This window comes from Pseudomonas sp. p50(2008) (assembly GCF_015351605.1).
In the GTDB taxonomy this organism is placed as follows: domain Bacteria; phylum Pseudomonadota; class Gammaproteobacteria; order Pseudomonadales; family Pseudomonadaceae; genus Aquipseudomonas.
The window spans coordinates 803058-915889 of record NZ_JACMYF010000001.1 but is presented as its reverse complement, the minus strand read 5'-3'; the positions used below and the strand labels follow the sequence as shown (position 1 = coordinate 915889).

Sequence of the window (112832 nt, the reverse complement as noted above, 5' to 3'; positions counted from 1 at the left end):
CGTGGGACAAGGCTGTTGTCAAAGGAGCCGGCGATATTGCTAAGTTGTTTACCGGCGACACTGGGCTGGTAACTCGCATGACTAAAGCTACCGCCTCCTACGTGGGTACCACCGGGTCGCTGGCTAGCAGAGTGACAGATCTCAACACCAAGTTGACCGATCTCACCACCCAGCAGGCTGATCTGGATCGCCGCATGGAAAGCTTGCAGTCAACCTTGACCGCCAAGTACACGGCGATGGACACCTTGATCGCTCAGCTTAACGCCAGCAGCTCCAGCATCATGACGACGCTCAACTCTCTCAATAATCCGAAATCGGATTAATTGCAGAGTGTTCGCTCGCTGAGCGTTAGGTGAAGATACATTTGGGCCTGCGGGCCCGGATTAAAGTTTTATGTGACGCAGTCGACAAACTCTATATAGAGAAATGTCCGACTACGGCCGGTAACGAGGTAGAAACATGAATCCGATGAAAGCCCTTCGTGCGTACCAGAAGGTCAATTCCCACGCTCAGATCTCCGAGGCGAGCCCTCATCGTCTGATCCAGATGCTGTTTGAAGGCGGTCTTGATCGTCTGGCTCAAGCTAAAGGTGCAATGGAGCGTGGTGACATCGCCCAGAAATGCGTCCTGATCACTAAGTCCATCGGCATCATCACTGGGCTGCGCCAGGGGTTGAATGAAGAGAAGGCCCCGGACCCAGCTGCGATCCAGCAACTGGACAGTCTTTACGAGTACATGAACTCGCAGCTGCTGAAGGCCAACCTGAGCAACGATCCGCAAATCATCGATGAAGTTGCGCGCCTGCTGACCACCGTGAAAAGTGGCTGGGATGCGATTGCGGCACAAGAGACAGCGCTTTAGGCTTTTCAGCCGAGGAACGACGCCATGAGTCAAGCACTGCAACGGATTGAAGAAACCCGCGAAGCACTCATCGATGCGCTGGCCGAGCGTAACTGGGATGCGATCGGCGAACTGGATGTGGCGTGTCGTGAATGCGTCGATGAGGTGCTGAGTGAAGCGCCCATCGATGAGGAAGCGCTGCGGAGCAATCTGGAGAGTCTGCTGGCGGTCTATAAAGATTTATTGACGGCGACGATGGGCGAGCGTCAGGCGATAGTCGACGAGATGTCGCAGATCACTCAAGCGAAGAGCGCTGCAAAGGTTTACCATCTGTTTGGTTAGTTAATTCCCGGTTAATCCAGACAATGTGCGCCATAAATTTGACTGTGCACGGTTTTTTGACTTAACTAGTGGCTGTTCACCGATATCCAGCGTCTACAGGCTTAACGGTCTGCAAGCGTCTAGCTTGCCCACTCATTTCGGGCACCGAGTTGACTAGGGAAGTTGCTATTGCATGTGGCGTGAAACCAAAATTCTGCTAATTGATGACGATAGCGTCCGCCGCCGCGACCTGGCGGTGATTTTAAATTTTCTCGGTGAAGAAAATTTACCCTGCGGAAGCCATGACTGGCAGCAGGCTGTCGGCTCTTTGTCGTCTAGTCGTGAAGTAATCTGCGTCCTCATCGGGACGGTCAATGCTCCTGGCGCACTTTTGGGCTTGTTAAAGACACTCTCAACCTGGGATGAGTTCCTTCCGGTTTTGTTGATGGGCGATAATTCTTCCGTCGACTTGCCTGAAGACCAGCGTCGCCGAGTGCTTTCGACCCTCGAAATGCCGCCCAGCTACAGCAAATTGCTCGATTCGCTGCACCGTGCCCAGGTCTATCGCGAGATGTATGACCAGGCCCGCGAGCGCGGTCGTCATCGCGAACCCAATCTTTTCCGCAGTCTTGTCGGCACCAGCCGGGCGATTCAACACGTCCGTCAGATGATGCAGCAAGTCGCCGATACCGACGCCAGTGTGTTGATCCTGGGCGAGTCCGGCACCGGCAAGGAAGTGGTTGCGCGCAACCTGCACTATCACTCCAAGCGCCGTGACGCGCCGTTCGTTCCGGTCAACTGCGGGGCGATCCCGGCCGAGTTGCTGGAAAGCGAACTCTTCGGCCACGAGAAGGGTGCGTTCACCGGAGCGATCACCAGTCGTGCCGGGCGCTTTGAGCTGGCCAACGGTGGCACGCTGTTCCTCGACGAAATCGGCGACATGCCGCTGCCGATGCAGGTCAAGCTGCTGCGCGTGCTGCAGGAACGTACCTTCGAACGCGTGGGCAGTAACAAGACCCAGAGCGTGGATGTGCGCATCATTGCCGCGACCCACAAGAATCTCGAAAGCATGATCGAGATCGGCACCTTCCGCGAAGACTTGTACTACCGCCTGAATGTGTTCCCGATCGAAATGGCGCCGTTGCGCGAGCGTGTCGAAGACATCCCGTTGCTGATGAACGAGTTGATCTCGCGCATGGAGCACGAGAAGCGGGGTTCGATCCGTTTCAATTCCGCCGCCATCATGTCCCTGTGCCGTCACGGCTGGCCCGGCAACGTCCGCGAGCTCGCCAACCTGGTGGAGCGCATGGCGATCATGCATCCGTACGGGGTGATCGGCGTGGTCGAGTTGCCGAAGAAATTCCGCTACGTCGACGACGAAGACGAGCAGTTGGTCGACAGCCTGCGCAGCGACCTGGAAGAGCGGGTGGCCATCAACGGTCATACCCCGGACTTCTCGGTGAATGCCTTGCTGCCGCCGGAAGGCCTGGACTTGAAAGACTACCTCGGTGGTCTCGAGCAGGGGCTGATTCAGCAGGCGCTGGATGATGCCAATGGCATCGTGGCGCGTGCTGCCGAGCGCTTGCGTATTCGTCGTACCACGCTTGTGGAGAAGATGCGCAAATACGGCATGAGCCGTCGTGACGGTGATGAACAGGCAGATGATTGACGCCTGTTTTTCAACCCCTTCATTTATAGGCAGTTTTTTTTAGGCACGGGTATTGCTACATCCCTCGCAACGTTCCGTTTAACTGACGGTCAGCCAAGCGAGAGTGCACGATGCCCCAAGCCGCCCAGATGTCTCCTGTCCCTGACGCTTTGGGGCTACCGTCGTCCGCAGAGCAGGCAAACCGGCTTGGCCTTGAGCAGTCGTTTGCCCTGTTCAGTCAAATGTCGAATCAGCTGACCGACTCTTACAGCATGCTCGAAGCCCGGGTAACCGAACTCAAGGGCGAGCTGGAAGTGGTCAGCGCCCAGCGCATGCAGGAACTGGCGGAAAAAGAACGCCTCGCCAATCGCCTGCAAAACCTCCTTGATCTGTTGCCCGGCGGCGTCATCGTCATCGATGCTCAGGGCATCGTGCGCGAAGCCAATCCTGCCGCGTGTGAGCTGCTCGGCCTGCCGCTCGAAGGCGAGCTGTGGCGCCATGTCATTGCCCGCTGCTTCGCGCCCCGTGAAGACGACGGGCACGAAATCTCGCTAAAGGATGGTCGGCGTCTGTCGATCTCCACTCGCTCGCTCGACGCCGAGCCGGGGCAGTTGGTGTTGCTCAACGACCTGACTGAAACCCGCCACCTACAAGATCAACTCGCCCGTCATGAACGCCTGTCGTCGCTCGGGCGGATGGTCGCATCGCTGGCTCATCAGATTCGTACCCCTTTGTCCGCTGCGTTGCTTTACGCCAGTCATTTGACCGAGCAGGAACTGCCCGTCGCCACACAGCAACGCTTTGCCGGACGCCTTAAAGAGCGTCTGCACGAGCTGGAGCACCAAGTGCGCGACATGCTGATCTTCGCCCGTGGCGAGCTGCCGCTGACGGATCGCGTTACACCCAAAATGCTCATGCAATCGCTGCAGGCGGCAGCCCTTGCTCATGTGCAGGATTTGCCGATTCGCTGGCAGTGCGACAGTCATGTCGGGGAGTTGCTGTGCAATCGCGACACTCTGGTCGGCGCGATCCTCAACCTGATCGAGAACGCCATTCAAGCCAGTGCCGATGCTGTGCGCTTGAAGGTCCATCTCTATACCCGGGATAACAACCTGCGCGTGTCGGTCAGTGACAGCGGTAGCGGCATAGAGCCAAAAGTGCTGGCGCGTCTGGGCGAGCCTTTTTTCACCACTAAGAACACCGGAACCGGCCTGGGCCTGACCGTGGTCAAGGCGGTGGCCCGCGCTCATCAGGGAGAATTGCTGCTGCGCTCGCGACCGGGTCGCGGAACATGTGCGCAGGTCATCCTGCCGCTTTTTTCGGGTGAAAAGAGCATTGATCAGGGAGCGGAGTGAAGAACATGGGGATCAAGGTTTTACTGGTTGAGGACGACCGCGCGTTACGCGAAGCACTGGCCGATACATTGCTGCTCGCGGGGCACGATTACACCGCCGTCGGTTCGGCGGAGGAAGCGCTCACGGCCGTTGGCAAGGATGCGTTCAATCTGGTGCTCAGCGACGTCAACATGCCGGGCATGGATGGCCATCAGTTGCTCAGTCTGCTGCGAGCCCGCCAGCCACAATTGCCGGTGCTGCTGATGACCGCCCATGGCGCTGTCGAGCGTGCGGTTGATGCGATGCGGCAGGGCGCGGCGGATTATCTGGTGAAGCCGTTCGAACCCAAGGCGCTGCTCGATCTGGTGGCCAGACATGCCCTGGGCAGTCTCGGCGCGGCCGAGAGCGAAGGGCCGATCGCGTTCGAGCCAGCCAGCGCACAGTTGCTTGAGCTGGCAGCCCGGGTGGCGCGCAGTGATTCGACCGTGCTCATCTCCGGCGAGTCCGGGACCGGCAAGGAAGTGCTCGCGCGATACATCCATCAGCATTCCCATCGTGCCAGCCAGCCGTTCATCGCGATCAACTGCGCCGCGATCCCGGACAACATGCTGGAGGCCACGCTGTTCGGGCATGAAAAAGGCTCGTTCACCGGTGCCATTGCTGCGCAGGCAGGCAAGTTCGAGCAGGCGGATGGCGGCACGATTCTGCTCGACGAAATTTCCGAAATGCCTATGGGGCTTCAGGCCAAGCTGTTGCGTGTGCTGCAGGAGCGTGAGGTCGAGCGGGTCGGCGCGCGTAAGCCGATCACTCTGGACATTCGGGTGGTAGCGACCACTAACCGCGACCTTGCGGCTGAAGTGGCAGCAGGCCGTTTCCGTGAAGACCTTTACTATCGTCTGTCGGTGTTTCCGCTGGCATGGCGTCCGCTGCGCGAGCGCACCGCCGACATACTGCCGCTGGCCGAGCGTCTGTTGGCCAAACACGTCAATAAAATGAAGCATGCCGCGGCGAAGCTATCGTCCGACGCTCAAGCGTGTCTGATCGGTTATCCGTGGCCTGGCAACGTGCGCGAATTGGATAACGCGATTCAGCGGGCGTTGATTCTGCAGCAGGGCGGGTTGATCCAGCCTCAGGATTTCTGCCTGTCCGGTCCTGTGGCCTGTGCGCCGTTGTCGGTAATCTCACCGGTTGCGCGAGTGATTGAAGTTGAGGTCGAGCCTGCCGGGGCGCTGGGCGATGACCTGCGGCGCCGCGAGTTCCAGATGATCATCGACACCTTGCGCGCCGAGCGTGGTCGCCGCAAGGAAGCCGCCGAACGCCTGGGCATCAGCCCGCGCACGTTGCGCTACAAGCTGGCGCAAATGCGTGACGCCGGAATGGATGTGGAAGCTTACCTGTTCGCCACTTGAAACTGCTTTTTGTAGCAGCCTGCGTCCGACTGCGCAGCAGTTGTTTGCCCTTGTGCATGCGGTCTTTTATTACTCCGCGTCAAATGAATAAACGACTGCTGCGCAGTCGGACGCAGGCTTCGCCAGCTGCTACAGGTTGAGTTGTTACTTCAATTTTGAAAGGCGCTGGAAGGGCTTTTGTATGACACAGCCATGGAGCTGGCACCCTTGTTGCTAATACCTGACTACCCGCCGAGTGAGCGTCAAAAAATTGCGGGTCGCCAGCGACGTCAAAAGAGAGAAACCATGAGCCAAGGTATTGAATTTAATCGGTTGATGCTGGATATGCGGGCCATGCAAATGGACGCAATGTCTGCGCCGAAATCGACTGCCGCCGTCCCTCAGCTGCCGGGCAACAGTTTCTCCGACATGCTCGGTCAGGCCGTCAATAAAGTGAACGAAACCCAGCAGGCCTCCAGCCAGCTGTCCACCGCATTCGAGATCGGCAAGAGCGGCGTCGATTTGACCGACGTGATGATCGCCAAAGAAAAAGCCGGTGTGTCTTTCCAGGCCATTACCCAAGTCCGTAACAAGCTGGTTCAGGCGTACCAAGACATCATGCAGATGCCGGTTTAAGGACGATATTGAGTCATGGCAGAAGCAGCCGATAACATTCCGGCCAAGGCCACTCCAATAGACGGTAAACCGCCGCTGTTCGGGTTGTCCTTCCTGGAAAACCTCTCCGAGATGACCATGTTGCGTCAGGTGGGCCTTTTGGTCGGTCTGGCAGCGAGCGTGGCGATTGGCTTCGCCGTGGTGTTGTGGTCCCAGCAGCCGGACTACCGGCCTTTGTACGGCAGCCTTGCCGGTATGGACGCCAAGCAGGTCATGGATACCCTGGCCGCCTCTGATATTCCCTACACCGTTGAACCTAATTCCGGTGCCTTGCTGGTCAAGGCCGAAGACTTGTCCCGTGCGCGGCTCAAACTCGCGGGCGCTGGTGTCACTCCCAGCGACGGCAACATCGGTTTTGAGATCCTCGACAAGGACCAGGGCCTGGGTACCAGCCAGTTCATGGAAGCGACCCGTTATCGTCGCGGCCTTGAAGGCGAACTGGCCCGGACCATCTCCAGTCTGAACAACGTCAAGGGGGCCCGCGTGCACCTGGCGATCCCGAAAAGCTCGGTGTTCGTGCGCGATGAGCGCAAGCCCAGTGCTTCGGTGTTGATCGAACTGTATTCCGGCCGCTCCCTGGAGCCTGGCCAGGTACTGGCGATCATCAATCTGGTGGCAACCAGCGTCCCCGAGCTCAGCAAATCCCAGGTCACCGTGGTCGATCAAAAGGGCAACCTGCTGTCGGATCAGGCGGAAAACTCCGAGCTGACCATGGCGGGCAAACAGTTCGATTACAGCCGTCGCATGGAAAGCATGCTCACTCAGCGTGTGCATAACATCCTGCAACCGGTACTGGGCAACGACCGCTACAAGGCCGAAGTCTCGGCCGACGTGGATTTCAGCGCCGTCGAGTCAACCTCCGAGCAGTTCAACCCGGACCAACCGGCGTTGCGCAGCGAACAGTCGGTGAACGAACAGCGTACCGCCAGCAACGGGCCACAAGGTGTACCGGGCTCCCTGAGCAACCAGCCGCCTTCGCCAGCGTCTGCGCCGGCCACCACCGGTGGTGCTACCGCGTCGGCCGGCATGGTTCAGCCAGGTCAGCCTCTGCTGGATGCCAACGGTCAGCAAATCATGGACCCGGCCACTGGCCAGCCGATGCTCGCGCCGTATCCAGCGGACAAGCGTCAACAATCCACCAAGAATTTCGAACTTGACCGTTCCATAAGCCACACCAAGCAGCAACAGGGCCGTTTGAATCGCCTGTCGGTGTCGGTCGTGGTGGACGATCAGGTCAAGATCAACCCGGCCAACGGAGAAACCTCTCGCGCACCGTGGACTGCCGATGAACTGGCGCGCTTCACACGCCTGGTGCAGGACGCGGTCGGCTTCGATGCCAGCCGGGGCGACAGTGTCAGCGTAATCAACATGCCGTTCTCCGCCGAGCGCGGTGAAGTGATCGCCGATGTACCGTTCTATTCCCAGCCGTGGTTCTGGGATGTGATCAAGCAGGTGCTGGGTGTACTGTTCATTCTGGTGCTGGTGTTCGGCGTGCTGCGTCCGGTGCTCAACAACATCACCAATGGCGGCAAAGGCAAGCAATTGGCCGGCATCGGCAGCGACGTGGAATTGGGTGGCATGGGCGGCCTCGATGGCGACCTGGCTAACGACCGCGTCAGCCTTGGCGGCCCGCAAAGCATCCTGCTGCCAAGTCCGAGCGAAGGCTATGACGCACAGCTGAATGCAATCAAGAGTCTGGTGGCAGAAGATCCGGGTCGTGTGGCCCAGGTCGTGAAAGAGTGGATTAACGCAGATGAGTGATAACCGAGCCGTTGCCGCCAAACTGTCCAAGGTCGACAAAGCTGCGATCCTGCTGCTGTCCCTGGGCTCAACCGATGCTGCGCAGGTGTTGCGCCACATGGGCCCGAAAGAGGTTCAGCGCGTGGGCGTGGCGATGGCGCAGATGGGCAACGTGCACCGCGAGCAGGTCGAGCAGGTGATGAGCGAGTTTGTCGACATCGTCGGCGATCAGACCAGCCTGGGCGTCGGTTCTGACGACTATGTGCGCAAAATGCTCACCCAGGCCCTGGGCGAAGACAAGGCCAACGGCTTGATCGACCGGATTCTTCTGGGCGGCAACACCAGCGGTCTCGACAGCCTGAAGTGGATGGAGCCACGCGCCGTCGCCGACGTGATCCGTTACGAGCACCCGCAAATCCAGGCGATCGTGGTGGCGTATCTCGACCCGGATCAGGCCGGTGAAGTGCTGGGCAACTTCGACCACAAGGTGCGCCTCGACATCATCTTGCGGGTATCCTCGCTTAACACCGTTCAGCCGGCGGCCCTGAAAGAACTCAACCAGATTCTCGAGAAGCAGTTCTCCGGCAACTCGAATGCTTCGCGCACCAACCTGGGTGGCATCAAGCGCGCGGCGGACATCATGAACTTCCTCGACAGCTCGATCGAAGGTCAGTTGATGGACTCGATCCGCGAAGTCGACGAAGACCTGTCCGGCCAGATCGAAGACCTCATGTTCGTGTTCAATAACCTGGCCGATGTCGACGACCGCGGGATCCAGGCTTTGCTGCGCGAAGTGTCCTCCGACGTGCTTGTGCTGGCCCTCAAAGGGTCGGATGAAAACGTCAAGGAAAAGATCTTCAAGAACATGTCCAAACGAGCGGCCGAACTGTTGCGCGACGACCTCGAGGCCAAAGGCCCGGTGCGCGTCAGCGACGTGGAAACTGCACAAAAAGAAATCCTCACCATTGCCCGCCGTATGGCCGAAGCCGGAGAAATCGTTCTCGGCGGGAAGGGCGGCGAAGAGATGATCTAAGGTCACTATGTCGACCAAACATGATGAGTCCCAGACCGACCTGATCCGTGCCAAGGACGTCAGCGGCGTTGATATCTGGTCGTTACCCAGTTTCGACCCGTACGTCCCCGAGCCCGAGCCCGAGCCTGAACCCGAGCCGCCGGAAATGGAGGAAGTGCCGCTGGATGAAGTCCAGCCGCTGACCCTCGAAGAGCTCGAGAGCATTCGCCAGGAGGCCTACAACGAAGGCTTCGCCACCGGTGAGCGCGAAGGTTTTCACAGCACGACGCTCAAGGTCCGTCAGGAAGCCGATGCAGCCCTGACGGCGAAAATCGGTGCGCTGGAAAAGCTCATGGGCAATCTGTTCGAACCCATTGCCGAACAGGACACTGAGATCGAGAAGTCCCTGGTCGACCTCGTTAAACACATCACCAGGCAGGTGATTCAGCGCGAGCTGGCCATCGACTCGACGCAGCTGGAACACGTCATGCGTGAGGCCCTCAAGCTGTTGCCGCTGGGCGTGGGCAATGTGCGGCTGTACATCAACCCCCAGGATTTCGAACAGGTCAAAGCCCTGCGCGAGCGCCATGAAGAGACCTGGCGCATCGTCGAGGATGAGGCGTTGATGCCTGGCGGTTGCCGGGTCGAGACTGAGCACAGTCGCATTGATGCCACCGTCGAAACCCGTCTCGCGCGGGTCATGGACAAGCTGTTCGATCAGTTGCACGAGCAGGCCTTGCACCCCGCGGCGCCGGACCTGAAAGTGGAACTGTCGGCTGCCAGCAAGCCAGCGGCTGCCCCCGCAGCGGACGAACCTGATGCGCCTTGATCGCACCAGTTTCGCCAAGCGCCTGGGCAGTTATGCCGAGGTCACCGAACTGTCTGGCGGACCGATCCTTGAGGGGCGTTTGCTGCGCATGGTCGGCCTGACCCTTGAAGCCGAAGGCTTGCGCGCCGCCATGGGCAGCCGCTGCATGGTCATCAACGACGACAGTTATCAGCCGGTGCAGGTCGAAGCCGAAGTCATGGGCTTTTCCGGCAACAAGGTCTTTCTGATGCCGGTGGGCAGCGTTGCCGGCATTGCCCCGGGTGCCCGAGTGGTGCCGTTGGCGGATGCCGGGCGTTTGCCGATGGGCATGAGCATGCTCGGTCGGGTGCTCGATGGCGCCGGTCGTGCGCTGGACGGCAAAGGCGGAATGAAGGCTGAGGACTGGGTGCCGATGGACGGCCCGACGATCAACCCGCTTAAACGCGAACCTATCAGCGAACCGCTGGACGTGGGCATTCGTTCCATCAACGGTTTGTTGACGGTCGGTCGCGGCCAGCGGCTCGGCCTTTTTGCCGGTACAGGCGTGGGCAAGAGTGTGCTGTTGGGCATGATGACCCGCTTCACTGAGGCCGACATTGTCGTCGTTGGCCTAATCGGTGAGCGGGGACGTGAAGTCAAAGAGTTCATCGAGCACATCCTCGGCGAAGAAGGCCTGAAGCGCTCCGTCGTCGTTGCCTCCCCGGCGGACGACGCGCCGCTGATGCGCTTGCGGGCCGCCATGTATTGCACGCGTATCGCCGAATATTTTCGCGACAAGGGCAAGAACGTCCTGTTGCTGATGGACTCCCTGACCCGTTTCGCCCAGGCCCAGCGCGAAATCGCACTGGCCATCGGCGAGCCACCCGCGACCAAGGGTTATCCGCCCTCGGTATTCGCCAAACTGCCGAAACTGGTGGAGCGGGCGGGTAATGCCGAGAAGGGCGGTGGTTCGATTACGGCGTTCTACACCGTGCTGTCCGAAGGCGATGACCAACAGGACCCGATTGCCGACTCCGCGCGGGGCGTGCTCGACGGCCACATCGTCTTGTCCAGGCGACTGGCGGAAGAAGGCCATTACCCGGCCATCGATATCGAAGCGTCCATCAGCCGGGTCATGCCCTCGGTAGTCTCGCCGGAGCACATGACGCGCGCCCAGTACTTCAAGCAGCTGTGGTCGCGCTATCAACAGAGCCGCGATTTGATCAGTGTCGGCGCCTACGTGGCCGGCGGCGACCGGGAGACTGACCTTGCGATTGCCTTGCAGCCGCAACTGGTCAAATACCTGCGCCAAGGCCTGAACGACAACATCAGCCTCGGCGAAAGCGAAGCCTACCTCGGCTCGATCTTCGCCCCCGCGGCTGGCGGCTAACCGGCCATGGCCCAGAGCCGAGCGTCACGTCTGGCACCCGTGGTTGAGATGGCCGAAAAGGTCGAGAAAGCCGCGGTGCAGCGTTTGGGGCACTTTCAAGGACAGGTCCGTCTGGCAGAAAGCAAACTCGCCGACCTCGAAGCTTTTCGCCTCGACTGTCAGGAGCAATGGATCGTGCGCGGCAGCAGTGGCGTTTCGGGCCAGTGGCTGCTGGGCTACCAAGGCTTCCTGGCGCAACTGGGCATCGCCATTGACCAGCAGCGGCAGAGTCTGGCCTGGCACCAGAACAATCTGAACAAGGCACGGGATACCTGGCAGCAGGCTTACGCCCGGGTTGAAGGGTTGCGCAAGCTGGTGCTGCGCTACATGGATGAGGCGCGGCGCCTGGAAGACAAGCGCGAGCAAAAGTTGCTGGATGAACTGTCCCAGCGATTGCCGCGCGAGAGTCCGTATTAATCGGATCTTGCCCTGCTCCCCACCAGGTGCTACACCTCTTAAACAATCGCCATGACAAGGAAGCCGTTCAATGTCAGTCGTAACCGAAGTCTCCCAGGATGGACAGAAGCTGACGATATCGATCAAGGGACGATTCGATTTCGCCAAACATCAGGAATTTCGTGAATCCTACGAAAACCTCACTCCGAAACCCGAATCCTTCGAAGTCAATTTGAAGGACGCTACCTACCTCGACAGTTCTGCCCTCGGCATGTTGCTGCTACTGCGGGATCACGCAGGCGGCGAGAATGCCGAAATCACCCTGTCTAACGCCAATGCCGATGTGCGAAAAATTCTCGCCATCTCCAACTTCGAACAAATCTTCGACGTGGCGTGATCGCCGTGCAATCGCCGTTCGAGTCACTTACGGTATTGATCGCTGAAGACAGCGCGGCCGATCGCCTGTTGCTGTCGACGATTGTCCGTCGTCAGGGCCATGAAGTGCTGACTGCCGCCAACGGTGCCGAGGCGGTCGAAGTGTTTCGCCAGCAACGGCCGCAATTGGTGTTGATGGACGCGATGATGCCCGTGATGGACGGTTTCGAAGCAGCGCAGCAGATCAAGGCGCTGGCGGGCGAAACCCTGGTGCCCATCATCTTTCTCACGTCATTGACCGAAAGCGAAGGGCTGGCCCGATGCCTTGAGGCGGGAGGCGATGATTTCCTGGCCAAGCCTTACAACCAGGTGATTCTGGCCGCCAAAATCAAGGCAATGGACCGTTTGCGTCGGTTGCAGGCCACCGTACTCCAGCAGCGTGACCAGATTGCCAGGCACCATAACTACCTGCTCAACGAACAACGCGTCGCCAAGGCCGTGTTCGATAAAGTCGCCCATTCCGGCTGCCTGAATGCCCCCAATATCCGCTACCTGCAATCGCCCTATGCATTGTTCAACGGCGATTTGTTGTTGGCCGCGTTTACGCCGGCTGGCGACATGCATGTGCTATTGGGGGATTTCACCGGCCATGGCTTGCCCGCCGCAGTAGGCGCCATGCCGCTGGCCGAAGTTTTTTACGGCATGACCGCCAAGGGTTATGGCCTGTCAGAAACCCTGCGCGAGATGAACGCCAAGCTCAAGCGCATCCTGCCCGTTGATATGTTCTGCTGCGCGACGCTGTTGTGCCTGAGTTTTCAGCGGCGCTCGGTGGAAGTCTGGAATGGCGGTATGCCCGATGGGTATTTGCACAACATCGCCAGCGATGAGCGCACGCCGCTGACTGCCCGGCATCTGCCGCTGGGTGTCTTGAGCCCGGAAACCTTTGATGATCGAACCGAAGTGTTCCCCATGGCGCTCGGGGATCGGGTTTTCCTGTTGTCCGACGGCGTGATTGATACCTGCGATGCCGACGAACAGTTGTTTGGTGTGGAGCGGTTGCATCAAGTGTTCGCTGCCAATCGGCAGCCGGAGGAGCTGTTCGAAGAGATCGAGCAAGCACTGCAGGACTTTCGCGGCGAAGCCCGGGACGATGTCAGCATGGTCGAGGTGAGTCTGCTGGACGCTACACAAATGCGTCCGCCGACCCTGGTCTATTCCGACAGCGGGCAATCCTGTCCTCTGGACTGGTCGGTCAGTTTCGAGTTTCGCGCGGCCTCGCTTAAGCGCTTCAATCCGTTGCCTTATCTGTTGCAGTTGTTGCTTGAAGTCCACGGCCTGCGTGCGCAAAGCGGTGCGCTCTACAGTGTATTGGCCGAACTGTATTCCAATGCCCTGGAGCATGGCGTACTGGGACTGGATTCCAGTCTCAAGCGCGATGCGTCAGGTTTTGCCCGTTATTATCAGGAGCGCAATGCGCGTCTTGATGCGTTGCGCAGTGGTTACGTGCGGGTCCATTTGGAGGTCGTGCCGACGGGTGAGGGCGGTTGTCTGTCGATTCGCGTCGAGGACAGCGGGAAGGGTTTCGATATTGCGCGGGTGATGGAGCGACCCGCCGAAAACGTCCGTTTGTCGGGACGTGGCGTCAATCTGGTCCAGCAATTGGGGTGTAACGCCAGTTGGTCAGACAATGGTCGAAGTGCTCGCGTAGAGTTTTTCTGGGAGGCTCTGGCATAATCCCGCCCATTCTTGATCAAGGAGTGAACAAGTGGATGACCCACATCTGAATCGAGACGTATTGGTCGCCTTGCAGGAAGTCATGGAGGACGAGTATCCAATGTTGCTGGATACGTTTCTCGCCGATTCCGAAGAGCGGTTGAGTCTTTTGCGTCAGCAGAAAGATGCCGGGCAACTGATGGAAACTGCCCATAGTTTCAAAGGCAGCAGCAGCAACATGGGCGCCGTCCGGCTGGCTGATTTGTGCCATGAGCTGGAACATTGCGCCAAGGAACAACACCCCCTTCCCGAACTCGAAAAACTCATCGGTGAAATCGATCGCGAGTTTGCTGTTGTTCGTCCTCTGTATGAAGCAGAACGTCAACGTTCCCACTACGAAAAAGCCACCGTTCGGCGCTTCTAACGGCTTGCGCTAGAAACTGGCGCGACCCTTGCAGTATCTGCCACTACTTACACCTACCTTCCCAGTGCGGCGGAGACAGCGTTATGCCCGTTAGTCAAAATTTCCTACTTCAGGCCGCCGCAAAGGCCAAGACCCAGCCGGTCACCGCCAATCCTCTGGCGTCGCCTGCCGAGCCCGCTGACAAGGCGTCCAGCTTCTCTCAGGTCTATGCAACACAGGGCCGCAACAAGTCCTCTGCAGTCGTCGACGGACTGAACCGGCAGATGCGCGATGAAGCCCCTGACGGTCCCGTAAAAAAAGACCTCGGCAATGACAAGCCTGCCGCCGGGAAGCCTGCGGTTGCCGATAGCGGCAAATCTTTGCCCGCCGACAAACCCAAGCAGGCCGATGACAAGGTCGCCAGCGGCGACACGACAGACGCCTCCGGTACTACTGCAGTCGATCCGGTCGTCGATCCGGCCTCGGCGCAAGCCGCTCAGACTCCGGCAGCGGAAACCGCGCCAAGCCCTGAGCCAGCGCAGGACGCAGCTGCCGCCGCCGCATTGGCCGCGACTCTGGTTCCAGAGGAGTCAGATTTCGATCCTGAAGCCGATCCCCTGGATGCGCTGCCCGCCGTACGCATGGCCATGGAGCAGAGCGGTCACGTTTCCGCCGCCAGTCAGGCTCAACCCAAGGCGTCTTCAGCACAGGCATTGGCTGACGGTGAGCAGACCTCGGCGCAAAACTTCGCGGCGGGCCTGGCCAATATGCTGGACGTGCAAGGCGACAAGGACAGCACCAGCCGGGAAGGTGAAAAGTCATTCAGCGGCCTGATCGATGACGGGCTCAAAGACCTCAAGTCCGCGACCAGCGACACCCGTGTGGACGATTTTGCCAGTCGCCTGGCAGCGTTGACGCAGGCCGCTACACCTAAGACCGCCAATGCACTGCCGGTGAATCAACCGATCGCCATGCATCAGAGTGGCTGGACCGAAGAAGTGGTCAACCGGGTCATGTACCTGTCCAGCGCCAACCTCAAGGCGGCTGATATTCAGTTGCAACCCGCCGAGCTGGGGCGTCTGGACATTCGGGTGAACATGGTGCCGGATCAGCAGACCCAGGTGACGTTCATGAGCGCGCATCCCGGCGTTCGTGAAGCGCTGGACGGCCAGATGCACCGCTTGCGAGAGATGTTTGTGCAGCAGGGGATGGGTCAGGTTGACGTCAACGTTTCCGACCAGTCTCGCGGGCAGGGGCAAGATCAGCCGCAACAGAGTCAAAGTGGCCGCACAACCGCCAGCGGTGGCCGCCTCGATTCAATGGACGACGAACACTCGCCGGCAGTAGCGGAAGTCGCCGCAGCCACCACCAGCGTCATTGGCTCCAGCACCGTCGACTATTACGCCTGAGCACACTCCCTCCCCGGATCCGTGTGGGAGTGAGCCTGCTCGCGATAGCGTACTTACAGTCAACTTTTTATCGACTGTCTGACCGCTATCGCGAGCAGGCTCACTCCCGCAATGCTATTGCGGTGTTCTTATGAATACCGACAACCCGCTTTTTCTCTCCGCACTTCTGGCATAACACTTGCTCTTGCCTTGCCGTGCAACTGTGAAACCCCGAATAGTGACGGATTATTGGCATGGCGAAGAGCGACGCAGCAGTAAAAGACCCTGCAACCAAAGGCAAACTCAAGATGATCATCTTGATCGTGGTGGCGCTGCTGCTGGCGATCGGTTTGTCCGTGGGCGCGACCTGGTTCTTCATGCACAGCGCCGAGAGCAAGCCTGCTGCCGCGGCTGAAACAGCCGTTGTCGGAAAGCAGGCCGCCATCTTCGAGCCGCTGCTTCCCGCGTTCGTGACCAATTACAACCAGAACGGCCGCCAACGCTACATGCAGGTGAGCATCACCATGATGGGCCGCAATCAAGCGGATATCGACGCACTTAAAGTACACATGCCAGTCATCCGCAATAACCTGGTCATGCTGTTCTCCGGGCAGGACTTCGCCACGCTGGCGTCGCCGGTCGGTCAGGAAATGCTGCGCCAGAAGGCCACCGCCAGCGTCCAGGAAGTGGCGCAGAAAGAACTCGGCAAGGTCGCCATCGAACAGTTGCTTTTCACTAATTTCGTACTGCAGTAGGAACACGACATGGCCGTGCAGGACCTGCTGTCCCAGGATGAGATCGATGCGCTGTTGCATGGCGTCGACGATGGTCTGGTAGAGACCGATAACGCTGCCGAACCCGGCGCCGTCAAAAGCTATGACCTGACCAGTCAGGATCGCATCGTCCGCGGACGCATGCCGACCCTGGAGATGATCAACGAGCGTTTTGCCCGTTACACCCGCATCAGCATGTTCAACCTGCTGCGCCGTTCAGCTGACGTTGCCGTCGGCGGTGTGCAGGTCATGAAGTTCGGCGAATACGTGCACTCGCTGTACGTCCCGACCAGTCTCAATCTGGTCAAGATCAAACCGTTGCGCGGCACAGCGCTGTTCATCCTCGACGCCAAGCTGGTGTTCAAGCTGGTGGACAACTTCTTCGGCGGCGATGGCCGTCACGCGAAGATTGAAGGGCGTGAATTCACCCCGACCGAATTGCGCGTTGTGCGCATGGTGCTGGAGCAGGCCTTCATCGATTTGAAGGAAGCCTGGCAGGCCATCATGGAAGTGAACTTCGAGTACATCAACTCGGAAGTAAACCCGGCCATGGCCAACATCGTCGGACCGAGTGAGGCCATCGTCGTGTCGACCTTCCACATCGAACTCGATGGCGGTGGCGGCGACCTGCACATCACCATGCCGTATTCGATGATCGAGCCGGTGCGCGAAATGCTTGATGCCGGCTTCCAGTCGGACCTCGACGATCAGGATGAGCGCTGGGTCAACGCCCTGCGCCAGGACGTGCTGGACGTCGACGTGCCGATCGGTGCCACCGTTGCCCGCCGCCAGCTGCGCCTGCGGGACATCCTGCACATGCAGCCGGGGGACATCATCCCGGTCGAGATGCCGGAAGAAATGATCATGCGCGCCAATGGCGTGCCTGCGTTCAAGGTCAAGATGGGCTCGCACAAAGGCAATCTCGCCTTGCAGGTGATCGAGCCGATCGAGCGCCGCTGACCGGCGCGTTGCACATTCGCTTTTAACTGACGGCTTCCATTTGAAATGGGTGCCCGCCGAGGACACATGATGGCTAACGATATGAACACCCAGGACGACCAGGCGCTGGCTGATGAATGGGCTGCGGCCCTTGAAGAAGCGGGTGACGGGCAGGACGATATTGACGCCTTGCTGGCCGCCGACGCTGCCACTTCGCCGTCCAGCCGTTTGCCAATGGAAGAGTTCGGCAGCGTGCCAAAAAACAACGGGCCGGTGACGCTGGATGGTCCAAACCTGGACGTGATCCTCGACATCCCGGTATCGATTTCCATGGAAGTGGGCAGTACCGACATCAACATTCGTAACTTGCTGCAGCTCAACCAGGGTTCGGTGATCGAACTGGATCGCCTGGCCGGCGAGCCGCTGGACGTGCTGGTGAACGGCACGCTCATCGCTCATGGTGAGGTGGTGGTGGTCAACGAGAAGTTCGGCATCCGCCTGACTGACGTGATCAGCCCAAGCGAACGTATCAAGAAGCTGCGCTAAGTGAACAAGGTTCTGAGTGTTCTGCTGGCCTTGCCATTTGGCGCGCTGGCCGCCGAGCCGGTGGCCACGGTTGCTGCTGCGGCGCCTGCGGTCAGCAGCGGTGTGGCAGGGCAACTGACGCAATTGGTGTTCGGCTTGCTGCTGGTGCTGGGGTTGATTTTCTTCCTCGCCTGGCTGTTGCGCCGCGTGCAGCAGGCAGGACCGGCCGGCAAAGGGCAGGTCATCGAGCTGATTGGCTCCCGCGCGCTGGGGCCTCGCGACCGTCTGATGCTGGTACAGGTCGGCAACGAGCAGATTTTGCTCGGCCTCAGCCCGGGCACTATCACCGCGCTGCACGTCCTCAAGGAGCCGGTGCAGGTGCCCAGCGCTACTGAAAAAGCGACCCCGGAATTTGCCCAGCGTCTGATGGAGCTGATGGGCAAGGATCAGAAGGATAAGAAGTAATGGGTGCGTTACGCATCGTCTTGACGCTGGCCCTGATGCTGGCTGCGCCGCTGGCGTTTGCCGCGGATCCATTGTCGATCCCGGCGATCACCCTGGGCACCAACGCCGATGGCGCTCAGGAGTATTCGGTCAGCCTGCAGATCCTGCTGATCATGACCGCGCTGAGTTTTATCCCGGCGTTCGTCATGCTGATGACCAGTTTCACCCGGATCATCATTGTCTTCTCGATCCTGCGCCAGGCCCTTGGCTTGCAACAGACGCCTTCGAACCAGATCCTGACGGGCATGGCGTTGTTCCTGACGATGTTCATCATGGCACCAGTGTTCGACCGGGTTAACCAGGATGCGCTGCAACCCTATCTGGCGGAAAAACTGACCGCCCAGGATGCCGTGGCCAAGGCTCAGGTGCCGATCAAGGATTTCATGCTGGCCCAGACACGCAGCAGCGATCTGGAGCTGTTCATGCGCTTGTCCAAACGTACGGACATCGCTTCGCCGGATCAGGCGCCGCTGACCATTCTGGTGCCGGCCTTCGTGACCTCTGAGCTGAAGACCGCGTTCCAGATCGGCTTCATGATCTTTATTCCGTTCCTGATCATCGACCTTGTCGTCGCCAGTGTGCTGATGGCCATGGGGATGATGATGTTGTCGCCGCTGATCATTTCCCTGCCATTCAAGATCATGTTGTTCGTGCTGGTAGATGGCTGGGCGCTGATCATCGGCACGCTGGCCAGCAGCTTCGGTGGTGTTTCGCCATGACGCCGGAAGTCGCGGTAGACATCTTCAGGGAAGCGCTCTGGCTGACCACCATGATGGTGGCTGTACTGGTGATCCCGAGTCTGCTGGTGGGTTTGCTGGTGGCGATGTTCCAGGCCGCGACCCAGATCAACGAACAGACCCTGAGCTTTCTGCCGCGCCTGCTGGTGATGCTGGTGACCCTGATCGTGGCGGGTCCGTGGCTGGTGCAGACCTTCATGGAATACATCCTGCAGTTGTACGGCAGTATTCCCCAGGTTATCGGTTAAGCCATGCAATCGCTGCTGCAGCTGACCGATACCCAGATCAGCACGTGGGTAGCCACCTTCATGTTGCCGCTGTTCCGCGTCGGCGCGCTGCTGATGGTCATGCCGATCGTTGGCACGACGCTGGTGCCGCAGCGTGTGCGCCTGTATTTCGCGCTGGCCATTACCGTGGTGATTGCCCCTGGCCTGCCGCCCATGCCGCCGGTCAACGCGCTGGATCTGAGCGGGTGGCTGTTGATCGCCGAGCAGATCATCATCGGCGCGATATTCGGGTTTGCGTTGCAGCTTTTTTTTCAGGCGTTCGTTGTAGCCGGGCAGATCGTTTCCATTCAAATGGGCATGGGCTTCGCGTCCATGGTCGACCCCACCAACGGCGTCTCGGTCGCGGTGATCGGACAGTTTTTCACCATGCTGGTCACGTTGCTGTTCCTGTCCATGAACGGCCATTTGGTGGTCTTCGAAATCCTCACTGAAAGCTTCACCACGTTGCCAGTTGGCGGCGGGTTGATGGTCAATCATTTCTGGGAGCTGGCCGGCAAGCTCGGTTGGGTGCTGGGGGCCGCGCTGTTACTGGTGTTGCCGGCGATCACGGCGCTGTTGGTGGTCAACATCGCGTTTGGCGTCATGACCCGGGCGGCGCCGCAGCTCAACATCTTCTCCATTGGTTTTCCTCTGACGCTGGTACTCGGCTTGTTCATCGTCTGGGTCGGTCTGGCGGACATTATCAATCAGTACCAGCCGCTGGCCTCCGAGGCCTTGCAGTGGTTACGCGAACTGGCACGGGCGCGCTAAGACATGTCAGAGAGCGAAAGCGGTCAGGACAAAACAGAAGACCCCACGGAGAAAAAGAAAAAGGACGCCCGTGAGAAGGGCGAGATCGCCCGTTCCAAAGAGCTCAACACTTTGGCGATCATGCTCGCCGGTTCCGGTGCGCTACTGATCTTCGGTGGCGCGCTGGCCCAGGACCTGATGGAGCTGATGCGGATGAACTTCTCGTTGTCGCGGGAAGTGGTGCTCGACCAGGGCGCGATGGGCGCCTACCTGATGCATTCAGGACTGATTGCCCTGCTGGCGATTCAACCGGTGATGATTACCTTGCTGCTGGCGGCATTGATCGGTCCTATTTCCCTGGGTGGCTGGCTATTTTCCGCCGGCACCATGGCCCCCAAATTCAGCCGCATGAACCCCGGCGCAGGGCTCAAACGGATGTTCTCATCCAAGGCCGTGATAGAGCTGCTAAAGGCTTTGGCGAAGTTTTTCATCATCCTGTTTGTGGCGCTGGCCGTGCTGTCAGCGGACATCGACGACCTGCTGCGCATCGCCCATGAGCCGCTGGACATGGCCATCATTCACAGCCTGCAAGTCGTCGGCTGGAGCTCATTGTGGATGGCCTGCGGCCTGATCATCATCGCCGCGGTGGACGTGCCGTTTCAGCTCTGGGAAAGCGCCAAGAAACTGAAGATGACCAAGCAGGAAATCCGCGACGAACACAAGGATCAAGAGGGGCGACCAGAGGTTAAACAACGGATTCGCCAACTGCAGCGGGACATGTCCCAGCGCCGGATGATGGCAGCGATCCCCGATGCTGACGTAGTCATCACCAACCCGACCCACTACGCCGTGGCGCTCAAGTACGACCCGGACAAGGGCGGGGCGCCGATGCTGGTGGCCAAGGGCAGTGATTTCCTGGCGTTGAAAATGCGTGAAATTGCCGTGGCCAATAATGTGCTGTTACTGGAGTCGCCGGCGCTGGCGCGGTCGATTTATTACTCCACGGAGCTGGAGCAGGAAATCCCCGGCGGCCTCTATCTGGCCGTTGCGCAAGTGCTGGCGTACGTCTACCAGATTCGCCAGTACCGCGCGGGCAAGGGTAAACGCCCGGATCCGCTGAAGGAAGATTTGCCGATTCCGCCGGATTTGCGTCGCGATTCCTGACAGGTACGCCTGTAGCAGCTGCCCGGCCTGCGAGGCTGCGTGCGAGGACGAAGTCCTTGCCAGGGATTAAACCACTGCTACGCATCCGCAGGCAGAATCGATAGGTTCGGTACGCATTAAGTGTCGAGCCAGATACTTACTTTTACCTCCTGTCTGGTGCTCTGGGTTCATGCGTTGGGTTTGCTGAGGTCCGGCCATGCAACAAAGATCCTCCGATAACCCCCTCTGTTTAAACCCCCCGCAAAAGTTGGAAGGCTTCTTGCAGTAGCCGCTCTGCGCCTGCTTCTGGCGTCAAAAGTTTGCTTTAAGGGACGGGGAAAAACCGGTGGATCGCTCTCAGTTACTCAACACTGCTCGCACAAACGTTGCCGATCTAAGTCGGGGCAATCTGGGCGTGCCGTTGTTGCTGCTGGTCATGCTGGCGATGATGATGTTGCCGATCCCGCCGTTCCTGCTGGACGTGTTCTTCACGTTCAACATTGCGCTGTCGATCGTCGTTCTGCTGGTGTGCGTGTACGCCTTGCGGCCACTGGATTTCGCGGTGTTCCCCACCATCCTGTTGGTGGCAACGTTGTTGCGGCTGGCATTGAACGTCGCTTCGACGCGGGTGGTGATGCTGCACGGTCAGGACGGTCATGCCTCCGCGGGCAAGGTGATCCAGGCGTTCGGTGAGGTGGTGATCGGCGGCAACTACGTGGTGGGTATCGTGGTTTTCGCCATCTTGATGATCATCAACTTCGTCGTGGTGACCAAAGGTGCCGGGCGGATTTCCGAGGTGAGCGCGCGATTCACCCTCGACGCAATGCCCGGCAAGCAAATGGCCATCGACGCCGATTTGAACGCCGGGCTGATCGATCAGAACCAGGCGAAAATGCGCCGTACGGAAGTGGCCCAGGAGGCTGAGTTCTACGGTTCCATGGACGGTGCCAGCAAATTCGTTCGTGGCGACGCCATCGCCGGCCTGCTGATTTTGTTCATCAACCTGATCGGCGGCATGGCGGTCGGTATCTTCCAGCACGGCATGACCTTCGGCGATGCCGGTAAGGTTTATGCGCTGCTGACCATCGGTGACGGTTTGGTGGCGCAATTGCCATCACTGCTGCTGTCCACTGCCGCGGCAATCATGGTGACCCGTGCTTCCGGTTCGGAAGACATGGGCAAGCAGATCAATCGTCAGATGTTTGCCTCGCCCAAGGCGTTGGCGGTGGCAGCGGGTTTGATGGCGGTGATGGGCCTGGTGCCCGGCATGCCGCACTTCTCCTTCCTCAGCATGGCCGCAGTAGCGGCTGGCGGGGCTTACCTGTTCTGGAAAAAGCAAAACACCGTCAAGGTTCAGGCCCTGCAAGAGGTGGCGCGTCAGCAGGAGCTGCTGCCATCGCCGGCCCGTGCACAGGAAACCAAGGAGCTTGGCTGGGATGACGTCACCCCGATCGACATGATTGGTCTGGAAGTCGGCTATCGCCTGATTCCGTTGGTGGACCGCAACCAGGGTGGTCAGCTGCTGGCGCGGATCAAGGGCGTGCGTAAGAAGCTGTCCCAGGATCTGGGCTTTCTGATGCCGACTGTGCATATACGTGACAACCTCGACCTTGCACCGAGTGCCTATCGTCTGACCCTTATGGGGGTCATTCTGGCCGAGGCAGAGATTTACCCGGATCGGGAGCTCGCCATCAACCCCGGTCAGGTCTATGGGACACTCAACGGCATCACCGCCAAAGATCCGGCTTTTGGACTTGAGGCCGTCTGGATTGAAGTCAGTCAACGTGCCCAGGCTCAGTCTCTTGGTTACACTGTGGTCGATGCCAGTACAGTGGTGGCAACCCACTTGAACCAGATTCTGTACAAGCACTCCAGTGAGCTGATCGGGCACGAGGAAGTGCAGCAACTCATGCAATTGCTGGCCAAAAGCTCGCCGAAACTGGCAGAAGAGCTGGTGCCGGGCGTGGTGTCGCTGTCGCAGTTGCTCAAAGTCTTGCAAGCGCTGTTGGCCGAACAAGTGCCGGTACGGGACATTCGCAGCATTGCCGAGGCCATCGCCAACAATGCGGCGAAGAGTCAAGATACCGCCGCTCTGGTGGCCGCCGTACGCGTCGGCGTATCCCGTGCAATCGTCCAAAGCATTGTAGGCACTGACTCCGAGCTGCCAGTTATCACGCTGGAGCCAAGGTTGGAACAGATATTGCTCAATAGTCTTCAGAAGGCAGGGCAAGGCTCGGAAGAGGGTGTTCTGCTGGAGCCAAGCATGGCTGAGAAACTGCAACGCTCGTTGATCGACGCGGCGCAGCGTCAGGAAATGCAAGGTCAACCGGTGATTCTGCTGGTAGCCGGTCCGGTTCGCGCGATGCTCTCGCGATTTGGCCGACTGGCAGTCCCGGGTTTGCATGTGTTGGCGTATCAGGAAATTCCTGACAACAAGCAAGTGACCATCGTTGCGACAGTAGGGCCCAACGGCTGAGGTAGTGGTTTATGCAAGTTAAGCGTTTTTTCGCCGCCGATATGCGTCAGGCCATGAAACTGGTTCGCGATGAGCTGGGCGCCGATGCGGCCATCATTGGCAACCGCCGGATCGCCGGTGGCGTAGAGCTGACGGCTGCCCTGGATTACAAACTGTCGGCGCTGGCGCCACGTGTTCCGAACATGGAACTTGAAGACGAGTTGCGCAAGACCCAATCGCGGATCGTCACCGCCCAGGCCGAACTGAGCCTGCGCAGCGAGGGCGAGAGCGAGAAAAGCACCAATCGCCAATTGTTCGCCGGCCTGCCGTTGACTGCCGCCGAACCGCTGATCGAACCGACTTATACAGAACCTCCACGACCTGCCCCGGCGCCTGCTGCGACGGGCGGCGTCGACCCGCGCGCGTTCGACTCGATGCGGTTCGAGCTCAACAGCCTGCGCGAACTGATGGAAGTACAGCTTGGGTCCTTAGCCTGGAACCAATTGCAGGGCAGCCGCCCGGCGCAGGCCAACCTGTGGCGTCGTCTGCAGCGTATCGGCCTCTCCGGCCCGTTGTCCCGTGATCTGCTGGCGATGATCACTGGCATCGACGAGCCACGTCAGGCCTGGCGCATGTTGCTGGCACACCTGGCGCGCATGATTGCCACACCGGAAATCGAGCCGCTGGAAGAGGGCGGTGTCATTGCCATGGTCGGCCCTGCCGGCATGGGTAAAACCACGACCCTGGCCAAGCTCGCCGCGCGTTACGTGCTCAAGTACGGCGCGCAAAACATCGCGCTGGTGAGCATGGACAGCTACCGTATCGGTGCCCAGGAACAGCTCAAGACCCTTGGCCGCATCCTCAATGTCCCGGTCACTCACGTCGACCCGGGTCAGTCGCTGGTGCAGGCGCTGGATCCTTTGCTGCGCAAACGCGTGGTGCTGATCGATACCGCAGGCCTTCAGGCCAGCGATCCGGCACTGCGCATGCAGCTGGAAAGTCTGGCCGGGCGTGGCATCAAATCGAAAAATTATCTGGTTCTGGCAACCACCAGCCAGAAACAGGTTCTAACCGCCGCTTATCACAGTTACAAGCGCTGCGGGCTCGCCGGCTGCATCCTGACTAAACTGGATGAAACGGCAAGTCTGGGCGAGGTGTTGAGCCTGGCCATCAGTCATGAATTGCCGGTGGCCTATCTGACCGATGGCCCGCGGATTCCGGATGATTTGCATCTGCCGCGTCGTCATCAGCTGGTCAGTCGCGCGGTCAGCGTGCAAATGCAGGAAGAACCCAGCGAAGAAGCCATGGCTGACATGTTCGCTGATATTTACCACAGCCCGACCAAGCAGGTTAGCTGAGGTATTAATGAATAGTTTTTGTACCTACATCGATGGTCTGCCATGCATTGTTCCGTTTGTGAACGCGCAGCCAGTAATGTGGCCTCCGTCTATGCAAGACAAGGTAAAGAAATAACATGGGCAGCATGCATCCCGTACAGGTTATCGCGGTGACCGGCGGCAAAGGTGGCGTCGGGAAAACTAACGTGTCAGTGAACTTGTCCCTGGCTCTAGCAGAGCTCGGCCGGCGCGTCATGCTTCTGGACGCCGACCTCGGACTGGCTAACGTCGACGTTCTACTCGGACTGACACCCAAACGTACCCTGGCCGACGTGATCGAAGGCCGCTGCGAGCTACGCGACGTTCTGTTGCAAGGCCCGGGCGGGATTCGTATCGTTCCGGCCGCGTCCGGCACACAGAGCATGGTTCATCTGACCCCGGCGCAACACGCCGGCCTGATCCAGGCCTTCAGCGATATCGGCGACAACCTCGACGTGCTCGTGATCGACACGGCGGCGGGCATCGGCGATTCGGTTGTCAGTTTCGTCCGCGCCGCTCAGGAAGTCCTCCTGGTGGTCTGCGATGAGCCGACCTCGATCACCGACGCCTACGCCCTGATCAAACTGCTCAACCGTGATTACGGCATGAACCGTTTCCGTGTCCTGGCCAACATGGCCCAGAGCCCGCAAGAAGGTCGCAACCTGTTCGCCAAGTTGACCAAGGTCACGGATCGCTTCCTCGACGTCGCCTTACAATACGTCGGTGCGGTGCCGTACGACGAAAGCGTGCGCAAGGCCGTGCAGAAGCAGCGCGCCGTGTATGAAGCATTCCCGCGCTCCAAGTGTTCGCTGGCCTTCAAGGCCATCGCGCAAAAGGTCGACACCTGGCCATTGCCTGCCAACCCGCGTGGGCATCTGGAGTTCTTCGTGGAGCGCCTCGTGCAACAAACTGCAGGACCCGTGCTATGACCGCCAGTGGCTATAACCTCTATAAAAAATCGGCCCGTGATGCGCAGTACGAGCTGATCGAGCGTTACGCGCCACTGGTAAAACGGATTGCCTACCACTTGCTGGCGCGTCTGCCGGCCAGTGTCCAGGTCGAAGACCTGATCCAGGCCGGCATGATCGGCCTGCTTGAAGTGTCGACCAAATACGACGCCAGCAAAGGCGCGAGTTTCGAGACGTACGCGGGCATACGAATCCGCGGCGCGATGCTCGATGAAGTACGCAAAGGGGACTGGGCGCCACGTTCGGTCCACCGAAATACCCGAATGGTCAGCGACGCCATTCGCTCGATTGAAGCTAAAACCGGTCGCGACGCTAAAGATCACGAAGTTGCGGCCGAACTCCAATTGAGTCTCGACGATTATTACGGGATTTTGAACGACACCCTGGGCAGCCGGTTATTCAGTTTCGACGATCTGTTGCAAGACGGCGAACACGAAGGGCTGCACGAGGATGGCGCCAGTGCTCATCTCGAACCGTCGCGCGATCTGGAAGATGAACGCTTCCAGGCAGCGCTGGCGGACGCGATTGCCAATTTGCCGGAGCGTGAGCGACTGGTGTTGGCGCTGTACTACGACGAAGAGCTCAACCTCAAGGAAATCGGTGAGGTCCTGGGGGTTAGCGAATCGCGGGTCAGCCAGTTACACAGCCAGTGCGCGGCCCGTTTGCGGGGGCGTTTGGGGGAGTGGCGAGCGCGCTGAAGGCAGTGTGGGGACACTGCGAACGAGGCTGGTGGGTTCTGTACGCACCGGTCTCGATCTGCTGTGCTCCAGACAGTCATCGAATGCTTTGCCGGATTGAATGAAATGGCGTGTCCAGGTGCTGGACGCGTTTAAGACTGCTTGGAGGTCGAATTGGACAAGAACATGAAAATCCTCATCGTTGATGACTTCTCAACGATGCGGCGGATCATAAAAAACCTGTTGCGTGACCTTGGGTTCACCAACACGGTCGAGGCTGACGATGGCACCACTGCCATTCCGGTCCTCAACAGCGGCAGCATCGACTTTCTGGTAACGGACTGGAACATGCCGGGCATGACCGGTATCGATCTGCTGCGCCACGTGCGCGCCGATGAAAGGCTCAAGCATCTTCCGGTGCTGATGGTTACCGCTGAAGCCAAGCGCGAGCAGATCATCGAAGCAGCCCAGGCCGGTGTAAACGGCTATGTGGTCAAGCCCTTCACGGCCCAGGCGTTAAAAGAAAAAATCGAAAAGATTTTCGAACGCATTGGTTGAGCAACTGCGCCACGGGGGAGCTATGGAGCAAAATGAAATTTCACAGGGCGATTTCGAATCGACCCTGAAAAAACATGCGGTCGAATTGGTCGAAAGCCTTGAAAAAGGCAAGTTCGGCGACGCAGTACAACTGATCCATGAGCTCAACCAGACCCGTGATCGCGGCCTGTACCAGGAAGTGGGCAAGCTCACTCGCGAGTTGCATAGCGCGATCGTCAATTTCCAGATTGACCCGAACATGCCACAGGCCGAGGAAGTCTCGCAGATCACGGACGCGACCGAACGTCTGGGGTATGTGGTCAAGCTGACCGAAGCGGCGGCCAACCGCACAATGGATCTCGTTGAAAACGCCACGCCGCTGGTCACCAGCCTGGGCAATGAAGCCGAGGCGCTGAGCGCGGATTGGGGAAGGTTCATGCGCCGTGAAGTCGGTGCCGAGGAGTTCCGCGAACTCGCCCGGCGCGTAGACGGTTTTCTCACACGCAGCAGCGAAGACAACCGCGTCGTAACGAGCAACCTCAACGATATTCTGCTCGCTCAGGATTACCAGGACCTCACCGGTCAGGTCATCAAGCGCGTGACTCAATTGGTCACCGAAGTTGAAAGCAACCTGCTCAAGCTCGTGCTGATGGCCAGTCAGGTGGACCGCTTTGCGGGCATCGAACATGACCGTCAAGCGATGCTGGCTGAAAAAGATCCACAAAAACATCTCTCTCAGGGTGAAGGTCCGCAGATTCATGCCGATAAAAGAGAAGACGTTGTGTCCGGTCAGGACGATGTGGACGATTTGCTATCCAGCCTTGGATTTTAGACCTGTAGGAGCACCCCATTAATGAGCTTCGGCGCCGATGAAGAGATCCTTCAGGATTTCCTGGTTGAGGCCGGCGAGATTCTAGAGCTACTGTCCGAACAGCTGGTCGAGCTTGAAAGTCGACCGGATGATGCGGACTTGCTCAATGCAATTTTTCGCGGTTTTCACACTGTAAAAGGGGGCGCCGGCTTCCTCCAGCTCAACGAGTTGGTGGAGTGCTGTCACATCGCCGAGAACGTCTTCGACATCCTGCGCAAGGGTGAACGTCGCGTCGACTCGGAATTGATGGACGTGGTTCTCGAAGCACTGGACGCGGTGAACGGCATGTTCACTGAAGTCCGCGAGCGCAGCCCGATCACGGCTGCCACGCCTGAACTGCTGGCGGCACTGGCCCGTCTGGCTGAACCGCAGTCGTCCGACGAAGCGGTGCCGGTTGTCGACGTGGCACCGGTTGCTGAAAGCGATTCAGGTGACATTACCGACAACGAATTCGAACAGCTGCTGGACTCCCTGAATGCCGTCAAGGCGCAGGCCGAGGCCGCGCCTGTTGTTCCGGCACCTGTCAGCAACGCTGGCGCGACCAGCGATGAAATCACCGATGCCGAGTTCGAGTCATTGCTCGATCAGTTGCACGGTAAAGGCCAGTTCGCCGTCGATGCCGTGGTTCCACCAGCGGCTCCCCCTGCGCCCGCGGCTCCTAAAGCGGCAGGCGATAGTTCCGATATCACCGACGAAGAATTTGAAGCACTGCTGGACCAGCTCCACGGCAAGGGCAACTTTGCGGTCGAAGCGCTGGAGTCGGCGATTGCTTCGGCGCCTGTGCCGGCCGCTCCGTCTGCCGCCGCAGTGGGCAGTGATCTGATCTCCGATCACGAGTTCGAAGCGCTGCTCGACGAATTGCACGGCAAAGGCAAGTTCACTGAAGTCGGTACCGCTACCGGCGCCAGTGCATCGGTCGCCACGCCGGTCGCCAAGGCTGCAGCCCCCAAGCCGGTTGCCAAAGCTCCCGAGCCAAAAGCCGAAGTCGCGAAGGCCGCTCCTGCTCGAGCTCAAGCTGCTCCGCCGGCGGATAAGCCCGCCAGCGAAGCCGAGACCACCGTGCGGGTCGATACCGCGCGTCTCGATGAAATCATGAACATGGTTGGCGAACTGGTACTGGTGCGTAACCGCCTGGTCCGACTCGGCGCCAACAGCGCCGATGAGGCCATGTCCAAGGCGGTGTCGAACCTCGATGTGGTCACCGCTGACCTGCAAACCGCGGTCATGAAGACCCGGATGCAACCGATCAAGAAAGTCTTCGGGCGTTTCCCGCGCCTGGTTCGCGACCTGGCTCGCCAGCTCAAGAAAGAGATCAACCTGGAACTGGTTGGCGAAGAAACCGACCTCGACAAGAACCTCGTCGAGGCCCTGGCCGATCCGCTGGTCCACTTGGTGCGCAACGCCGTCGACCACGGTATCGAATCGCCGGAAGAACGCGAAGCATCGGGCAAGTCCCGGGGCGGCAAAGTGATCCTGGCGGCGGAGCAGGAAGGCGACCATATCCTGCTGTCGATCTCCGATGACGGCAAAGGCATGGACCCTAATGTCCTGCGTTCCATCGCGGTAAAGCGCGGTGTGATGGACAAGGATGCGGCCGATCGCCTGAGCGACACCGAGTGCTACAACCTGATTTTCGCGCCGGGATTCTCGACCAAAACCGAGATCTCCGACGTGTCGGGCCGTGGCGTGGGAATGGACGTGGTGAAAACCAAGATTTCCCAGCTCAACGGTTCGATCAACATCTACTCGGCCAAGGGCCAGGGTTCGAAGATTGTCATCAAGGTCCCATTGACCCTGGCGATCATGCCGACGCTGATGGTCATGTTGGGCAATCAGGCGTTCGCCTTCCCGTTGGTGAACGTCAACGAGATCTTCCATCTCGACCTGTCGCGCACCAACGTGGTCGACGGTCAGGAGGTGGTGATCGTGCGCGACAAGGCACTGCCACTGTTCTACCTCAAGCGCTGGCTGGTCGCTTCCGCCGCTCATGAAGAGCAGCGCGAGGGCCACGTGGTGATCCTCTCGGTAGGTACACAGCGAATCGGCTTCGTCGTCGATCAGCTGGTGGGCCAGGAAGAAGTGGTCATCAAGCCATTGGGCAAAATGCTCCAGGGAACCCCGGGCATGTCGGGCGCCACCATCACTGGTGACGGTCGCATTGCGCTGATTCTCGATGTCCCGAGCATGCTCAAGCGTTACGCCACACGGCGTATTTGATTCTGGTGGAGCGGGGCGACTGAGCCTCGCTCCGTCTAACGGAGTGTTTATGGCAGTCAAAGTCCTGGTGGTGGATGATTCGGGTTTTTTCCGCCGCCGCGTCTCGGAAATTCTTTCAGCGGATCCGAACATCCAGGTCGTCGGTACGGCGACCAACGGAAAAGAGGCGATCGACCAGGCGCTGGCCCTCAAGCCAGACGTGATCACCATGGACTACGAGATGCCAATGATGGACGGCATCACGGCAGTGCGGCACATCATGCAACGCTGCCCGACGCCGGTGTTGATGTTCTCCTCGCTGACGCACGAAGGCGCCCGGGTCACCCTGGATGCACTCGACGCTGGCGCGGTGGATTTCCTGCCGAAAAACTTCGAGGACATCTCGCGTAATCCGGACAAGGTCAAGCAACTGCTGTGCGAGAAGATCCATACCATCTCGCGCAGTAATCGCCGTGCCGCCACCTACAGCGCGCCAGCCCCCGTCGTCGCTCCCGTTGCGCCAACTGCGCCTTCGAGCGTGGGTAGTTACGGCAGCAGTGCGCCTGCACGTCCGGCACCGATTCCAATTCGTACTCCCGCACCGGCATCGTCTGCGCCGTCGTCGCCCGCACCCAAACGCAAAGCCTACAAACTGGTCGCCATCGGCACGTCCACTGGCGGGCCGGTGGCCTTGCAGCGCGTCTTGACCCAATTGCCGGCCAGCTTCCCGGCACCCATCGTGTTGATTCAGCACATGCCCGCCGCGTTCACCAAGGCGTTCGCCGAGCGTCTGGACAAGCTTTGCCGCATCACCGTCAAGGAAGCAGAGGATGGCGACATCCTGCGTCCGGGCCTGGCGTTGTTGGCACCGGGCGGCAAGCAGATGATGATCGACGGCCGTGGCGCGGTGAAAATCCTCCCGGGTGACGAGCGTCTGAACTACAAGCCCTGTGTGGACATCACCTTCGGTTCTGCGGCCAAGTCCTACGGTGACAAAGTTCTGGCGGTGGTACTGACCGGCATGGGCGCCGATGGCCGTGAAGGGGCGCGCTTGCTTAAACAGGGTGGTAGCTCGATCTGGGCTCAGGATGAAGCCAGTTGCGTGATCTACGGCATGCCGATGGCCATCGTCAAAGCTGAACTCGCCGACGCGGTGTATGGCCTGGACGAAATTGGCAAGCACCTGGTCGAGGCGTGCATCTGATGGACGTTCTAAGCCTCATCGGGATCATCATGGCGTTCGTTGCCATCATTGGCGGCAACTACCTTGAAGGCGGCCACCTCGGCGCGCTGGCTAACGGCCCGGCGGCGTTGATCGTCATCGGCGGCACCGTCGGTGCGGCGCTGTTGCAGTCGCCGATGAGTGCCTTCAAGCGTGCCATGCAGATTCTGGTCTGGATTCTTTTTCCGCCTCGCGTGGACCTGGCCGGCGGCGTTGATCGCGTCGTCAACTGGAGCCTGACCGCTCGCAAGGAAGGCTTGCTCGGACTGGAAGGGGTGGCCGATGCCGAGCCGGACAATTATTCGCGCAAGGGCCTGCAACTGCTGGTGGATGGGGCCGAACCGGAAGCCATTCGCAGCATCCTGGAAGTGGATTTCTACACCCAGGAAAGCCGAGATATAGAAGCCGCCAAGGTCTTCGAAAGCATGGGTGGCTACGCGCCGACCATCGGCATTATCGGCGCCGTCATGGGCCTGATCCACGTCATGGGCAACCTGGCCGATCCGTCGCAACTGGGCAGCGGCATTGCCGTCGCCTTCGTCGCCACCATTTACGGCGTGGCCAGTGCCAACCTGGTGTTGCTGCCGATCGCTGCGAAACTCAAGGCCATCGCCTTAAGACAGTCGCGTTATCGCGAAATGTTGCTTGAAGGCATTCTGTCGATCGCCGAAGGTGAAAACCCTCGCTCTATCGAGTTGAAGCTTCAGGGCTTCATGGATTGATGGGAGACATGGACGATGGCTCGTCGCCGACAACCTGAAGAACACGTAAACCATGAACGCTGGCTCGTTTCCTACGCCGACTTCATTACGTTGCTGTTCGCGTTCTTCGTGGTCATGTACTCGATCTCTTCAATTAACGAAGGCAAGTACAAGGTGATTTCCGAGGCGTTGATCGGCGTCTTCAACGATGCCGACCGGTCCCTGAAACCCATCCCTATCGGCGATGAACGGCCCAGGTCAGTGACCCCGGCCAAGCCGCTGGTCAAGGACAGCGAGCAGGTCGACGCCGGTATCGCTCAAGCCGCCAACGATCCGCTGAAAAGCATCGCCGATGACATCAGTGCGGCGTTCGGCGATCTGATCAGCTCCAATCAGATGACCGTGCGTGGCAACGAGTTGTGGATCGAGATCGAACTCAACTCCAGCCTGTTGTTTGGCAGCGGCGACGCCATGCCCAGCGACGTGGCCTTCAGCATCATCGACAAGGTCGGGGTGATCCTGAAGCCGTTCGATAACCCGATTCATGTTGAAGGTTTTACCGACGATCAACCGATCCGTACCGCGCAATACCCGACCAATTGGGAGCTGTCTTCCGCTCGGTCGGCGAGCATTGTGCGCATGCTGGCGATGCAGGGCGTGAACCCGGGTCGCCTGGCCTCGGTGGGTTATGGCGAATTCCAGCCGGTGGCCAACAACGCTACGGCAGAGGGGCGTGCGCGCAACCGTCGCGTGGTCTTGGTGGTTTCACGAAATCTTGATGTACGTCGCAGCCTCACCAGCACCGGAACCGCCAATGCACAGCCGGATGCCGCATTGAAGCGGGCTGGCACACAAACTGCACCTGCACCGGTCAAGCCGCCGGGACGAGAGAGCGCCGTCAATTCTCCGTCACCCGCATTAATACGCTGAGCTATTTCTCGGTCGGCATTTTCGGCCGGGAGGAACAATCTGAATGAGAGTCTGGGCAGTCGCCAATCAAAAGGGTGGTGTTGGTAAAACCACTTCCTCCATTGCTTTAGCCGGGTTGCTGGCCGAGGCAGGCAAGCGCGTGGTCGTGGTCGATCTCGATCCCCACGGCTCTATGACCAGCTATTTCGGCTACGACCCCGACAGCCTGGAACACAGCTGCTACGACCTGTTCCTGCACAAGGGCAGCGTTCCGGCGGGGTTGCCTGGGCAACTGCTGTTACCGACCAGCCATGAGAGCATTTCGCTGTTGCCCTCAAGCACCGCACTGGCAACCCTTGAGCGTCAGTCGCCGGGGCAGAGTGGTTTGGGCCTGGTGATCGCCAAGAGTCTGGCGCAGCTGTGGCAGGACTTTGATTACGCCGTGATCGACAGCCCGCCGCTGCTGGGTGTGCTGATGGTCAATGCCCTTGCTGCCAGCCAGCAATTGGTGATTCCTGTGCAGACCGAGCATCTGGCCGTCAAAGGCCTTGAACGCATGGTCAACACCCTGGCGATGATCAACCGTTCACGCAAACAACCGCTGCCTTTCAGTATCGTGCCGACCTTGTTCGACCGCCGTACCCAGGCGTCCCTTGGCACACTGCGAGTGCTGCGCGACATGTACCCGGAAGAAATCTGGCAAGGCTATATCCCGGTCGATACACGTTTGCGCGACGCCAGCCGTGCCGGTCTGACGCCTTCACAGTTCGACGGCAAGAGCCGCGGTGTTCTCGCGTACCGCTCGTTGCTCAAACACCTGTTGGCGCAGCAACTTGTACCGGCGGTGGCCTGAATGAACCCAATCCCTGTAGGAGCTGCCGCAGTGGGGGTGTGTCAGTGAATCGGCCGGTCAAGCTCACGTCGCGCCCGCAAATGGCATTGCAGTCCTATCTGGACAGCTTGCTGCAGGATGCGACCGAAGAGTTGCCTGCGCAGGTCGAAGCGCTCGCCGACGTCATCGAGGTTGTCGAAGCTGTCGAGGTTGAAGCTGCGCTGGATGAGTTCCAGGCCGCCGTGCTCGAAGAACAGGCCCGCGATGCGCAGCCATCCACTGCCGTTTCCGAACCAGAGGTAAAAAAAGCGCCGGTGATGGTCGTCGAAGCACTGGCTCCGGTTCTGGCACCCGTATCGACCATCGCCCCGCTTCTACAAACCCTGGTGCCACCGGTCGTCGAGGTCCACCTGCCGCCCGGCACTACGCCACCACCTGTGGCATCCGACGGTCGCCCATCCTGGGCTGCCGAGCCATTCGAATGCCTGTTGTTCGATGTCGCCGGATTGACACTGGCCGTGCCGCTGGTGTGCCTGGGTTCGATCTACTCGCTGGAAGGTCACGAACTGACACCGCTGTTCGGTCAGCCAGAGTGGTTCCTCGGCATATTGCCGAGCCAGGCCGGCAATCTGAAAGTCCTCGATACCGCGCGTTGGGTGATGCCCGACCGCTATCGCGACGATTTCCGCCAGGGCTTGCAGTACGTGATTTCGGTTCAGGGGTACGAATGGGGACTGGCCGTGCATCAGGTCAGTCGCTCGTTGCGCCTGGACCCGAATGAAATCAAATGGCGCAGCAACCGGGGCCAGCGCCCCTGGCTGGCCGGAACAGTGATTGAACACATGTGTGCGTTGCTCGATGTCTCCGAACTGGCCGAACTGATCGCCAGCGGTGGAGCCAAGCACATGGGCGGGAAAAAGCCCGCTCACAAACCGACATAACAAACAGGTGACGGTCCATCAAGGGCCGCTGCACGGAACACACACCGCCAGGGCGGTTTTTTGAGGGTCAGGGTATGAATGACAAGGCAACAGCTGCAAAGGGTTCCGAAGATCCGATCCTGCAATGGGTAACCTTCAAGCTGGACAATGAAACCTACGGCATCAACGTGATGCGCGTTCAGGAAGTCCTGCGCTACACCGAAATCGCCCCGGTACCGGGTGCCCCAAGCTACGTGCTCGGCATCATCAACCTGCGCGGCAACGTGGTCACCGTGATCGACACCCGTCAGCGCTTCGGCCTGATGAACGCCGAGATCAGCGACAACACCCGTATCGTTATCATTGAAGCCGACAAGCAAGTCGTCGGGATCATGGTCGATAGCGTGGCCGAAGTGGTGTACCTGCGTCAGTCGGAAATCGAAACCGCGCCGAACGTTGGTAATGAAGAGTCCGCCAAGTTCATTCAAGGCGTGTGCAACAAGAACAACGAACTGCTGATCCTGGTCGAGCTCGACAAGATGATGAGCGAAGAAGAATGGTCGGACCTGGAGAACATCTGATTGATTCTTGAGGTAGCGGTCATTGTCCTGTTCCTTTTCTGGGCAGGCACGCTGGCAATGTTCCTGGCCTACATTCGCGCGCAAAAGCAACTCGCCGCGCAACAGGTGCAAGGCGATGCGCTGCGCGATCAGCGCATCAAGGACCTGATCCGGCGTGTTGAGAATTACCAGGACGGTAACGTGCGCATGGGCCAGGAACTGCAGGAATTGCGTGCGGTGGTCGGGCCCTTGCCGGACAAGCTTGCTTCACTCGAACAGCGCGACCCCTCGAGCCTCTCATTTGCCCAGGCAGCTCGCCTGGTGGGAATGGGGGCCAGCGTCGATGAACTGACCCAATCCTGCGGCTTGACCCAGGCTGAGGCGGAATTGATGAGCAAGTTGCACAAGAACTGAAAGATCAAAAGATCAAAAGATCGCAGCCTCCTTTCACTCGACAGCTCCTGCATTGAAGATGGCGTACACCTTGTAGGAGCTGTCGAGTGAAACGAGGCTGCGATCTTTTTTGTGCCACACCCCATCAATAATCATCCCCGCGATCGGTGATGTCTTTCTCTACCGCAGGCGCATCCGGATCGTGGCCCGCCGGAAACTTCCCCTTCAGCGTCCACGCAAACGCAATGATCTCGGCGATCGTGCGGTACAACTCCTCCGGAATGCTTTCCCCCAATTCCATCCGCGCCAGCAGCTTCACCAGCTCGGCGTTCTCGTAGATGGGCACCTCATAATCACGGGCAAGCTTCAAAATGGCCTCGGCCAGTGCATCGTCACCTTTGGCCGTGAGGGTAGGGGCGTGAGTGCCGTCGTATTTGAGCGCGATGGCCTGGCGCGGGGCGGTGGAGGTTTTCATGCGTTTTCGTCGACCCAGCGTTGTTCGAGACGGGTTTGGGGGCCTTGGGGGGGTGTGCCGAGGTGGCAATCGATGTCGCCGACGTTAAGCCCCGAGTCCAGCAGACGTTTACGCAGGGCGACCAGATTGTTTTCGATCAGACTGGCGGTGTAGGGCCGCTCAGCCCAAAGCTGGCTGGACAGGCTGCCACTGATCAGCTGTGCCTGGACCTGTAATGGCCCGAGTGGCTCCATATCGAACGCCAGCTCGACGCGCCAGAGTTGTTGCTTGGGCTGGCGCTCCTCGGGACGTTCTTTCGGTTGCTCTTTCTCCGGGGCGTCTTCGCGCTGGAATTTGACTTGCAGCGGCACGATGTCCTGCAGGTTGCGCATCGGAATCTCCAGCTGCCAGGTACTCATCAACCGTCCATCGGCGGTAACACCGGTCTGTTCCAGACTCGACAATTGATGGCTTTGCAAGCGCGAGACCGCCGCCGCCGCCAGACGCAGCAGGTGTTCGAGGTCGTCCTCGCCATCGCCGCTTTTCAGGAGGCGTTCGGGCACAGGGAAACTGGTCGGCGACGGCTTGGCACTGACCTGGCCGAGCATGCCGAGGGCGTTACGCACAAAGCTCGGCATCGCCTGGGCAAGGGTATTGGCGGCGATAATCGCGTTGAGATTGGTGTTGGACGCCAGGCCTGGAGTGAGTTGGGCGATAAGCCTGAGCAGATCGCCTTTCATGTCGGGCGCGAGTGTCGGATTTTGCCCGGTCAGCAGTTTCGACTCGAGGAACACGCCGCTGTTGGCCAATGCCAAAGCCAGGCCTTTGGCGCTACTCAATTGATGAATGTCCGGGAGACCGGCCAGTAATTTGTCCACGGCCGCTCGCAGGTCACTGGAGGTTTGCCCCGAATCCGGCAGGTTCTGCAGCAGTTTGAGCAGGCCATCGAGCGAGCCTTGCCGGCTCGTTTGGCTGGCCAGTTGTTGCGTGACCGCCAATTGCTCCGAGCGATTGCTCAGCGGGACGAATTTCAGGGTCTGGCTGTCCTGAACCAAGGCGCTCAGTAACGTCCCGATGCGCAATGGCGTCGGGCTATCGATGCTCAGGGTGCTGCCGCTGAGCGCGGTATTGAGCAGGCTCACCATCGAACGGAACACTGTTGGCTGGCCAGGGACCTGCGGCATCACCTGGGAGGTCAGGACTTTACCTTGCAACAAGGTGCCCGCCGGCAGTTGCGCGGTATCGAGGCGCGTGAGGCTGGCAGCGTTTGAGGCAATGGCCTGTTGCAGCGTGATGGCCAGATTGCCGGCCGAGGGTTGGGTAATCGCCAGGTTGCTGCCCTGGGGCAACGGCTGTGCGCTGGTCGCTTGAAGGGTGGTCTGGCGACCGTTGGCCAGGGTGATCTTCAGCAGCAGTTGAAACGCCTGATCCGCCTGCTTGAGCGACAGCACCTCGGCATTGGCGGATTGACCGGCCGAGATCAAACCCTCCATGGGGGTCAACAGCTTCAGCAGTTCGCCGCTGGACCCCTGGGGACGCGAAGTCGCCGGTGAGTTCTGCGGGAGCGGGAGGATGTTCATTTCGCCTGTCATACGCGGTCACAACCTGAGGAAATTGCACTCTTTAGAGTAGGAGATGGCATGTATAATGCCGCCCCGTCGTCTTCGGGGCGCTGAAAACATTGCAAATGTTTGACCCAGCTCTCTATGACGGGCCGCCAATGCATCTATCCTGCATTCTCTTTAGCGGCCGCAATACCGCCGACTTGAACCGTAAAGGCCCGTAATCTCTTGACCAGTCCTGTCCTGCAAACCGTTGCCCTTGCCTGTGAGCGAGACCTTCGGCTGCTCTTCGAAAATCTCGAATTGAGACTGGCCAGTGGCGAAATGGTGCAGATCAGTGGCCCCAACGGCAGTGGCAAGACCAGTCTTCTGCGGCTGCTCTCAGGCTTGATGCAGCCGACTGCCGGTCAAGTGCTGCTCAACGGCCAGCCGCTCAACGAACAACGCAACGAGCTGGCGCGCAACCTGTTGTGGATCGGCCATGCCGCCGGGATCAAGGACCTGCTGACGCCGGAAGAGAACCTGAGCTGGCTTTGCGCGCTGCATCAGCCGGCTACCCATGACGCCATCTGGCAAGCACTGGACGCGGTCGGGCTGCGCGGCTTCGAGGACGTTCCCTGCCATACGCTGTCCGCCGGCCAGCAACGCCGGGTGGCGCTGGCCCGGTTGTTCCTGGACAGCCCGCCGCTGTGGATTCTGGATGAGCCTTTCACCGCGCTTGATAAACAGGGCGTGGCCCAACTCGAAGAACACCTGGCTGCCCACTGTGAGCGCGGCGGCATGGTGGTGCTGACAACTCACCACACACTGAGCCGAATGCCGGCCGGTTATCGCGACATTGATCTGGGGAACTGGGCCGTATGAGTGTTTTCGGCCTGTTGGTGGCCCGCGAAGCCCGTTTGCTGTTTCGCCGCCCTGCGGAGTTGGCCAATCCGTTGGTTTTCTTTGCAATCGTCGTTGCGCTGTTCCCTTTGGCGGTCGGACCCGAGTCTCAATTGTTGCAAACCTTGTCTCCGGGACTGGTCTGGGTAGCAGCCCTTTTATCGGTTTTGCTCTCGCTGGACGGGCTTTTCCGCAGTGATTTCGAAGACGGTTCGCTTGAGCAGTGGGTCCTTTCGTCGCACCCCCTGCCTCTTCTGGTTTTGGCCAAGGTGCTGGCACACTGGGCGTTCTCTGGCCTGGCACTGGTATTGCTCGCGCCATTGCTGGCGTTGATGCTCGGTTTGCCTGCCGCCTGTCTGCCCGTGTTGCTGCTTTCTTTATTGCTGGGTACACCGGTACTGAGCCTGCTCGGTGCGGTGGGCGCAGCGTTGACCGTGGGACTCAAGCGTGGCGGCCTGTTGCTGGCGCTGCTGATTCTTCCGCTGTACATCCCGGTATTGATTCTTGGCAGTGGCGCTTTGCAGGCGGCACTGCAGGGCATGCCGGCGACCGGTTATCTCTTGTGGCTTGGTAGCCTGACCGCCCTGGCGATAACACTGACACCCTTTGCAATAGCTGCTGGCCTGAAGATCAGCGTCGGCGAATAATGAGGTCTGGTCAGAAATTGATCAGTAAAGACCCTTGGCTGCTCGTGATGGCGAGCAGCAACCGTGATGGAAACAGTAATGAACTGGACCTGGTTTCATAAGCTCGGCTCACCCAAATGGTTCTACGGCATCAGCGGCAAAATGCTGCCGTGGCTGAGCGTCGCGGCGTTGCTGCTGACCGGCGTCGGCGTCGTGTGGGGCCTCGCCTTTGCGCCGCCTGACTATCAGCAAGGCAACAGCTTTCGCATCATCTACATCCACGTCCCGGCCGCCATGCTGGCCCAGTCCGTCTACGTGATGCTGGCTGTGTGCGGTATCGTCGGGCTGGTCTGGAAGATGAAACTGGCCGACGTTGCCCTGCAATGCGCCGCGCCCATCGGTGCCTGGATGACCGCCGTGGCGCTGGTCACCGGCGCGATCTGGGGTAAACCGACCTGGGGGTCGTGGTGGGTCTGGGATGCACGACTTACGTCGATGCTTATTCTGCTGTTTCTGTACTTCGGTCTCATTGCGCTGGGCAATGCCATCAGCAATCGTGACAGTGCCGCCAAGGCGTGTGCGGTGTTGGCGATTGTCGGCGTGATCAACATTCCGATCATCAAGTACTCGGTGGAGTGGTGGAACACCCTGCACCAGGGCGCGACCTTTACGCTCACCGAAAAACCGGCAATGCCCGCTGAAATGTGGCTGCCGCTGCTGCTGACGGTGCTGGGTTTCTACTGTTTCTTCGGCGCGGTGCTGTTGCTGCGCATGCGCCTTGAAGTGCTCAAGCGCGAATCCCGCGCCAGTTGGGTAAAGGCCGAAGTGCAGAACAGCCTGGAGGCCGCTCGATGAGTTTTGCTTCATTCGGCGACTTCATCGCCATGGGCCATCATGGCCTGTATGTCTGGTCGGCCTATGGCATCTGCCTGGCGGTACTGGCCCTTAACGTGGCGGCGCCGATCCTGGCCCGCAAGCGGTATCTGCAACAAGAGGCGCGTCGTCTGCGCCGGGAGAACGGCAAGTGAATCCGCTGCGCAAAAAGCGTCTTATCATCATTCTCGCGATTCTGGTCGGTGTCGGCGCTGCCGTTGGCCTGGCGCTGAGCGCCCTGCAGCAGAACATCAACCTGTTTTACACCCCCACCCAGATCGCCAGCGGTGAAGCCCCGCTGGACACGCGTATTCGCGCGGGCGGCATGGTCGAGAAAGGTTCGCTGCAACGTTCCGGCGACTCGCTGGACGTTAAATTCAACGTCACCGACTTCAACAAAACCGTGACCATCAGCTACCGCGGCATCCTTCCTGATCTGTTCCGGGAAGGGCAGGGCATCGTGGCCCTGGGCAAGCTCAATGCGGAGGGCGTCGTGGTGGCGGATGAAGTACTGGCCAAGCACGACGAGAAGTACATGCCGCCGGAAGTCACCAAAGCCCTGAAAGACAGTGGCATGTCGGCACCTACTCCTGCGAAAGAGGGTTAATAGATGACTTCTGCGATCTTTATCCCTGAACTGGGTCAATTGGCGATGATCCTGGCGCTGTGTTTCGCGCTGGTTCAGTCCAGCGTCCCGTTGCTCGGCGCCTGGCGCGGTGATCGTCTGTGGATGAGCCTGGCCCAGCCGGCCGCGTGGGGCCAGTTCACCTTTCTGGCGTTTGCGTTCGGTTGCCTGACCTACGCGTTCATGACTGACGACTTCTCTGTGGATTACGTCGCCAGCAACTCCAACAGCGCATTGCCGTGGTACTACAAGTTCAGCGCTGTCTGGGGCGCGCACGAAGGTTCGTTGCTGCTCTGGGCGTTGATCCTCGGCGCCTGGACATTCGCGGTGTCGGTGTTCTCCCGGCAGTTGCCGCAAGTGATGCTGGCCCGGGTATTGGCCGTGATGGGCATGATCAGCACGGGTTTCCTGCTGTTCCTGATCCTCACCTCCAACCCGTTCGCCCGTATCCTGCCGCAGATTCCAACAGACGGTCGTGACCTTAACCCCTTACTGCAGGACATCGGCCTGATCGTTCACCCGCCGATGCTCTACATGGGCTACGTCGGGTTCTCCGTGGCATTCGCATTTGCCATCGCCGCGCTGCTGGGCGGCCGCCTTGATGCGGCCTGGGCGCGCTGGTCCCGTCCGTGGACCATTGTCGCCTGGGCCTTCCTCGGCATCGGTATCACGCTGGGTTCCTGGTGGGCCTACTACGAACTCGGCTGGGGCGGCTGGTGGTTCTGGGACCCGGTGGAAAACGCCTCCTTCATGCCTTGGCTGGTGGGGACCGCGCTGATTCACTCGTTGGCGGTCACGGAAAAACGTGGCGTGTTCAAAAGCTGGACGGTGCTGCTGGCCATCGCGGCCTTCTCGCTGAGCCTGCTAGGTACGTTCCTCGTGCGTTCCGGCGTGTTGACGTCGGTGCATGCCTTCGCGTCCGACCCTGAGCGTGGCGTGTTCATTCTGATCTTCCTGCTGTTCGTGGTAGGTGGCTCCCTGACGCTGTTCGCCCTGCGCGCGCCGGTAGTGAAGAGCCAGGTCGGCTTCAACCTGTGGTCCCGGGAAACGCTGTTGTTGGGCAACAACCTGGTGCTGGTGGTCGCGGCTTCGATGATCCTGCTCGGGACCCTGTACCCGTTGATTCTCGACGCGATGACCGGTGCCAAGTTGTCGGTGGGTCCGCCGTACTTCAATGCGTTGTTTATCCCGTTGATGGCGTTGCTGATGGTCGTGATGGCCGTCGGCATGCTGGTGCGCTGGAAGGACACCCCGGTCAAATGGCTGGTGGGCATGCTGACCCCGGTGTTGCTGGGTAGCGCCGCGTTGGCCGTGGTCGCCGGTATCGCTTATGGCGATTTCAATTGGGCGGTGATCGCGACGTTCATGCTCGCTGCCTGGGTGTTGCTGGCGGGCGTACGGGACATCTTCGACAAAACACGTCACAAAGGCCTGATCAAGGGTTTGCCGACACTGACCCGCAGCTATTGGGGCATGCAGATTGCGCACCTGGGTATCGCCGTATGCGCCCTGGGTGTCGTGCTGTCGAGCCAGAACAGCGCCGAGCGCGACCTGCGCCTGGCACCGGGCGAGTCCATGGACCTGGCCGGGTATCAGTTCGTGTTCGAAGGCGCCAAGCACTTCGAAGGTCCGAATTTCACCTCCGACAAAGGCACGGTGCGGGTCATCCGCAACGGCACGGAAATCAGCGTGCTGCACCCGGAAAAACGCCTCTACACCGTGCAGAACTCGGTGATGACCGAAGCCGGGATCGACGCCGGGTTCACCCGTGACCTCTACGTCGCACTCGGCGAACCGTTGGGCGATGGTGCCTGGGCTGTGCGGGTTCACGTCAAACCGTTCGTGCGCTGGATCTGGTTCGGCGGGCTGCTGACCGGGTTCGGCGGATTGCTGGCGGCAATGGATCGCCGTTACCGGGTCAAGGTGAAAAGCCGCGTGCGTGAAGCACTGGGCATGACAGGAGCTACGGCATGAGACGTTGGTTGATGCTGTTGCCACTGGCGATTTTTCTGGTGGTGGCTGTTTTCCTTTACCGAGGCCTGTACCTGGACCCGGCCGAGTTACCGTCGGCGATGATCAACAAGCCGTTCCCGGAGTTTTCCCTGCCCGCAGTGCAGGGCGATAAAACCCTGACCAAGGCGGATATTCTGGGCAAACCGGCGTTGGTCAACGTGTGGGGCACCTGGTGCATCTCCTGCCGGGTAGAGCACCCGGTGTTGAACAAGCTCGCCGAACAGGGCGTGGTGATCTACGGCATCAACTACAAGGACGTCAACGCTGACGCCTTGAAGTGGCTGGCAGAGTTCCACAATCCGTATCAGCTGGACATCCGTGACGATGAAGGCACGTTGGGCCTGAACCTCGGTGTGTACGGCGCACCGGAAACCTTCTTCATCGACGCCAAGGGCATCATCCGCGACAAGTTCGTCGGTGTGATCGATGAGCAGGTCTGGCGCGAAAAACTGGCAGCCAAGTATCAGGCGCTGGTCGATGAGGCCAAGCCATGAAGCGCTGGATTGCCGCTGCCGTTCTTGGGTTGTGCATGGCGGGCGTGGCCCACGCCGCCATCGACACCTACGAGTTCGCCAAAGAAGGCGACCGTGAGCGCTTTCGCGAACTGACCAAGGAACTGCGCTGCCCCAAGTGCCAGAATCAGGACATCGCCGATTCCAACGCACCGATCGCCGCCGACCTGCGCAAAGAGATTTTCCGCATGCTCGGCGAGGGCAAGGACAATCAGCAGATCATCGACTTCATGGTCGATCGCTATGGTGATTTCGTCCGCTACAGACCGGCCTTGAATGCCAAGACCGCGCTGCTCTGGTTCGGTCCCGCCGGCTTGTTGCTGGGCGGTTTTGTGATCATCTTCGTGATTGTCCGTCGTCGCCGCGTCCAGCGCACTGACGCCCCGGACTCGCTATCTGCCGAGGAGCGCGAGCGCCTCGACCACCTGTTGGATAAAAACCAAGAATGATTGATTTCTGGCTTGCTGCAGGTCTGCTGCTTCTGGTTGCCCTGAGTTTTCTGTTGATCCCTGTGTTGCGTGGCCGTCGTGCCCAGCTTGAAGAGGATCGTACGGCCCTGAACGTCGCGTTGTACCAAGAGCGCGTGGCTGAGTTGCAGACTCAGCAGGAAGAGGGCGTGCTCAATGCCGCGCAAATGGACACCGGTCGCGCCGAAGCGGCTCGTGAATTGCTGGCCGACACCGAGGGCGTTGCGGCACCGCGCGTATCGCGGCTGGGCAAACCATTGCCATTGCTGGCGGCGATTCTGGTGCCGGTGCTGGGCCTTGGCTTGTACCTGCATTTTGGTGCCAGCGACAAAGTCGAGCTGACGCGCGAGTTCGCGCAGGCGCCGAAATCGATGGAAGAAATGACCCTTCGCCTGGAGCGTGCCGTCGCGGCTCAGCCGGATTCGGCCGAAGGCATGTACTTCCTGGGCCGTACCTACATGGCCCAGGACCGTCCCGGCGACGCTGCGAAGATGTTCGAGCGCACCGTGAACCTGGCCGGCCGGCAGCCCGAGTTGCTTGGCCAATGGGCACAGGCCCAGTATTTCGCCGACGGTAAAAAGTGGTCAGACAAGGTTCAGGCCCTGACCGACGAAGCGTTGAAAGCCGATCCCAAGGAAGTCACCAGCCTCGGTCTGCTGGGTATCGCTGCCTTCGAAAGCGAGCGATATCAGGACGCCATCGATTACTGGAACCGCCTGCTTGCCCAGTTGCCTGCACAGGACAATTCTCGCGGCGCACTGGAAGGCGGGATCGCCCGGGCTACCGAGAAACTTGAAGCCAGTGGCGGCAAAGTCGCCCAGGCACCTGTGGCCAAAGCGCCAGCGCTGCTGAAAGTCACCGTTGACCTCGCGCCAGCGCTCAAGGCGAAAGTTCAACCGGGGGACAGCGTGTTCATCTTCGCCCGCGCTACGTCGGGGCCGCCGGCACCCCTGGCTGCCAAGCGTCTGACCGTTGCCGACTTGCCGGTAACTGTCGAGTTGGGTGATGCCGACGCAATGATGCCGCAGTTGAAACTGTCGAACTTCCCTGAAGTCCAACTGGTTGCGCGCATTTCCCGCGCCGGCCAACCAACTGCCGGTGAATGGGTCGGTCGCAGCCAGCCTCTGGCCAGCAGCAGCACTGCGCCGCAAAAACTGACCATCGACAGTCCGGACAAATAGCAGTCCGGGACAACAAAGGAAGCGCCTATGATCGCCATCGCTCGTATCACCCTCATCACCATGGTCATGGGGTTAAGCGCATGTGCGGTCCAGCGGCCGGAGCCAACGCAAACGCCGCTGCCACCGATCCCGCCCTCGCAGCCCAGCCCGACGCCCTCGACGTCGCCAACGCCGAGCAAGCCGAGCATTCCGGCCAAGCCTGCAAAACCGTTGCCGCGCACGTCCGCAAGCTTCGCGCCGCCACCGGGTGGTAACAGTCACTGGGATGCCAAGCTAGGCGTCTATGTGCTGGATGATCAGACCAACACGTTCTATCGCCAGCGCACTTACTATCGGTGGAACAACGGCTGGAGCCGCTCGATCAGCCCGAACGGGCCTTGGGAAGATACCGATATCCATGGCGTGCCGGGTGGTTTGGGGCGTCAATTCGGACAGTGATACATAGATAAAAGCGCTGCGCATACATTCGTGGCGAGGGGACTTGTCCCCGTTCGGCTGCGCAGCAGTCGTGAAATCAGAGTGCGCGGTGTACCTGATACACCTGGGTTGCGGCTTTTGGGGCTGCTTCGCAGCCCAACGGGGCGGTGCGACGTTTCGCTAAATCCCCTCGCCACAAAAGTATGCGTACCTCTGAGGTTCCCTTCTTGTTCCTGCTGGAAAAGTTTCGGGTATACGTATTGATCGGGTACACCCCCAGCGTCGTTCAACATGCGCGGCGATAAACGAAGAGGGTGTTTTGATGGCGGGCAGGATGATCTATCTCATCGGACCTTCAGGTTCGGGCAAGGACAGCCTGCTGGATGCCGCACGAGCGCCTTTGGCCGAGCGCGGCTGTCGCGTTGTGCGGCGCGTCATCACCCGCTCGGCGGAAGCCGTGGGGGAGGCGGCACTAGGCGTCAGCCTGGAGGAATTCCTGGCGATCGAGGCGCAGGGCGGATTTGCCCTTAGCTGGCGCGCCAATGGCCTGGCGTATGGCATTCCACGTGACATCGACGATTGGCTGGCAGCGGGGCACGACGTGCTGGTCAATGGCTCCCGCGGTCATTTGCCGGCGACGCGCCTGCGTTATCCGAACCTGCTGGTGCTGTTACTAACCGTGGACCAAACCGTGCTGCGCCAGCGCTTGCTGGTGCGGGGACGTGAATCGGTCGACGAGATTGACGCACGATTGGCACGCAATGCGCGTTTCAGTGAACACCTGCTCGCAGAGCACGATCCGGCGTTGTGCGTGATCGACAATTCCGGGCCGCTGGAGCACACGGTCGAACGCTTGTTGGACTGCATTGACGGGCACCCCATTAAATAATGGAAGCGGCTTCTGACTGGAACTCCGCGTCGCCCGCCATGCGTTTTAAGGGTTAGGCCGCTGCCAGCGACCCCCTCTGCGAAACACTCAAGAACCGCACCAGCGCCAGCAGCGCAAACGCGCTGCCGACAATCACGATCCACAACCAGCCGCCATGCTCGTACACCGCACTGGCTACCGAAGAGCCGAACGCGCCGCCAATAAAGATGCTGGTCATGTACAGCGCATTCAGGCGACTGCGGCTCTTGGCGTCGAGTGCGTAGACCGCACGTTGGCCAAGCACCATGTTCATCTGCACACAGAAGTCGAGCACTACGCCCGTCACCGCCAGACCGATGACGCTGTAGACCGGGTGGATGAAGGCCGGAAGAAAGCTCAGGCTGGCGAACACCAGCGCCAGCAGAGAGGCGATACGGGTATGACCCGCGTCTGCCAGCCGTCCAGCTATGGGGGCCGCGATGGCGCCGATAGCCCCGACCAGAGCAAAAATCGCAATCTGGGTTTGCGACAAACCGTGATTGCGCGTCAGTTCCAGCGGCACGGCGGTCCAGAACAGGCTGAAGGTCGCGAACATGCAGCCCTGGTAGAAAGCACGCTGACGCAGCACCGGTTGTGTCCGCAGCAGTGTCCAGAGCGAGCCCAATAGCTGACCATAGGTGGCGCTGTGATCAGGCTCACGCTTGGGGATGGTCAGGGCCAGCACAAGGCTGATAGCCGCCATCAACACCGCCGCAATGACAAACATTGCCCGCCAGCCGAAGTGGTCAGCCACCACGCTGGACACTGGTCGCGCCAGCAGAATCCCCAGCAACAAACCGCCCATGATCCCGCCGACCACACGTCCGCGGGTTTCTTCCGGTGCCAGGTGCGCCGCCAGTGGAATCAGAATCTGCACCGACACCGAACTGAACCCCACCAGCAATGAAATCAACAGGAACACGTTCGGCTGATCCGTAAACGCCGCGCCCAGCAAACTGGCTATCGCCACCAGCGTGGTGATGATCATCAGCCGGCGGTTTTCCAGCAGATCGCCCAACGGGACGAGGAAGAACAGGCCCAACGCGTAGCCAATCTGGGTCAGCGAAACAATCAGGCTGGCCATGGTGCTGGTCAGGCCGATGTCCGGTGCGATCAGGCCGATGATCGGCTGGGCGTAGTAGATGTTGGCCACAATCGCGCCGCAGCAAAAGGCGAAAAGCAGCACCATGCCTCGGGTCATTGTCGCCGTGCCGGTGGGCACTGAGGTCGCTGGATTCATAACGTGTCTCGCTGAACAATAGGGGACTGCATGCAGGCTAAGCGGCAGGCTGAAACGGCGGAAGAGTGGTTGGACTAATAGTGATCATTCCCTTGCGGAATGAGTGCTGCCCAGTTGCGGATTGATTTCGAGGCTTGATGATACATTCACTTACATCCTGTTCGATAGCGTGCTTATCTTCTTGCTTCTCGATTTGTTGTGAATAGGGTTTCCGGGGGATTGGAGTCAGCAGAAAGTGGAGGGGAAGATCGTAACCTTCGTCACCCAAAGCGCTAACGGCACGTTAACGGCTCAATTGATCTCGGCCGGCAAGGACGGTGTTACACCGCCGATGTAGGCCATAGCGCTCAACCTCTGTAGGAGCAAAGAAGATTTGATTGCGTACAAGCGAGCCTGCTCGCGATGGCGTTTTAACAGTCAACAGTGATAGTGATTGTACTGGCCTCATCGCGAGCAGGCTCACTCCTACAGTGGGTCTGTGGTGCAGGCACAATTGCGTGTCTGGCGACTATTTATTGTAGGAGCGAGCCTGCTCGCGATGGCGGTCTGAAAAACATCGCATCATTTGCGTGTAGGCAGGAGGCTACGTCACCTTGCGTCGTTGCCTACAACTACTTCAGAATCCGCCGGCTTGTGCGCCTTGGACACCTTCCGTAGCTTGCTTTCCGTCACTGCTCATCAGTGATCGGGTCTGCAAGCCCGCCGGAATACCAGTCGCACAGCGATGCCATAAGGACACTTGTTTGTGTCCGCTAGAATGGCGGCTTTGCGCGGGAGACCTTCGGGTCTGCCGGGTTCCTGGTTTCCCGGTCTTGCAGACCCGCGCATAGCTGCCACCCATCATCTGCAAGTGATGTTGGCGGCTCCTTCGGTTAACCAGGAGCATCACCATGTTCAAACCAACCCCCAACCCCCCGGAATCAGACGGCGAAAGCACAACCCCCGACGCTTCAATCCACTCCGGCATTCCCACTGACTCTCCCCATGACACCCTTCAGGATTACCTGAAATCCGGCGGCCAAAAAAGCACTGACACCCCCCGCAAACCCACCCCCCTGTTCACGATCGCGCCCGATATCGACACCGAAACCTTGCTGGCCCACGCCTGCGAATCCCTGGCCTCGGCGAATGTCATGGCCAGTGATCTGGCAGGGTTTCTACACGGGCCCTACCGCAACGCACTACTGGGCATTGCGCAGATCGTCATGCTGGCCGAACTCGCAGTGAACCGCGCGCTGGACAACATCGACCCTCAAGCGTAACGGCTAAATCTGAGGCGAGGGAGCAAGCTCCCTCGCCACAAAACGCCGTTGTTTTCGGTTGTTACATGTCCAGATATTGCAGCCGTAGTGTTTCCCATGGACCCTGAAACGACGCTGGTTTAGCTTCCTCGGTTCGTTCAACCAACAGGGAGTTTTCCATGCCGATAACAACGATCAACCCGTCAACCGTCTTCAACTCGCTCCAATACGGCTTCAGTCAGGCGGTTGAGGTGAGCAGTGGGCGTCGCGTGCTGTTGTCGGGTCAGGTGGGCGTTGATGAGCAGGAGCGTACCGTTGCGACAGGCCTCTACGGGCAAACGGTGAAAGCCTTCGAGAATATCCAAAGCATCCTGGCCGGGACCGGCGGAGACCTGTCCCACGTGGTCATGATGCGGATCTACATCGCCGAATCTGTGCGAGATGAACAGGATCAGATCACCCGCGTATTGCTGGAACGGTTCCCGGACAATCCACCCGCGTCTTCGTGGATCATCGTCAGTGGGCTGTCATTGCCGCAGTGGCTGATCGAGATTGAGGTTGAGGCGGTCATTCCTTGATAGAGCCGGAGTTCTTCGCAGGCACCTCGCTTTGCTCCCACAGGGGGGCTGTACACTTTTAGAGCCCGCAAAAAAAGGCGACCTTCTCAGGTCGCCTTTTCGTTACCGCTCAGCGATCACTGACCGCTGTAGATCTGATCAAACACCCCACCATCATTGAAGTGAGTTTTCTGCACGGTGCGCCAGTCGCCGAAGGTCTTCTCGACCGACAGGAAGTCCACTTTCGGGAAACGATCGGTGTACTTGGCCAGCACCGCCGGGTCACGCGGGCGCAGGTAGTTGGCCGCGGCAATTTCCTGGCCTTGCGGGGACCACAGGTATTTCAGGTATTCCTCGGCGGCGGCGCGGGTGCCTTTCTTGTCGACGACTTTGTCGACCACCGACACGGGCGGCTCGGCTTCGGCGGAGACGCTTGGGTAGATGACTTCAAACTGTTCGCGACCAAACTCGCGGGCAATCATTTCCGCTTCGTTTTCGAAGGTCACCAGCACGTCGCCGATCTGGTTGGTCATGAAGGTGGTCGTGGCTGCACGGCCGCCGGTGTCCAGTACAGGCGCTTGCTTGAAGAGCTTGCCGACGAAGTCTTTGGCTTTGCTCTCGTCACCGCCGTTTTTCAGCACATAACCCCAGGCCGAAAGGTAGGTGTAGCGCCCGTTACCCGAGGTTTTCGGGTTTGGCACGATGACTTGCACGCCATCCTTGAGCAGGTCCGGCCAGTCTTTCAGGGCTTTCGGGTTGCCCTTGCGGACGATGAACACGGTGGCCGAGGTGAACGGTGCGCTGTTGTTCGGCAGGCGGGTAACCCAGTTGTCCGGGACCAGTTTGCCGTTGTCGGCGAGGGCATTGATGTCGGTGGCCATGTTCATGGTGATGACGTCAGCCGGCAGGCCGTCGATGACCGAGCGCGCCTGTTTGCTGGAGCCGCCGAAGGACATCTGCAGGGTGATGTTTTCGTTGTGCTCGGCCTGCCAGTGTTTCTGGAAGGCAGTGTTGTAGTCCTTGTAGAAATCGCGCATCACGTCGTAGGAAACGTTAAGCAGGGTCGGAGCGGCCTGAGCCATGCTGGTCAGAGCCAGGCCAGCAGCCAGAAGCGAGGCGCCAAAGATTTTTTTCACTGCGCATTCCTTGTTCGAAAAGTTGTTTTTTATTAAAAGTGAGGCAATTTGCCAGCGACTATAACGGGAGCCGAATAGTCCTTTAAAGATTAAAAAGCTCTTTGCTTATTCCATTTTCTTGAACAGTTGATTGCCGCACCGCGAGCAAAACGCGGCGCCCGCTTCGTGGCTGTTTTTCTTGCACACCGGGCAGTCGTGTTGCAGCTGTTCCCCGCGCATGGCGTTGGCCAGTTCAGCGGTGAAAATCCCTGTCGGTACGGCAATGATCGAGTAGCCGGTGATCATCACCAGCGACGAAATCACCTGGCCCAAGGGCGTCTTCGGCACGATGTCGCCAAAGCCCACGGTGGTCAGCGTCACGATGGCCCAGTAGATGCCTTTTGGAATGCTGGTAAAGCCATGCTCCGGGCCTTCGATCACGTACATCAGTGTGCCGAACACGGTCACCAGCGTGCACACGCTGACCAGGAACACCACGATCTTCTGCTTGCTGCCGCGCAGCGCCGACATCAGGTAGTTGGCTTGCTTGAGGTAGGGGCTGAGCTTGAGCACGCGGAAAATCCGCAGCATCCGAATGATCCGGATGATCAGCAGGTACTGCGCGTCGGCGTAGTACAGCGCGAGGATGCCGGGCACGATTGCCAGCAAATCCACCAACCCGTAAAAGCTGAAGGCATAGCGCAACGGCTTGGGGGAGCAATACAACCGCAAGCCATACTCGATGGCGAAAATGATTGTGAAGCCCCACTCGATATACGCCAGCACGTTGGCGTAGTTCTGGTGGATCGAGTCGATGCTGTCGAGCATCACAATCACAATGCTGGCGAGGATGATCAACAGCAAAATGCCGTCGAAGCGCCGTCCTGCCTTGGTGTCGCTCTGGAAAACCATGACGTAAAGCTCTTCACGCCAGTTTCTGCTGCTGTCCATGGATACCGCCTGAACCAATGATCAGCGAAGCCTAGGTTGATTCTCCTCCAGAGCGCAAGGCGTATGGGCAACAGAGGTTTTGCGGCGCATTTGAACAACCGAGCGGATTAGCCAGCAAGCGAGGATGAACGGCGCGGTCAGCGTCGGCAGACCAAGGGTGGCAAACACCGGCGTGAGCAACAGCGCCGTGGCGATACCGGCCAGCGGTAACCAGGGTTTTTCGCGCTGTGAGCTGAAGGCGAGGGCGGCGAGCACGGCGTTGTAGCCACCGAGGCCGATCAAGGCGGTATAGAAGTCGTGGTGCAGCAGGCTCCAGCCCATGCCCGCGACAGACGCCAGCAACGCCCAGCAAAACGCGCGGCGATCAGCGATCAGCAAACCCGTCGCAATCATCGCGCCGGCCAGTGGATGACCGAGGAACATCACCTGGCCGAGGCCTTTGAACGGTGCGGCGAGCATGTTCTGCGTGTTGATTTCGATCAGGTGCGCGGTGGTCGATGGCGTGGCGAAGCACAGCAGCAACCAGCCCAGGCCCACGAAGGGCGCCGTGTAGGCCGGCAGGTATTGGCTGAAGCGCGCGCGTTTGAGCCACTGTTGAGTGACCATCGCACTCAGCCCGCCTGCGGCGATGATCAGCGGGGGTAACAGCGCTGACCAGGGGAAATACAGGCTCAGCAATAAACCGAGCAGGACACCGTTGTAGCTGAACAGCCCAGCCTGGCGATCGGCCTTGGCGTAACCGCGACGTTGCGCGGTGAGCAATCCGGCGACGCCACCCAGCAGCGCGCCGCCGAGCAGGGTGGGCGCGGTAAAGAGAATGGCGAGCAGGCACAGCAGACCGCACAGCGGATGGCGCTGGAGGAAGATCTGACTGAATCCGTTGAGCAGAGCAGTCGCCCAGTCGGGGCAGTGGGTGTTGAAGTGGTTGGCGGGCATGATGGAATCTAGGGCAGAGGAAAATCAAAGGACTTGCAGGTTCCTGTGGCGAGGGGATTTATCGGAATGCCGCACCACCCCGTTGGGCTGCGAAGCAGCCCCCAATCGGCAAATGCGGTTTTTCTGTTGGAACCGTCACGCCAAAACGCCGACTGCTGCGCAGCCGAACGGGGATAAATCCCCTCGCCACAAAGGGTAATCGCTAGATCAACGTCTCGATACGCAACGAGTTAGTCGACCCAGGCTGCCCAAAGGGCACACCCGCGGTGATCAACAACGTGTCGCCACGCTGAGCCATGCCCTGCGCTTGCGCGATCTCAAGTGCCGTCGAGCACACTTCATCTACCTGGCGCAGCCGGTCATTGACCACCGAGTGCACGCCCCACGCCACGGTCAAGCGGCGCGCGGCCTGCAGGTTCGGTGTGAGGTTGAGAATCGGCACCGTCGGACGCTCGCGCGCCGCACGCAGACTGGACGTCCCCGACTCGCTGTAATTCACCAGCACCGCCACCGGCAACACGTTGCTGATACGACGAATCGCACAGCTGATCGCATCGGAAACAGTGGCCTCGGCTTTTGGCCGACTCACGTCCAATTGAGCCTGGTAGTCCGGGCCGTTTTCCACCTGGCGGATGATCTTGCTCATCATCTGCACGGCTTCCAGCGGGTACTCGCCGGACGCGGTTTCCGCCGACAGCATCACCGCGTCGGCCCCTTCGGCCACGGCGTTGGCAACATCGGTCACCTCGGCGCGGGTCGGGGCAGGGGAGAAGCGCATGGATTCGAGCATCTGTGTCGCCACCACCACCGGTTTGCCGAGCTGGCGGCAGATGGTGATGATGTTCTTCTGAATCTGCGGCACGCTTTCGGCGGGTACTTCAACGCCCAGATCGCCACGCGCCACCATGATCGCGTCGCTCAGCTCAGCGATTTCGCGCAATTGAGTGACCGCCGATGGCTTCTCGATCTTGGCCATCAGAAACGCTTTGTCGCCGATCAATGTGCGGGCTTCGCGAATGTCTTCCGGACGTTGCACAAACGACAGCGCCACCCAGTCCACGCCCAGTTCCAGGCCGAAGCTCAAGTCGCGACGATCCTTGGCGGTCAGCGGGCTCAATTCCAGCACCGCCTGCGGTACATTCACGCCTTTGCGGTCCGACAGCTCACCGCCGTTCAGCACGGTGGTATCGATGGCGTCGGCGTATTTGGTGACCACTCGCAGGCGCAGCTTGCCGTCATCGAGCAGCAGGTCCATGCCCGGCTCCAGCGCGGCGATGATTTCCGGGTGGGGCAGGTTAACGCGGCGCTGATCACCCGGAGTCGGGTCCAGGTCCAGGCGCAATGCCTGGCCACGCACCAGTTGCACTTTGCCCTCGGCGAACTTGCCGACCCGCAGTTTCGGGCCTTGCAGGTCCATCAGAATGCCCAGCGGGTAGTTCAGCTGGCGTTCGACTTCACGAATCCACTGATAACGCTGCGCATGATCCGCGTGATCGCCGTGGCTGAAATTCAAACGGAAAATGTTGACCCCGGCCTCGACCAGCTCACGGATGTCGTCGATGCCATCGGTGGCCGGGCCGAGGGTGGCGAGAATTTTGACCTTTTTGTCAGGCGTCATTTTTAGGGCTCTCGAGAATCAGGATGGCGCGGAAGTCATTGACGTTGGTGCGCGTCGGCTCGGTAACGATCAGGGCGTCGAGTGCCTCGAAGTAGCCGTAGCCATTGTTGTTGTCCAGCTCATCGCTGGCGCTCAGACCCAACGCGGCGGCGCGGGCATAGCTGTCCGGGGTCATGATGGCGCCGGCATTGTCTTCGGAGCCGTCGATGCCGTCGGTATCACCGGCCAGTGCGTAAACGCCGGGCAAGCCTTTGAGGCTGTCGGTCAGGCTCAGCAGGAACTCGGCGTTGCGTCCGCCACGGCCATTGCCGCGCACGGTCACGGTGGTTTCGCCACCGGAAAGGATCACGCACGGTGCCGGCAGTGGTTGCCCATGCAGCACCACTTGGCGCGCGATGCCGGCGTGAACCTTGGCCACTTCCCGGGACTCGCCTTCCAGGTCGCCGAGGATCAGTGGGCTGAAACCGGCCTGACGTGCTTTCACCGCGGCCGCTTCAAGCGACTGCTGGGGCCGGGCGATCAGCTGGAAATGACTGCGTGCCAGGCTTGGATCACCCGGTTTGACGGTTTCCGATTCCGGGCTCTGTAGCCAATCGCGTACGGTCGCCGGGACGTCGATGCCATAGCGCTTGAGGATTGCCAGCGCTTCGGCGGAGGTGCTTGGGTCGGCCACAGTCGGGCCGGAGGCGATGACCGTGGCGAGGTCGCCCGGCACATCGGAAATCGCATAGGTATAAACAGTGGCAGGCCAGCAGGCCTTGCCGAGACGGCCGCCTTTGATCGCCGAGAGGTGTTTGCGTACGCAGTTCATCTCGCCGATGGTGGCGCCGGATTTGAGAAGGGCTTTGTTGATCGACTGTTTGTCGGAAAGGGTAATCCCGGCCGCCGGCAGCGCCAGCAATGCAGACCCCCCGCCTGACAGCAGGAAGATCACGCGGTCGTCTTCGGTCAGGTTGCTGACCAGTTCCAGCACGCGCTTGGCGACGGCCAGACCGGCTGCGTCGGGCACCGGGTGGGCAGCTTCGACCACTTCGATTTTTTCGCACGGGGCGCCGTGGCCGTAGCGGGTAACGACCAGGCCGGAGACTTCACCCTTCCAGCAACGCTCGACCACTTGGGCCATGGCGGCGGCAGCTTTGCCGGCGCCAATGACGATCACCCGACCGCTGCGATCAGTCGGCAAGTGAGCTTCGAGGACTTGTTGAGGATGGGCCGCGTCGATGGCGGAGGCGAACAGGTCGCGAAGAAATTGTTGCGGATCGATCGACATGGCGAGCTCCCGGAATTCTTGTTATTGGGACAAAGCGAAATCAGGTGTTGCGACGCGGTCCTGTGGAAGCTGGCTTGCCTGCGATTCAGGCGACGCGGTATTTCGGGCAGACCGAGTCGATACTATCGCAGGCAAGCCAGCTCCCACAGGGACCGAGCCAGCTTCAGATTGTTGTTATTTATCGCGGATCGAGAAATTCGCCATGTGTTCCAGACCTTTGATCAGCGCCGAGTGATCCCAGTTGCTGCCACCGATGGCCGCGCAGGTGCTGAACACTTGCTGGGTGTTAGCGGTGTTCGGCAGGTTGATGCCCAACTCGCGAGCACCGGCCAGGGCCAGGTTCAAGTCCTTCTGGTGCAGGCTGATGCGGAAGCCCGGATCAAAGGTGCCTTTGATCATGCGCTCGCCGTGCACTTCAAGGATTTTCGACGAGGCGAAACCGCCCATCAGCGCTTCACGCACCTTGGCTGGATCGGCACCGTTTTTCGAGGCGAACAACAGGGCTTCGGCGACGGCCTGGATGTTCAGCGCAACGATGATCTGGTTAGCCACTTTCGCGGTCTGACCGTCGCCATTGCCGCCCACCAGTGTGATGTTCTTGCCCATGGCCTGGAACAGCGGCAGTACGCGTTCAAAGGCATCGGCATCGCCACCGACCATGATGCTCAGGGTCGCGGCTTTGGCGCCGACTTCACCGCCTGACACTGGCGCGTCGAGGTACTGGGCGCCTTTTTCGTTGATTTTTGCAGCGAAGGCTTTGGTGGCGGTTGGGGAGATCGAGCTCATGTCGATCACGACTTTGCCTTTGCCAACACCGGCGGCGATGCCGTCAGCGCGGAACAGCACGTCGTCGACCTGCGGGGTGTCCGGCACCATGACGATGATGAATTCAGCTTCCTGAGCGACTTCTTTCGGGTTCGCCAGGGCGACGGCGCCAGCGGCGATCAGGTCGGCGGGCGCAGCGTCGTGGTGTTGCGACAGGAACAGGCTGTGACCGGCTTTCTGCAGGTTCAACGCCATTGGGTGGCCCATGATGCCAGTGCCGATAAATCCGATTTTAGCCATGAGAAATTCCTCTTATTGTCTTGCTCCCGACCCTGAGTCGGTGAGCTTTGTGGCGAGGGGATTTATCCCCGTTGGGCAGCGAAGCGGCCCCAAATTTGTTTTCGCTGTGAGTCAGGTAGAGCGCATGTGCCGGTTTTACGACTGCTTCGCAGCCGAACGGGGATAAATCCCCTCGCCACATGGGCTCGCTCCCACAAGGGTTCTGCGTCAGATCAAATTGCGTTATGGGTTTTGAGCCAGCCCAGGCCGGCTTCGGTGGTGGTCAGCGGTTTGTATTCACAGCCGACCCATCCCTGATAACCGATGCGGTCCAGGTGTTCGAACAGGAAGCGGTAATTGATTTCACCGGTGCCAGGTTCGTTGCGTCCCGGGTTGTCGGCCAACTGGATATGGTTGATCTCGCCCAGGTGCGCAGCCATGGTGCGGGCCAGGTCGCCCTCCATGATTTGCATGTGATAGATGTCGTATTGCAGGAAGAGGTTGGCACTGCCGACCTGTTCGCGAATCGACAGGGCTTGCGCCGTGTTGTTCAGGTAGAACCCCGGGATGTCGCGGGTGTTGATCGCTTCCATCACCAGTTTGATGCCCGCCGCCTGCAGCTTGTCGGCTGCGTACTTGAGGTTGGTGACGAAGGTTTTTTCGACCGTGGCGTCGTCGACACCTTGTGGACGAATACCGGCCAGGCAGTTGATCTGGGTGTTGCCCAGCACTTGCGCGTAAGCGATGGCCAGGTCGACACCGGCGCGGAATTCTTCCACCCGATCCGGCAGGCACGCGATGCCGCGTTCGCCCTTGGCCCAGTCACCGGCCGGCAAGTTGAACAGCACTTGGGTCAGGCCATTGGCGTCGAGCGTGGCTTTGATTTCAGCCGAGCTGAAATCGTAAGGAAACAGGTACTCGACACCACTGAAACCAGCCTTGGCGGCAGCTTCGAAACGGGCAAGGAAATCCTGTTCGGTGAACAGCATGGACAGGTTGGCTGCGAAACGCGGCATGGTGGTCTCCTGTAAATTCAGTTCCCTGTAGCAGCTGTCGAGGTACGAGGCTGCGTTGGGCTGCGAAGCGGCCCCCGGCGGCGGTCCTGCGGACACGCAACGCAGCCTCGTGCCTCGGCAGCTGCTACAGGTACAAGGTCGTTCTTAATCCAACAACGAAATCGCAGTCGGTGCGTCGTTGCCGACCAACGCCAGGTCTTCGAATTCGTTGACGGCGTTGATCTCGGTACCCATGGAAATGTTGGTCACGCGCTCCAGAATGATCTCGACGATGACGGGCACCTTGAACTCTTCGATCAGTTCCTGAGCCTTGCGCAGGGCAGGCTGGATCTGATCCGGTTCGAACACGCGCAGTGCCTTGCAGCCCAGACCTTCGGCCACTGCGACGTGGTCGACACCGTAACCGTTGAGTTCCGGAGCGTTCAGGTTATCGAAGGACAACTGCACGCAGTAGTCCATATCGAAACCGCGCTGCGCCTGACGAATCAGCCCCAGGTACGAGTTGTTTACCACAACGTGAATGTACGGCAGCTTGAACTGCGCGCCCACGGCCAATTCTTCGATCATGAACTGGAAATCATAGTCGCCCGACAGCGCCACGACCTTGCGGGTCGGGTCTGCCTTGACCACGCCCAGCGCAGCCGGAATGGTCCAGCCCAATGGGCCCGCCTGGCCGCAGTTGATCCAGTGGCGAGGCTTATAGACGTGCAGGAACTGTGCGCCGGCAATCTGCGACAGACCAATGGTGCTGACGTAGCAGGTGTCTTTGCCGAACACCTGGTTCATCTCTTCGTAAACGCGTTGCGGCTTGACCGGCACGTTATCGAAGTGAGTCTTGCGGTGCAGGCTGGCTTTACGCTGTTGGCAATCTTGCAGCCAGGCGCTGCGGTTTTTCAGTTTGCCGGCAGCTTGCCACTCGCGAGCAACTTCGATGAACACGGTCAGCGCGGCAGCGGCGTCGGAAACGATGCCCAGGTCCGGGGTGAACACGCGGCCGATCTGGGTCGGTTCGATGTCGACGTGAATGAATTTGCGGCCTTCGGTGTAAACGTCAATCGAACCGGTGTGGCGGTTGGCCCAACGGTTGCCGACGCCCAGCACCAGATCGGACTTGAGCATCGTCGCGTTGCCGTAGCGGTGCGAGGTCTGCAGACCCACCATACCCACCATCAACGGGTGATCGTCCGGGATCGTGCCCCAGCCCATCAGGGTCGGGATAACCGGGATACCGGTCAGTTCAGCGAACTCGACCAACAGGTCGGCCGCATCGGCATTGATGATGCCACCACCGGCAACCAGCAATGGACGCTCAGCTTGATCGAGCATGGCCAGGGCCTTCTCGATTTGCACGCGGTTCGCGGTCGGCTTGGCCAGCGGCAGAGGCTCGTAGGCGTCGATGTCGAATTCGATTTCAGCCATCTGCACGTCGAACGGCAGGTCGATCAGCACGGGGCCTGGACGGCCGGAGCGCATTTCGTAGAAGGCTTTCTGGAACGCGTAGGGCACTTGGCCCGGCTCCATGACAGTGGTCGACCATTTGGTGACAGGTTTGACGATTGCGGTGATGTCGACGGCCTGGAAGTCTTCCTTATGCATACGGGCGCGGGGTGCTTGCCCGGTGATGCACAGGATCGGGATCGAGTCGGCCGAGGCGCTGTAGAGCCCGGTGACCATGTCCGTACCGGCAGGGCCGGAAGTGCCGATGCACACGCCGATGTTGCCAGCCTTGGTGCGGGTGTAGCCCTCAGCCATGTGCGAGGCGCCTTCAACGTGGCGAGCGAGGACGTGATCGATGCCACCGACCTTCTGCAGGGCGGAGTACAGCGGGTTGATCGCGGCGCCAGGGATGCCAAAAGCGGTATCAACCCCTTCACGGCGCATCACCAGAACGGCGGCTTCGATTGCTCTCATTTTGCTCATGGTTTTGTGCCTCTTACGTTTTGTAATTGTATACAAGTGGCTTTGCGCAGAGTGTATTCACGGCGGACGGCGCAGGTCAATCCATTTTCTCAAGCGAGTGTTTCATTCGTCGGAAGCCGGTTCTACTGTGGCTTTTCGTCGCATGTCGCGCTTTTCGATAATTATTGTATACAAAAAAATAACTCATTGTGTTCTATTTGTCGCATCGGACTGCGGCACTTCGGCGCAGTCCACTGGCTTTCCCTATAACAAAATGAGGACGGCACCATGAGCGCTTTAACCTTGAAAGTTGCAGTCAACCTGACCAGTCAGGCCATCTCCGCTGCGCGTGCAATCAACGCAGCGCCTTTAACCATCGCCGTGCTGGACGCTGGCGGCCACCTGATCTCCCTGCAGCGCGAAGACGGCGCCAGCCTGCTACGCCCGCAAATCGCCATCGGCAAAGCCTGGGGCGCCATCGCGCTGGGCAAAGGCTCGCGCCTGCTGGCACTGGACGCCCAGCAACGACCAGCCTTCATCGCGGCATTGAATAGCCTGGGGCAGGGCAGCGTCGTGCCGGCACCGGGTGGTGTGCTCGTGCGGGATGAGGACGGGAATGTGCTGGGGGCGGTGGGGATCAGCGGGGATTTGTCGGATGTTGATGAACAGTGCGCGATCAATGCGATTGAGGCGTTGGGGTTGCGGGCGGATGCGGGGGTGAGTGCTTGATTTTGTGGTGATTGATTAACCGCTATCGCGAGCAGGCTCACTCCTACATGGAATTCGCGGTGGTCAGACATTTTTTTGTCCGGCCACGATCGGTGTAGGAGTGAGCCTGCTCGCGATAGCTATTTAACCGACACATCCTGCCTTTAGTTTGACCCACCCATTTGAATCCGCAGGCTAGCCTTCTAATGACCTGATCATTGGAGGCAAAGGAATGCCGGATTTACCTGCTGCAAATCGACTGCGAGTCGGACGCTATGCCGAAGCCAGCCGAATTTATCTGCTAACCACTAACACATTTCACCGGACCCCGATTTTCAGGGATTTCACCTTGGGCAGGTTGGTGGTCGATCAATTTCGAAATGCACAGAAACTGGGCTTTGCAAACTCATTGGCCTGGGTCGTAATGCCCGATCATTTTCATTGGTTAATTGAGTTGCAGAAGGGATCTTTAAGTGAGCTGATGCAGAAAACCAAGTCTATGAGTACTAAAGCCGTGAAGCAGTCTACCGGTCTAACCACGAGTCTGTGGCAAAGAGGATTTCACGACCGGGCACTGCGCAGGGAAGAGGATTTGGTAAAAGTGGCTCGATATGTAGTCGCCAACCCGCTGCGGGCTGGACTGGTGGAAACACTTGGCGATTATCCGTTGTGGGATGCTATCTGGGTTTGAGCTGAAACCGAGTTGCCTTCATCGCGAGCAGGCTCACTCCTACAGGGATTTGCGTTCACCGCAGAAGTACTGGGCACTGAAGATCCCCTGTAGGAGAGAGCCTGCTCGCGATGGCGGCAATCCGGTCTATCAGTCCGGCTCACACCCCTTCAGCACCAACCGGATAATCGTCTGCGCTGCCGCTTCGTAATCGTCTTCATCCAGCTTGGCCTTGCCGGTAATGGCAGTGATCTGCCAGTCGAAGTCGGCGTATGTCTGGGTTGCTGCCCAGATGCTGAACATCAGGTGATTGGGGTCGATGGTTGCGATCTGCCCGCGGTCGATCCACGTCTGAATGCAGTCGATGTTGTGCTTGGCCTGGCTGTTGAGCTGTTCCACCAGGTCAGCGCTCAAGTGTGGGGCGCCGTGCATGATTTCGCTGGCGAACACCTTGGAGGCAAAAGGCAGGTCGCGGGAGATGCGGATTTTCGAGCGAATATAGCCGCTCAGCACTTCACTGGGCACACCGTCGGCGTTGAATGGCGTCGAGGCCTGCAGAATCGGCTCGATGATGCTTTCCAGGACCTCGCGGTAGAGGTTTTCCTTGGATTTGAAGTAGTAGTAGACGTTGGGCTTGGGCAATCCCGCCTTGGCGGCGATGTCACTGGTTTTGGTCGCAGCGAAGCCCTTGTCGGCAAATTCTTCACTGGCGGCACGCAGGATCAGTTCTTTGTTGCGCTCGCGGATAGTGCTCATAAACCCGGTGGTTCCTTGCCTGTGCTGGCGGTTGCGCATGGTAGCACCGGCTTCGCGCGGCGCTCAAGAATGCCCCGTCGCGCTGTGGGCAGGCTATGCTGCGCAGCATTCACTCTTCGAAGGAAAACTCATTCATGGCAGGAAGCAGTTTGCTGTTGCTGATCGACGACATCGCCGCGGTACTCGACGATGTGGCGTTGATGACCAAAATGGCTGCCAAAAAGACCGCTGGCGTACTCGGTGACGACCTGGCGCTCAATGCCCAGCAAGTGTCCGGCGTGCGGGCCGAGCGGGAAATTCCGGTGGTCTGGGCTGTCGCCAAAGGGTCGTTTCTTAACAAATTGATCCTGGTGCCCTCGGCGCTGGCCATCAGTGCATTCATTCCCTGGCTGGTCACACCGTTGTTGATGGTCGGTGGCGCTTACCTGTGTTTTGAAGGTTTCGAGAAACTCGCGCACAAATTCCTGCACAGCAAGGCCGAGGATCAGGCCGAGCATGCACAGCTGGTTGAAGCCGTAGCCGATCCGGCGACCGATCTTGTGGCGTTCGAAAAGGACAAGATCAAGGGGGCCATTCGCACCGACTTCATTCTGTCAGCGGAAATCATCGCCATTACCTTGGGCACTGTGGCGGGCGCTTCGCTGACCCAGCAGGTCATCGTGCTATCGGGCATTGCTATTGTGATGACGGTGGGTGTTTATGGCCTGGTGGCAGGCATCGTCAAACTTGACGATCTCGGCCTGTGGTTGACGCAGAAGCCCGGTCAGATGGCCAAAAGCATCGGCAACGGGATTCTGCGCGCCGCGCCTTACATGATGAAAAGCCTGTCGGTGATTGGTACGGCGGCGATGTTTTTGGTGGGCGGCGGGATTCTGACCCATGGTGTGCCGGTGATTCATCACTGGATCGAAAGCGTCAGCGCAAGTGCAGGCGGGGCGGGTTTTATCGTACCGATGTTGCTGAATGCCGTGGCGGGGATTGTGGCGGGTGCGGTGGTGTTGGCTGGGGTGATGGCTGTGAGCAAACTCTGGAAGGCTCTCAAAAACTGAAGCCTGGCACTCAACAATTGTAGGAGTGAGCCTGCTCGCGATGGCGGTATGTCAGTCAACATTAACGTTGAATGTCATATCGCTATCGCGAGCAGGCTCACTCCTACAGGGAATATGTGGTGTTGTTAACTGCATGAAAAAGGCCATTCGATTTGCATCGAATGGCCTTTTTTGTCGCCGCCGAACTTACTCGGCGATCTGCAACTTGCGCGACTCGGTGTACACGTAGCGCACTTTCTCGTACTCGAATGGCGAGTTCAGCTGACCATAGCGGAAGCTGGTCTGGTAACGACGGTCAACGCCGCGCAGCATCCAGACTTCAGGATGGTTCGAGCTGACTTCCGAGACGTTCAGGAAGTTGATCGCCGACTCGGCACTGAAGTCCACGGCCAGGCCACCGGTGTCACGGATGTTGGAAGGACCGAGGATCGGCAGCACGAAGTACGCGCCGCCCGGCACGCCGTAGAAGCCCAGCGTCTGGCCGAAGTCTTCACTCTGGCGCGGCAGGCCCATGGCGGTGGCAGGGTCCCACAGGCCGGCGATGCCGATGGTGGTGTTGAGCAACAGGCGTGCGGTGGTTTCCATCGAGCGCTTGCCTTTGAACTGCAGCAGGCTGTTCAACAGGTTCGGCACATCGCCGATGTTGTTGAAGAAGTTGCTGACGCCGGTGCGCAGGAAGCTCGGGGTGATATAGCGATAGCCATCGACGACGGGCAGGAACACCCATTGGTCGAAACGGTAGTTGAAGTGGTAAACGCGACGGTTCCACTGTTCCAGCGGGTCGTAGACGTTCAGCGCGTTGAGCGTCGAGCGTTCGAACTCGCGCTGATCCAGCCCCGGGTTGAAGTTGAGTTTGCTCAGCGGCTCTTTGAAGCCGTCACTGTCGACGACGACAGGGGCGTTGGCTTTGCTGTTGTCGGCATTGGCGACGCCTGCACAGAGTAACGCTGCGATAAGCAGGAGATATTTAGCCACGGAAGAACTCCAGCATGGCGTCGCTGTTGACGCGGTAATTAAGGTTGCCGCAATGGCCGCCCAATGGGTAAACGGTCAGGCGGTCGCCGAAGGTCTTGCGCAGGAAACCGAGGTCGCCCGGGCCGAGGATGACGTCGTCGGCGTTGTGCATGACGGAGATTTTCGGGCTGTCACGCAGGTAATCCTTGAGCGCATACAAGCTGACCTGGTCGATCAGTTGCAGCAGGCTGCCGCCGTCAGTGCGAGCGCGCCACATCGGGATGACCTGTTCGGTGATGTAGCAATCGAAGTCGCACTGCAGCGCACGCTTGAGGAATGGCGTGAGGCTGGTGCCTTCGGTGATCGGGTATTTCGGCGGGGTGATCAGGCCGCGGCGGTTGATCAGGTCCGAGGTAAAGGCAATGTCGGCCGCCGAGAAACGGAACGAAGTGCCAATGAGCATGGCCATCTGTTCGTTGGTCAGGTGCTGTTTGGACTGCTGGAAGTCGTAGAGCAGCGCATCGTTGAGGTCGATGTAGCCTTTTTGCTGGAAGTAGCGGGTCAGTTTGTTCAACACCAGTTCATAGAACGTCGTGCTGTTATTGATGCCCTTCACCTCGGTCTGAACGAGTTTGTCCAGATTGGTGATGGAGGTGTAGAGGTTGACCGGCGGGTTGAGCAGCAGGACTTTCTTGAAGTTGAAGCTGCGACGGGTTTCGTCCAGGTGCGCGACGAACGCGGCATCCAGTGCGCCGAGGCTATAGCCCGTCAGGTAATACTCGGTAACCGGCACTTTCGGGTTTTGTGCTCGAACCGCCTGCATCACCCGGTACATGTCTTCGGCATCTTCCTTGGTGATGCCCGGGGTCGCGAAGCGTGAGGCGGCGCTGATGAAGTCGAAGCTGGTCGGCGACGACAATTGCACAACGTGGTAACCCGCTTTGTAGTAGAGCTTCTTCAGGTACTCGTTAAGGCTGCTGTCATAGCGCGCACCGGTGCCGGCGATCAGGAAGATCAGCGGCGCCGCTTTATCCTGGGTCGCGATACGGTAGGTCAGTTTTTTTACCGCCCAGAAGTTATCCGGCAGTTCGAAGGCGCGCTCCGGTCGCAGGGTAATGCTGCGATCCTCCTGATTGATGTCGTCGTCCAGCGGCAGCTCCGGACGCAAGTCCGGTGGGGTCGTGGCAATGGTCGCCTCGAACGGGTTGGTCAAGGGGTAGCCATAACTGGCGGCGTCGATGTCGACCGCCAGTGCGGACGCACTCAAAATAAGGCCGCCAAACAGGGCGGCGAAGCGCAAGGAACGGAGCATGACTAGATCCCTTAGAGGAAGGTGCCGGATGAAGTTCGCAGGCTATGACCACAGGTTCGGCGCCAAAGTGCCACGCATCGGCACCAAACTGGCTTAATTCCGGGTAATAGTAGCTGGACGATACACTTTGCGGCTGTTTCATGACTAGTTATCTGTTACGCGCGTTTGCTTAAAACCGCGAGGGGATTAAGCTGGCCGCCGTTTTCGTCTATTGGAGTGCTCCATGTCTCGCCGTCTGCCCGTGATTTTGCTGCTTGTTTTGCTGCCATTGTGGCTGGCCGCCAGTTATGGCGCGCGTTATGGCTTCATGGAGGATGCGCAATGGGTCGGGATTTGCGTGGATGAGGCGAGTCGCTGGGAGTGTCAGGCTCGTTCGAACCTGGGCTTGATGATTCATTTCAACGTATTGGGCTGGTCAGCGGTCGCGACGGCTGTGATCGGATTTTTGCTGCCGGGGCGGGCAGGGTGGTGGTTGGCGGTGCTGGCGCTGGTGTTGGGGTTCCCGGCGTTGGCGTTGTACAACACGACGTTGGCTGTTTTTGCGGTGGTGATTGCTGCTTTGCGGTTGGTCAGGGCGCCTCGTACTGTTTGATAGTCAGTCATCGCGACCGTGCCCAGCAGGCGGGCGCGGTCAAAATGTAGGAGTGAGCCTGCTCGCGATGAGGCCGGTAAGGTTGGCAAATGTCCCCATCTAACATAGACAGGTTGCAGCTTCTACCTAACAGTTCTGATAGTAGACAGCCCTTCTGATAACTCCGAATCTAGCTATCCATCCCAAGGATATGAATCGGAGCAACGCCATGACTGCTCAGCGAGAGACGTTGCTCTGCCGCTATCAATACGACCCGCTGGACCGGGTAGTGAATTGCGCACCCTTGAATCAGGATGCTGTTCAGCGCTTTTATCGGAAAAACCGTCTGGCCACTGAGATCCAGGGGCCGGTGCGGTACTCGATGTTCGAGCATGAATCACAGCTCATGGCTCAACAGCAGCAGCGTGAGGCGGGGCGGGTTGACAGCGCTTTGCTCGCCACTGATTTGCAACGTTCGGTGTTGCATGCGGTTGCTGTCGATGAGCATCAACGGCCTGTTTATGCGCCCTATGGTCATCGGTCACCTGAAAACGGCTTGAGCAGTCTTTTGGGTTTCAATGGTGAGCGACGGGATCCGGTCACCGGGCATTATTTGCTCGGGAATGGGTATCGCGCGTTTAACCCGGTGTTGATGCGGTTTAACAGCCCGGACAGTTTGAGTCCGTTTGGGAAGGGTGGGGTGAATGCTTATGCGTATTGCGCGGGGGATCCGGTGAATCGGGTGGATCCTACTGGGGCTGTATTCGGAGCGATTCTTGGAGGCTTCAAAGATATTGCTAAAGGCACTCAAATATTGATTTCCGATTCTAGAAATTTTTTCCCAAGTTTAAAGCGCCCCGTCAAATACACCGGAAGGCAAGCAAATGCCGCAGCTAAAGCTCATAACAAAGCTGTTTCGAACTTCAAAAAAGTCGAAGAGGTGCAAGAACCATTGAGCCGGCAATACGAGAAACAGCTGCAAGAACAATCGAATAAGCTCGCTTCAACAAAAAAGCAAGCCATCGATGAAGGAGTAGCGGAGGGATCAACCGCATACGAACAGCGGATCAAACCGGATGTGTTGGCGGCGTTTGGCACGCATCAGGATTTGATGTCAAGTAATCGCAAACTTATGAACGCAAATATTGATGCGTATAAAACTTATAAGAAATTACAAACAGTGCTAGTGCTTGAAAAAATCCGTAAGGGAAAGTGAAATTGAACGTAGGCATTATTTTATGAGGGGTGTCTAACCCGCAAACACCGCCACAACGCCGCCACCATCAACACACTCACCAGCGCCCAACCCAAGGCCTGCTGATTCTGCAACCCTTCACGGAACAACTGCGGCGCAATGCCCGCACCGATAATAAACGTCAGCAACGCAATCTCCCGACGCGGCACGCTCACCGGGCGGCACAGATAGACCAGTGCCGGGACGATGAACGCCATGCTCGGGAAGCTGCGATAGCGCGGGTCGAACACCAGCTCCAGCATTGTCACCGCTGCCGCAAAGCCTGCGAACGCAACCAGCCAGCCGGCACGGCGTTCAAGCACGTTAAACGCACGCTCACGCCAGCCGGTACGGGCACTCAAGGTCAGCGCGGCATGGGCCAGTACCAGAAAATTCAACGCCGTCAGCAATCCGACCCACACCCATTCACTGGTGAACCGGGTAGTGACGCGTGCCAGATCGCCCCAGGCGCCAATCGAGCACGCCGCCAGCGCGCCGAGCAGCGGTAGAACCAGAGCAGCACGTGTGCTGCGTACACGCCCGCCAAGGATCAGCGTGCCCAGAAAGATAAAACCGCCCACAACCAGCCACTGCGACCAGTACGGCACATTCGACACCGGACCTGCCAGGACGCCCTTGTCCTGGCGATCCGCATCGAACAGCCCCCAGTAACCACCCACCGCGCCTTCACTGGCGCGTTTCCACGGCTGGTCAAACGCTTCGATCAGGTTGTAGTGCCAGCCTTGTTGTTCGGCCATGGCGACGAAGCCGCGAATGAACTTCGCCTCGTTGACCCGGCTCGGCAGGGCGGTCTCGCGCTGACGGCCTTCGCTCGGCCAACCGGTCTCGCCGATCACCACGTCCTTGGGGGCAAACTTGTTGCCGAACACCTGACGCACTTCAGCGACATGCTGGAGGGCGGCATCAATATTCGAAGGTTCATCTTCCCAATACGGCAGCAGGTGAATCGTCAGGAAGTCCACTGCTGGCGCGATTTCAGGGTGCTTCAGCCAGAACTCCCAGACGTCGGCGTAAGTGACAGGCTGTTTGACCTGGCTTTTGACTTTATTAATCAGTTTCGCCAGTTGCGGACCAGTCACTTCCTTGCGCAGCAGGGCTTCGTTGCCGACGATGACCGAGGTCACCACATCCGCGTTGGCGTTGGCCGAGGCGATCAGCAGGTCCACTTCTTTCTCGGTGTCCACAGGGTTGCTGTTGACCCAGGCGCCGATCATCAGCTTCAGGCCATGTTTGCGCGCCAGATCGGGCAGGGCTTCAAGGCCGGTCATCGAGTACGTGCGAATGCATTCAAAGCGGGTGGCCAGCAACGCGAGGTCCGCGTCCATGCGCTCGGGGCGCAATTTGAACGGCACGTCGAACGGCGACTGGTCTTTGTCGAACGGGGTGTAGGAGGCGCATTGCAACTTGTGCGTGGCGCTGGCCACGTCGGGCAGGATCACGGGTTTGCCCAGGCCGTACCAGAAGCCACCCAAGGCAAACAGTCCCAGCAGGCAAGCGAACAGGTAGGCAAAAAAAGGAAATCGGGAAGTCGCGGACATGGTCAGGCCGTGTGGGAGCAAAGCCGCGCATGTTACCTGCATTTGCCTCGCGCTTGGTGGCGTACCTGCTTTTGACATGCAAAGTTCGGGCGGATCGGCCTGCGTGCTTTGCCCGGTCAGGGTTAATGGCGTTCTGATGTCGTTTCTCGATGCCTTGAGGTCGCTGGCAGAGAAGGTCGCAGTTGTCGTGAGGTTGATGATCGACGCATCAGCGCTTTTGTAGAGACATCGCGTTGATGATCCAACGAGTTTGCAGTGAAGCGTGATGGGCGCACGGCGCACCAAAACGATACGTTGACGCGACTCGGCATCCGTCGAGCGCAGCACTTTCGGGGAAGTAACGATGAAGATGCGACGACTTTTAGGCGCGGGTGCCGCTCTGGTGCTTGCGATTGGCTCCACCATGGCCAATGCCGAGAGCAAAACCCTGAGCATCGGTTATGTCGACGGATGGTCCGACAGCGTTGCGACCACGCATGTGGCCGCCGAGGTGATCAAGCAGAAGCTCGGTTATGACGTGAAACTCCAGGCGGTGGCGACCGGGATCATGTGGCAGGGCGTGGCAACCGGCAAACTCGACGCGATGCTGTCCGCCTGGCTGCCGGTGACTCACGGCGATTACTGGACCAAGAACAAGGACCAGGTCGTCGACTACGGCCCGAACTTCAAGGACGCCAAAATCGGTTTGATCGTGCCGGAATACGTCAAAGCCAAGTCGATTGAGGACCTGAAAACCGACGATAGCTTCAAAGGTCGCATTGTTGGCATCGACGCAGGGTCGGGCGTGATGCTCAAGACCGATCAGGCTATCAAGGATTACGGCCTGACCAACTACACCCTCAAGGCCAGTTCCGGCGCCGGCATGATTGCCGAGCTGACCCGTGCCGAGAAGAAAAACGAATCCATCGCCGTCACCGGTTGGGTGCCGCACTGGATGTTCGCCAAGTGGAAACTGCGCTTCCTGGACGACCCGAAAGGCGTTTATGGCGCAGCTGAAACCGTTAACAGCATCGGCAGCAAAGAGTTGGCGACCAAAGCACCGGAAGTGGCCAAGTTCCTGAAGAACTTCCAGTGGGCGTCGAAAGACGAAATCGGCGAGGTCATGTTGGCGATTCAGGATGGCGCCAAGCCGGATGCAGCGGCGAAGGATTGGGTTGCCAAACACCCGGAGCGTGTTGCTGACTGGATTAAATAACAGTCACCTCGTTTAACCCTGTGGGAGCGAGCCTGCTCGCGATTGCGGTGCATCAGTCAGCGATGATGTTGACGGGTACACCGCTATCGCGAGCAGGCTCGCTCCCACATTTATTTCCGCGTGCTGGAGTTTGGCGAGTCTGTCATGTCGTTCTAATACTAAGGTCGTCTGGAACCTGGCCCGCAGCCGCATAGAGTGGATAACGTTCCAACAATAATCTGTGCTGCGAGGATAAAAACAATGAACGACAGCATTTACCTCTCGATTCAAAACAGCCCGCGCTTCAAGGAGCTGGTTAGTAAGCGAGAAAAGTTCGCCTGGATTCTTTCGGCGATCATGCTTGGGCTTTACTCCGGATTCATCCTTCTGATTGCTTACGGGCCGCATTTACTGGGGGCGAAAATCAGTCCCGAGTCATCGATTACCTGGGGCATTCCGATCGGTGTCGGGTTGATTCTCTCAGCCTTTATCTTGACCGCTATTTATGTGCGACGCGCCAATGGCGAATTCGACGACCTGAACAATGCGATTCTCAAGGAGGCTCAGCAATGATCCGGCGTCTGATGGCTCTATTGAGCATTGCAGCCTTTGCGCCTGGCGCGTGGGCGGCTGAAGCCCTGACGGGCGAAGTGCACAAACAACCGCTGAACATCCCTGCGATCCTCATGTTCGTGGCGTTCGTCGGCGCAACGTTGTACATCACATACTGGGCCTCGAAGAAGAACAATTCGGCAGCCGACTACTATGCAGCGGGTGGCAAGATCACCGGCTTCCAGAACGGTCTGGCCATTGCCGGTGACTACATGTCGGCTGCGTCTTTCCTGGGTATTTCTGCCCTGGTGTTCACGTCCGGCTACGACGGCCTGATCTACTCGATCGGCTTCCTGGTGGGCTGGCCGATCATTCTGTTCCTGATCGCCGAACGTCTGCGTAACCTGGGTAAATACACCTTTGCCGACGTGGCGTCCTACCGCCTTGGGCAAACCCAGATTCGCTCGCTGTCCGCGTGCGGTTCGCTGGTGGTGGTGGCGTTCTACCTGATCGCGCAAATGGTCGGCGCCGGCAAGCTGATCCAGCTGCTGTTCGGTCTCGACTATCATGTAGCAGTGATCCTGGTCGGCATCCTGATGTGCATGTATGTGTTGTTCGGCGGCATGCTGGCGACCACGTGGGTGCAGATCATCAAGGCTGTATTGCTGCTGTCCGGTGCCTCTTTCATGGCGCTGATGGTCATGAAGCACGTCAACTTCGACTTCAACGCACTGTTCTCCGAAGCCATCAAGGTTCACCCGAAAGGTGACGCGATCATGAGTCCGGGCGGTCTGGTGAAAGACCCGGTCTCTGCGTTCTCCCTGGGTCTGGCGCTGATGTTCGGTACCGCTGGCCTGCCGCACATTCTGATGCGCTTCTTCACCGTGAGTGATGCGAAAGAAGCTCGCAAGAGCGTGCTGTACGCGACCGGTTTCATTGGCTACTTCTATATCCTGACGTTCATCATCGGCTTCGGCGCGATCCTGCTGGTCAGCACCAACCCTGCCTTCAAAGATGCTGCTGGCGCGCTGTTGGGCGGCAACAACATGGCGGCGGTGCACCTGGCCAACGCGGTCGGCGGCAGTATCTTCCTGGGCTTTATCTCGGCAGTAGCGTTCGCGACCATTCTGGCAGTAGTTGCCGGTCTGACCCTGGCCGGTGCTTCGGCGGTGTCCCACGACCTGTATGCCAGTGTGATCAAGAAGGGCAAGGCTAACGAGAAGGATGAAATCCGCGTCTCGAAAATCACCACTATCGCTTTGGCAGTGCTGGCTATCGGTCTGGGCATTCTGTTCGAAAGCCAGAACATCGCGTTCATGGTGGGCCTGGCGTTCTCCATCGCGGCGAGCTGTAACTTCCCGGTGCTGCTGCTTTCCATGTACTGGAAGAAGCTCACCACGCGTGGTGCGATGATCGGCGGCTGGCTGGGTCTGATCAGCGCTGTTGGTTTGATGGTGCTCGGTCCGACCATCTGGGTGCAGATCCTGCATCACGAGAAGGCTATCTTCCCGTATGAGTACCCTGCGTTGTTCTCGATGGCCATTGCGTTTGTGGGGATCTGGTTCTTCTCGGTCACTGACAAATCCGCAGCAGGCGTCAAGGAACGGGCGTTGTTCTTCCCGCAATTTGTTCGTTCGCAGACAGGCTTGGGGGCGAGTGGGGCGGTTTCCCACTAAGGCTTCAGGTTTGTTTGAGTAAGGTGGGTTAAACAGAAATGCCCCGATCGAGAGATCGGGGCATTTTTTTGGGCGGTTATTGCATGTTCGAGACGCAAGGCTTGCCGGCGGAGGCGAATACATAGCCTCCTCGAGCCGCCTTTAGACCAGGTCGGTGCCGTCACGTCTGGCTTTTCGGATGTCACGATACACGCTGACGCATAAGGTGATCATCACCCCCGCCGCAATGACGGGCCAGATCAGCACATACAGGGTTAACGCAAAACTGGACATGGGGAAACTCCTTTGTCTTCAGTGACACATTCGTCGTTGTCATGAAAGGCGACGACGCGCTCGGCGATGCAGTCAAAATCGAAACGTTCGTCAGACAGCAAACTGACAAACACGCACACCAGCGTGCTGACGCCATAGGCGGTCAGTGAGCTGAGCAGTACCGGGTAATCACGCAAGAAGCCGAATGCGAACGGGGCCAGGATCAAAAACGCCAGCCCGCCCAACGCGAACCCTGCGGTGCGACCAAGGAATCCGAAGGCCATCAACCCGATGACTACTCCGCCACCTATCGACGCAAACAGCTCGAAAAACAGCGCCACTGCTCCTTGCAAAGGAAGGATTTCGAAGCGCGCAACCAGAAACATCAGGAAGCCCGCCATGGCGGCAGAGGTAAAGGCGGCATTGGTGATCCGTCCCCAATACAGACTGGCGATGACCGGAAACACGATGGCGCCCCATAACGCACCGACAAAGATGAGCATGGTCAGGATGTCCAGCTTGAGGCTGGCAAACACCACGGCAAGCATCGTCGCCGCGACCATGGTCAAACGTCCTACGAGCAACATGGTTTTTGGGTTTGGTTTGCCTTTGGCCAGGTTTTTCCCATAGACGTCAGTCATTACCAGCGCGGACAACGCCGATAAATCCGAATCGGCGGTTGATGACAGCGAGCCAATGACCATGATGAAAAACAGTCCGACTGCAAAGGGCGGCAAGTAGGTAGCGGCCATTTGCGGGATCAGGTTGTTCAAGTCGCCATCCACCGGTTGTACACCGGCCAGCAACGCCAGAAAGCCCAGCATCCCCAAGCCGATCACGATGGAGGCATAACCAATGGTCGCCGTGATAAAGGTCGACTTCATCAAATCCTCACGAACGGCGAACAGGCGTTGCGCGATGGTCTGATTGCCGATGGCATAGGCTAGCACTGCCACAAAATACGGTGCGCCCTGTTCCAAAATAGCTGTCTTTGAATAGAAGCTGGCTTGCTCCGCAGAGATATCCGGCATGCCCTGGGCGAACAAATCAGGGCCGCCAAGCTGGAAGAAAATAATGGGGATGATCACCACTGCAGCAAAAATCATGGCAACCAACTGGCCGAAATCGGTCATGACCGAGGAGCGAAACCCTGACCAGATGGTGTAACCCAAAACCCCGAACCCGGCGATCAACACGCCATGAATGAAACTCAGCGGCGACAGTACGGCAACCAGCGCACCCGCGGCGGTAAAATTGACCATCAGGCTGATCATGCTGCCGACGATGTTTGAGCCCGCGAGAATCATCTGGCTGGAGCGCCCGTGGCGAGCGTGCATGATCTCGGCCAAGGTGTGGGCCTTGGGTGCCAGTTCACGAAAACGCCGTCCGAACGGATAGATGAACAAAATCATCAACGCCCCCCAAAAGCCATAATGCATGGCGCCCGAGAGGCCGAACTTGTAACCGGAACTGGCGGAAGCGTAGAACGAGGCGGCCCAGATCCAGGTGGCCGTCATACTGGCAGCCGCCATGCCGAAGCCAATGGAGTTGTTGGAAACCATATAGCCATCGACGTTTTCGTCCTTGCGGCTCACCCGCAACGACACCAAAAAGGTCAGGCCGTAAAAACAGAACAGCAGCAAGAGGACAGTGGGGGTGGAAAGTTGGAACATTCCTTTCTCCTTTATGCGCGCCACGACGTTGCCACAGAGGCAACGAAATGCGCGTAGCAACCCGGGTTTTCCTGACAGGCAGGCAATAGCGAACGCAGGTCCGCGGGGTTGTTTTGTGAGGGCTGGCAAGAATCGAATCGCAAGGGGCGATTCAGGTCTGAAGGCAAAGCGCGCGCTAGCACGTTGAGCCCTTAGCTTGCAGCAAGAGCCGACGATAGCCGGAAGATGAGTCCTGTGTCAGAAACGAACAGTCCTGACATGGACAGGCGAAACTATACAGACTTGGAGCAAGATTAACTCGTTGTCTGTATACAATAATGTGCTGACGGGCCTGGCGCCGTCAGCGATGCGCACAAACAAAAACGGCCTCCTGCTCTTTATATAAGAGGCAGGAGGCCGTTTCCGGTACTGCAAAAGACGTTATCGCAAGACAGGTCTTATTTGCGGTCTTCCAGCTTGGTGATGTCGCGCGACTCGTAGCCGGTGTACAGCTGGCGCGGGCGGCCAATCTTGTACGGGCTGGAGAGCATTTCTTTCCAGTGGGAGATCCAGCCGACGGTCCGCGCCAGGGCGAAGATTACGGTGAACATGCTGGTTGGAATGCCGATCGCCTTGAGGATGATCCCCGAGTAGAAGTCGACGTTCGGGTACAGCGAGCGTTCGATGAAGTAAGGGTCGGTCAGGGCGATCTCTTCCAGGCGCATGGCCAGTTCGAGTTGCGGATCGTTGTTGATGCCCAGCTCTTTCAGTACTTCGTCGCAGGTCTGCTTCATCACGGTGGCGCGAGGGTCGCGGTTTTTGTAAACCCGGTGACCGAAGCCCATCAGTTTGAACGGATCGTTCTTGTCCTTGGCCTTGGCGATGAATTTGTCGATGTTCGACACATCGCCAATTTCATCCAGCATGGTCAGAACAGCTTCGTTCGCGCCGCCGTGGGCAGGGCCCCACAGTGCAGCGATACCGGCGGCGATGCAGGCGAACGGGTTGGCACCCGAAGAGCCGGCCAGACGTACGGTGGAAGTCGATGCGTTTTGCTCGTGGTCGGCATGGAGGATGAAGATCCGGTCCATGGCCTTGGCGAGTACCGGGCTGATCGGTTTGATCTCGCACGGAGTGTTGAACATCATGTGCAGGAAGTTTTCCGCGTACGTCAGGTCGTTGCGCGGGTACATCATGGGTTGACCCATGGAGTACTTGTAAACCATCGCTGCCAGGGTCGGCATCTTGGCAACCAGGCGGATCGCGGAGATTTCGCGATGCTGCGGGTTATTGATGTCGAGGGAGTCGTGGTAGAAGGCCGAGAGGGCGCCGACTACGCCGCACATGACGGCCATCGGGTGGGCGTCGCGACGGAAGCCGTTGAAGAAGGTCTTCAGCTGTTCGTGAACCATGGTGTGGTTCTTGACGGTGCTGACGAACTGGGCCTTCTGTTCTGCGGTCGGCAATTCGCCGTTGAGCAGCAGATAGCAGGTTTCCAGGTAGTCCGACTTTTCAGCCAACTGCTCGATCGGGTAACCGCGGTGCAACAGAATGCCGTTGTCGCCGTCGATATAGGTGATCTTCGACTCGCAGGAGGCGGTCGACATGAAACCAGGGTCAAAGGTGAAACGGCCCGTGGCCGTCAGGCCCCGAACATCGATAACATCGGGACCAACGGTGCCGGTTAAAATGGGCAGCTCGACGGGGGCTGCGCCCTCGATGATCAACTGCGCTTTTTTGTCAGCCATGTGGCCTCCTATTTATGCTTGAAATCATCAGACAGACCCCCCACGCAGGGCCCGCACCACTATAGTGAGATAAATTCGAATGTCAATTTGCCTAAAGTCTTGCTCCAGAAGGCTTTAACCGTACTTTTTCCTCGAAATTGCCTGCCATTTACGCCTTTTATTCAACTTGTGCAATGCGCTATTAGGGGAAGGTGAACGCGTTGTCATTAGTAGCCTAACTGTCTATACTCGGCCACCGACCGCCAGGGGCTTTTGGGCCTGCTTTATTGGGGGTCGCATCCCTGGGTGGTGGTTACCTGACCAGTGCACTCCCCAACAACTTTGCCCTGATTGTTAGGGGCTCTTCAGTGTGAAAAAAAAGCCGTGAAAAGCCAACGACCTGTAAACCTAGACCTAAGGACCATCAAACTCCCCATCACCGGCGTTACGTCGTTTCTTCACCGTGTTTCCGGCATCATCCTCTTCCTGGGCCTTGGCTTCATGCTTTATGCATTGGGCAAGTCTCTGGGTTCCGAGGAAGGTTTTGCCGACGTGAAGGCAACCTTGACCAGCCCGCTGGCCAAGTTCGTAGCATGGGGCCTCCTGTCCGCTCTTCTGTATCACCTGGTAGCCGGTGTGCGCCATTTGATCATGGATATGGGCATCGGTGAGACGCTGGAAGGCGGCCGCCTGGGCTCGAAAATTATCATCGCCATTTCCGTGGTGTTGATCGTTCTGGCAGGAGTTTGGATATGGTAACCAGCGTTACGAACCTTTCGCGTTCCGGCCTTTATGACTGGATGGCGCAACGTGTGTCTGCGGTCGTTCTCGCGGCTTATTTCATCTTCCTGATCGGATACCTCGCTGCGAACCCGGGCATTGGCTACGACCAATGGCACGGCCTGTTCGCCCACAACGGGATGCGTATCTTCAGTCTGCTGGCCCTTGTGGCCCTGGGCGCTCACGCCTGGGTCGGCATGTGGACCATCGCGACCGACTACCTGACGCCGATGGCGCTGGGCAAGTCCGCGACTGCAGTACGTTTCCTTTTCCAGGCAGTATGCGGCGTTGCGATGTTCGCTTACTTCGTCTGGGGTGTGCAGATTCTCTGGGGTATCTGATTCATGGCTAACATTCCAACGATTTCTTTCGACGCCATCATTATTGGTGGTGGCGGTGCCGGCATGCGCGCAGCGCTGCAATTGGCACAGGGCGGTCACAAGACTGCCGTAATCACCAAGGTTTTCCCGACCCGTTCGCACACTGTGTCCGCTCAGGGTGGCATTACCTGCGCCATCGCTTCGGCCGATCCGAACGATGACTGGCGCTGGCACATGTACGATACCGTCAAGGGTTCCGACTACATCGGTGACCAGGACGCTATCGAATACATGTGTCAGGAAGGCCCTGCTGCGGTCTTTGAACTGGACCACATGGGTCTGCCGTTCTCCCGTACAGAGCAAGGTCGTATCTACCAGCGTCCATTCGGCGGTCAGTCGAAGGATTACGGTAAAGGTGGCCAGGCTGCCCGTACCTGCGCCGCTTCCGACCGTACCGGTCACGCGCTGCTGCACACCCTTTATCAGGGCAACCTGAAAGCTGGCACCACATTCCTCAACGAGTACTACGCAGTTGACCTGGTGAAAAACCAGGACGGCGCATTCGTGGGTGTGATCGCCATCTGCATCGAAACGGGCGAGACCAGCTACATCCGCGCCAAGGCCACCGTTCTGGCGACTGGTGGTGCCGGTCGTATCTACTCGTCCACCACCAATGCCCTGATCAACACCGGTGACGGCGTCGGCATGGCCCTGCGTGCTGGCGTTCCGGTGCAAGACATCGAAATGTGGCAGTTCCACCCGACCGGTATTGCCGGCGCTGGTGTACTGGTGACTGAAGGTTGCCGTGGTGAAGGTGGTTACCTCATCAACAAGCACGGCGAGCGTTTCATGGAGCGCTACGCTCCGAACGCCAAAGACCTTGCCGGTCGTGACGTTGTTGCCCGCTCGATGGTTAAAGAAATCATCGCCGGTAACGGTTGCGGTCCGAATGGCGACCACGTACTGCTCAAGCTCGATCACCTGGGCGAAGAAGTACTGCACAGCCGTCTGCCAGGCATCTGCGAACTGTCCAAGACGTTTGCTCACGTTGACCCGGTTGTTGCTCCGGTTCCGGTTGTTCCGACTTGCCACTATATGATGGGCGGTGTTCCGACCAACATTCACGGCCAGGCGATCACCCAGGATGCCGAAGGCGTCGACACCATCATCCCTGGTCTGTTCGCAGTGGGTGAAGTGGCTTGCGTATCGGTACACGGTGCCAACCGTCTGGGCGGCAACTCGTTGCTCGACCTGGTTGTGTTCGGTCGTGCGGCCGGTCTGCACCTGGAAAAAGCGCTGACTGACGGCATCGAATACGATGACGCTACCGACGCCAACATCGAAACCGCCCTGGCGCGTCTGTCCGCTCTGAACGAGCGTACCGATGGCGAAGACGTGGCAACCCTGCGTCGCGAGCTGCAGAGCTGCATGCAGAACTACTTCGGTGTATTCCGTACCGGCGAATACATGCAGAAGGGTATTGCCCAGCTGGCTGACCTGCGCGTGCGCATCGCCAACGTCAAGATCAACGATAAGTCGCAGGCGTTCAACACTGCGCGTATCGAAGCGCTGGAACTGCAAAACCTGCTGGAAGTGGCCGAAGCCACCGCCATCGCTGCAGAGATCCGTAAAGAGTCCCGCGGTGCTCACGCCCGTGAAGACTTCGAAGACCGCGACGATGAAAACTGGCTGTGCCACACCCTGTTCTTCCCGGGTGACAAGCGCGTTACCAAACGTGCCGTAAACTTCTCGCCGAAAACTGTTCCGACTTTTGAACCTAAGATTCGGACTTATTAAGGGTGGCCGCCATGTTGAAAGTCAGCGTTTATCGTTACAACCCTGATCAGGACGCCGCGCCGTTCATGCAGGAGTTCCAGGTTGATACCGGTGGTAAAGACCTGATGGTGCTGGACGTGCTGGCCTTGATCAAAGAGCAGGACGAAGGTTTCTCCTATCGTCGCTCTTGCCGTGAAGGTGTTTGCGGTTCCGACGGCATGAACATCAACGGCAAAAACGGTCTGGCGTGCGTCACGCCGCTGTCCGCTGTCGTAAAAGGTAACAAGTTGGTTGTTCGTCCACTGCCAGGTTTGCCGGTCATTCGTGACCTGGTCGTCGATATGAGCATCTTCTACAAGCAATACGAGAAGGTGAAGCCTTACCTGCAGAACGACACGCCGGCTCCGGCCATCGAGCGTCTGCAGTCCCCTGAAGAGCGTGAAAAGCTCGACGGTCTGTACGAGTGCATCCTGTGCGCTTGCTGCTCGACCTCGTGCCCGTCCTTCTGGTGGAACCCGGACAAGTTCCTGGGTCCAGCTGCCCTGCTGCAAGCGTACCGCTTCCTGGCAGATAGCCGTGATACCAGGACGTCCGAGCGTCTGGCTTCGCTGGATGACCCGTTCAGCGTATTCCGCTGCCGCGGGATCATGAACTGCGTCAACGTATGTCCGAAAGGCCTGAACCCGACTAAGGCCATCGGTCACATTCGTAACATGCTTCTGCAAAGCGGCGTGTGATACAGCTGTAGTACCCGCAACATTGCTGTACCCGTAGATGCTACGGCGCAGGCTTCAACCGGCGCCGTAGTTTTAACCTGAGCAGCAGCCCATAAAGCTGCGGCTCTTATTTTGAAGAAATGAGACAAGCAGGGGCATCCGGGCTGGTACCCGGACTATCAGCGTGATCCAAGGTGGCTTGTTTTAGTCGCTGCATTCGGACTTCTGCAAGCGTGCTCGGTATCGACGCCGGTGGTGTTCCCCTAACCGAGGGTGACCAAGCATGCAAGAAAGCGTGATGCAGCGCATGTGGAACAGCGCCTACCTATCCGGTAGTAACGCTGCCTATGTGGAAGAGCTCTACGAGCTCTACCTGCACGACCCTAACGCTGTGCCAGAAGAGTGGCGCACCTACTTCCAGAAGTTGCCTGCTGACGGCAACACTGCCACCGATGTTTCGCACTCCACAATTCGCGATCATTTCGTCTTGCTGGCAAAGAACCAGCGCCGCGCACAACCGGTTTCCGCCGGCAGCGTGAGCAGTGAGCACGAGAAGAAGCAAGTTGAAGTGCTGCGATTGATCCAGGCTTACCGTATGCGTGGCCACCAGGCAGCCCAGCTTGACCCGCTGGGGCTGTGGCAGCGTCCTGCACCTGCAGACCTGTCGATCAATCATTACGGCTTGACCAATGCCGATCTTGATACGACCTTCCGTGCCGGAGACCTGTTCATCGGCAAAGAGGAAGCGAGCCTACGCGAAATTCACGAAGCGTTGCAGCAGACATATTGCCGCACCATCGGCGCCGAATTTACGCACATCACCGATTCCGAGCAGCGCCAGTGGTTCCAGCAGCGTCTGGAAAGCGTGCGTGGCCGTCCGACGTACTCCGCCGATATCAAGAGCCATTTGCTTGAGCGCGTGACTGCCGGTGAAGGCCTGGAAAAATACCTGGGTACCAAATACCCGGGCACCAAGCGTTTCGGTCTGGAAGGCGGCGAGAGCCTGATTCCGATGCTTGACGAGCTGATCCAGCGTTCCGGTTCCTACGGCACCAAGGAAATCGTTATCGGCATGGCCCACCGTGGCCGTCTGAACGTTCTGGTCAACACCTTCGGCAAGAACCCGCGCGAGCTGTTCGACGAGTTCGAAGGCAAGAAGAAGGTCGAGCTGGGTTCCGGTGACGTTAAATACCACCAGGGCTTCTCGTCCAACGTGATGACCACCGGTGGTGAAGTTCACCTGGCCATGGCGTTCAACCCGTCCCACCTGGAAATCGTTTCCCCGGTGGTCGAGGGTTCGGTTCGCGCCCGTCAGGATCGTCGTAACGACCCTACCGGCGAGAAGGTTCTGCCGATCTCCATCCACGGTGACGCGGCATTCGCCGGTCAGGGCGTGGTGATGGAAACCTTCCAGATGTCGCAGACCCGCGGTTTCAAAACCGGCGGCACCGTGCACATCGTGATCAACAACCAGGTTGGTTTCACCATCAGCAACCCGCTGGACTCGCGTTCCACCGAGTACGCCACCGACGTTGCCAAAATGATCCAGGCGCCGATCCTCCATGTGAATGGTGATGATCCGGAAGCCGTGTTGTTCGTGACCCAGCTGGCCATCGATTACCGCATGCAGTTCAAGCGTGACGTGGTGATCGACCTGGTCTGCTACCGTCGTCGCGGCCACAACGAGGCCGACGAGCCGAGCGGCACCCAGCCGATCATGTATCAGCAGATCACCAAGCAGCGCACCACCCGTGAGCTGTACGCCGATCGTCTGACCCAGGGCGGTGTGGTCGACGCAGAGCGTGTTCAGGCGAAAGTCGACGAATACCGCAATGCGCTGGACAACGGTCTGCATGTTGTAAAAAGCCTGGTCAAAGAGCCGAACAAAGAGTTGTTCGTGGATTGGCGTCCGTATCTGGGCCACGCCTGGACCGCGCGTCACGACACTCGCTTCGATCTGAAAACCTTGCAGGAACTGTCCGCCAAGCTGCTGGAAATTCCAGAAGGCTTCGTGGTTCAGCGCCAGGTCTCGAAAATCTACGAAGACCGTCAGAAGATGCAAGTCGGCGGCCTGCCGATCAACTGGGGTTATGCCGAAACCATGGCGTACGCGACCCTGGCGTTCGAAGGTCACCCGATCCGCATGACGGGTCAGGACATCGGTCGCGGTACGTTCTCGCACCGTCACGCTGTCTTGCACAACCAGAAAGACGCGGGTACCTACATCCCGTTGCAAAACCTGTACAAGGGCCAGCCGCGTTTCGACCTGTACGATTCGTTCCTGTCCGAAGAAGCCGTACTGGCGTTCGAATACGGTTACTCGACCACCACGCCTGAGGCGCTGGTGATCTGGGAAGCCCAGTTCGGCGACTTCGCCAACGGTGCCCAGGTGGTTATCGACCAGTTCATTACCAGTGGCGAGCACAAGTGGGGCCGTCTTTGCGGTCTGACCATGCTGCTGCCGCACGGTTATGAAGGTCAGGGTCCGGAGCACTCTTCGGCTCGTCTGGAGCGTTACCTGCAGCTGTGCGCCGAGCACAACATCCAGGTAGCCGTGCCGACTACGCCGGCTCAGATCTACCACTTGCTGCGTCGTCAGGTGATCCGCCCGCTGCGCAAGCCGTTGATCGTGCTGACTCCAAAGTCGCTGTTGCGTCACAAACTGGCCGTGTCGACCCTGGAAGATCTGGCCGAAGGTTCGTTCCAGACCGTTATCCCGGAAATCGATGTTCAAGACCCGAAAAAGGTCGAGCGCATTGTTCTGTGCAGCGGCAAAGTCTACTACGACCTGTTGGAAAAACGCCGTGCCGAAGGTCGTGACGACATCGCCGTCGTGCGTATCGAGCAGCTGTACCCATTCCCTGAGGACGACTTGAACGAAGTCCTGGCTCCGTACACCAACCTCAAACATATCGTTTGGTGTCAGGAAGAGCCGATGAACCAGGGTGCCTGGTACTGCAGCCAGCATCACATGCGCCGCATCGTTGGCAATCACAACAAGGCACTCGTACTCGAGTACGCCGGTCGTGACGCTTCCGCTGCACCAGCTTGTGGTTATGCATCGATGCACGCCGAACAGCAGGAAAAACTGCTGCAAGACGCCTTTACTGTTTAACGCCTTCGCGCACCTGAAACCGAATTTAAGGACCCACAGATAATGGCTATCGAAATCAAAGCCCCCACTTTTCCGGAATCGGTTGCCGATGGCACCGTTGCCACCTGGCACAAACAACCGGGCGACGCTGTAAAGCGTGATGACCTGATCGTCGATATCGAAACCGACAAGGTTGTTCTGGAAGTGTTGGCTACCGCTGACGGCGTGCTGGGCGCTATCGTCAAGAACGAAGGCGACACCGTTCTGTCCGACGAAGTGCTGGGTTCCATCGAAGCGGGCGGCGCTGCTGCCGCTCCAGCTGCCGCCGCAGCACCTGCTGCTGCACAAACTGCTGCTCCTGCTGCTGAAGGCGAAGACGATCCTGTTGCTGCACCGGCTGCTCGCAAGCTGGCTGAAGAAAACGGCATCAACATCTCCTCCGTTGCCGGTACTGGCAAAGGCGGTCGTGTGACCAAGGAAGACGTGGTTGCAGCTGTTGCCGCCAAGAAATCCGCGCCTGCTGCCGCGCCTGCCAAGGCTGCTGCACCGGCTGCCGCTGCTCCGGTTTTCGCCGCTGGCGACCGCATCGAGAAGCGCGTTCCGATGACCCGTGTGCGGGCCACCGTTGCCAAGCGTCTGGTTGAAGCTCAATCGAACATGGCAATGCTGACGACTTTCAACGAAGTCGACATGACTGAAGTCATGGCGCTGCGTTCGAAGTACAAGGATCTCTTCGAGAAGAGCCATAACGGCGTACGCCTGGGCTTCATGTCGTTCTTCGTCAAGGCGGCTACCGAAGCGCTGAAACGCTTCCCGGCTGTCAACGCATCGATCGACGGTGCCGACATCGTTTACCACGGCTACGCTGACGTCGGCGTTGCTGTTTCCAGCGACCGTGGCCTGGTTGTACCGGTTCTGCGTAACGCCGAACTGATGAGCCTGGCTGAAATCGAAGGCGGCATCGCCACCTTCGGCAAGAAGGCTCGTGACGGCAAATTGTCCATGGACGAAATGACCGGCGGCACGTTCACCATCACCAACGGTGGTACCTTCGGTTCGATGATGTCGACCCCGATCGTCAACCCGCCGCAGGCGGCTATCCTGGGCATGCACAACATTCTGCAGCGTCCTATGGCGATCAACGGTCAGGTCGTTATCCGTCCGATGATGTACCTGGCTCTGTCCTACGATCACCGTCTGATCGATGGCAAAGAAGCTGTGACCTTCCTGGTTACCATCAAGAACTTGCTGGAAGACCCGGCTCGTTTGCTGCTGGATATCTGATAGAAGCGGCTGCAGGTCTCAAGCTTCAAGCGGCAAGAAATTGCGGCTTGGCTTGAGGCTTGCGGCTTCAAGCTTGTTGCCAAAAGAGGATTTTTTGAATGTCGCAGAAATTTGACGTAGTAGTGATCGGCGCGGGCCCTGGCGGCTATGTGGCTGCCATCAAAGCAGCGCAGCTGGGTCTCTCGACGGCCTGCATCGAGAAATACACCGACGGCGAAGGGAAGCTCGCGCTGGGCGGTACTTGCCTGAACGTCGGCTGCATTCCATCCAAGGCGCTGCTGGACAGCTCCTGGAAATACAAGGAAGCCAAAGAAGGCTTCGCGATCCACGGTATCAATCACGCTGGCGTGACCATGGACGTGGCTGCAATGGTTGGCCGTAAAGCCAACATCGTCAAAGGCCTGACCTCTGGCGTTGCAACCCTGTTCAAGGCTAACGGCGTAACGTCCCTGCAAGGCCACGGCAAACTGCTGGCCGGCAAGCGCGTTGAGCTGACCAAGCCAGACGGCACCGTTGAAATCATCGAAGCCGAGAACGTGATTCTGGCTTCGGGCTCGCGCCCGATCGATATTCCACCGGCTCCTGTTGACCAGAACGTGATCGTCGACTCGACTGGCGCACTGGAATTCCAGTCCGTGCCTAAGCGCCTGGGCGTGATAGGCGCTGGCGTCATCGGCCTGGAACTGGGTTCGGTATGGTCGCGTCTGGGTTCCCAGGTCGTCGTTCTGGAAGCGCTGGAGAAGTTCCTGCCGGCCGCTGACGAAGCGGTTTCCAAGGAAGCCTTCAAGACCCTGACCAAACAAGGTCTGGACATCAAGCTGGGCGCTCGCGTTACCGGTTCCAAAGTGAACGGCGACGAAGTCGTTGTGAACTACACCGATGCCAATGGCGAACAGAACATCACGTTCGACAAGCTGATCGTTGCCGTTGGTCGCCGTCCAGTGACCACCGAACTGTTGGCTGCCGACAGCGGTGTGAACATCGACGAGCGCGGTTTCGTTTTCGTTGACGACCAGTGCGCTACCAGCGTTCCGGGCGTTTACGCGATCGGTGACGTGGTTCGCGGCATGATGCTGGCGCACAAGGCGTCCGAAGAAGGCATCATGGTCGTTGAGCGCATCAAGGGCCACAAAGCCCAAATCAACTATGACCTGATCCCGTCTGTTATTTATACTCACCCGGAAATCGCATGGGTGGGTAAAACCGAGCAGACCTTGAAAGCCGAAGGCGTTGAAGTTAACGTCGGCACCTTCCCGTTCGCCGCTTCTGGCCGTGCCATGGCAGCCAACGATACCGGTGGTTTCGTCAAGGTCATCGCCGATGCCAAGACTGACCGCGTATTGGGCGTCCACGTCATTGGCCCGAGCGCTGCAGAACTGGTTCAGCAGGGCGCGATCGGTATGGAATTCGGCACCAGCGCTGAAGACCTGGGCATGATGGTTTTCTCCCATCCGACCCTGTCTGAAGCCTTGCACGAAGCAGCTCTGGCTGTGAATGGCGGCGCCATCCACATCGCCAACCGCAAGAAGCGTTAAGACAATAAGAAACCACGGCGGTATAGCCCGTCGTGAGCCTTGCATGCAAAGCTCACCGCGGAACATCCGCTGGACGCAGTCTTGCGTAGTTGCACCGGTTGTCCGGAAAGGCTACGCAAGCAGCAGTCACAGGTGGTGCGGCACTTGAACAAGTGCAGCACCGAATGCGCAGTACCTAACGAAGACGGTAATAAGCATGAATCTTCACGAGTATCAGGGTAAGCAGCTGTTCGCTGAGTACGGCCTGCCAGTATCCCAGGGTTTCGCCGTAGACACCCCGGAAGCAGCAGCAGAAGCTTGCGACAAAATCGGTGGTACCGAGTGGGTTGTCAAAGCCCAGGTCCACGCTGGTGGTCGCGGTAAAGCGGGCGGCGTAAAGCTGGTTCGCAGCAAAGAAGACGCCAAAGCATTCGCACAGCAGTGGCTGGGCAAGCGTCTGGTGACTTACCAGACTGATGCCAATGGTCAGCCAGTCACCAAGATCCTGGTTGAATCGTGCACTGATATCGCTAAAGAGCTGTACCTGGGCGCTGTCGTTGACCGTTCCAGCCGTCGTATCGTGTTCATGGCTTCCACCGAAGGTGGCGTGGACATCGAGAAGATCGCTCACGACACGCCTGAAAAAATCCTGAAGGCCACTATCGATCCACTGGTTGGCGCTCAGCCGTTCCAGGGTCGCGAGCTGGCATTCCAGCTGGGTCTGGAAGGCAAGCAAGTTGCTCAGTTCGCCAAGATCTTTGTAGGTCTGGCCAAACTGTTCAAGGATCACGACCTGGCTCTGCTGGAAGTGAACCCGCTGGTGATCAAGGCTGACGGCGATCTGCATTGCCTCGACGCCAAGATCAACATCGACGCCAACGCCATGTACCGTCAGCCTAAGCTGAAAACTTTCCACGATCCGTCGCAAGACGATCCGCGCGAAGCGCACGCTGCCAAGTTCGAACTGAACTACGTAGCACTGGAAGGCAACATCGGTTGCATGGTCAACGGTGCTGGCCTGGCCATGGGTACCATGGACATCGTCAACCTGCATGGCGGCAAACCAGCCAACTTCCTCGACGTGGGCGGCGGTGCTACCAAAGAACGCGTTACCGAAGCGTTCAAGATCATCCTGTCCGACACTAACGTCGCTGCAGTATTGGTCAACATCTTCGGCGGCATCGTTCGTTGCGACATGATTGCCGAAGGCATCATCGGCGCTGTGAAAGAAGTCGGCGTGAAAATCCCGGTTGTTGTTCGCCTTGAAGGCAACAACGCTGAGCTGGGCGCTAAAGTACTGGCAGAAAGCGGTTTGAACATCATCGCTGCTACCAGCCTGACCGACGCTGCTCAACAAGTTGTCAAAGCTGCGGAGGGCAAATAATGAGCGTCCTGATCAATAAAGACACCAAAGTTATCTGCCAGGGTATTACCGGTTCGCAAGGTAGTTTCCACACCCAGCAAGCCATCGAATACGGCACCAAGATGGTTGGTGGCGTTACTCCTGGCAAAGGCGGCACCGAGCACCTGGGTCTGCCAGTGTTCAACACCGTGAAAGATGCTGTAGCTGCCACTGGCGCCACCGCCAGCGTGATCTACGTTCCAGCTCCTTTCTGCAAAGACTCGATCCTGGAAGCTGCTTTCGGCGGCATCAAGCTGATCGTTTGCATCACCGAAGGCATTCCTACCCTGGACATGCTGGACGCTAAAGTTAAGTGCGACGAGCTGGGCGTAGTCCTGATCGGCCCTAACTGCCCAGGCGTGATCACCCCAGGCGAATGCAAGATCGGCATCATGCCAGGTCACATTCACTTGCCAGGCAAGGTCGGTATCGTTTCCCGTTCCGGCACCCTGACCTACGAAGCTGTGAAGCAGACTACTGACGCCGGTTTCGGTCAGTCGACTTGCGTCGGCATCGGTGGTGACCCGATCCCGGGTTCGAACTTCATCGACATCCTGAAGCTGTTCCAGGAAGACCCGAAGACCGAAGCGATCGTTATGATCGGTGAGATCGGCGGTTCGGCTGAAGAAGAAGCGGCTGCCTACATCAAGGCAAACGTGACCAAGCCGGTTGTTTCCTACATCGCTGGTGTGACTGCCCCTGCAGGCAAGCGCATGGGCCATGCTGGCGCAATCATCTCTGGCGGCAAAGGCACTGCAGACGAGAAGTTTGCTGCCCTGGAAGACGCAGGCGTTAAAACCGTGCGTTCGCTGGCAGACATCGGCAAGGCTTTGTCCGAGCTGACCGGTTGGGCGATCAAATAAGCCTCGTGCTTGGCTGACGCTTCACCAGACAAAGGCCACCTTCGGGTGGCCTTTGTCGTTTTCGGTGCATAGTACTGGGCCTTTGGCGAGGGGATTTAGCGAAACGTCGCGGTGCGACGTTTCGCTAAATCCCCTCGCCACAAAGTTCTGTGCAAGTAAATAAGATATGTAAATGCGACATTGAAATGTCGCGTATCGGATAGTTCGCCCTCTAACAGTGCGTTCGTCACCCAAATTAGTTAGGCTAGCCGCCATTTTTGCGTCAGCGTCCCACAAGGAAGCGTCGCGCTAAAAGGGTCAGTCCTATGCGGACCGACAGCATTTCCCTCACCCATAAGGGAAATCCCTCTCTAAATTCCGATTCAGTAGTGTGGTATTTCCTTAATGAAAGTGTTGAAAGGCCAGGACATCCTGGCACTTGGTTTTATGACGTTTGCCCTGTTTGTCGGGGCTGGCAATATCATCTTCCCGCCTATCGTCGGTTTGCAGTCCGGGCCTCATGTCTGGATGGCGGCGCTAGGGTTCCTGATCACTGCAGTCGGTTTGCCGGTCATCACCGTTGTAGCCCTGGCCAAGGTCGGCGGCGCCATGGATGCATTGAGCAGCCCGATCGGTAAAGTCGCCGGAGGCTTGCTGGCCGCCGCGTGCTACCTCGCTGTAGGCCCTTTGTTCGCCACTCCCCGAACCGCTACCGTGTCGTTCGAAGTCGGCTTGGCACCGCTGACGGGTGAAAGCCCGCTGGCGCTGTTCCTCTATAGCTCGGTGTACTTCCTGCTTGTGTTCTTCATTTCGCTCTACCCGGGCCGACTGCTGGATACCGTAGGACGTTTCCTCGCGCCGCTGAAGATCATCGCCCTGGCGGCACTCGGTATTGCAGCGTTTGCTTTGCCAGCCGGTGATGTCGGTGTGGCCACGCCGGAATACGTGGCGGCTCCATTCTCCCAAGGCTTCATCAATGGTTACCTGACCATGGATACGCTGGGTGCGCTGGTGTTCGGCATCGTGATCGTCAACGCCATCCGCTCTCGTGGCGTTGATTCGCCGGTGCTGATTACCCGTTACGCGATCATTGCAGGGCTGATCGCCGGCGTGGGCCTGGCGCTGGTTTACGTCAGTCTGTTCCGTCTTGGGTCGGGCAGCCATGAAGTGGCGGCCGGGGCTACCAACGGTGCGGCAGTGCTGCATGCCTATGTCCAACACACCTTCGGTTCGCTGGGCAGCGGTTTCCTTGCGGTGCTGATCTCTTTGGCGTGCCTGGTCACAGCGGTCGGTCTGACCTGCGCTTGTGCCGAGTACTTCAGCCGTGTGCTGCCACTGTCTTACAAGACCCTGGTGATTATCCTGGCGGCGTTTTCCCTCCTGGTGTCCAACCTGGGGCTCACCAAGTTGATTGCGTTCTCGATCCCGGTCCTGACCGCCATCTACCCGCCGTGCATCGCGTTGGTGGCGCTGAGCTTCTGCAAAGACTTCTGGCATGAGCAGGGCCGCATCGTCGGTCCGGTGATGCTGGTGTCGTTCATCTTCGGCCTGATCGATGCGCTTAAAGGCGCAGGTCTCGCGGACTGGATGCCTGCGCAGTTGTCCCACTTGCCGCTCAGCGAGCAAGGTTTGGCGTGGCTGGTGCCATCGGTCATGACGCTGGTGGTCGCAGTGGTCTGCGATCGCCTGCTGGGCAAACGCGAAGAAGCGTTGGCTTAAGCGTCCTCAAGGCCCGTCACAAACGGGCTGCGAGCACACAGGAAATGCCCCGTATCAATCGATGCGGGGCATTTTTTTTGCAAACGGTGCAGTGTCTTTTTTCCTGATCTATCGTCGAACCACAGACAGTAAGCGCAAGGCTTGCCGACGCCACCACATCACAAGGACCTGCATGTCGTTCATCCACGCCAACCTGATCCATCTTCTCGCCGCGCTCTGGTTTGTCATCTGCTGGGGCGGCTACACCCGTTATGCCACGTGGAAAGGCCGCGACACCGCCTGCCTGGCCAGTGTGCTGCATCTTTATCGTGAAGACTGGATGCGCCGTATGCTGTTGCGCGACAACCGCATTGCCGACGCCAGTGTGATTGGCAACCTGGAACGTAATGCATCGTTCTTCGCCTCCAGCACGCTGATTATTCTGGCCGGTATCCTCACCGTGCTGGGTGCGTCCGAAAGGGCGGTGTCGTTGCTGGCGGATATCCCGATGGTGCAGCAGGCGTCCCAGGGCATGTCAGAGATCAAGCTGCTGTGCCTGGCAATGGTTTTTGTCTATGCGTTCTTCACGTTCAGCTGGTGCATGCGGCAATACAACTTTGCGGCCATCCTGGTCGGATCGGCCCCCATGGTCGGTGAGCGACATGTGTCCGAGCAGGAACGAAAGGCTTTTGCTGCCCGCGCCGCTCGTGTCATTTCCATGGCTGCCAACCAGTTCAACTTCGGGCTGCGCTCCTATTACTTTGGCATGACGATGCTGGCCTGGTTTGTCAGCCCGTGGTTGTTCATGCTGTTGAGTACCGGTGTGGTGCTGGTGCTGTACCGACGCGAGTTTCATTCTGACGTTCTCGACGTGATGGTCTATACCCCTACAGAGGCGCCATTGCCTGAAGCGAACAAAGAGGCTGTTTGATGAGTATTCCGTTTTGGTGTGTGTTTATCAGTGCATTGCTTATTTATGTGGCGCGCATGCCCGTTGCCAAAGCCATGAAAGAGCAGGGTGGTTACAACAATCATCTGCCGCGCCAGCAACAGGCACAACTCACCGGGTTCGGCGCGCGTGCGGTGGCGGCTCATCAGAACAGCATTGAAGCGTTCATTTTGTTTGCCGTCGGTGTCTTGATGGCTCACACCACGCAAACGGCGGGATGGTTGATTGACTCGCTGGCCATCATCTTTGTTATTTCCCGCATCATCTATCTGCTGTGCTACTGGGGCGATCTGGCCTGGCAACGCAGTCTGGTTTGGATCGTCGGATTAGTGTGTTCTTTGTTGCTGATGATTAGTCCGACTTTTAGAACTATTTTGCTGTAACCCTAGAGCCAAATCGCAGACAAAAGAAAACCCGCACTTGGCGGGTTTTCTTTGCGACGCTAAAAACGATTTAGTTTTTAGGTGCTTCTTTTGCAGCTGCTTCGTTCGATTCAGCCTGAGCTTTGGCAGCTTCAGCGTTTTCTTTCGCTGCGTCGTTCACTTTATCCTGAGCTTTGTTCATGTCTTGCTGAGCTTGCTCAGCATGTTGGTTAGCATCTTGAGCTTTGTCCTCGGATTTTTTATCGCAGGCTGCGAGACCGAGGGAAGCGGTCAACATCAAGGCAATAGCTAAAGTCTTCTGCATGGGGTGTTTCTCCTTATGGAAAATATCTACTGGCCTTTCGAGCACAGCCGTCATCGTTAAGTTCCTCAATTCTCACAGATATATAAGATTATTCTGACGGGAACTTTTGCCCGATCCCGTGGGTATGACGACCGAGCATCTAAATGGAGTTTTAATCATGGCTGAAAACCCTGTTTTTGAGCGTGCCACGCGATTCCTTTCCGCTTTGCGCCACTGTCAGGTGCTCGGGTTGCGAGTTCACAGCGCCAGCAACGAAGGGCTCACCGTCATCCTGCCTTACAGCCCGCAGATTGTCGGGAATCCGCAAACCGGGGTTATACATGGCGGCGCTCTGACCTCGCTGTTGGACACGGCCTGCGGCATGTCCACGCTGTGCGTACTGCCCGAATTCGAAGTCTGCCCGACACTCGACCTGCGCATCGATTACATGCATGCCGCCGAACCCCATAAAGATGTCTATGGTTTCGCCCAATGCTATCGAGTGACCACCGATGTGATCTTTGCCCGCGGTTTTGCCTATCAGGACGATCCCGAACAGCCTATTGCCCATGTCGTCGGCACATTCATGCGCATGGGCACGGCGGTTAAAGGCACTAAAGGTTTTGGTGGCGCGATCGCCAGCGGTACGAAATGAGGAGTGCGAAATGACTGACACGATCAAGGATCAGCTTAAGCAGGCCCATGAGCACGGGGATTACGCGCCACTTCTGGATATGATTCCCTACGCCAGGCTGATCGGCGTCGAATGTTCACGCGTAGGGGATGAGCTGCTGTTCCGTCTGCCGGCCAATAAAGACAACATTGGTAACCCTTTGCTACCGGCCATCCATGGTGGCGTGATTGCCGGTTTCATGGAGCTGTCCGCCGCGCTGCACCTGCTGATTTTTACCGGTTCGCCGGAGGTACCGAAGATCATCGACTTTTCCCTCGATTACCTGCGTGCAGGGCACTTTCGCGACACCTGGGCTCGATGTCAGGTCGCCCGTCAAGGCCGCCGTGTCGCCAACGTGGCGATTACCGCCTGGCAAAGCACCGAAGCCGAACCCATCGCGACGGCGCGCGCCCACTTCAAAATCGAAGAGCCCTTGAAATCCTGATCACTGCCCCCAACTTTGATGACAACCCGCCGTCGACCCTGAAGGTCACGGCCACTGCCATCTGATTGGAGTTTGATGACCATGAGTGTGGAAACTCAAAAGGAAACGCTGGGCTTCCAGACCGAGGTGAAGCAGCTGCTGCACCTCATGATCCATTCGCTGTATTCCAACAAGGAAATTTTCCTTCGCGAATTGATCTCGAACGCCTCTGACGCTGTCGACAAATTACGTTTTGAAGCCCTGGCCAAGCCAGAGCTGCTGGAAGGTGGCGCGGAACTTAAAATCCGTGTGAGCTTCGACAAGGACGCTAAAACCGTCACGCTCGAAGACAACGGTATCGGCATGAACCGCGAAGAGGCGATTGCTCACCTGGGCACCATCGCCAAGTCCGGCACCGCTGACTTCATGAAGCACCTGTCGGGCGATCAGAAGAAAGACTCGCACCTGATCGGTCAATTCGGTGTTGGTTTCTACTCTGCGTTCATCGTTGCCGATAAGGTTGACGTGTTCAGCCGTCGTGCCGGTGATGCTGCCAGCGAAGGTGTGCACTGGTCGTCCAAGGGCGAAGGTGACTTTGAAGTCGCCACCATTGAGAAGGCTGACCGTGGCACTCGCATCGTCCTGCACCTGAAATCCGGTGAAGACGAATTCGCTGATGGCTGGCGTTTGCGCAACATCATCAAGAAGTACTCCGATCACATTGCCTTGCCGATCGAGTTGCCGAAAGAAGTGGCAGCCGTTGAAGGTGAAGAGGCACCGGCCGTTGAATGGGAAACCGTCAACCGCGCCAGCGCCCTGTGGACTCGTCCTCGCAACGAAGTGAAGGACGAGGAGTACCAGGAGTTCTACAAGCACATCGCTCACGATTTCGAGAACCCGCTGAGCTGGAGCCATAACAAGGTCGAAGGCAAGCTGGAATACAGCTCGTTGCTTTACGTGCCGGCCCGTGCTCCGTTCGACCTGTACCAGCGTGAAGCGCCGAAAGGCCTGAAGCTGTATGTGCAGCGCGTGTTCGTCATGGATCAGGCTGAGTCGTTCCTGCCGTTGTACCTGCGCTTCATCAAAGGCGTGGTCGATTCCAATGATCTGTCGCTGAACGTGTCGCGGGAAATCCTGCAGAAAGACCCGATCATCGATTCCATGAAGTCGGCGCTGACCAAGCGCGTTCTGGACATGCTGGAAAAACTGGCGAAAAACGATCCTGAGCAATACAAGGGTTTCTGGAAGAATTTCGGTCAGGTCATGAAAGAAGGCCCGGCAGAAGACTTCGCCAACAAAGAGAAAATTGCTGGCCTGCTGCGGTTTGCATCCACTCAGGGTGAAGAAGGCGAGCAAGTGGTTTCCCTGGCCGAATACCTGGCTCGCGCCAAGGACGGTCAGGACAAGATCTACTACCTGACCGGCGAAACCTACGCACAAGTCAAAAACAGCCCGCACCTGGAAGTCTTCCGCAAGAAAGGCATCGAAGTGCTGCTGCTGACCGATCGCATCGACGAGTGGCTGATGAGCTACCTCAGCGACTTCGACGGCAAGAGCTTTGTCGACGTGGCGCGTGGTGACCTGGATCTCGGCAATCTGGACTCGGAAGAGGACAAGAAAGCCGCTGAAGAAGTCGCCAAGTCCAAAGAAGGTCTGGTCGAGCGTCTGAAGTCGGCACTGGGTGACTCGGTTGCTGAGGTTCGGGTTTCCCATCGCCTGACCGATTCTCCAGCGATTCTGGCCATCGGCGAGCAGGACCTGGGCCTGCAGATGCGGCAGATTCTGGAAGCCAGTGGGCAGAAGGTTCCGGATTCGAAGCCGATCTTCGAATTCAACCCGGCTCACCCGTTGATCGAGAAACTCGACAATGAGCAGAGCGACGAGCGCTTCGGCGATCTGTCGCACATTCTGTTCGATCAGGCGGCCCTGGCAGCCGGCGACAGCTTGAAGGATCCGGCCGCTTATGTGCGCCGTCTCAACAAGCTGTTGGTTGAACTGTCGGCTTGACCGCGTTGTAAAAAAACCCGCTTCGGCGGGTTTTTTTATGTCGGTCACTTTGTAGCAGCTGCCGAGCCTGCGAGGCTGCGTCGGCTCCGGGGTCGCGCTCGACCGGAGCAGTCGTAAAATCAGGCAGCACGGATTTTTAATAAGACCTCGCGTACAGGTTTTACGACTGCTACGCAGCCGGACGCAGCCTCGCAGGCTCGGCAGCTGCTACAGGGGCTGTGTCGATTTAGTCCAAGGGCGTGGGTTCGCTTCGGTGTTTCGGCAATTCGATCCGCTCACTTTCCCCCGGCACTGTCGGCCACTCTCCGGCCGCCCAGCGTCGCCGCGCTTCGTCTATTGCCGCCGGGTCGCTCGCCACAAAATTCCAGTTGATCCGTCGCGGCCCATCCAGCGGGGCGCCACCGAACAACACCGCATGACAGTCGCTCTCGGCGAACAGTGTCATCTCTTCTGCGGCAGGTAACACCACCAGGGAATTCAACTCCAGACGCTCGCCGTCCAGATAGGCGTCGCCGCTCAACACGTACAACGCGCGTTCTTCATGCTCTGTCGGAATCAGCAAAGTTGTTGCTGTCTGAAGGCTCAATTCGGCATACAGCGTAGGAGAAAGCACTGGAACCGGCGATTCCAGGCAAAAACCTGTTCCCGCAATCATCCTGATCTTCACCCCCAGGTTATCGCTGACCGGCAAGGTAGCAGCCGGGTGATGGCTGTAATGCCCTGGGCCCTGCTCGTGAGCCTTGGGAGACGCCAGCCAGATTTGCAGGCCGTGCATCGTGAAGCCGCTTTCCCTCAATGCTTCAGGAGTACGCTCGACGTGGGCAATAGCGCTGCCCGCGGTCATCCAGCTGACATCGCCAGCTGCGACCACTTGATCGGAGCCGAGACTGTCTTTGTGCTGGATTTGTCCCTGGAACAGGTAGGTGAGGGTGGATAAGCCGATGTGTGGATGCTGGCGGATGTTCATGCCTTTACCCGGCTGATAAACCGTTTCGAGCATGTGGTCGAAAAATACAAAGGGACCGACGTTGCGGCATTTCGCGGAGGGCAGTGGGCGCAGAATCGGTTGGCCTTCGACATCTTCGGCGCGAGGGCGAATCACAAGCGGAGTATTCATGGTGCATTCCAGGCTGAGCGGGTGACGCGAAGAGCATAACCCGCTCGCGCAGCCTTTGCTGTTACTGGCTGAATGCGCCTTCTGACAGGTGAGTTTCGATACTGACGTCAGTGGTGGTCATGAGTTTGTGAATCGGGCAACGATCAGCCACGCGGTGCAGTTCATCTCGCTGTGCGTCGGTGAGTACGCCCTTGAGCGTCAGCTTGACGTGCAATGCGTATTTGCCTTTTTGTTCTTCGCTGTTGTCGCGTTTGACCTCGACCGTCACGCCGGTCAACGGAATGTCTTTCTTTTTGGCGTACATCTTCAAGGTCAGGGCTTTGCAGGCGCCCAGGGCGGCGTCGAAATAATCGTGCGGCTCCGGCGCCGAGCCTTCGCCACCGGCGGAGGTGGGGGCATCAGCAAAAAATTCGTGCTCGTCGATTTGTACACTGTGGCGCAAACCCTCGGCGGATACGGTGTTAACGGTAACTGTCATGGGAGACCTCGTAGGCAGTGGGAAAGTCATTCGATCAAAAGACCTTGAAGTTATAGAGCATTCTTACAGGTGCGCGTTCCACTTTCCTGTCGGATGAACCTCGAACCGCGTGACGGGGTCTACGCTGGACCTGCCTTCTGGAGATCGCCCGTGCATTTGTTTCGACTCAGCGTTGCTTGCCTGTTGGCTATTTCAAGTGCCGGTACCAGTGCGCGCGAATATGCCTACAGCGATGCGCATCTGCATTACGTGGATTTTTTCCAGGAAACGGCGGGCATGCCCAAATTGCTGAAGGCCATGTCGGATAATCGAATTGAGCATGTGATGATTTCCGGCATCCCCGTCGCCAAGAAATGGCATGAAGACGAGCCGAAACGCCCGCGCTATTACGCCGGTGACGACGCCGATGCTTACTGGTACAGCGCCACTGACGTGATCGTCGCCGCAGCAGTGAACAAGCTGACGGCCGAACAGCGCCGGCACTTCCATCCGTTCCTGTCTGGCTTCAATCCCAACGATAAAAACTCCGCCGCGCACATTCAGCGCATGCTCGATCTCAATCCAGGCTTGTGGCAGGGCATCGGCGAAGTATTCACCCGGCACGATGACCTGACGGCGCTGACGTCCGGCGACACGCCACGTGCGAACAACGAAGCCATGACACGGATCTATCACCTGGCCGCTGAGAACGACCTGCCGGTAATGGTGCATTCCAACATCACGTCCAAGCGTGAGAAGAATCCGCTGTATCTGTCGGAAATCGAAGAACCGTTGCGCAACCATCCGCATACCCGGTTCATCTGGGCTCATGCGGGCACCAGCGCGGAAATACACCGGCACCAGGTTGAGCTCGAATTTCTGTTGCCAACCCTGACGCGGATGCTGGAAAAGTACCCCAATCTGTTTATAGATCTGTCGTGGAGCGTGCTCACGCCTTATCTGCTGGATGAGCAGGGCAAGCCTCGGGGCGAGTGGTTGAAGCTGGTGGAGCGCTTTCCGGAGCGCTTCATGCTCGGCTCTGACGTGGTAGGACGTTTCAACAAGCTCGGCAAGGAAATGCGCAGCTTTGATCCGTTTCTCGATGCGTTGCCGGAGGACGTCGCCAGAAAGGTCGCTCGAGACAACTTCCTGGCGATCCTGCCGAGAGCGGTTCCTCGATAACAGCATTGGCGCACCACCGAACTGGAGCATAACCTTGCCACCCTGTAGGAGCGTCGAGTGTGGCGAGGGGATTTATCGGAATGCCGCACCACCCCGTTCGGCTGCGCAGCAGTCGTAAGATTTTGGGGCCGCTGCGCGACCCAACGGGGATAAATCCCCTCGCCACAGTCGACAGCTCCTACAGGTACGAGGTTGTTCGGGATCGAATGGCAACAGGCAAAAAAAAGCCCCGCACTGGCGGGGCTTTTCTCGTCGACCAGGTTTAGCTGCCTTTGACAGGCTTGCCGTTGACGGTACCGTCGAGGAGCATGATGTTGTACTCCTTGCCGTCGGTTTCAACCTGTTGCAGGCGAACCAGCAGGTAATCCCAGTCCTTGGCGAACCACAGCACAGTGATGCGTTTGCTTTGTGTCGGATCACGTACGCGTTCAACCTTGATCGCATCGATCTGACCGGCCTTGGTGTCGACTTTTTCCGAGCCCAGCACGCGGAAGTCGTAGGTATCGACTTCGCCATCATCGACAACCTGATAGCTCATGCTTTTCTTGCCGGCAGCGACGTCATGCTGCAGCGCCAGCTGATACGTGGACTTGTCGACCATGCCGCGATTGAGCGGGAGCTTGACCGGGTCACCACGATCGGTGCCGGTGACCATTTTGGTGGTCCAGTCAAAATCCAGGTCCGCCTTCTTGGCCTTGCCCAGTCCACCACGTTCGAAGTGGTAGGACTGCGGGAGCAGGGTGTCCTTGTCCAGCGTCAGCGTGCTTTCTTCGGACAGGCTGGCGATCATCATCGACGCTTTGAAGCTGAGCTTCCAGACGCCGTTGGCTTCCTTTGTCAGGCTGCGTGACGCCGTGCCGCTCATGGGAAGCTGCTTCCAGTCGGCGGTGTAGCTGGCGGAGAAAGGTTGAAGTTCTGCAGCCTGCGCAAACGGCAGGGCGAGCAGAGCGCAAGCGAAGAGCAGGGCGCGACGCATAATATCTCCTAGGTTCGAATCAAGTGGCCGCTGGCTGCGAGCAGCTGCCCGTCCAGTAAAGCACCTTGCCCGCCGAGTGATAAACGACCTTCGGCAAACCAGCGTACGGCCATCGGGTAGATCAGGTGTTCCTGGGTATGGACCCGCTGCGCAAGACTCTGCGGCGAATCGTGTAACTCTACCGGTATTACTGCCTGTACGACCAGTGGTCCGCCATCGAGTTCCTCGGTGACAAAGTGCACGGAGCAGCCGTGTTCGGTATCGCCGGCTTCCAGCGCGCGCTGATGGGTGTGTAACCCTTTGTATTTGGGCAGCAGCGAGGGATGGATATTGAGCAGTCGACCCGCGTAGTGGCGGACAAAGTCAGCGCTGAGAATGCGCATGAAGCCGGCCAGTACCACGAGTTTTGGATTGAAGGCGTCGATCAGTTCGATCAGCGCGGCATCGAAAGCTTCGCGGCCCTCGAAAGCCTTGTGATCCAGGGAGCGGGTGTCGATACCCGCATCCCTGGCGCGTTGCAGACCGTACGCGTCGGCGCGGTTGGAAATCACCGCAGCGATACGGACCGGGCTGTCGCCGGTCCGTGTGCTGTCGATCAAGGCCTGCAAGTTACTGCCGGTGCCGGACAGCAGCACCACCACATCACAGGTCTGGGACATCAATGAGCCTTGAGGTTCTTCAGTTCAACCTGAGCCGCGCCTTCGGCAGCGGTGGAGATCTGGCCGATAACCCAAGGCTGCTCGCCAGCTTCACGCAAAACGTTCAGCGCGGTTTCTACGTGCTCTTGAGCAACGCAGATCACCATGCCGACGCCGCAGTTCAGCACGCGGTGCATTTCGTTTTCGTCAACGTTGCCTTTTTCCTGCAGCCAGTCGAACACGGCAGGGCGGGTCCAGCTCGCCACGTCAACCACGGCTTGAGCGCCTTTTGGCAGAACGCGCGGGATGTTGTCCAGCAGGCCACCACCGGTGATGTGGGCCATGGCTTTGACCGCGCCGGTGTCCTTGATCAGCTTGAGCAGCGGCTTCACGTAGATGCGGGTCGGGGCCATCAGCAGGTCGGTCAGCGGTTTGCCGTCGAGCTGGATGTTTTCGATATCTGCACCCGACACTTCGATGATCTTGCGGATCAGCGAGTAGCCGTTGGAGTGCGGGCCGGAAGAAGGCAGGGCGAGCAGGGCGTCGCCGGCCGCGACTTTCGAACCGTCGATGATTTCGGATTTTTCCACGACGCCGACGCAGAAGCCGGCCAGGTCGTAGTCTTCGCCTTCGTACATGCCAGGCATTTCAGCGGTTTCGCCGCCGACCAGGGAGCAGCCGGACAGTTCGCAGCCAGCGCCGATACCCGTGACAACCTGGGTCGCGGTTTCGACGTTCAGTTTGCCGGTGGCATAGTAGTCGAGGAAGAACAGCGGCTCGGCGCCGCACACCACCAGGTCGTTGACGCACATGGCGACCAGATCGATGCCGATGCTGTCGTGCTTGTTCAGGTTCAGTGCCAGACGCAGCTTGGTGCCGACGCCGTCAGTGCCGGAAACCAGAACAGGCTGCTTGTAGCCGGCCGGGATTTCGCAGAGGGCGCCGAAACCGCCCAGGCCGCCCATGACTTCCGGGCGCGCAGTGCGCTTGGCGACGCTCTTGATGCGTTCGACCAATGCTTCACCGGCGTCGATGTCTACACCGGCGTCCTTGTAGCTCAGGGAGGGTTGCTTGCTCATGATCCAGGCCTTTAGGGGGGATTCAGGGGTAACGACCGAGTCCAGCGGGACCGCAGAAACAGACGAAGGCGAGTGCCGTTCGCGAATTTCAGTGGGCCCGGCTGTTGCCGGTCTGCGAAGGCGCGCGATTTTATCAGGCTTGAGGGGCAGCGGCCATCCTCAGGCCGACAGCAGGGGCATATCAGCCAAAAAAAAACGACATATCTCGTTTTGGTCGCATCCTTCATGGCTGTATAAGGTATCGCTATTAACCGTCTATCGTTATGACAGTGCAAAAACATCCCGGGGTCGGGTGAATGTTTTGTCGGGGAGCGTGGTCACAGCCTTGCTCATTCGGTTCACGCGGCCTGTTCCAGCCGCTTTCGTCGTCAGGAATCTTCCATGCGTTCTTTTTCGAAATTTTTGCTTGCAGGCTGTTTGTCTTTTTTCAGCCTGGCGAGTCATGCCGAAACCCTGAAAAGTCTTTATCAGGTTCGCCAGCCGGTCAGTGGTCAATCGCCTGAAATCCGTGATCAGGCGACTCAGGAAGCACTGGATACCCTGGTTTTGCGGCTGACGGGTGATCCCAAGGCTGCGCAGAACCCGGGGTTGGCCACCATCCGCAAGGACCCTCAGCAAATCATCAGTCAGTACGGTTTCGAGGCTGGACCGCCGGAAGTGCTCAAGGTTGATTTTGACCCGGCGACCACCGAGCAGGCATTGCGTCGCGCGGGCCTTTCGTTGTGGGGCGCCAATCGACCCTCGATCCTGGGTTGGTGGCTGAACGACGCCACCGAGGGTTCGAGCCTGGTCGGTGATGGCCAGGCCGCCGCCGTGCCACTGCGTCGTGCGGCACAGCATCGCGGTCTGCCGTTGCGTTTGCCGTTGGCGGACCTGAGTGAACAGCTGGTCGCTACCGCGCCAAATCTTGAGGGCACAGATGCCGCACCTCTGCGTGGTGCATCGGAACGTTACAACGCGGATGCGTTGCTCGCGGTGCATGCGCGTGAAGAAGGCGGCCAATGGCAGGCCAAGTGGAATTTGTGGATGGGCGACAAAAAAGAAGCGGGCAGCGTACAGGGCGCCGATCAGGCCGCAGTGGCTGACGCCGTGATGCTGGCGGTCAATGAACGCCTCGCGCCGCGATTTGTCGTCAAACCGGGGGCTTCGGGCGAGCAACTGCTGGAAGTTCAGGGCATGAATCTGGAGCGCTATGCGGCGCTCGGGCGTTTGCTGGAACCCTTCGGCATGCGTCTGCAGAGTGTGGATGGCGACCGGATTCTCTATCGGGTCAAAGGTAGCGCCGAGCAGTTGAAGGCTCAGTTGTCCCTGGCGAAATTGCAGGAACTCCCGGCGGGTGAAGCACCCGCTCCAGTCCCACCGGTACAACCTGCCGTCGAGGGTTCCGCCCCTGCAGCAGCGCCCATCCCGACACCGACACCGCAGTTGCGTTTTCGCTGGTAGTTTTTCTTTCCTTTTCCTTATATAGAAGCAAGCAGGAGTGGTTCATGGCCGATACGCGGCGTTGGTTCTGGTTGGGTGGGGTTGTCCTGCTCTGCGCGTTTGTCTGGCTCTTGCATCCGATCCTGACGCCATTTCTGGTGGCACTGCTGCTGGCTTATCTATTCGATCCCCTGGTGGATCGGCTGGAGAAGGCTGGCCTGTCCCGAACCTGGGGCGTGGTGGCGGTGTTCGCGTTGTTCACGTTGATCTTCACCACACTGTTGCTGGTGTTGGTGCCAATGCTCGCCAAGCAACTGTTCCGCTTGTACGAGTTGGCGCCGCAGATGCTCGACTGGCTGCAACACACGGCATTGCCCTGGGCGCAATCGAAGTTTGGCTTGTCCGACGGCTTCTGGAAGTTCGACAAGCTCAAAGCTGCGATCAGTGAACATATGGGCCAGACCACGGACATTGTTGGCGTGGTGTTGAGTCAGGCGACCGCTTCAAGCCTCGCGGTGATCGGCTGGCTGGCGAATCTGGTGTTGATTCCTGTGGTGAGTTTCTACCTGCTGCGGGACTGGGACCTCATGATGGCCAAGATCCGCAGCCTGCTGCCGCGAGATCGTGAAGAGCGCATCGTGACCCTGGCAGGCGAATGCCACGAAGTCCTGGGGGCGTTCGTGCGCGGGCAATTGCTGGTCATGGTGGCGCTGGGCGTTATCTATGCCGCGGGCTTGATGCTGATCGGTCTTGAGTTGGGGCTGTTGATCGGTCTGATTGCCGGCCTCGCGGCCATCGTGCCTTACATGGGGTTTGTCATCGGGATCGGTGCGGCGTTGGTCGCGGGCTTGTTCCAGTTCGGGGGTGACCTGTATCCCATGATCGGTATCGTCGCGGTGTTCATGGTGGGTCAAGCACTGGAAGGTATGGTACTGACACCGTTGCTGGTGGGAGACCGAATCGGCCTGCACCCGGTCGCGGTGATTTTTGCGATTCTGGCGGGGGGTGAACTGTTCGGTTTCACCGGCATTCTACTGGCGTTGCCGGTGGCCGCGGTGATCATGGTGCTTGTGCGCCATATGCATGATTTGTATAAGGATTCGGACATCTACGGCGGCGAGGACGAACCCCTGCTTTAATGTTCACGGATCGTTCATGACGTCTCGCCCGGTCACGTGCCGGGCGGGTGCGCATTCGCGGGGTGGCTGTCGCATTCACCGCCAAAGAAACTGTCACAAAACCAGTGCGTTAACGCAAACCTTTGATTTTGCTTGTGGTCTGTCGCATTGTGCGGCCAGCGTCACGGGTATAAACTTCGCAAACTTTACACAGAGGCCACTAACGGTTCCCTTGGAACTGTTCAGTCAGCATGAAACCGATTCAGCTGCCCCTAGGTGTGCGTCTGCGTGATGACGCCACCTTTATCAATTACTACCCAGGCGCCAATGCCGCTGCACTCGGCTATGTCGAGCGGCTCTGCGAAGCCGACGCCGGCTGGACTGAAAGCCTGATCTATCTGTGGGGCAAGGACGGGGTAGGGCGTACGCACCTGTTGCAAGCCGCCTGTTTGCGCTTCGAACAGTTGGGCGAGCCGGCGGTGTATTTGCCGTTGGCAGAGCTGCTGGATCGCGGCATCGAAATCCTCGACAACCTCGAACAATACGAACTGGTCTGCCTGGATGATTTGCAGGCGGTCGCCGGGCGTGCCGATTGGGAAGAGGCGCTGTTCCATTTGTTCAACCGTTTGCGCGACAGCGGCCGGCGCCTGTTGATTGCCGCGTCGACGTCCCCGCGAGAATTGCCGGTGAAGCTGGCGGATCTTAAATCCCGGCTGACGCTGGCCTTGATCTTCCAGATGCGTCCGCTCTCCGATGAAGACAAATTGCGCGCATTGCAGTTGCGTGCTTCCCGTCGCGGCCTGCACCTGACGGACGAAGTCGGGCATTTTATTTTGACCCGCGGTACCCGCAGCATGAGTGCGCTGTTCGAGTTGCTCGAGCGACTCGATCAGGCCTCTCTTCAAGCTCAGCGCAAGCTGACAATTCCGTTTCTAAAAGAAACTCTGGGTTGGTAAAACTACCGTCCTGCAAGGCTTTCGGCGCATTTCAGGCGTCAGAAATTCCGCTTTCCTACACGTTGCAGGCTGCGAGAGTGTCTAGATGGGGCTTTAGCGCTTAGATGTAAACGCGAAACCGGAAAGTCACATAAAGTTCGATTGAATTTGCAAATGAGGATGATAGCGGGCATAGTCTCGGCTTCTTTACAACTATCAGCCACGGTCGTGCCCATGCTAAATCGCTTCGCACCCCTCGTGCCTCTCGCACTCGTTACCCTGTTGTTCGGTTGCGCTGCTCACTCTCCAGTTTCCGAGCAGACTTCACAGCAGCAACAGTTCAAAAACACTGTTACCGCCCAAGCTTCTTCCGTTAAGTACCTGGAAGAGATGGCCACCGAAAAAGAACTGGCGACCTTTGCTGATGGCAAGTCGTACCAGCTTCCGGTTCTGGCCGACAGCATCCTCGAACGTGGCATGTCTCTGATCGGTACCCGTTACCGTTTCGGCGGTACCTCTGAAGCCGGTTTCGATTGCAGTGGTTTCATCGGCTACCTGTTTCGTGAAGAGGCCGGCATGAACCTGCCGCGCTCCACTCGCGAAATGATCAACGTTGATGCTCCGCTGGTCTCGCGTAACAATCTCAAGCCCGGTGACCTGCTGTTCTTCGCCACCAATGGCCGCCGCGGTCGCGTCAGCCATGCCGGTATCTACCTGGGTGATGACCAGTTCATTCACTCCAGCAGCCGCCGCAGCGGTGGGGTTCGGGTTGATAGCCTGGGCGACAGCTACTGGAGCAAAACCTTCATTGAAGCCAAGCGAGCACTCGCGATGGCTCCGACCGTGGTCACGGCGCGCAAGTAAGCTCACAGTTTGTAAGGTGAACTTAAAGTCTTACTTGAAGTTTGCCGTATAGCGTCTAGAATCCTGATCTATTATTGATGGCAAACCGCCTGCGTTACGCGCAGGCGGTTTTCTTTTCTGCCTTTCCGGTGGAAATAGCCGCAGCCAGATCAGGATGTTCTGCTTATGACGACGTCGGCCCGCCTCACCCTCTTGCTTTTCGCAGCGTTGCTCAGCGCTTGCGCCAGCCGCACTCCACCGCCAGCCGCGCCGGTTATTCGCGCTCCCATCGTATTTGGCCCTGCCCAACCTTTTTCGCCTGAGGCGGAAGACGTGCTGTTTCGTGCGTTGGGCCTGGTGGGAACGCCTTATCGCTGGGGCGGCAACACGCCGGACTCGGGGTTTGATTGCAGCGGACTGATTGGCTACGTCTACCATGATGTCGCCGGTATTACCCTGCCGCGTACCACCCGCGAGATGATCGGCATGCAGGCCGCCAGCGTAGGCAAGGAAGGTCTGCAAACCGGGGATCTGATCTTTTTCGCCACCAACGGTGGTTCCCAGGTCAGCCATGCCGGGATCTATGTGGGTGAAGGCCGCTTCGTTCATGCGCCAGCCACTGGCGGTACGGTGAAGCTGGACAGCCTGTCCAAGGCTTATTGGCAGAAGGCATACCTGAGCGCCAAGCGAGTCCTGCAGCCGGAACACCTGGCACGCAATCCGTAACAGACGTCCGTTGCGCCCAAAAAGATTACGTTGGATAGAAAAATCGCAGCTGTCTGCAGCATCTGAATGGACGAACCTACGTCCCCAGAAGCTGCCGAAAGCTGCGATTTTTTTTGACCTTATTTAACTGCCGACACCCGCCAAACCTTGTTTCCTACGTCATCTGCCACCAGCAATGAACCCTGCTGATCGATCACCACACCCACTGGCCGGCCCATGGCTTTTTCGTCTTCATTAAGGAAGCCAGTCAGCACATCGATCGGCTGCCCAGTAGGCTTGCCTGCGCTGAACGGCACGAAAATCACTTTGTACCCGCTGTGCGGCTTGCGATTCCATGAGCCGTGCTGGCCAATGAACGCGCCTTCCTTGAACTGGGCTGGCAGTGTGTTGCCTTGCGCAAACGTCAGGCCGAGGGAGGCGGTGTGTGGGCCTACCGCGTAATCTGGAGCAATCGCCTTGGCCACCAGATCAGGGTTTTGTGGCTCAACGCGAACGTCTACATGCTGGCCGTAATAGCTGAACGGCCAGCCATAAAAGGCACCGTCCTTGACCGAGGTGATGTAGTCCGGCACCAAGTCACTGCCGATTTCGTCACGCTCGTTGACCGCGGTCCATAACGCGCCACTATTCGGCTCCCAGGCCATGCCGTTGGGATTGCGCAGGCCGGAAGCGAAAATACGGTGATTGCCTGTCGCGCGATCAACTTCCCAAATGGCCGCGCGACCTTCTTCCTTGTCCATTCCGTTTTCCGCGACGTTGCTGTTGGAGCCTACGGTGACGTAAAGCTTGCTGCCATCCTTGCTGGCGATAACGTTTTTAGTCCAGTGGTGGTTCAGCGTGCCACCCGGCAAATCGACCACTTTGATCGGTTGCGATTTGATCGCCGTGTCACCGTCTGCATAGTGGAAACGCAACAAGCGGTCGGTGTCGGCGACATACAGGTCATTGCCGACCAGGGTCATGCCGAAGGGCGAATTCAGGTTCTCCAGAAACACGGTGCGGGTTTCAGCGATGCCGTCGTGATCCTTGTCCCGCAGCAGCGTGATGCGATTCGGACTCGGGACGCCGGCCCCCGCGCGTCCCATGACGGTCTTCATGACCCAGCCTTTTATGCCTTTGCCATCATCGGGTTTTGGCGGCGCGTTGGTTTCTGCCACCAGCACGTCACCATTGGGCAGCACGTAGAGCCAGCGTGGGTGATCGAGCCCTTCGGCAAATGCGGCCACCTGAGTGCCGGCCGCGGCTGTCGGTTTGGCACCGTCAGCCCAGCCAACGGCCGGGGCGATGTTCACCGTCGGTATCAGGGTCTTGTTCGGTTCTGGCAACTTCGGTGACGGACCGGTGCCGTCGGAGACTTGCAGGCTGGAGGTTTCACCGCAGGCGACGAGACCTCCGGCGAGCGCGATGACGAGAGCGAACTGGGGTTTGCGCATGCTGATCTTCCCTTTAAATGCATTGACCTGATCAGTAGAGAAGCGCAAATGTGCGATGGTTCAACAGGGCACAATCAATCAAACGATCTGCGGCAGTTAATCGCGCAGACAAGTCCCGTCTTTAATTGACGCTCCACCCCCAACCCTCTAACCTTCGCGGCTTGTTTCAGGTGCTCTGTGACGTCGTCGACAGAGTGAAACAGGGAAGCCGGTGAGTGATCGCTTTGTTGCACGAAGCTTCGCGATCCCGGCGCTGCCCCCGCAACGGTAAATGAGTAAAAACTGCGCCTTGTGCCACTGTGTCGATTATCGGCATGGGAAGGCGCGCAGTTCGGCGTCAAGCCGCTCATGAGCCCGGAGACCGGCCTGATCCATCCAGCGGCATCACGGTGGGCGATGCCAGGCTTTTTGCCGTCTATTCTTGTGCCTGCCCGCCGTTATCCAGCCCCAACGGAGAGCTTTCCCATGACTGATACCCCTGATCGCGACGAACGCCACCTGGCGCGCATGTTGCGCAAAAAAGCCGTGATCGACGAACGCATCGCCAACTCCCCGAATGAATGCGGCCTGCTGCTGGTGCTCACCGGCAACGGCAAGGGCAAAAGCAGCTCGGCGTTCGGCATGCTTGCCCGGTCCATGGGGCACGGTATGCAGTGTGGTGTGGTGCAGTTCATCAAGGGGCGTAACAGCACCGGTGAAGAACTGTTCTTCCGCCGCTTTCCGGAGCAGGTGCGTTTTCATGTGATGGGCGAAGGTTTCACCTGGGAAACCCAGGACCGTCAGCGTGACATTGCTGCTGCCGAAGCGGCGTGGTCAGTTTCTCGTGAATTGTTGCGCGATCCGTCGATTGGTCTGGTGGTGCTGGACGAGTTGAACATCGCGCTCAAGCACGGCTACCTCGACCTCGATCAGGTACTCAGCGATTTGCAGGCTCGCCCGCCGATGCAGCACGTGGTGGTAACCGGGCGCGGCGCCAAGCCGGAAATGATTGAACTGGCTGATACCGTCACTGAAATGGGCGTGATCAAGCATGCGTTCCAGGCCGGGATCAAAGCGCAAAAAGGCGTCGAATTGTGAATCAACCCCGTCATTGCCCCGCGGTACTCATCGCCGCGCCGGCGTCCGGTCAGGGCAAGACCACCGTCACCGCTGCACTGGCTCGTTTGCATCGCAATCAGGGGCGCAAGGTCCGGGTGTTCAAGTGCGGCCCGGACTTTCTGGACCCGATGATTCTCGAGCGCGCCAGCGGTGCGCCGGTCTATCAACTGGACATGTGGATGGTTGGCGAGCAGGACAGCCGTCGGCTCCTGTGGGAAGCCGCGGGTGAGGCAGACCTGATCCTCATTGAAGGCGTCATGGGGCTGTTCGACGGCACGCCGTCCAGTGCCGATCTGTCGCGGCATTTCGGTGTGCCGGTGCTGGCCGTGATCGACGGCACGGCCATGGCGCAGACCTTTGGTGCGCTGGCCTTGGGGCTGGCGCGCTATCAGCCGGACTTGCCGTTTGCCGGCGTATTGGCTAATCGGGTCGGTACGGTGCGCCATGCGCAGTTGCTCGAAGGCAGCCTGACGGAAGGGTTGCGTTGGTACGGTGCATTGTCCCGGGAAACCGGGATCGAATTGCCGAGCCGGCATCTCGGCCTGGTGCAAGCGGGTGAATTGAATGACCTGGACCTGCGCCTCGATGCCGCCGCCGATGCACTGGCCGGCAGTTGCGAAGTCGCGTTGCCCCCGGCCGTGGAATTTGCTGCGCCGGATGTGATCGTCGCCGAGCCTTTGCTGGCGGGCGTGCGGATTGCCGTGGCCCGTGATGAAGCGTTCGCTTTCACCTATGGAGCGAGTCTGGATTTGCTGAGGGCCATGGGTGCCGAGTTGCTGTTTTTCTCGCCGATCCGGGACGCCCATTTGCCCGAAGCGGACAGCCTGTATCTGCCAGGCGGTTATCCGGAATTGCACCATGTAGCGCTGTCTCAGAACACCTCGATGATGGATGCGATTCGTGCTCATCATAGCGCTGGTAAACCGCTGCTGGCCGAGTGTGGCGGCATGCTGTACCTGCTCGATTCATTGACCGATGTCGATGGCACGCGCGCCGAGCTGGTCGGCTTGTTGGCGGGAGATGCAGTGATGCAAAAGCGTCTGGCCGCGCTGGCGTTGCAAGCGGTCGATTTGCCCGAAGGCTCACTGCGCGGGCATACCTATCACCACTCTTTGACCAGCACCGAGCTGCAGCCGATCGCCCGTGGGCTGAGCCCGAACGGTGGGCGCGGGGCCGAAGCGGTTTATCGTGAGGGGCGGATGACGGCTTCTTACGTGCATTTTTATTTTCCGTCGAATCCGTCCGCCATTGCTGCGCTGTTTGCGCCTGACCGTGAAGTAGCCATCGCGGGCAATCCGGCTTCCACGGTTGATCACCTGCTCCTTGTGGAAGCTGGCTTGCCAGCGAACAGGACATGACCGACAACACATTTTCTGAAGCCGAACGCGATGCGGTCTACCGAGCCATCGCCGAGCGCCGCGACATGCGCCACTTCAGCGGTGGCACCGTCGAGCCCCAACAGCTGCAACGCTTGCTACAGGCCGCCCACCAGGCGCCCAGTGTAGGCTTGATGCAGCCTTGGCGTTTCATTCGCATCAGCGACCGGGCCTTGCGTGGCCAGATTCAATCGCTGGTGGAAGAAGAGCGCATTCGCACTGCCGAAGCCCTGGGCGAGCGCACCGACGAATTCATGAAGCTCAAAGTCGAAGGCATCAACGACTGTGCCGAAGTCCTGGTTGCCGCGCTGATGGACGATCGTGAGCGGCATATTTTCGGCCGTCGGACCTTGCCGGAAATGGACCTCGCCTCAGTGTCCTGCGCGATCCAGAACCTGTGGCTGGCGTCTCGTGCCGAAGGGTTGGGCATGGGCTGGGTGTCGCTGTTCGAACCCCGGGCCCTGGCGGATTTGCTGGACATGCCCGAAGGCGCCAAACCGGTTGCCGTGTTGTGCCTGGGCCCGGTGAAAGCGTTTTATCCGGCGCCAATGCTGGTGCTCGAAGGTTGGGCGCAGGCGCGTCCGCTGAGCGAATTGCTGTATGAAAATGTGTGGGGAGTGAATCAATGAGTGTGGCGTTGTTGAGTGTCGCCGCCGTGGCGCTGGATGCGCTGGTGGGTGAACCCAAACGCTGGCATCCGCTGGTGGCGTTCGGCCGATTTGCCGACCGCATCGAGCAACGTTTCAACAGTGGTGGACGCGGCTGGCGCAGCCATGGCGTGACCGCCTGGGTAATCGCTGTGCTGCCGCTGACCTTGTTGGCGACGGCATTTTCCTGGGCGCCTTATGTCGGCTGGATCGTGGAGATTCTCGCGCTTTATTGCGCACTCGGCATGCGCAGTCTCGGCGAGCATGTCGAGCCCGTGGCCAAGGCTTTGCGCAGCGATGATCTGGAAGAAGCGCGCAAACGCGTGGGGTATCTGGTCAGTCGCCAAACCAGCGAACTGGATAAAACCGAAGTCGCCCGCGCCGCGACAGAATCGGTACTGGAAAACGGCAGTGACGCGGTGTTTGCTGCGCTGTTCTGGTTTGCCGTGGCCGGCGCGCCGGGCGTGGTGCTCTACCGTTTGAGCAACACCCTGGACGCCATGTGGGGTTATCGCAACGAGCGCTTCGAGCGCTTTGGCTGGGCGGCGGCGAAGATAGACGACGTCCTCAATTACATTCCGGCGCGGCTGGTCGCCCTGACTTACGCGCTGTTGGGGAAAACCCGACTGGCGTTGAAATGCTGGCGCACCCAAGGGCCGACCTGGGACAGTCCCAACGCCGGTCCGGTGATGGCGGCCGGTGCTGGCGCGCTCGGGGTCGAGTTGGGCGGGGCGGCGATCTATCACGGTGAATTGCATCAGCGTCCGCCACTGGGTGAAGGTGAGCCTGCGAGTGCCGACTCCATTGATCGAGGCTGGCAATTGGTCCAGCGCGGGGTATGGTTGTGGCTGTTGATTCTCTGCGTGGGTGCTGAATTTTATGCTTGAACATGGTGGCCGTTTACGCAAGGCGGCGCTCGAGTACGGCATCGCCGAAGCGGATTGGCTCGACCTGTCCAGTGGGCTCGCGCCCTGGCCCTTTCCGGTCCCGGAGATCCCTTTGCGGGCCTGGGCACGCTTGCCCGAAACTGATGATGGTCTCGAACAGGCAGCCTGCGATTATTACGGGGCTACTCAAGTGCTGCCCGTAGCCGGCTCGCAAATGGCGATACAGCTGCTCCCACGTTTACGTCGCTCCGGCAAGGTCGGGGTGCTGTCGCCCTCTTACGCCGAGCATGCCGAAGCGTGGCGCCGCAGCGGCTATATCGTGCGCGAGGTACTTGAACAGGAGGTCGACTTCTATATCGACAATCTGGATGTGCTGGTGGTGGTCAACCCGAATAACCCCACAGGATTGAGTCTGACGCCGAATCGCTTGCTCGACTGGCATGCGCGAATGGCACAGCGCGGGGGCTGGCTGGTGGTGGACGAGGCGTTCATGGACAACACGCCTCATCTCAGCCTGGCACCGTACGCCCATCAAGTCGGATTGATCGTATTGCGCTCCTTCGGCAAATTTTTCGGTCTGGCCGGTGTGCGGCTGGGGTTCGTCCTGGCCGAGCGAAAGCTGCTCAAATTACTCGCGGAGCAGGTGGGGCCGTGGGCGGTCAGCGGACCGACCCGGGTGCTCGGTCAGGCGTGCTTACGGGATACCGAAGGTCATGCTCGCCAGCGTAAACACACGGACGAAGCAGGCAAACGCCTGGCGCAGTTGCTTGAACAGTATGGTTTTGCGCCCCATGGCGGTTGCGCGCTGTTCCAGTGGTTGATGATCGAGCGCGCTGCAGAGCTGCATGAATTCATGGCCCGGCGCGGCATTCTGCTGCGGTTGTTCACCCACAACAGCAGCCTGCGATTCGGTTTGCCCGCGGATGAAGCGGACTGGGTCCGGCTGGAGCAATCGCTCCAAGCCTTCGTCAAGGAAACGCAATGACTACGTTGATGGTGCAGGGCACCACATCGGACGCCGGTAAAAGCACACTGGTGACGGCGCTTTGTCGTTGGGTGGTGCGCCAGGGTGTAAGTGTTGTGCCGTTCAAGCCACAGAACATGGCGTTGAACAGTGCAGTGACTGCCGATGGCGGCGAGATCGGGCGTGCGCAGGCGGTGCAGGCACAGGCTGCCCATCTGGAACCCCACACCGACATGAACCCGGTGCTGCTCAAACCCAACAGCGACACCGGCGCCCAGGTGATCATCCATGGGCGGGCGGTGACGTCCATGAATGCCGTCGCCTATCACGACTACAAAGCCATCGCCATGCAAGCCGTACTCGCCTCCCATGCTCGCTTGAGCACGGCGTATCCGGTGGTGATGGTGGAAGGGGCGGGGTCGCCGGCCGAGATCAATCTGCGCGCCGGCGACATTGCCAACATGGGCTTTGCCGAAGCGGTCGATTGCCCGGTGGTGTTGATCGCCGATATCAACCGTGGCGGCGTCTTCGCGCATCTGGTGGGCACATTGGAATTGCTGTCCGCCAGCGAACAGGCGCGTGTGAAGGGCTTCATCATCAATCGCTTTCGCGGTGACATTGCGTTGTTGCAGCCCGGCCTGGACTGGCTGGAGGCGCGCACTGGCAAACCGGTGATCGGCGTGCTGCCCTATGTGATGGACTTGCACCTGGAAGCCGAAGACGGCATCGACCAGCGTCAGACCGATAAGGCAGAGCAGGTGTTGAAAGTCGTGGTGCCGGTTCTGCCGCGCATCAGCAATCACACCGATTTCGACCCGCTGCGCCTGCATCCCCAGGTTGATCTGCAGTTCATTGGCCCCGGCCAACCGATTCCACCCGCTGACCTGATCATTCTCCCCGGCTCGAAAAGCGTGCGCAGTGACCTCGCGTTCCTGCGCGCCAACGGCTGGGACACCGCTATCGCCCGGCATCTGCGTTATGGCGGGAAATTGCTGGGGATCTGTGGTGGCCTGCAGATGCTTGGTGAGCAGGTGCATGATCCGCTGGGCCTCGAGGGCGCGCCGGGTTCCAGTGCCGGTTTGGGGTTGCTGGCGTTCGAAACCCAGCTCGAAGAAGAGAAGCAACTGCGCAATGTGCGCGGGCGGCTGATGCTGGAAGACGCTGTCGTCAGTGGTTATGAAATTCATGCCGGGGTGACCACCGGACCGGCGCTGGAAAACGCTGCGGTGCAGCTCGACGATGGTCGCTGCGACGGTGCGCAGAGTGCTGACGGGCAGGTGTTTGGCACCTACCTGCATGGTCTGTTCGAATCCCCGGCGGCCTGCAGTGCGCTGCTGCGCTGGGCGGGATTGGAGGAGGTGCAGGACGTGGATTATCACGGGTTGCGTGAGCGGGATATCGAGCGGTTGGCGGATCTTGTGGAGAAGCATCTGGATACCCGGTTGTTGCGCGAGCTCTGTGGTTTCTAAGTTCACCAGGCCGGCCTCATCGACGATTTCAAGGAATAAACCATGCTCCAACTGATCCTCGGCGGTGCCCGCTCCGGCAAAAGCCGCCTGGCCGAAAAGCTCGCCTCTGACAGCGAACTGGCGGTGACCTACATCGCCACCAGCCAGCCTCTTGACGGTGAAATGAGCCAACGGGTGCTCCATCATCGCGCCCGTCGTCCAGCCGAATGGGCGCTGATCGAAGAACCCCTTGAGCTCGCTCCCGTGCTGCGTGAAACCGCTGGTGCCGACCGCTGCCTGCTGGTCGATTGCCTGACCCTGTGGCTAACCAATCTGCTGATGCTCGAAGATGCCAAACGGCTGGCGGTCGAGCGAGAAGCGCTGCTGGATTGCCTGGCGTCGCTGCCGGGTGAAATCATTTTTGTCAGCAACGAGACCGGAATGGGTGTCGTGCCGCTCGGCGAATTGACGCGTCGCTATGTCGATGAAGCCGGTTGGCTGCATCAAGCCTTGGCCGAACGCTGTCAGCGCGTCGTACTGACTGTCGCTGGTCTGCCCCTGACTTTGAAAGGAACCGCGTTATGACTCAATCCTGGTGGCTGAACCCTTGCAAGTCCATCGACGCCCAGAGCGTCGAACAGGCTGAGGCCCGGCAACAGCAGCTGACCAAGCCCGCGGGTTCCCTCGGTCGTCTCGAGTCGGTGGCGGTGCAGCTGGCGGGGATGCAGGGGCAGGTCAAACCCACCCTCGATCAGCTGTGGATCGCCCTATTTGCCGGTGACCACGGTGTGGTTGCCGAAGGTGTGTCTGCTTTTCCCCAGGAAGTGACCGGGCAGATGCTGCACAACTTCGTCAACGGCGGCGCGGCGATCAGTGTGCTGGCGCGGCAGTTGGGCGCTTCGCTGGAAGTGGTGGACCTGGGCACCATCAATCCGGCGCTGAATTTGACCGGCGTGCGCCATTTGAACATTGGTCCCGGTACGGCGAATTTTGTTGAAGCAGCGGCCATGACTCAAACCCAGGGTGAACTTGCCCTGCAGGCGGGGCGCGACAGTGCGCAGCGAGCACTGGCGGCGGGTGCGCAATTGTTCATCGGTGGCGAAATGGGCATCGGCAACACCACTTCAGCCAGTGCTGTGGCCTGCGCGCTGCTCGATTGCCCGGTGGTGCACCTCACCGGGCCGGGCACCGGGCTGAACACAGCGGGCGTCAGCCATAAAGCTCAGGTCATCGAGCGCGCCTTGGCGTTGCACAATGCTCAGCGTGGCGATGCGTTGCAGACGCTGTACAACCTCGGCGGTTTTGAAATCGCCGCACTGGTCGGCGCCTATCTGGCGTGTGCGCAGGAAGGCGTTGCAGTGCTGGTGGACGGTTTCATTTGCAGTG

113 protein-coding genes and 1 riboswitch (2 of these 114 cut by a window edge) are annotated in these 112832 nt (G+C 58.9%); of the genes, 88 read left to right on the top strand and 25 right to left on the bottom strand.

Annotated features, from left to right (window positions below):
- The 38 genes from fliD to H7698_RS03950 all read left to right on the top strand — a co-directional run.
- Positions 1-323, top strand: partial view of a flagellar filament capping protein FliD gene (fliD, locus tag H7698_RS04135; protein WP_194690661.1) — the 3' portion only. Its footprint begins 1042 nt before the window's first position; the window shows 323 of its 1365 coding nt (coding positions 1043-1365); its start codon lies beyond the left edge, outside the window; the stop codon is at positions 321-323.
- 136 nt (positions 324-459) lie between these two features.
- A complete protein-coding gene (gene fliS, locus H7698_RS04130) occupies positions 460-861 on the top strand; it encodes a flagellar export chaperone FliS (RefSeq protein ID WP_194690660.1) in 402 nt (133 codons plus the stop codon).
- A 24-nt stretch (positions 862-885) separates the two neighbouring features.
- Positions 886-1182 (top strand): flagellar protein FliT, encoded by a 297-nt coding sequence (gene fliT / locus H7698_RS04125; protein WP_194690659.1) that lies wholly within the window; start codon positions 886-888, stop codon positions 1180-1182.
- 172 nt (positions 1183-1354) lie between these two features.
- Positions 1355-2830: a sigma-54 dependent transcriptional regulator gene (locus tag H7698_RS04120; protein ID WP_162440415.1), complete on the top strand. Its 1476-nt coding sequence runs from the start codon at positions 1355-1357 to the stop codon at positions 2828-2830.
- 128 nt (positions 2831-2958) lie between these two features.
- Positions 2959-4164 carry a sensor histidine kinase gene (locus H7698_RS04115; protein ID WP_194690780.1) on the top strand — a complete coding sequence of 402 codons (1206 nt, stop codon included), beginning with the start codon at positions 2959-2961 and terminating at the stop codon, positions 4162-4164.
- Between the two features lie 5 nt (positions 4165-4169).
- The gene (locus H7698_RS04110) at positions 4170-5552 is read left to right on the top strand and encodes a sigma-54-dependent transcriptional regulator (RefSeq protein WP_194690658.1); all 1383 of its coding nucleotides are present in this window, start codon (positions 4170-4172) and stop codon (positions 5550-5552) included.
- Positions 5553-5837: 285 nt separating this feature from the next.
- Positions 5838-6167, top strand: a complete 330-nt coding sequence (gene fliE, locus H7698_RS04105) for a flagellar hook-basal body complex protein FliE (RefSeq protein ID WP_194690657.1) — start codon at positions 5838-5840, stop codon at positions 6165-6167.
- A gap of 15 nt (positions 6168-6182) precedes the next feature.
- A complete protein-coding gene (fliF, locus tag H7698_RS04100; protein ID WP_194690656.1) occupies positions 6183-7967 on the top strand; it encodes a flagellar basal-body MS-ring/collar protein FliF in 1785 nt (594 codons plus the stop codon).
- Positions 7960-8979: a flagellar motor switch protein FliG gene (gene fliG, locus H7698_RS04095; protein ID WP_008021334.1), complete on the top strand. Its 1020-nt coding sequence runs from the start codon at positions 7960-7962 to the stop codon at positions 8977-8979. Before fliF ends, fliG begins: the two co-directional genes overlap by 8 nt.
- A 7-nt stretch (positions 8980-8986) precedes the next feature.
- Complete coding sequence (gene fliH, locus H7698_RS04090) at positions 8987-9787, top strand: flagellar assembly protein FliH (protein WP_162435915.1); 801 nt, start codon at positions 8987-8989, stop codon at positions 9785-9787.
- On the top strand, positions 9777-11135 hold the full coding sequence (gene fliI / locus H7698_RS04085) for a flagellar protein export ATPase FliI (RefSeq protein WP_162435916.1): 1359 nt from the start codon (positions 9777-9779) through the stop codon (positions 11133-11135). Before fliH ends, fliI begins: the two co-directional genes overlap by 11 nt.
- A gap of 6 nt (positions 11136-11141) precedes the next feature.
- A complete protein-coding gene (fliJ, locus tag H7698_RS04080; RefSeq protein ID WP_194690655.1) occupies positions 11142-11591 on the top strand; it encodes a flagellar export protein FliJ in 450 nt (149 codons plus the stop codon).
- A gap of 70 nt (positions 11592-11661) precedes the next feature.
- Complete coding sequence (locus tag H7698_RS04075) at positions 11662-11967, top strand: STAS domain-containing protein (RefSeq protein ID WP_162435918.1); 306 nt, start codon at positions 11662-11664, stop codon at positions 11965-11967.
- 5 nt (positions 11968-11972) lie between these two features.
- Positions 11973-13679: an ATP-binding SpoIIE family protein phosphatase gene (locus H7698_RS04070; RefSeq protein WP_194690654.1), complete on the top strand. Its 1707-nt coding sequence runs from the start codon at positions 11973-11975 to the stop codon at positions 13677-13679.
- Positions 13680-13710: 31 nt separating this feature from the next.
- The gene (locus H7698_RS04065; RefSeq protein WP_194690653.1) at positions 13711-14082 is read left to right on the top strand and encodes an Hpt domain-containing protein; all 372 of its coding nucleotides are present in this window, start codon (positions 13711-13713) and stop codon (positions 14080-14082) included.
- 83 nt (positions 14083-14165) lie between these two features.
- Positions 14166-15470, top strand: a complete 1305-nt coding sequence (locus tag H7698_RS04060; RefSeq protein ID WP_194690652.1) for a flagellar hook-length control protein FliK — start codon at positions 14166-14168, stop codon at positions 15468-15470.
- Positions 15471-15703: 233 nt separating this feature from the next.
- Positions 15704-16204 (top strand): flagellar basal body-associated protein FliL, encoded by a 501-nt coding sequence (gene fliL, locus H7698_RS04055; protein ID WP_194690651.1) that lies wholly within the window; start codon positions 15704-15706, stop codon positions 16202-16204.
- Between the two features lie 9 nt (positions 16205-16213).
- Positions 16214-17182, top strand: a complete 969-nt coding sequence (gene fliM / locus H7698_RS04050; RefSeq protein ID WP_162435923.1) for a flagellar motor switch protein FliM — start codon at positions 16214-16216, stop codon at positions 17180-17182.
- Positions 17183-17251: 69 nt separating this feature from the next.
- Entirely contained in the window at positions 17252-17707 is a 456-nt protein-coding gene (gene fliN, locus H7698_RS04045) for a flagellar motor switch protein FliN (protein WP_162435924.1), read from the top strand.
- Positions 17708-18151: a flagellar biosynthetic protein FliO gene (gene fliO / locus H7698_RS04040; protein WP_162435925.1), complete on the top strand. Its 444-nt coding sequence runs from the start codon at positions 17708-17710 to the stop codon at positions 18149-18151.
- Entirely contained in the window at positions 18151-18909 is a 759-nt protein-coding gene (gene fliP, locus H7698_RS04035) for a flagellar type III secretion system pore protein FliP (protein ID WP_162435926.1), read from the top strand. The genes fliO and fliP overlap by 1 nt, the downstream gene beginning before the upstream one ends.
- A complete protein-coding gene (fliQ, locus tag H7698_RS04030; protein WP_007948918.1) occupies positions 18906-19175 on the top strand; it encodes a flagellar biosynthesis protein FliQ in 270 nt (89 codons plus the stop codon). Before fliP ends, fliQ begins: the two co-directional genes overlap by 4 nt.
- Before the next feature lie 3 nt (positions 19176-19178).
- Positions 19179-19964, top strand: coding sequence for a flagellar biosynthetic protein FliR (gene fliR, locus H7698_RS04025; RefSeq protein WP_162435927.1), 786 nt, complete (start codon positions 19179-19181; stop codon positions 19962-19964).
- A gap of 3 nt (positions 19965-19967) precedes the next feature.
- Positions 19968-21107: a flagellar biosynthesis protein FlhB gene (flhB, locus tag H7698_RS04020; protein ID WP_194690650.1), complete on the top strand. Its 1140-nt coding sequence runs from the start codon at positions 19968-19970 to the stop codon at positions 21105-21107.
- A 325-nt stretch (positions 21108-21432) separates the two neighbouring features.
- Positions 21433-23562: a flagellar biosynthesis protein FlhA gene (gene flhA, locus H7698_RS04015; RefSeq protein ID WP_162435929.1), complete on the top strand. Its 2130-nt coding sequence runs from the start codon at positions 21433-21435 to the stop codon at positions 23560-23562.
- Positions 23563-23573: 11 nt separating this feature from the next.
- Positions 23574-24899 carry a flagellar biosynthesis protein FlhF gene (gene flhF / locus H7698_RS04010; RefSeq protein WP_194690649.1) on the top strand — a complete coding sequence of 442 codons (1326 nt, stop codon included), beginning with the start codon at positions 23574-23576 and terminating at the stop codon, positions 24897-24899.
- 116 nt (positions 24900-25015) lie between these two features.
- Positions 25016-25846, top strand: coding sequence for a flagellar synthesis regulator FleN (gene fleN / locus H7698_RS04005; RefSeq protein ID WP_045058906.1), 831 nt, complete (start codon positions 25016-25018; stop codon positions 25844-25846).
- Positions 25843-26583 carry an RNA polymerase sigma factor FliA gene (fliA, locus tag H7698_RS04000; RefSeq protein WP_007894214.1) on the top strand — a complete coding sequence of 247 codons (741 nt, stop codon included), beginning with the start codon at positions 25843-25845 and terminating at the stop codon, positions 26581-26583. Before fleN ends, fliA begins: the two co-directional genes overlap by 4 nt.
- Before the next feature lie 165 nt (positions 26584-26748).
- Complete coding sequence (locus tag H7698_RS03995) at positions 26749-27120, top strand: chemotaxis response regulator CheY (RefSeq protein WP_007975363.1); 372 nt, start codon at positions 26749-26751, stop codon at positions 27118-27120.
- Between the two features lie 22 nt (positions 27121-27142).
- Positions 27143-27931: a protein phosphatase CheZ gene (locus H7698_RS03990; protein WP_162435931.1), complete on the top strand. Its 789-nt coding sequence runs from the start codon at positions 27143-27145 to the stop codon at positions 27929-27931.
- A 21-nt stretch (positions 27932-27952) separates the two neighbouring features.
- Complete coding sequence (locus H7698_RS03985; protein ID WP_194690648.1) at positions 27953-30187, top strand: chemotaxis protein CheA; 2235 nt, start codon at positions 27953-27955, stop codon at positions 30185-30187.
- 49 nt (positions 30188-30236) lie between these two features.
- On the top strand, positions 30237-31370 hold the full coding sequence (locus H7698_RS03980; RefSeq protein WP_194690647.1) for a protein-glutamate methylesterase/protein-glutamine glutaminase: 1134 nt from the start codon (positions 30237-30239) through the stop codon (positions 31368-31370).
- Positions 31370-32110, top strand: a complete 741-nt coding sequence (locus H7698_RS03975; RefSeq protein WP_045061205.1) for a flagellar motor protein — start codon at positions 31370-31372, stop codon at positions 32108-32110. Before H7698_RS03980 ends, H7698_RS03975 begins: the two co-directional genes overlap by 1 nt.
- A gap of 15 nt (positions 32111-32125) precedes the next feature.
- Positions 32126-33019: a flagellar motor protein MotD gene (gene motD / locus H7698_RS03970; RefSeq protein ID WP_162435934.1), complete on the top strand. Its 894-nt coding sequence runs from the start codon at positions 32126-32128 to the stop codon at positions 33017-33019.
- 43 nt (positions 33020-33062) lie between these two features.
- Complete coding sequence (locus tag H7698_RS03965) at positions 33063-33851, top strand: ParA family protein (RefSeq protein ID WP_162435935.1); 789 nt, start codon at positions 33063-33065, stop codon at positions 33849-33851.
- 44 nt (positions 33852-33895) lie between these two features.
- Positions 33896-34771 (top strand): CheW domain-containing protein, encoded by an 876-nt coding sequence (locus tag H7698_RS03960; RefSeq protein ID WP_194690646.1) that lies wholly within the window; start codon positions 33896-33898, stop codon positions 34769-34771.
- A gap of 74 nt (positions 34772-34845) precedes the next feature.
- Positions 34846-35331, top strand: coding sequence for a chemotaxis protein CheW (locus H7698_RS03955; protein ID WP_007946765.1), 486 nt, complete (start codon positions 34846-34848; stop codon positions 35329-35331).
- Positions 35332-35724 (top strand): DUF2802 domain-containing protein, encoded by a 393-nt coding sequence (locus H7698_RS03950; RefSeq protein WP_162435937.1) that lies wholly within the window; start codon positions 35332-35334, stop codon positions 35722-35724.
- Between the two features lie 124 nt (positions 35725-35848).
- Here H7698_RS03950 and H7698_RS03945 read toward each other — a convergent pair whose 3' ends face one another.
- Both H7698_RS03945 and fliK read right to left on the bottom strand, forming a co-directional pair.
- On the bottom strand, positions 35849-36178 hold the full coding sequence (locus H7698_RS03945) for an EscU/YscU/HrcU family type III secretion system export apparatus switch protein (RefSeq protein ID WP_162435938.1): 330 nt from the start codon (positions 36176-36178) through the stop codon (positions 35849-35851).
- A complete protein-coding gene (fliK, locus tag H7698_RS03940) occupies positions 36175-37749 on the bottom strand; it encodes a flagellar hook-length control protein FliK (RefSeq protein WP_162435939.1) in 1575 nt (524 codons plus the stop codon). The genes H7698_RS03945 and fliK overlap by 4 nt, the downstream gene beginning before the upstream one ends.
- Before the next feature lie 198 nt (positions 37750-37947).
- Between fliK and ccmA the strand changes: the two genes are divergently transcribed.
- From ccmA to phnN, 11 genes are all read left to right on the top strand, one after another.
- Complete coding sequence (ccmA, locus tag H7698_RS03935; RefSeq protein WP_162435940.1) at positions 37948-38583, top strand: cytochrome c biogenesis heme-transporting ATPase CcmA; 636 nt, start codon at positions 37948-37950, stop codon at positions 38581-38583.
- Positions 38580-39248, top strand: coding sequence for a heme exporter protein CcmB (ccmB, locus tag H7698_RS03930; protein WP_150582590.1), 669 nt, complete (start codon positions 38580-38582; stop codon positions 39246-39248). The genes ccmA and ccmB overlap by 4 nt, the downstream gene beginning before the upstream one ends.
- 78 nt (positions 39249-39326) lie before the next feature.
- Entirely contained in the window at positions 39327-40082 is a 756-nt protein-coding gene (locus tag H7698_RS03925) for a heme ABC transporter permease (protein ID WP_162435941.1), read from the top strand.
- Positions 40079-40255 (top strand): heme exporter protein CcmD, encoded by a 177-nt coding sequence (gene ccmD / locus H7698_RS03920; RefSeq protein WP_007980758.1) that lies wholly within the window; start codon positions 40079-40081, stop codon positions 40253-40255. Before H7698_RS03925 ends, ccmD begins: the two co-directional genes overlap by 4 nt.
- On the top strand, positions 40252-40707 hold the full coding sequence (gene ccmE, locus H7698_RS03915) for a cytochrome c maturation protein CcmE (RefSeq protein WP_194690645.1): 456 nt from the start codon (positions 40252-40254) through the stop codon (positions 40705-40707). The genes ccmD and ccmE overlap by 4 nt, the downstream gene beginning before the upstream one ends.
- Positions 40708-40710: 3 nt before the next feature.
- The gene (locus H7698_RS03910; protein WP_162435943.1) at positions 40711-42699 is read left to right on the top strand and encodes a heme lyase CcmF/NrfE family subunit; all 1989 of its coding nucleotides are present in this window, start codon (positions 40711-40713) and stop codon (positions 42697-42699) included.
- The gene (locus H7698_RS03905) at positions 42696-43232 is read left to right on the top strand and encodes a DsbE family thiol:disulfide interchange protein (protein ID WP_162435944.1); all 537 of its coding nucleotides are present in this window, start codon (positions 42696-42698) and stop codon (positions 43230-43232) included. Before H7698_RS03910 ends, H7698_RS03905 begins: the two co-directional genes overlap by 4 nt.
- Positions 43229-43699, top strand: coding sequence for a cytochrome c-type biogenesis protein (locus tag H7698_RS03900; protein ID WP_194690644.1), 471 nt, complete (start codon positions 43229-43231; stop codon positions 43697-43699). Before H7698_RS03905 ends, H7698_RS03900 begins: the two co-directional genes overlap by 4 nt.
- Positions 43696-44898 carry a c-type cytochrome biogenesis protein CcmI gene (gene ccmI / locus H7698_RS03895; RefSeq protein ID WP_162435946.1) on the top strand — a complete coding sequence of 401 codons (1203 nt, stop codon included), beginning with the start codon at positions 43696-43698 and terminating at the stop codon, positions 44896-44898. The genes H7698_RS03900 and ccmI overlap by 4 nt, the downstream gene beginning before the upstream one ends.
- Before the next feature lie 27 nt (positions 44899-44925).
- Positions 44926-45336 carry a hypothetical protein gene (locus tag H7698_RS03890; protein ID WP_194690643.1) on the top strand — a complete coding sequence of 137 codons (411 nt, stop codon included), beginning with the start codon at positions 44926-44928 and terminating at the stop codon, positions 45334-45336.
- A 301-nt stretch (positions 45337-45637) separates the two neighbouring features.
- Complete coding sequence (gene phnN / locus H7698_RS03885; RefSeq protein WP_194690642.1) at positions 45638-46204, top strand: phosphonate metabolism protein/1,5-bisphosphokinase (PRPP-forming) PhnN; 567 nt, start codon at positions 45638-45640, stop codon at positions 46202-46204.
- A 52-nt stretch (positions 46205-46256) separates the two neighbouring features.
- On the opposite strand, the gene H7698_RS03880 is transcribed toward phnN, so the two are convergent.
- The gene (locus H7698_RS03880) at positions 46257-47462 is read right to left on the bottom strand and encodes an MFS transporter (protein WP_194690641.1); all 1206 of its coding nucleotides are present in this window, start codon (positions 47460-47462) and stop codon (positions 46257-46259) included.
- Positions 47463-48352: 890 nt separating this feature from the next.
- On the opposite strand from H7698_RS03880, the gene H7698_RS03875 reads away from it, so the two are divergent.
- Entirely contained in the window at positions 48353-48724 is a 372-nt protein-coding gene (locus tag H7698_RS03875; RefSeq protein ID WP_162435950.1) for a DUF6124 family protein, read from the top strand.
- Positions 48725-48882: 158 nt separating this feature from the next.
- The gene (locus tag H7698_RS03870; RefSeq protein ID WP_194690640.1) at positions 48883-49281 is read left to right on the top strand and encodes a RidA family protein; all 399 of its coding nucleotides are present in this window, start codon (positions 48883-48885) and stop codon (positions 49279-49281) included.
- Positions 49282-49397: 116 nt separating this feature from the next.
- On the opposite strand, the gene H7698_RS03865 is transcribed toward H7698_RS03870, so the two are convergent.
- The 8 genes from H7698_RS03865 to gcl form a co-directional block, all read right to left on the bottom strand.
- Positions 49398-50396: a sulfate ABC transporter substrate-binding protein gene (locus H7698_RS03865; RefSeq protein WP_194690639.1), complete on the bottom strand. Its 999-nt coding sequence runs from the start codon at positions 50394-50396 to the stop codon at positions 49398-49400.
- 105 nt (positions 50397-50501) lie between these two features.
- The gene (locus tag H7698_RS03860) at positions 50502-51326 is read right to left on the bottom strand and encodes an ion transporter (RefSeq protein WP_162435953.1); all 825 of its coding nucleotides are present in this window, start codon (positions 51324-51326) and stop codon (positions 50502-50504) included.
- Between the two features lie 21 nt (positions 51327-51347).
- Positions 51348-52262 (bottom strand): urea transporter, encoded by a 915-nt coding sequence (locus H7698_RS03855; protein ID WP_162435954.1) that lies wholly within the window; start codon positions 52260-52262, stop codon positions 51348-51350.
- A gap of 202 nt (positions 52263-52464) precedes the next feature.
- Complete coding sequence (pyk, locus tag H7698_RS03850) at positions 52465-53880, bottom strand: pyruvate kinase (protein ID WP_162435955.1); 1416 nt, start codon at positions 53878-53880, stop codon at positions 52465-52467.
- Positions 53870-55150, bottom strand: coding sequence for a glycerate kinase type-2 family protein (locus tag H7698_RS03845; RefSeq protein WP_194690638.1), 1281 nt, complete (start codon positions 55148-55150; stop codon positions 53870-53872). Before H7698_RS03845 ends, pyk begins: the two co-directional genes overlap by 11 nt.
- Before the next feature lie 174 nt (positions 55151-55324).
- Complete coding sequence (locus H7698_RS03840; protein ID WP_162435957.1) at positions 55325-56215, bottom strand: 2-hydroxy-3-oxopropionate reductase; 891 nt, start codon at positions 56213-56215, stop codon at positions 55325-55327.
- Positions 56216-56427: 212 nt separating this feature from the next.
- Positions 56428-57210, bottom strand: coding sequence for a hydroxypyruvate isomerase (hyi, locus tag H7698_RS03835; protein ID WP_194690637.1), 783 nt, complete (start codon positions 57208-57210; stop codon positions 56428-56430).
- A gap of 144 nt (positions 57211-57354) precedes the next feature.
- Entirely contained in the window at positions 57355-59130 is a 1776-nt protein-coding gene (gene gcl, locus H7698_RS03830) for a glyoxylate carboligase (protein ID WP_194690636.1), read from the bottom strand.
- A gap of 267 nt (positions 59131-59397) precedes the next feature.
- Here gcl and H7698_RS03825 point away from each other — a divergent pair, with 267 nt between their 5' ends.
- Together H7698_RS03825 and H7698_RS03820 are read left to right on the top strand one after the other, a co-directional pair.
- The gene (locus H7698_RS03825; protein WP_194690635.1) at positions 59398-59838 is read left to right on the top strand and encodes a GlcG/HbpS family heme-binding protein; all 441 of its coding nucleotides are present in this window, start codon (positions 59398-59400) and stop codon (positions 59836-59838) included.
- 211 nt (positions 59839-60049) lie between these two features.
- On the top strand, positions 60050-60508 hold the full coding sequence (locus H7698_RS03820; protein ID WP_194690634.1) for an REP-associated tyrosine transposase: 459 nt from the start codon (positions 60050-60052) through the stop codon (positions 60506-60508).
- A 129-nt stretch (positions 60509-60637) separates the two neighbouring features.
- Here H7698_RS03820 and H7698_RS03815 read toward each other — a convergent pair whose 3' ends face one another.
- Positions 60638-61243, bottom strand: a complete 606-nt coding sequence (locus H7698_RS03815; protein WP_194690633.1) for a TetR/AcrR family transcriptional regulator — start codon at positions 61241-61243, stop codon at positions 60638-60640.
- A 134-nt stretch (positions 61244-61377) separates the two neighbouring features.
- Between H7698_RS03815 and H7698_RS03810 the strand changes: the two genes are divergently transcribed.
- Positions 61378-62292, top strand: coding sequence for a DUF808 domain-containing protein (locus H7698_RS03810; protein WP_194690632.1), 915 nt, complete (start codon positions 61378-61380; stop codon positions 62290-62292).
- A 186-nt stretch (positions 62293-62478) separates the two neighbouring features.
- On the opposite strand, the gene H7698_RS03805 is transcribed toward H7698_RS03810, so the two are convergent.
- Positions 62479-63267, bottom strand: a complete 789-nt coding sequence (locus H7698_RS03805; protein ID WP_194690631.1) for an MlaA family lipoprotein — start codon at positions 63265-63267, stop codon at positions 62479-62481.
- Positions 63260-64558 (bottom strand): serine/threonine protein kinase, encoded by a 1299-nt coding sequence (locus tag H7698_RS03800; protein ID WP_162436046.1) that lies wholly within the window; start codon positions 64556-64558, stop codon positions 63260-63262. Before H7698_RS03800 ends, H7698_RS03805 begins: the two co-directional genes overlap by 8 nt.
- 223 nt (positions 64559-64781) lie before the next feature.
- Here H7698_RS03800 and H7698_RS03795 point away from each other — a divergent pair, with 223 nt between their 5' ends.
- Together H7698_RS03795 and H7698_RS03790 are read left to right on the top strand one after the other, a co-directional pair.
- Positions 64782-65150, top strand: coding sequence for a hypothetical protein (locus H7698_RS03795; RefSeq protein WP_162436047.1), 369 nt, complete (start codon positions 64782-64784; stop codon positions 65148-65150).
- A 208-nt stretch (positions 65151-65358) separates the two neighbouring features.
- Positions 65359-66345, top strand: coding sequence for an RHS repeat-associated core domain-containing protein (locus H7698_RS03790; protein WP_194690630.1), 987 nt, complete (start codon positions 65359-65361; stop codon positions 66343-66345).
- Between the two features lie 20 nt (positions 66346-66365).
- Here H7698_RS03790 and H7698_RS03785 read toward each other — a convergent pair whose 3' ends face one another.
- Positions 66366-67964 (bottom strand): glycoside hydrolase family 17 protein, encoded by a 1599-nt coding sequence (locus H7698_RS03785; protein WP_194690629.1) that lies wholly within the window; start codon positions 67962-67964, stop codon positions 66366-66368.
- A 301-nt stretch (positions 67965-68265) separates the two neighbouring features.
- Here H7698_RS03785 and H7698_RS03780 point away from each other — a divergent pair, with 301 nt between their 5' ends.
- The 3 genes from H7698_RS03780 (at position 68266) to H7698_RS03770 (ending at position 71324) form a co-directional block, all read left to right on the top strand.
- Complete coding sequence (locus H7698_RS03780; protein WP_162436050.1) at positions 68266-69117, top strand: glycine betaine ABC transporter substrate-binding protein; 852 nt, start codon at positions 68266-68268, stop codon at positions 69115-69117.
- A gap of 240 nt (positions 69118-69357) precedes the next feature.
- Entirely contained in the window at positions 69358-69669 is a 312-nt protein-coding gene (locus H7698_RS03775; RefSeq protein WP_162436051.1) for a DUF485 domain-containing protein, read from the top strand.
- On the top strand, positions 69666-71324 hold the full coding sequence (locus H7698_RS03770) for a cation acetate symporter (RefSeq protein WP_162436052.1): 1659 nt from the start codon (positions 69666-69668) through the stop codon (positions 71322-71324). The genes H7698_RS03775 and H7698_RS03770 overlap by 4 nt, the downstream gene beginning before the upstream one ends.
- A 141-nt stretch (positions 71325-71465) precedes the next feature.
- Here the strand turns inward: H7698_RS03770 and H7698_RS31305 are convergent, their stop codons facing one another.
- The 3 genes from H7698_RS31305 to gltA all read right to left on the bottom strand — a co-directional run bounded on the left by H7698_RS31305 (position 71466) and on the right by gltA (position 74976).
- Positions 71466-71597, bottom strand: a complete 132-nt coding sequence (locus H7698_RS31305; RefSeq protein WP_218576848.1) for a putative transporter small subunit — start codon at positions 71595-71597, stop codon at positions 71466-71468.
- Complete coding sequence (locus H7698_RS03765; protein WP_194690628.1) at positions 71579-73249, bottom strand: sodium:solute symporter family protein; 1671 nt, start codon at positions 73247-73249, stop codon at positions 71579-71581. The genes H7698_RS31305 and H7698_RS03765 overlap by 19 nt, the downstream gene beginning before the upstream one ends.
- A gap of 437 nt (positions 73250-73686) precedes the next feature.
- A complete protein-coding gene (gltA, locus tag H7698_RS03760; protein WP_003222994.1) occupies positions 73687-74976 on the bottom strand; it encodes a citrate synthase in 1290 nt (429 codons plus the stop codon).
- A 363-nt stretch (positions 74977-75339) separates the two neighbouring features.
- Here gltA and sdhC point away from each other — a divergent pair, with 363 nt between their 5' ends.
- The 12 genes from sdhC to H7698_RS03700 all read left to right on the top strand — a co-directional run bounded on the left by sdhC (position 75340) and on the right by H7698_RS03700 (position 89713).
- Positions 75340-75714, top strand: a complete 375-nt coding sequence (gene sdhC / locus H7698_RS03755; protein WP_162436054.1) for a succinate dehydrogenase, cytochrome b556 subunit — start codon at positions 75340-75342, stop codon at positions 75712-75714.
- On the top strand, positions 75708-76076 hold the full coding sequence (sdhD, locus tag H7698_RS03750) for a succinate dehydrogenase, hydrophobic membrane anchor protein (protein ID WP_007977503.1): 369 nt from the start codon (positions 75708-75710) through the stop codon (positions 76074-76076). Before sdhC ends, sdhD begins: the two co-directional genes overlap by 7 nt.
- Positions 76077-76079: 3 nt before the next feature.
- Complete coding sequence (sdhA, locus tag H7698_RS03745; RefSeq protein ID WP_162436055.1) at positions 76080-77852, top strand: succinate dehydrogenase flavoprotein subunit; 1773 nt, start codon at positions 76080-76082, stop codon at positions 77850-77852.
- A gap of 11 nt (positions 77853-77863) precedes the next feature.
- On the top strand, positions 77864-78568 hold the full coding sequence (locus H7698_RS03740) for a succinate dehydrogenase iron-sulfur subunit (protein WP_162436056.1): 705 nt from the start codon (positions 77864-77866) through the stop codon (positions 78566-78568).
- Between the two features lie 262 nt (positions 78569-78830).
- Complete coding sequence (locus H7698_RS03735; protein WP_162436057.1) at positions 78831-81662, top strand: 2-oxoglutarate dehydrogenase E1 component; 2832 nt, start codon at positions 78831-78833, stop codon at positions 81660-81662.
- A gap of 42 nt (positions 81663-81704) precedes the next feature.
- Positions 81705-82925: a 2-oxoglutarate dehydrogenase complex dihydrolipoyllysine-residue succinyltransferase gene (gene odhB, locus H7698_RS03730; protein WP_194690627.1), complete on the top strand. Its 1221-nt coding sequence runs from the start codon at positions 81705-81707 to the stop codon at positions 82923-82925.
- 98 nt (positions 82926-83023) lie between these two features.
- The gene (gene lpdA / locus H7698_RS03725) at positions 83024-84460 is read left to right on the top strand and encodes a dihydrolipoyl dehydrogenase (RefSeq protein WP_162436059.1); all 1437 of its coding nucleotides are present in this window, start codon (positions 83024-83026) and stop codon (positions 84458-84460) included.
- 196 nt (positions 84461-84656) lie between these two features.
- A complete protein-coding gene (gene sucC / locus H7698_RS03720) occupies positions 84657-85823 on the top strand; it encodes an ADP-forming succinate--CoA ligase subunit beta (protein WP_008148602.1) in 1167 nt (388 codons plus the stop codon).
- Positions 85823-86704 carry a succinate--CoA ligase subunit alpha gene (sucD, locus tag H7698_RS03715; RefSeq protein ID WP_007898976.1) on the top strand — a complete coding sequence of 294 codons (882 nt, stop codon included), beginning with the start codon at positions 85823-85825 and terminating at the stop codon, positions 86702-86704. The genes sucC and sucD overlap by 1 nt, the downstream gene beginning before the upstream one ends.
- Positions 86705-87088: 384 nt before the next feature.
- Positions 87089-88402: a branched-chain amino acid transport system II carrier protein gene (gene brnQ, locus H7698_RS03710; RefSeq protein ID WP_162436060.1), complete on the top strand. Its 1314-nt coding sequence runs from the start codon at positions 87089-87091 to the stop codon at positions 88400-88402.
- Positions 88403-88574: 172 nt separating this feature from the next.
- Positions 88575-89312, top strand: a complete 738-nt coding sequence (locus H7698_RS03705; protein WP_162436061.1) for a DUF599 domain-containing protein — start codon at positions 88575-88577, stop codon at positions 89310-89312.
- On the top strand, positions 89312-89713 hold the full coding sequence (locus H7698_RS03700) for an MAPEG family protein (protein ID WP_162436062.1): 402 nt from the start codon (positions 89312-89314) through the stop codon (positions 89711-89713). Before H7698_RS03705 ends, H7698_RS03700 begins: the two co-directional genes overlap by 1 nt.
- 70 nt (positions 89714-89783) lie before the next feature.
- Here H7698_RS03700 and H7698_RS03695 read toward each other — a convergent pair whose 3' ends face one another.
- Positions 89784-90017, bottom strand: a complete 234-nt coding sequence (locus tag H7698_RS03695) for a hypothetical protein (protein ID WP_162436063.1) — start codon at positions 90015-90017, stop codon at positions 89784-89786.
- Between the two features lie 157 nt (positions 90018-90174).
- Between H7698_RS03695 and H7698_RS03690 the strand changes: the two genes are divergently transcribed.
- The 3 genes from H7698_RS03690 (at position 90175) to htpG (ending at position 93100) form a co-directional block, all read left to right on the top strand.
- Positions 90175-90651 carry a PaaI family thioesterase gene (locus H7698_RS03690; RefSeq protein WP_194690626.1) on the top strand — a complete coding sequence of 159 codons (477 nt, stop codon included), beginning with the start codon at positions 90175-90177 and terminating at the stop codon, positions 90649-90651.
- A gap of 10 nt (positions 90652-90661) precedes the next feature.
- On the top strand, positions 90662-91114 hold the full coding sequence (locus H7698_RS03685) for a PaaI family thioesterase (protein ID WP_194690625.1): 453 nt from the start codon (positions 90662-90664) through the stop codon (positions 91112-91114).
- A gap of 81 nt (positions 91115-91195) precedes the next feature.
- Entirely contained in the window at positions 91196-93100 is a 1905-nt protein-coding gene (gene htpG / locus H7698_RS03680) for a molecular chaperone HtpG (RefSeq protein WP_194690624.1), read from the top strand.
- Between the two features lie 226 nt (positions 93101-93326).
- Here the strand turns inward: htpG and H7698_RS03675 are convergent, their stop codons facing one another.
- Both H7698_RS03675 and H7698_RS03670 read right to left on the bottom strand, forming a co-directional pair.
- Positions 93327-94217 (bottom strand): pirin family protein, encoded by an 891-nt coding sequence (locus tag H7698_RS03675; protein ID WP_194690623.1) that lies wholly within the window; start codon positions 94215-94217, stop codon positions 93327-93329.
- Between the two features lie 61 nt (positions 94218-94278).
- Positions 94279-94695 carry an OsmC family protein gene (locus H7698_RS03670; protein WP_162436068.1) on the bottom strand — a complete coding sequence of 139 codons (417 nt, stop codon included), beginning with the start codon at positions 94693-94695 and terminating at the stop codon, positions 94279-94281.
- A gap of 93 nt (positions 94696-94788) precedes the next feature.
- On the opposite strand from H7698_RS03670, the gene H7698_RS03665 reads away from it, so the two are divergent.
- Positions 94789-95856, top strand: coding sequence for an amidohydrolase family protein (locus tag H7698_RS03665; protein ID WP_208525598.1), 1068 nt, complete (start codon positions 94789-94791; stop codon positions 95854-95856).
- 262 nt (positions 95857-96118) lie between these two features.
- Here the strand turns inward: H7698_RS03665 and H7698_RS03660 are convergent, their stop codons facing one another.
- Genes H7698_RS03660 through purM form a run of 3 tightly spaced genes read right to left on the bottom strand, consistent with a single transcriptional unit; the run spans position 96119 to position 98549 of the window.
- On the bottom strand, positions 96119-96832 hold the full coding sequence (locus tag H7698_RS03660; protein ID WP_194690621.1) for a DUF3108 domain-containing protein: 714 nt from the start codon (positions 96830-96832) through the stop codon (positions 96119-96121).
- Positions 96833-96840: 8 nt separating this feature from the next.
- A complete protein-coding gene (gene purN / locus H7698_RS03655) occupies positions 96841-97491 on the bottom strand; it encodes a phosphoribosylglycinamide formyltransferase (RefSeq protein WP_194690620.1) in 651 nt (216 codons plus the stop codon).
- Entirely contained in the window at positions 97491-98549 is a 1059-nt protein-coding gene (gene purM, locus H7698_RS03650; RefSeq protein ID WP_133836547.1) for a phosphoribosylformylglycinamidine cyclo-ligase, read from the bottom strand. The genes purN and purM overlap by 1 nt, the downstream gene beginning before the upstream one ends.
- A 381-nt stretch (positions 98550-98930) precedes the next feature.
- Between purM and H7698_RS03645 the strand changes: the two genes are divergently transcribed.
- From H7698_RS03645 to H7698_RS03625, 5 genes are all read left to right on the top strand, one after another.
- Positions 98931-99992, top strand: coding sequence for a DUF2066 domain-containing protein (locus H7698_RS03645; RefSeq protein WP_194690619.1), 1062 nt, complete (start codon positions 98931-98933; stop codon positions 99990-99992).
- A gap of 44 nt (positions 99993-100036) precedes the next feature.
- Positions 100037-101110, top strand: coding sequence for an AI-2E family transporter (locus tag H7698_RS03640; RefSeq protein ID WP_194690618.1), 1074 nt, complete (start codon positions 100037-100039; stop codon positions 101108-101110).
- Positions 101111-101340: 230 nt separating this feature from the next.
- Positions 101341-102045 (top strand): DnaA regulatory inactivator Hda, encoded by a 705-nt coding sequence (hda, locus tag H7698_RS03635; protein WP_008033543.1) that lies wholly within the window; start codon positions 101341-101343, stop codon positions 102043-102045.
- 213 nt (positions 102046-102258) lie between these two features.
- Positions 102259-102888 carry a C40 family peptidase gene (locus tag H7698_RS03630; RefSeq protein WP_194690617.1) on the top strand — a complete coding sequence of 210 codons (630 nt, stop codon included), beginning with the start codon at positions 102259-102261 and terminating at the stop codon, positions 102886-102888.
- A gap of 165 nt (positions 102889-103053) precedes the next feature.
- Positions 103054-103593 carry a C40 family peptidase gene (locus tag H7698_RS03625; protein ID WP_162436075.1) on the top strand — a complete coding sequence of 180 codons (540 nt, stop codon included), beginning with the start codon at positions 103054-103056 and terminating at the stop codon, positions 103591-103593.
- Between the two features lie 119 nt (positions 103594-103712).
- Here H7698_RS03625 and H7698_RS03620 read toward each other — a convergent pair whose 3' ends face one another.
- The gene (locus H7698_RS03620; RefSeq protein WP_194690616.1) at positions 103713-105026 is read right to left on the bottom strand and encodes a PQQ-dependent sugar dehydrogenase; all 1314 of its coding nucleotides are present in this window, start codon (positions 105024-105026) and stop codon (positions 103713-103715) included.
- Between the two features lie 151 nt (positions 105027-105177).
- Positions 105178-105410: riboswitch (cobalamin riboswitch) on the top strand.
- Between the two features lie 81 nt (positions 105411-105491).
- Here H7698_RS03620 and cobO point away from each other — a divergent pair.
- The 8 genes in view from cobO to cobT are tightly spaced (at most 42 nt apart) and all read left to right on the top strand, a layout consistent with a single transcriptional unit that may run on beyond the window.
- Entirely contained in the window at positions 105492-106103 is a 612-nt protein-coding gene (gene cobO, locus H7698_RS03615; protein ID WP_162436077.1) for a cob(I)yrinic acid a,c-diamide adenosyltransferase, read from the top strand.
- Positions 106100-107482 carry a cobyrinate a,c-diamide synthase gene (locus H7698_RS03610; RefSeq protein WP_194690615.1) on the top strand — a complete coding sequence of 461 codons (1383 nt, stop codon included), beginning with the start codon at positions 106100-106102 and terminating at the stop codon, positions 107480-107482. Before cobO ends, H7698_RS03610 begins: the two co-directional genes overlap by 4 nt.
- Positions 107479-108129 (top strand): 5,6-dimethylbenzimidazole synthase, encoded by a 651-nt coding sequence (gene bluB / locus H7698_RS03605; RefSeq protein WP_194690614.1) that lies wholly within the window; start codon positions 107479-107481, stop codon positions 108127-108129. The genes H7698_RS03610 and bluB overlap by 4 nt, the downstream gene beginning before the upstream one ends.
- Positions 108126-109034 (top strand): adenosylcobinamide-phosphate synthase CbiB, encoded by a 909-nt coding sequence (cbiB, locus tag H7698_RS03600; RefSeq protein ID WP_194690613.1) that lies wholly within the window; start codon positions 108126-108128, stop codon positions 109032-109034. Before bluB ends, cbiB begins: the two co-directional genes overlap by 4 nt.
- Complete coding sequence (gene cobD / locus H7698_RS03595; RefSeq protein WP_194690612.1) at positions 109027-110019, top strand: threonine-phosphate decarboxylase CobD; 993 nt, start codon at positions 109027-109029, stop codon at positions 110017-110019. The genes cbiB and cobD overlap by 8 nt, the downstream gene beginning before the upstream one ends.
- Entirely contained in the window at positions 110016-111467 is a 1452-nt protein-coding gene (locus H7698_RS03590; protein ID WP_194690611.1) for a cobyric acid synthase, read from the top strand. Before cobD ends, H7698_RS03590 begins: the two co-directional genes overlap by 4 nt.
- 42 nt (positions 111468-111509) lie before the next feature.
- Entirely contained in the window at positions 111510-112031 is a 522-nt protein-coding gene (gene cobU, locus H7698_RS03585; RefSeq protein ID WP_194690610.1) for a bifunctional adenosylcobinamide kinase/adenosylcobinamide-phosphate guanylyltransferase, read from the top strand.
- Positions 112028-112832, top strand: partial view of a nicotinate-nucleotide--dimethylbenzimidazole phosphoribosyltransferase gene (cobT, locus tag H7698_RS03580; protein WP_194690609.1) — the 5' portion only. It continues 251 nt past the right edge of the window; only the first 805 of its 1056 coding nucleotides appear in the window; its start codon is at positions 112028-112030; the stop codon falls past the right edge of the window. The genes cobU and cobT overlap by 4 nt, the downstream gene beginning before the upstream one ends.

What these genes read in the sequence shown, in the direction of transcription:
- fliP (WP_162435926.1), top strand. Translation starts at nt 18,151, where the DNA reads ATGGGTGCGTTACGCATCGTCTTGACGCTGGCCCTGATGCTGGCTGCG.
- purN (WP_194690620.1), bottom strand. Translation starts at nt 97,491, where the DNA reads ATGTCCCAGACCTGTGATGTGGTGGTGCTGCTGTCCGGCACCGGCAGT.
- flhF (WP_194690649.1), top strand. Translation starts at nt 23,574, where the DNA reads ATGCAAGTTAAGCGTTTTTTCGCCGCCGATATGCGTCAGGCCATGAAA.
- H7698_RS03625 (WP_162436075.1), top strand. Translation starts at nt 103,054, where the DNA reads ATGACGACGTCGGCCCGCCTCACCCTCTTGCTTTTCGCAGCGTTGCTC.
- H7698_RS03815 (WP_194690633.1), bottom strand. Translation starts at nt 61,243, where the DNA reads ATGAGCACTATCCGCGAGCGCAACAAAGAACTGATCCTGCGTGCCGCC.
- H7698_RS03800 (WP_162436046.1), bottom strand. Translation starts at nt 64,558, where the DNA reads ATGCTCCGTTCCTTGCGCTTCGCCGCCCTGTTTGGCGGCCTTATTTTG.
- H7698_RS03980 (WP_194690647.1), top strand. Translation starts at nt 30,237, where the DNA reads ATGGCAGTCAAAGTCCTGGTGGTGGATGATTCGGGTTTTTTCCGCCGC.
- fliL (WP_194690651.1), top strand. Translation starts at nt 15,704, where the DNA reads ATGGCGAAGAGCGACGCAGCAGTAAAAGACCCTGCAACCAAAGGCAAA.
- H7698_RS03675 (WP_194690623.1), bottom strand. Translation starts at nt 94,217, where the DNA reads ATGAATACTCCGCTTGTGATTCGCCCTCGCGCCGAAGATGTCGAAGGC.
- sucD (WP_007898976.1), top strand. Translation starts at nt 85,823, where the DNA reads ATGAGCGTCCTGATCAATAAAGACACCAAAGTTATCTGCCAGGGTATT.
- cobD (WP_194690612.1), top strand. Translation starts at nt 109,027, where the DNA reads ATGCTTGAACATGGTGGCCGTTTACGCAAGGCGGCGCTCGAGTACGGC.
- fliR (WP_162435927.1), top strand. Translation starts at nt 19,179, where the DNA reads ATGCAATCGCTGCTGCAGCTGACCGATACCCAGATCAGCACGTGGGTA.
- sdhD (WP_007977503.1), top strand. Translation starts at nt 75,708, where the DNA reads ATGGTAACCAGCGTTACGAACCTTTCGCGTTCCGGCCTTTATGACTGG.
- H7698_RS03820 (WP_194690634.1), top strand. Translation starts at nt 60,050, where the DNA reads ATGCCGGATTTACCTGCTGCAAATCGACTGCGAGTCGGACGCTATGCC.
- bluB (WP_194690614.1), top strand. Translation starts at nt 107,479, where the DNA reads ATGACCGACAACACATTTTCTGAAGCCGAACGCGATGCGGTCTACCGA.
- H7698_RS03925 (WP_162435941.1), top strand. Translation starts at nt 39,327, where the DNA reads ATGAACTGGACCTGGTTTCATAAGCTCGGCTCACCCAAATGGTTCTAC.
- H7698_RS03795 (WP_162436047.1), top strand. Translation starts at nt 64,782, where the DNA reads ATGTCTCGCCGTCTGCCCGTGATTTTGCTGCTTGTTTTGCTGCCATTG.
- htpG (WP_194690624.1), top strand. Translation starts at nt 91,196, where the DNA reads ATGAGTGTGGAAACTCAAAAGGAAACGCTGGGCTTCCAGACCGAGGTG.
- H7698_RS03910 (WP_162435943.1), top strand. Translation starts at nt 40,711, where the DNA reads ATGACTTCTGCGATCTTTATCCCTGAACTGGGTCAATTGGCGATGATC.
- fleN (WP_045058906.1), top strand. Translation starts at nt 25,016, where the DNA reads ATGGGCAGCATGCATCCCGTACAGGTTATCGCGGTGACCGGCGGCAAA.
- fliE (WP_194690657.1), top strand. Translation starts at nt 5,838, where the DNA reads ATGAGCCAAGGTATTGAATTTAATCGGTTGATGCTGGATATGCGGGCC.
- H7698_RS03640 (WP_194690618.1), top strand. Translation starts at nt 100,037, where the DNA reads ATGGCCGATACGCGGCGTTGGTTCTGGTTGGGTGGGGTTGTCCTGCTC.
- H7698_RS04120 (WP_162440415.1), top strand. Translation starts at nt 1,355, where the DNA reads ATGTGGCGTGAAACCAAAATTCTGCTAATTGATGACGATAGCGTCCGC.
- H7698_RS03845 (WP_194690638.1), bottom strand. Translation starts at nt 55,150, where the DNA reads ATGTCGATCGATCCGCAACAATTTCTTCGCGACCTGTTCGCCTCCGCC.
- gltA (WP_003222994.1), bottom strand. Translation starts at nt 74,976, where the DNA reads ATGGCTGACAAAAAAGCGCAGTTGATCATCGAGGGCGCAGCCCCCGTC.
- cobU (WP_194690610.1), top strand. Translation starts at nt 111,510, where the DNA reads ATGCTCCAACTGATCCTCGGCGGTGCCCGCTCCGGCAAAAGCCGCCTG.
- fliF (WP_194690656.1), top strand. Translation starts at nt 6,183, where the DNA reads ATGGCAGAAGCAGCCGATAACATTCCGGCCAAGGCCACTCCAATAGAC.
- H7698_RS04110 (WP_194690658.1), top strand. Translation starts at nt 4,170, where the DNA reads ATGGGGATCAAGGTTTTACTGGTTGAGGACGACCGCGCGTTACGCGAA.
- H7698_RS04115 (WP_194690780.1), top strand. Translation starts at nt 2,959, where the DNA reads ATGTCTCCTGTCCCTGACGCTTTGGGGCTACCGTCGTCCGCAGAGCAG.
- H7698_RS03690 (WP_194690626.1), top strand. Translation starts at nt 90,175, where the DNA reads ATGGCTGAAAACCCTGTTTTTGAGCGTGCCACGCGATTCCTTTCCGCT.
- ccmB (WP_150582590.1), top strand. Translation starts at nt 38,580, where the DNA reads ATGAGTGTTTTCGGCCTGTTGGTGGCCCGCGAAGCCCGTTTGCTGTTT.
- hda (WP_008033543.1), top strand. Translation starts at nt 101,341, where the DNA reads ATGAAACCGATTCAGCTGCCCCTAGGTGTGCGTCTGCGTGATGACGCC.
- fliQ (WP_007948918.1), top strand. Translation starts at nt 18,906, where the DNA reads ATGACGCCGGAAGTCGCGGTAGACATCTTCAGGGAAGCGCTCTGGCTG.
- H7698_RS03860 (WP_162435953.1), bottom strand. Translation starts at nt 51,326, where the DNA reads ATGGACAGCAGCAGAAACTGGCGTGAAGAGCTTTACGTCATGGTTTTC.
- H7698_RS03770 (WP_162436052.1), top strand. Translation starts at nt 69,666, where the DNA reads ATGATCCGGCGTCTGATGGCTCTATTGAGCATTGCAGCCTTTGCGCCT.
- H7698_RS03740 (WP_162436056.1), top strand. Translation starts at nt 77,864, where the DNA reads ATGTTGAAAGTCAGCGTTTATCGTTACAACCCTGATCAGGACGCCGCG.
- H7698_RS03965 (WP_162435935.1), top strand. Translation starts at nt 33,063, where the DNA reads ATGAGAGTCTGGGCAGTCGCCAATCAAAAGGGTGGTGTTGGTAAAACC.
- H7698_RS04060 (WP_194690652.1), top strand. Translation starts at nt 14,166, where the DNA reads ATGCCCGTTAGTCAAAATTTCCTACTTCAGGCCGCCGCAAAGGCCAAG.
- odhB (WP_194690627.1), top strand. Translation starts at nt 81,705, where the DNA reads ATGGCTATCGAAATCAAAGCCCCCACTTTTCCGGAATCGGTTGCCGAT.
- flhB (WP_194690650.1), top strand. Translation starts at nt 19,968, where the DNA reads ATGTCAGAGAGCGAAAGCGGTCAGGACAAAACAGAAGACCCCACGGAG.
- H7698_RS03890 (WP_194690643.1), top strand. Translation starts at nt 44,926, where the DNA reads ATGATCGCCATCGCTCGTATCACCCTCATCACCATGGTCATGGGGTTA.
- H7698_RS03670 (WP_162436068.1), bottom strand. Translation starts at nt 94,695, where the DNA reads ATGACAGTTACCGTTAACACCGTATCCGCCGAGGGTTTGCGCCACAGT.
- sucC (WP_008148602.1), top strand. Translation starts at nt 84,657, where the DNA reads ATGAATCTTCACGAGTATCAGGGTAAGCAGCTGTTCGCTGAGTACGGC.
- phnN (WP_194690642.1), top strand. Translation starts at nt 45,638, where the DNA reads ATGGCGGGCAGGATGATCTATCTCATCGGACCTTCAGGTTCGGGCAAG.
- H7698_RS03880 (WP_194690641.1), bottom strand. Translation starts at nt 47,462, where the DNA reads ATGAATCCAGCGACCTCAGTGCCCACCGGCACGGCGACAATGACCCGA.
- H7698_RS03945 (WP_162435938.1), bottom strand. Translation starts at nt 36,178, where the DNA reads ATGAAAACCTCCACCGCCCCGCGCCAGGCCATCGCGCTCAAATACGAC.
- H7698_RS03875 (WP_162435950.1), top strand. Translation starts at nt 48,353, where the DNA reads ATGTTCAAACCAACCCCCAACCCCCCGGAATCAGACGGCGAAAGCACA.
- fliG (WP_008021334.1), top strand. Translation starts at nt 7,960, where the DNA reads ATGAGTGATAACCGAGCCGTTGCCGCCAAACTGTCCAAGGTCGACAAA.
- H7698_RS03870 (WP_194690640.1), top strand. Translation starts at nt 48,883, where the DNA reads ATGCCGATAACAACGATCAACCCGTCAACCGTCTTCAACTCGCTCCAA.
- fliK (WP_162435939.1), bottom strand. Translation starts at nt 37,749, where the DNA reads ATGACAGGCGAAATGAACATCCTCCCGCTCCCGCAGAACTCACCGGCG.
- H7698_RS31305 (WP_218576848.1), bottom strand. Translation starts at nt 71,597, where the DNA reads ATGTCCAGTTTTGCGTTAACCCTGTATGTGCTGATCTGGCCCGTCATT.
- fliS (WP_194690660.1), top strand. Translation starts at nt 460, where the DNA reads ATGAATCCGATGAAAGCCCTTCGTGCGTACCAGAAGGTCAATTCCCAC.
- H7698_RS03995 (WP_007975363.1), top strand. Translation starts at nt 26,749, where the DNA reads ATGAAAATCCTCATCGTTGATGACTTCTCAACGATGCGGCGGATCATA.
- lpdA (WP_162436059.1), top strand. Translation starts at nt 83,024, where the DNA reads ATGTCGCAGAAATTTGACGTAGTAGTGATCGGCGCGGGCCCTGGCGGC.
- H7698_RS03765 (WP_194690628.1), bottom strand. Translation starts at nt 73,249, where the DNA reads ATGTTCCAACTTTCCACCCCCACTGTCCTCTTGCTGCTGTTCTGTTTT.
- H7698_RS03955 (WP_007946765.1), top strand. Translation starts at nt 34,846, where the DNA reads ATGAATGACAAGGCAACAGCTGCAAAGGGTTCCGAAGATCCGATCCTG.
- H7698_RS03630 (WP_194690617.1), top strand. Translation starts at nt 102,259, where the DNA reads ATGCTAAATCGCTTCGCACCCCTCGTGCCTCTCGCACTCGTTACCCTG.
- H7698_RS03825 (WP_194690635.1), top strand. Translation starts at nt 59,398, where the DNA reads ATGAGCGCTTTAACCTTGAAAGTTGCAGTCAACCTGACCAGTCAGGCC.
- H7698_RS03790 (WP_194690630.1), top strand. Translation starts at nt 65,359, where the DNA reads ATGACTGCTCAGCGAGAGACGTTGCTCTGCCGCTATCAATACGACCCG.
- ccmI (WP_162435946.1), top strand. Translation starts at nt 43,696, where the DNA reads ATGATTGATTTCTGGCTTGCTGCAGGTCTGCTGCTTCTGGTTGCCCTG.
- brnQ (WP_162436060.1), top strand. Translation starts at nt 87,089, where the DNA reads ATGAAAGTGTTGAAAGGCCAGGACATCCTGGCACTTGGTTTTATGACG.
- H7698_RS03900 (WP_194690644.1), top strand. Translation starts at nt 43,229, where the DNA reads ATGAAGCGCTGGATTGCCGCTGCCGTTCTTGGGTTGTGCATGGCGGGC.
- H7698_RS03785 (WP_194690629.1), bottom strand. Translation starts at nt 67,964, where the DNA reads ATGCAGGTAACATGCGCGGCTTTGCTCCCACACGGCCTGACCATGTCC.
- ccmD (WP_007980758.1), top strand. Translation starts at nt 40,079, where the DNA reads ATGAGTTTTGCTTCATTCGGCGACTTCATCGCCATGGGCCATCATGGC.
- H7698_RS03985 (WP_194690648.1), top strand. Translation starts at nt 27,953, where the DNA reads ATGAGCTTCGGCGCCGATGAAGAGATCCTTCAGGATTTCCTGGTTGAG.
- purM (WP_133836547.1), bottom strand. Translation starts at nt 98,549, where the DNA reads ATGAGCAAGCAACCCTCCCTGAGCTACAAGGACGCCGGTGTAGACATC.
- H7698_RS03705 (WP_162436061.1), top strand. Translation starts at nt 88,575, where the DNA reads ATGTCGTTCATCCACGCCAACCTGATCCATCTTCTCGCCGCGCTCTGG.
- pyk (WP_162435955.1), bottom strand. Translation starts at nt 53,880, where the DNA reads ATGACGCCTGACAAAAAGGTCAAAATTCTCGCCACCCTCGGCCCGGCC.
- fliN (WP_162435924.1), top strand. Translation starts at nt 17,252, where the DNA reads ATGGCTAACGATATGAACACCCAGGACGACCAGGCGCTGGCTGATGAA.
- H7698_RS04075 (WP_162435918.1), top strand. Translation starts at nt 11,662, where the DNA reads ATGTCAGTCGTAACCGAAGTCTCCCAGGATGGACAGAAGCTGACGATA.
- H7698_RS03660 (WP_194690621.1), bottom strand. Translation starts at nt 96,832, where the DNA reads ATGCGTCGCGCCCTGCTCTTCGCTTGCGCTCTGCTCGCCCTGCCGTTT.
- H7698_RS03810 (WP_194690632.1), top strand. Translation starts at nt 61,378, where the DNA reads ATGGCAGGAAGCAGTTTGCTGTTGCTGATCGACGACATCGCCGCGGTA.
- motD (WP_162435934.1), top strand. Translation starts at nt 32,126, where the DNA reads ATGGCTCGTCGCCGACAACCTGAAGAACACGTAAACCATGAACGCTGG.
- H7698_RS03775 (WP_162436051.1), top strand. Translation starts at nt 69,358, where the DNA reads ATGAACGACAGCATTTACCTCTCGATTCAAAACAGCCCGCGCTTCAAG.
- H7698_RS03905 (WP_162435944.1), top strand. Translation starts at nt 42,696, where the DNA reads ATGAGACGTTGGTTGATGCTGTTGCCACTGGCGATTTTTCTGGTGGTG.
- H7698_RS03855 (WP_162435954.1), bottom strand. Translation starts at nt 52,262, where the DNA reads ATGCCCGCCAACCACTTCAACACCCACTGCCCCGACTGGGCGACTGCT.
- sdhA (WP_162436055.1), top strand. Translation starts at nt 76,080, where the DNA reads ATGGCTAACATTCCAACGATTTCTTTCGACGCCATCATTATTGGTGGT.
- H7698_RS03590 (WP_194690611.1), top strand. Translation starts at nt 110,016, where the DNA reads ATGACTACGTTGATGGTGCAGGGCACCACATCGGACGCCGGTAAAAGC.
- gcl (WP_194690636.1), bottom strand. Translation starts at nt 59,130, where the DNA reads ATGAGCAAAATGAGAGCAATCGAAGCCGCCGTTCTGGTGATGCGCCGT.
- fliM (WP_162435923.1), top strand. Translation starts at nt 16,214, where the DNA reads ATGGCCGTGCAGGACCTGCTGTCCCAGGATGAGATCGATGCGCTGTTG.
- H7698_RS03695 (WP_162436063.1), bottom strand. Translation starts at nt 90,017, where the DNA reads ATGCAGAAGACTTTAGCTATTGCCTTGATGTTGACCGCTTCCCTCGGT.
- H7698_RS03700 (WP_162436062.1), top strand. Translation starts at nt 89,312, where the DNA reads ATGAGTATTCCGTTTTGGTGTGTGTTTATCAGTGCATTGCTTATTTAT.
- fliT (WP_194690659.1), top strand. Translation starts at nt 886, where the DNA reads ATGAGTCAAGCACTGCAACGGATTGAAGAAACCCGCGAAGCACTCATC.
- H7698_RS03645 (WP_194690619.1), top strand. Translation starts at nt 98,931, where the DNA reads ATGCGTTCTTTTTCGAAATTTTTGCTTGCAGGCTGTTTGTCTTTTTTC.
- fliJ (WP_194690655.1), top strand. Translation starts at nt 11,142, where the DNA reads ATGGCCCAGAGCCGAGCGTCACGTCTGGCACCCGTGGTTGAGATGGCC.
- H7698_RS03685 (WP_194690625.1), top strand. Translation starts at nt 90,662, where the DNA reads ATGACTGACACGATCAAGGATCAGCTTAAGCAGGCCCATGAGCACGGG.
- cbiB (WP_194690613.1), top strand. Translation starts at nt 108,126, where the DNA reads ATGAGTGTGGCGTTGTTGAGTGTCGCCGCCGTGGCGCTGGATGCGCTG.
- fliI (WP_162435916.1), top strand. Translation starts at nt 9,777, where the DNA reads ATGCGCCTTGATCGCACCAGTTTCGCCAAGCGCCTGGGCAGTTATGCC.
- H7698_RS03620 (WP_194690616.1), bottom strand. Translation starts at nt 105,026, where the DNA reads ATGCGCAAACCCCAGTTCGCTCTCGTCATCGCGCTCGCCGGAGGTCTC.
- fliA (WP_007894214.1), top strand. Translation starts at nt 25,843, where the DNA reads ATGACCGCCAGTGGCTATAACCTCTATAAAAAATCGGCCCGTGATGCG.
- H7698_RS03990 (WP_162435931.1), top strand. Translation starts at nt 27,143, where the DNA reads ATGGAGCAAAATGAAATTTCACAGGGCGATTTCGAATCGACCCTGAAA.
- H7698_RS03840 (WP_162435957.1), bottom strand. Translation starts at nt 56,215, where the DNA reads ATGGCTAAAATCGGATTTATCGGCACTGGCATCATGGGCCACCCAATG.
- fliH (WP_162435915.1), top strand. Translation starts at nt 8,987, where the DNA reads ATGTCGACCAAACATGATGAGTCCCAGACCGACCTGATCCGTGCCAAG.
- hyi (WP_194690637.1), bottom strand. Translation starts at nt 57,210, where the DNA reads ATGCCGCGTTTCGCAGCCAACCTGTCCATGCTGTTCACCGAACAGGAT.
- H7698_RS03735 (WP_162436057.1), top strand. Translation starts at nt 78,831, where the DNA reads ATGCAAGAAAGCGTGATGCAGCGCATGTGGAACAGCGCCTACCTATCC.
- H7698_RS03665 (WP_208525598.1), top strand. Translation starts at nt 94,789, where the DNA reads ATGAACCTCGAACCGCGTGACGGGGTCTACGCTGGACCTGCCTTCTGG.
- H7698_RS03975 (WP_045061205.1), top strand. Translation starts at nt 31,370, where the DNA reads ATGGACGTTCTAAGCCTCATCGGGATCATCATGGCGTTCGTTGCCATC.
- H7698_RS03780 (WP_162436050.1), top strand. Translation starts at nt 68,266, where the DNA reads ATGAAGATGCGACGACTTTTAGGCGCGGGTGCCGCTCTGGTGCTTGCG.
- cobO (WP_162436077.1), top strand. Translation starts at nt 105,492, where the DNA reads ATGACTGATACCCCTGATCGCGACGAACGCCACCTGGCGCGCATGTTG.